The organism is Rhodococcus sp. KBW08, assembly GCF_003852455.1.
In the GTDB taxonomy this organism is placed as follows: domain Bacteria; phylum Actinomycetota; class Actinomycetes; order Mycobacteriales; family Mycobacteriaceae; genus Rhodococcus_F; species Rhodococcus_F baikonurensis.
Genome location: NZ_QAJJ01000036.1, coordinates 1 through 114,718, shown reverse-complemented (window position 1 = coordinate 114,718; position 114,718 = coordinate 1). Strand labels below are relative to the sequence as shown.

At 63.6% G+C, this 114,718-nt stretch carries 101 protein-coding genes (1 of these 101 cut by a window edge); 57 read left to right on the top strand and 44 right to left on the bottom strand.

The genetic code is table 11. The features are described from left to right. A protein-coding gene (gene dapD, locus DBV08_RS31165) for a 2,3,4,5-tetrahydropyridine-2,6-dicarboxylate N-succinyltransferase (RefSeq protein ID WP_019749368.1) crosses the window boundary here: on the bottom strand, positions 1–730 show its 5' portion. 224 nt of this gene lie to the left of the window's left edge; only the first 730 of its 954 coding nucleotides appear in the window; the start codon lies at positions 728–730; its stop codon lies beyond the left edge, outside the window. A 49-nt stretch (positions 731–779) separates the two neighbouring features. Between dapD and dapE the strand changes: the two genes are divergently transcribed. From dapE to DBV08_RS31115, 10 genes are all read left to right on the top strand, one after another. Further along, a complete protein-coding gene (gene dapE / locus DBV08_RS31160; RefSeq protein ID WP_185564996.1) occupies positions 780–1,850 on the top strand; it encodes a succinyl-diaminopimelate desuccinylase in 1,071 nt (356 codons plus the stop codon). 16 nt (positions 1,851–1,866) lie between these two features. Then, positions 1,867–2,670 carry a TIGR00730 family Rossman fold protein gene (locus DBV08_RS31155; RefSeq protein ID WP_003945176.1) on the top strand — a complete coding sequence of 268 codons (804 nt, stop codon included), beginning with the start codon at positions 1,867–1,869 and terminating at the stop codon, positions 2,668–2,670. Then, positions 2,664–3,221, top strand: a complete 558-nt coding sequence (locus tag DBV08_RS31150; RefSeq protein WP_124569921.1) for a TIGR00730 family Rossman fold protein — start codon at positions 2,664–2,666, stop codon at positions 3,219–3,221. The genes DBV08_RS31155 and DBV08_RS31150 overlap by 7 nt, the downstream gene beginning before the upstream one ends. An 88-nt stretch (positions 3,222–3,309) precedes the next feature. Beyond that, positions 3,310–5,082 carry a long-chain-acyl-CoA synthetase gene (locus DBV08_RS31145; protein WP_095972910.1) on the top strand — a complete coding sequence of 591 codons (1,773 nt, stop codon included), beginning with the start codon at positions 3,310–3,312 and terminating at the stop codon, positions 5,080–5,082. A 30-nt stretch (positions 5,083–5,112) separates the two neighbouring features. Further along, positions 5,113–6,012 carry a dihydropteroate synthase gene (gene folP / locus DBV08_RS31140; protein ID WP_124569920.1) on the top strand — a complete coding sequence of 300 codons (900 nt, stop codon included), beginning with the start codon at positions 5,113–5,115 and terminating at the stop codon, positions 6,010–6,012. After that, positions 6,009–6,950, top strand: coding sequence for a glucosyl-3-phosphoglycerate synthase (locus DBV08_RS31135; protein WP_003945188.1), 942 nt, complete (start codon positions 6,009–6,011; stop codon positions 6,948–6,950). The genes folP and DBV08_RS31135 overlap by 4 nt, the downstream gene beginning before the upstream one ends. 32 nt (positions 6,951–6,982) lie before the next feature. Beyond that, the gene (locus DBV08_RS31130; protein WP_124569919.1) at positions 6,983–7,360 is read left to right on the top strand and encodes a DivIVA domain-containing protein; all 378 of its coding nucleotides are present in this window, start codon (positions 6,983–6,985) and stop codon (positions 7,358–7,360) included. Further along, positions 7,360–7,941, top strand: coding sequence for a DNA-3-methyladenine glycosylase I (locus tag DBV08_RS31125; RefSeq protein ID WP_124569918.1), 582 nt, complete (start codon positions 7,360–7,362; stop codon positions 7,939–7,941). The genes DBV08_RS31130 and DBV08_RS31125 overlap by 1 nt, the downstream gene beginning before the upstream one ends. A gap of 151 nt (positions 7,942–8,092) precedes the next feature. After that, on the top strand, positions 8,093–8,260 hold the full coding sequence (locus DBV08_RS31120) for a DUF3117 domain-containing protein (protein WP_003945169.1): 168 nt from the start codon (positions 8,093–8,095) through the stop codon (positions 8,258–8,260). Positions 8,261–8,377: 117 nt separating this feature from the next. Next, positions 8,378–9,217 carry a putative RNA methyltransferase gene (locus DBV08_RS31115; protein WP_095972924.1) on the top strand — a complete coding sequence of 280 codons (840 nt, stop codon included), beginning with the start codon at positions 8,378–8,380 and terminating at the stop codon, positions 9,215–9,217. Positions 9,218–9,223: 6 nt separating this feature from the next. Here DBV08_RS31115 and glgA read toward each other — a convergent pair whose 3' ends face one another. Continuing rightward, on the bottom strand, positions 9,224–10,396 hold the full coding sequence (glgA, locus tag DBV08_RS31110) for a glycogen synthase (RefSeq protein ID WP_124569917.1): 1,173 nt from the start codon (positions 10,394–10,396) through the stop codon (positions 9,224–9,226). Positions 10,397–10,528: 132 nt separating this feature from the next. Between glgA and glgC the strand changes: the two genes are divergently transcribed. Then, positions 10,529–11,743 (top strand): glucose-1-phosphate adenylyltransferase, encoded by a 1,215-nt coding sequence (gene glgC / locus DBV08_RS31105; protein WP_003945185.1) that lies wholly within the window; start codon positions 10,529–10,531, stop codon positions 11,741–11,743. On the opposite strand, the gene DBV08_RS31100 is transcribed toward glgC, so the two are convergent. Next, the gene (locus tag DBV08_RS31100; RefSeq protein ID WP_007736091.1) at positions 11,740–12,375 is read right to left on the bottom strand and encodes an O-methyltransferase; all 636 of its coding nucleotides are present in this window, start codon (positions 12,373–12,375) and stop codon (positions 11,740–11,742) included. The two genes, glgC and DBV08_RS31100, sit on opposite strands and share 4 nt — an antisense overlap. 330 nt (positions 12,376–12,705) lie before the next feature. Between DBV08_RS31100 and sigE the strand changes: the two genes are divergently transcribed. From sigE to tatB, 4 genes are all read left to right on the top strand, one after another. Continuing rightward, on the top strand, positions 12,706–13,302 hold the full coding sequence (gene sigE / locus DBV08_RS31095; protein WP_029255812.1) for an RNA polymerase sigma factor SigE: 597 nt from the start codon (positions 12,706–12,708) through the stop codon (positions 13,300–13,302). A 52-nt stretch (positions 13,303–13,354) separates the two neighbouring features. Beyond that, entirely contained in the window at positions 13,355–13,714 is a 360-nt protein-coding gene (locus DBV08_RS31090; protein ID WP_003945180.1) for a hypothetical protein, read from the top strand. 75 nt (positions 13,715–13,789) lie between these two features. Then, positions 13,790–15,268, top strand: a complete 1,479-nt coding sequence (locus DBV08_RS31085; protein WP_124569934.1) for a S1C family serine protease — start codon at positions 13,790–13,792, stop codon at positions 15,266–15,268. A 74-nt stretch (positions 15,269–15,342) separates the two neighbouring features. Continuing rightward, on the top strand, positions 15,343–15,735 hold the full coding sequence (tatB, locus tag DBV08_RS31080; protein ID WP_003945177.1) for a Sec-independent protein translocase protein TatB: 393 nt from the start codon (positions 15,343–15,345) through the stop codon (positions 15,733–15,735). A 64-nt stretch (positions 15,736–15,799) separates the two neighbouring features. Here tatB and DBV08_RS31075 read toward each other — a convergent pair whose 3' ends face one another. The 5 genes from DBV08_RS31075 to DBV08_RS31055 form a co-directional block, all read right to left on the bottom strand. Then, positions 15,800–16,936: an Mrp/NBP35 family ATP-binding protein gene (locus tag DBV08_RS31075; RefSeq protein WP_095972904.1), complete on the bottom strand. Its 1,137-nt coding sequence runs from the start codon at positions 16,934–16,936 to the stop codon at positions 15,800–15,802. A 24-nt stretch (positions 16,937–16,960) separates the two neighbouring features. Next, entirely contained in the window at positions 16,961–17,824 is an 864-nt protein-coding gene (locus DBV08_RS31070; RefSeq protein WP_095972903.1) for a lytic transglycosylase domain-containing protein, read from the bottom strand. A gap of 145 nt (positions 17,825–17,969) precedes the next feature. Further along, positions 17,970–19,439, bottom strand: a complete 1,470-nt coding sequence (locus DBV08_RS31065; protein WP_260395821.1) for a lytic transglycosylase domain-containing protein — start codon at positions 19,437–19,439, stop codon at positions 17,970–17,972. Between the two features lie 75 nt (positions 19,440–19,514). Beyond that, positions 19,515–20,057, bottom strand: a complete 543-nt coding sequence (locus tag DBV08_RS31060; RefSeq protein WP_003945067.1) for a DUF1003 domain-containing protein — start codon at positions 20,055–20,057, stop codon at positions 19,515–19,517. Further along, on the bottom strand, positions 20,054–21,340 hold the full coding sequence (locus DBV08_RS31055; RefSeq protein WP_019749352.1) for a magnesium transporter MgtE N-terminal domain-containing protein: 1,287 nt from the start codon (positions 21,338–21,340) through the stop codon (positions 20,054–20,056). The genes DBV08_RS31060 and DBV08_RS31055 overlap by 4 nt, the downstream gene beginning before the upstream one ends. 72 nt (positions 21,341–21,412) lie before the next feature. Here DBV08_RS31055 and DBV08_RS31050 point away from each other — a divergent pair, with 72 nt between their 5' ends. The 6 genes from DBV08_RS31050 (at position 21,413) to DBV08_RS31025 (ending at position 27,510) form a co-directional block, all read left to right on the top strand. Next, complete coding sequence (locus DBV08_RS31050) at positions 21,413–22,375, top strand: CoA ester lyase (protein WP_124569916.1); 963 nt, start codon at positions 21,413–21,415, stop codon at positions 22,373–22,375. A gap of 106 nt (positions 22,376–22,481) precedes the next feature. Continuing rightward, the gene (locus tag DBV08_RS31045; RefSeq protein ID WP_003945065.1) at positions 22,482–22,976 is read left to right on the top strand and encodes a general stress protein; all 495 of its coding nucleotides are present in this window, start codon (positions 22,482–22,484) and stop codon (positions 22,974–22,976) included. 228 nt (positions 22,977–23,204) lie between these two features. After that, the gene (locus DBV08_RS31040) at positions 23,205–24,542 is read left to right on the top strand and encodes an ABC transporter substrate-binding protein (RefSeq protein ID WP_124569931.1); all 1,338 of its coding nucleotides are present in this window, start codon (positions 23,205–23,207) and stop codon (positions 24,540–24,542) included. 80 nt (positions 24,543–24,622) lie between these two features. After that, positions 24,623–25,504 carry a carbohydrate ABC transporter permease gene (locus tag DBV08_RS31035; RefSeq protein ID WP_172436712.1) on the top strand — a complete coding sequence of 294 codons (882 nt, stop codon included), beginning with the start codon at positions 24,623–24,625 and terminating at the stop codon, positions 25,502–25,504. Between the two features lies 1 nt (position 25,505). Continuing rightward, entirely contained in the window at positions 25,506–26,336 is an 831-nt protein-coding gene (locus tag DBV08_RS31030) for a carbohydrate ABC transporter permease (RefSeq protein ID WP_019749348.1), read from the top strand. Positions 26,337–26,340: 4 nt separating this feature from the next. Then, positions 26,341–27,510, top strand: coding sequence for an ABC transporter ATP-binding protein (locus DBV08_RS31025; RefSeq protein ID WP_124569915.1), 1,170 nt, complete (start codon positions 26,341–26,343; stop codon positions 27,508–27,510). Positions 27,511–27,514: 4 nt separating this feature from the next. Here DBV08_RS31025 and DBV08_RS31020 read toward each other — a convergent pair whose 3' ends face one another. Further along, complete coding sequence (locus DBV08_RS31020) at positions 27,515–27,751, bottom strand: hypothetical protein (RefSeq protein ID WP_253253045.1); 237 nt, start codon at positions 27,749–27,751, stop codon at positions 27,515–27,517. A gap of 126 nt (positions 27,752–27,877) precedes the next feature. Between DBV08_RS31020 and DBV08_RS31015 the strand changes: the two genes are divergently transcribed. Further along, the gene (locus DBV08_RS31015) at positions 27,878–29,143 is read left to right on the top strand and encodes a sensor histidine kinase (protein ID WP_124569914.1); all 1,266 of its coding nucleotides are present in this window, start codon (positions 27,878–27,880) and stop codon (positions 29,141–29,143) included. A 10-nt stretch (positions 29,144–29,153) separates the two neighbouring features. Then, entirely contained in the window at positions 29,154–30,260 is a 1,107-nt protein-coding gene (locus tag DBV08_RS31010; RefSeq protein ID WP_124569913.1) for a winged helix DNA-binding domain-containing protein, read from the top strand. Here DBV08_RS31010 and DBV08_RS31005 read toward each other — a convergent pair. Both DBV08_RS31005 and DBV08_RS31000 read right to left on the bottom strand, forming a co-directional pair. After that, the gene (locus DBV08_RS31005) at positions 30,253–31,116 is read right to left on the bottom strand and encodes a hypothetical protein (RefSeq protein WP_003945080.1); all 864 of its coding nucleotides are present in this window, start codon (positions 31,114–31,116) and stop codon (positions 30,253–30,255) included. The genes DBV08_RS31010 and DBV08_RS31005 overlap by 8 nt on opposite strands. Further along, positions 31,106–31,804 (bottom strand): metallophosphoesterase, encoded by a 699-nt coding sequence (locus tag DBV08_RS31000; protein WP_095972897.1) that lies wholly within the window; start codon positions 31,802–31,804, stop codon positions 31,106–31,108. The genes DBV08_RS31005 and DBV08_RS31000 overlap by 11 nt, the downstream gene beginning before the upstream one ends. A gap of 71 nt (positions 31,805–31,875) precedes the next feature. Here DBV08_RS31000 and DBV08_RS30995 point away from each other — a divergent pair, with 71 nt between their 5' ends. Next, positions 31,876–32,460 carry a suppressor of fused domain protein gene (locus DBV08_RS30995; RefSeq protein ID WP_095972896.1) on the top strand — a complete coding sequence of 195 codons (585 nt, stop codon included), beginning with the start codon at positions 31,876–31,878 and terminating at the stop codon, positions 32,458–32,460. A gap of 51 nt (positions 32,461–32,511) precedes the next feature. Here DBV08_RS30995 and DBV08_RS30990 read toward each other — a convergent pair whose 3' ends face one another. Beyond that, complete coding sequence (locus DBV08_RS30990) at positions 32,512–32,958, bottom strand: SRPBCC family protein (protein ID WP_054187353.1); 447 nt, start codon at positions 32,956–32,958, stop codon at positions 32,512–32,514. Positions 32,959–33,092: 134 nt separating this feature from the next. Beyond that, a complete protein-coding gene (locus tag DBV08_RS30985) occupies positions 33,093–34,163 on the bottom strand; it encodes a magnesium and cobalt transport protein CorA (protein WP_124569929.1) in 1,071 nt (356 codons plus the stop codon). Between the two features lie 172 nt (positions 34,164–34,335). On the opposite strand from DBV08_RS30985, the gene DBV08_RS30980 reads away from it, so the two are divergent. From DBV08_RS30980 to DBV08_RS30965, 4 genes are all read left to right on the top strand, one after another. Next, positions 34,336–35,190 (top strand): PHP domain-containing protein, encoded by an 855-nt coding sequence (locus tag DBV08_RS30980; RefSeq protein WP_095972893.1) that lies wholly within the window; start codon positions 34,336–34,338, stop codon positions 35,188–35,190. After that, on the top strand, positions 35,187–35,801 hold the full coding sequence (locus tag DBV08_RS30975) for a MarC family protein (RefSeq protein WP_166813463.1): 615 nt from the start codon (positions 35,187–35,189) through the stop codon (positions 35,799–35,801). Before DBV08_RS30980 ends, DBV08_RS30975 begins: the two co-directional genes overlap by 4 nt. Positions 35,802–35,804: 3 nt before the next feature. Further along, entirely contained in the window at positions 35,805–36,206 is a 402-nt protein-coding gene (locus DBV08_RS30970) for a hypothetical protein (RefSeq protein ID WP_124569911.1), read from the top strand. A gap of 392 nt (positions 36,207–36,598) precedes the next feature. Beyond that, the gene (locus tag DBV08_RS30965; RefSeq protein WP_003945072.1) at positions 36,599–37,792 is read left to right on the top strand and encodes an NADP-dependent malic enzyme; all 1,194 of its coding nucleotides are present in this window, start codon (positions 36,599–36,601) and stop codon (positions 37,790–37,792) included. Positions 37,793–37,865: 73 nt separating this feature from the next. On the opposite strand, the gene DBV08_RS30960 is transcribed toward DBV08_RS30965, so the two are convergent. Genes DBV08_RS30960 through DBV08_RS30945 form a run of 4 tightly spaced genes read right to left on the bottom strand, consistent with a single transcriptional unit; the run spans position 37,866 to position 41,334 of the window. After that, positions 37,866–38,555 (bottom strand): ABC transporter permease, encoded by a 690-nt coding sequence (locus tag DBV08_RS30960; protein ID WP_095972891.1) that lies wholly within the window; start codon positions 38,553–38,555, stop codon positions 37,866–37,868. After that, entirely contained in the window at positions 38,552–39,241 is a 690-nt protein-coding gene (locus tag DBV08_RS30955; protein WP_095972890.1) for an ABC transporter permease, read from the bottom strand. The genes DBV08_RS30960 and DBV08_RS30955 overlap by 4 nt, the downstream gene beginning before the upstream one ends. 4 nt (positions 39,242–39,245) lie before the next feature. Then, entirely contained in the window at positions 39,246–40,391 is a 1,146-nt protein-coding gene (locus DBV08_RS30950; RefSeq protein ID WP_124569910.1) for an ABC transporter ATP-binding protein, read from the bottom strand. 4 nt (positions 40,392–40,395) lie between these two features. Then, a complete protein-coding gene (locus DBV08_RS30945; RefSeq protein ID WP_124569909.1) occupies positions 40,396–41,334 on the bottom strand; it encodes an ABC transporter substrate-binding protein in 939 nt (312 codons plus the stop codon). On the opposite strand from DBV08_RS30945, the gene DBV08_RS32475 reads away from it, so the two are divergent. Together DBV08_RS32475 and DBV08_RS30940 are read left to right on the top strand one after the other, a co-directional pair. Continuing rightward, complete coding sequence (locus DBV08_RS32475) at positions 41,333–41,479, top strand: hypothetical protein (protein WP_166813451.1); 147 nt, start codon at positions 41,333–41,335, stop codon at positions 41,477–41,479. The two genes, DBV08_RS30945 and DBV08_RS32475, sit on opposite strands and share 2 nt — an antisense overlap. 57 nt (positions 41,480–41,536) lie before the next feature. Next, the gene (locus DBV08_RS30940) at positions 41,537–42,421 is read left to right on the top strand and encodes an ABC transporter substrate-binding protein (RefSeq protein ID WP_124569908.1); all 885 of its coding nucleotides are present in this window, start codon (positions 41,537–41,539) and stop codon (positions 42,419–42,421) included. Positions 42,422–42,501: 80 nt separating this feature from the next. Here the strand turns inward: DBV08_RS30940 and DBV08_RS30935 are convergent, their stop codons facing one another. Genes DBV08_RS30935 through DBV08_RS30925 form a run of 3 tightly spaced genes read right to left on the bottom strand, consistent with a single transcriptional unit; the run spans position 42,502 to position 45,890 of the window. Continuing rightward, positions 42,502–43,443, bottom strand: coding sequence for an alpha/beta hydrolase fold domain-containing protein (locus DBV08_RS30935; protein WP_095972888.1), 942 nt, complete (start codon positions 43,441–43,443; stop codon positions 42,502–42,504). Positions 43,444–43,488: 45 nt separating this feature from the next. Next, positions 43,489–44,319 carry an SDR family oxidoreductase gene (locus DBV08_RS30930; RefSeq protein ID WP_095972887.1) on the bottom strand — a complete coding sequence of 277 codons (831 nt, stop codon included), beginning with the start codon at positions 44,317–44,319 and terminating at the stop codon, positions 43,489–43,491. Beyond that, positions 44,316–45,890, bottom strand: a complete 1,575-nt coding sequence (locus DBV08_RS30925; protein WP_124569907.1) for an NAD(P)/FAD-dependent oxidoreductase — start codon at positions 45,888–45,890, stop codon at positions 44,316–44,318. The genes DBV08_RS30930 and DBV08_RS30925 overlap by 4 nt, the downstream gene beginning before the upstream one ends. 70 nt (positions 45,891–45,960) lie before the next feature. On the opposite strand from DBV08_RS30925, the gene DBV08_RS30920 reads away from it, so the two are divergent. Next, positions 45,961–46,590 carry a TetR/AcrR family transcriptional regulator gene (locus DBV08_RS30920; protein WP_007736130.1) on the top strand — a complete coding sequence of 210 codons (630 nt, stop codon included), beginning with the start codon at positions 45,961–45,963 and terminating at the stop codon, positions 46,588–46,590. Between the two features lie 101 nt (positions 46,591–46,691). Here DBV08_RS30920 and DBV08_RS30915 read toward each other — a convergent pair whose 3' ends face one another. The 5 genes from DBV08_RS30915 to DBV08_RS30895 form a co-directional block, all read right to left on the bottom strand. Further along, on the bottom strand, positions 46,692–50,453 hold the full coding sequence (locus DBV08_RS30915; protein WP_124569906.1) for a multifunctional oxoglutarate decarboxylase/oxoglutarate dehydrogenase thiamine pyrophosphate-binding subunit/dihydrolipoyllysine-residue succinyltransferase subunit: 3,762 nt from the start codon (positions 50,451–50,453) through the stop codon (positions 46,692–46,694). 175 nt (positions 50,454–50,628) lie between these two features. Next, entirely contained in the window at positions 50,629–54,438 is a 3,810-nt protein-coding gene (locus DBV08_RS30910) for an ABC transporter ATP-binding protein (RefSeq protein ID WP_124569905.1), read from the bottom strand. A 36-nt stretch (positions 54,439–54,474) separates the two neighbouring features. Beyond that, a complete protein-coding gene (locus tag DBV08_RS30905; RefSeq protein ID WP_124569904.1) occupies positions 54,475–55,248 on the bottom strand; it encodes an ABC transporter permease in 774 nt (257 codons plus the stop codon). Beyond that, positions 55,245–56,246 carry an ABC transporter ATP-binding protein gene (locus tag DBV08_RS30900; RefSeq protein ID WP_124569927.1) on the bottom strand — a complete coding sequence of 334 codons (1,002 nt, stop codon included), beginning with the start codon at positions 56,244–56,246 and terminating at the stop codon, positions 55,245–55,247. The genes DBV08_RS30905 and DBV08_RS30900 overlap by 4 nt, the downstream gene beginning before the upstream one ends. A gap of 68 nt (positions 56,247–56,314) precedes the next feature. Then, positions 56,315–57,064, bottom strand: coding sequence for a hypothetical protein (locus tag DBV08_RS30895; protein WP_095972918.1), 750 nt, complete (start codon positions 57,062–57,064; stop codon positions 56,315–56,317). A gap of 154 nt (positions 57,065–57,218) precedes the next feature. Here DBV08_RS30895 and DBV08_RS30890 point away from each other — a divergent pair, with 154 nt between their 5' ends. Then, the gene (locus tag DBV08_RS30890) at positions 57,219–57,629 is read left to right on the top strand and encodes a VOC family protein (protein ID WP_124569903.1); all 411 of its coding nucleotides are present in this window, start codon (positions 57,219–57,221) and stop codon (positions 57,627–57,629) included. Between the two features lie 13 nt (positions 57,630–57,642). Here the strand turns inward: DBV08_RS30890 and DBV08_RS30885 are convergent, their stop codons facing one another. Next, on the bottom strand, positions 57,643–58,677 hold the full coding sequence (locus DBV08_RS30885) for a glutathione S-transferase family protein (RefSeq protein ID WP_124569902.1): 1,035 nt from the start codon (positions 58,675–58,677) through the stop codon (positions 57,643–57,645). 23 nt (positions 58,678–58,700) lie between these two features. Next, positions 58,701–59,390 (bottom strand): GNAT family N-acetyltransferase, encoded by a 690-nt coding sequence (locus tag DBV08_RS30880; RefSeq protein ID WP_124569901.1) that lies wholly within the window; start codon positions 59,388–59,390, stop codon positions 58,701–58,703. A gap of 126 nt (positions 59,391–59,516) precedes the next feature. On the opposite strand from DBV08_RS30880, the gene DBV08_RS30875 reads away from it, so the two are divergent. Further along, the gene (locus DBV08_RS30875) at positions 59,517–60,140 is read left to right on the top strand and encodes a PadR family transcriptional regulator (RefSeq protein WP_095972878.1); all 624 of its coding nucleotides are present in this window, start codon (positions 59,517–59,519) and stop codon (positions 60,138–60,140) included. Between the two features lie 2 nt (positions 60,141–60,142). Next, positions 60,143–61,627: a DHA2 family efflux MFS transporter permease subunit gene (locus tag DBV08_RS30870; RefSeq protein WP_019749321.1), complete on the top strand. Its 1,485-nt coding sequence runs from the start codon at positions 60,143–60,145 to the stop codon at positions 61,625–61,627. Here DBV08_RS30870 and DBV08_RS30865 read toward each other — a convergent pair. Beyond that, positions 61,587–62,987, bottom strand: coding sequence for an FAD-binding oxidoreductase (locus DBV08_RS30865; RefSeq protein WP_124569900.1), 1,401 nt, complete (start codon positions 62,985–62,987; stop codon positions 61,587–61,589). The genes DBV08_RS30870 and DBV08_RS30865 overlap by 41 nt on opposite strands. Between DBV08_RS30865 and DBV08_RS30860 the strand changes: the two genes are divergently transcribed. From DBV08_RS30860 to DBV08_RS30845, 4 genes are all read left to right on the top strand, one after another. Beyond that, positions 62,986–63,786, top strand: a complete 801-nt coding sequence (locus tag DBV08_RS30860) for an enoyl-CoA hydratase/isomerase family protein (RefSeq protein WP_124569899.1) — start codon at positions 62,986–62,988, stop codon at positions 63,784–63,786. The genes DBV08_RS30865 and DBV08_RS30860 overlap by 2 nt on opposite strands. A 94-nt stretch (positions 63,787–63,880) precedes the next feature. Next, the gene (locus DBV08_RS30855) at positions 63,881–65,074 is read left to right on the top strand and encodes a class I adenylate-forming enzyme family protein (protein ID WP_124569898.1); all 1,194 of its coding nucleotides are present in this window, start codon (positions 63,881–63,883) and stop codon (positions 65,072–65,074) included. A 35-nt stretch (positions 65,075–65,109) separates the two neighbouring features. Then, positions 65,110–65,871: a crotonase/enoyl-CoA hydratase family protein gene (locus DBV08_RS30850; protein ID WP_003945127.1), complete on the top strand. Its 762-nt coding sequence runs from the start codon at positions 65,110–65,112 to the stop codon at positions 65,869–65,871. Between the two features lie 6 nt (positions 65,872–65,877). Further along, positions 65,878–66,843: an adenosine deaminase gene (locus DBV08_RS30845; RefSeq protein WP_019749316.1), complete on the top strand. Its 966-nt coding sequence runs from the start codon at positions 65,878–65,880 to the stop codon at positions 66,841–66,843. A gap of 3 nt (positions 66,844–66,846) precedes the next feature. Here the strand turns inward: DBV08_RS30845 and DBV08_RS30840 are convergent, their stop codons facing one another. Continuing rightward, positions 66,847–68,160 carry a D-arabinono-1,4-lactone oxidase gene (locus DBV08_RS30840; RefSeq protein ID WP_019749315.1) on the bottom strand — a complete coding sequence of 438 codons (1,314 nt, stop codon included), beginning with the start codon at positions 68,158–68,160 and terminating at the stop codon, positions 66,847–66,849. Between the two features lie 78 nt (positions 68,161–68,238). On the opposite strand from DBV08_RS30840, the gene DBV08_RS30835 reads away from it, so the two are divergent. After that, a complete protein-coding gene (locus DBV08_RS30835; RefSeq protein WP_166813211.1) occupies positions 68,239–68,886 on the top strand; it encodes a TetR/AcrR family transcriptional regulator in 648 nt (215 codons plus the stop codon). A 70-nt stretch (positions 68,887–68,956) separates the two neighbouring features. Next, the gene (locus DBV08_RS30830; RefSeq protein WP_124569897.1) at positions 68,957–70,132 is read left to right on the top strand and encodes an amino acid deaminase/aldolase; all 1,176 of its coding nucleotides are present in this window, start codon (positions 68,957–68,959) and stop codon (positions 70,130–70,132) included. Positions 70,133–70,229: 97 nt separating this feature from the next. Here DBV08_RS30830 and DBV08_RS30825 read toward each other — a convergent pair whose 3' ends face one another. Then, entirely contained in the window at positions 70,230–73,673 is a 3,444-nt protein-coding gene (locus DBV08_RS30825) for a bifunctional RecB family nuclease/DEAD/DEAH box helicase (protein WP_124569896.1), read from the bottom strand. Positions 73,674–73,756: 83 nt separating this feature from the next. Between DBV08_RS30825 and DBV08_RS30820 the strand changes: the two genes are divergently transcribed. Beyond that, positions 73,757–74,398, top strand: coding sequence for an alpha/beta hydrolase (locus DBV08_RS30820; RefSeq protein WP_095972871.1), 642 nt, complete (start codon positions 73,757–73,759; stop codon positions 74,396–74,398). Between the two features lie 5 nt (positions 74,399–74,403). Here DBV08_RS30820 and DBV08_RS30815 read toward each other — a convergent pair whose 3' ends face one another. Then, complete coding sequence (locus DBV08_RS30815; RefSeq protein WP_172436706.1) at positions 74,404–75,021, bottom strand: cysteine hydrolase family protein; 618 nt, start codon at positions 75,019–75,021, stop codon at positions 74,404–74,406. Between the two features lie 92 nt (positions 75,022–75,113). Between DBV08_RS30815 and DBV08_RS30810 the strand changes: the two genes are divergently transcribed. The 3 genes from DBV08_RS30810 (at position 75,114) to DBV08_RS30800 (ending at position 78,256) form a co-directional block, all read left to right on the top strand. Next, entirely contained in the window at positions 75,114–75,815 is a 702-nt protein-coding gene (locus DBV08_RS30810) for a FadR/GntR family transcriptional regulator (protein ID WP_095972869.1), read from the top strand. Further along, a complete protein-coding gene (locus DBV08_RS30805; protein ID WP_124569895.1) occupies positions 75,812–77,182 on the top strand; it encodes an FAD-binding oxidoreductase in 1,371 nt (456 codons plus the stop codon). The genes DBV08_RS30810 and DBV08_RS30805 overlap by 4 nt, the downstream gene beginning before the upstream one ends. Positions 77,183–77,269: 87 nt before the next feature. Next, positions 77,270–78,256, top strand: coding sequence for an NAD-dependent epimerase/dehydratase family protein (locus DBV08_RS30800; RefSeq protein ID WP_185564994.1), 987 nt, complete (start codon positions 77,270–77,272; stop codon positions 78,254–78,256). A 56-nt stretch (positions 78,257–78,312) separates the two neighbouring features. Here the strand turns inward: DBV08_RS30800 and DBV08_RS30795 are convergent, their stop codons facing one another. The 4 genes from DBV08_RS30795 to DBV08_RS30780 all read right to left on the bottom strand — a co-directional run bounded on the left by DBV08_RS30795 (position 78,313) and on the right by DBV08_RS30780 (position 82,574). Further along, the gene (locus tag DBV08_RS30795; protein ID WP_124569894.1) at positions 78,313–80,100 is read right to left on the bottom strand and encodes a long-chain fatty acid--CoA ligase; all 1,788 of its coding nucleotides are present in this window, start codon (positions 80,098–80,100) and stop codon (positions 78,313–78,315) included. A 139-nt stretch (positions 80,101–80,239) separates the two neighbouring features. Beyond that, positions 80,240–80,938 (bottom strand): heme peroxidase, encoded by a 699-nt coding sequence (locus DBV08_RS30790; protein WP_095972866.1) that lies wholly within the window; start codon positions 80,936–80,938, stop codon positions 80,240–80,242. A gap of 126 nt (positions 80,939–81,064) precedes the next feature. Beyond that, positions 81,065–81,691: a phosphoribosyltransferase gene (locus DBV08_RS30785; RefSeq protein WP_124569924.1), complete on the bottom strand. Its 627-nt coding sequence runs from the start codon at positions 81,689–81,691 to the stop codon at positions 81,065–81,067. Between the two features lie 55 nt (positions 81,692–81,746). Continuing rightward, positions 81,747–82,574: a carbon-nitrogen hydrolase family protein gene (locus DBV08_RS30780; protein ID WP_124569893.1), complete on the bottom strand. Its 828-nt coding sequence runs from the start codon at positions 82,572–82,574 to the stop codon at positions 81,747–81,749. 102 nt (positions 82,575–82,676) lie between these two features. Between DBV08_RS30780 and DBV08_RS30775 the strand changes: the two genes are divergently transcribed. After that, positions 82,677–84,452: a DEAD/DEAH box helicase gene (locus DBV08_RS30775; protein WP_095972864.1), complete on the top strand. Its 1,776-nt coding sequence runs from the start codon at positions 82,677–82,679 to the stop codon at positions 84,450–84,452. An 84-nt stretch (positions 84,453–84,536) separates the two neighbouring features. On the opposite strand, the gene DBV08_RS30770 is transcribed toward DBV08_RS30775, so the two are convergent. From DBV08_RS30770 to DBV08_RS30755, 4 genes are all read right to left on the bottom strand, one after another. Further along, entirely contained in the window at positions 84,537–86,435 is a 1,899-nt protein-coding gene (locus DBV08_RS30770; RefSeq protein ID WP_124569892.1) for an ABC transporter ATP-binding protein, read from the bottom strand. 92 nt (positions 86,436–86,527) lie between these two features. Further along, a complete protein-coding gene (locus tag DBV08_RS30765) occupies positions 86,528–87,118 on the bottom strand; it encodes a hypothetical protein (RefSeq protein ID WP_095972862.1) in 591 nt (196 codons plus the stop codon). Between the two features lie 56 nt (positions 87,119–87,174). After that, the gene (locus DBV08_RS30760; protein ID WP_124569891.1) at positions 87,175–87,585 is read right to left on the bottom strand and encodes a YchJ family protein; all 411 of its coding nucleotides are present in this window, start codon (positions 87,583–87,585) and stop codon (positions 87,175–87,177) included. Between the two features lie 22 nt (positions 87,586–87,607). Then, positions 87,608–89,170, bottom strand: coding sequence for a long-chain-fatty-acid--CoA ligase (locus tag DBV08_RS30755; protein ID WP_124569890.1), 1,563 nt, complete (start codon positions 89,168–89,170; stop codon positions 87,608–87,610). 271 nt (positions 89,171–89,441) lie between these two features. Between DBV08_RS30755 and DBV08_RS30750 the strand changes: the two genes are divergently transcribed. The 5 genes from DBV08_RS30750 to DBV08_RS30730 all read left to right on the top strand — a co-directional run bounded on the left by DBV08_RS30750 (position 89,442) and on the right by DBV08_RS30730 (position 95,690). Then, complete coding sequence (locus DBV08_RS30750) at positions 89,442–90,215, top strand: ABC transporter ATP-binding protein (RefSeq protein WP_003945134.1); 774 nt, start codon at positions 89,442–89,444, stop codon at positions 90,213–90,215. 4 nt (positions 90,216–90,219) lie between these two features. Further along, positions 90,220–92,754, top strand: a complete 2,535-nt coding sequence (locus tag DBV08_RS30745; protein ID WP_095972859.1) for an ABC transporter permease — start codon at positions 90,220–90,222, stop codon at positions 92,752–92,754. 67 nt (positions 92,755–92,821) lie between these two features. Beyond that, positions 92,822–93,268, top strand: coding sequence for a hypothetical protein (locus DBV08_RS30740; protein ID WP_020970172.1), 447 nt, complete (start codon positions 92,822–92,824; stop codon positions 93,266–93,268). 107 nt (positions 93,269–93,375) lie between these two features. Next, positions 93,376–94,551, top strand: coding sequence for an acyl-CoA dehydrogenase family protein (locus DBV08_RS30735; protein ID WP_124569889.1), 1,176 nt, complete (start codon positions 93,376–93,378; stop codon positions 94,549–94,551). Between the two features lie 8 nt (positions 94,552–94,559). Next, the gene (locus DBV08_RS30730) at positions 94,560–95,690 is read left to right on the top strand and encodes an acyl-CoA dehydrogenase family protein (protein WP_124569888.1); all 1,131 of its coding nucleotides are present in this window, start codon (positions 94,560–94,562) and stop codon (positions 95,688–95,690) included. A gap of 57 nt (positions 95,691–95,747) precedes the next feature. On the opposite strand, the gene DBV08_RS30725 is transcribed toward DBV08_RS30730, so the two are convergent. Then, the gene (locus tag DBV08_RS30725; RefSeq protein WP_124569887.1) at positions 95,748–97,094 is read right to left on the bottom strand and encodes a DUF5691 domain-containing protein; all 1,347 of its coding nucleotides are present in this window, start codon (positions 97,092–97,094) and stop codon (positions 95,748–95,750) included. 104 nt (positions 97,095–97,198) lie between these two features. Between DBV08_RS30725 and DBV08_RS30720 the strand changes: the two genes are divergently transcribed. Continuing rightward, positions 97,199–98,410, top strand: coding sequence for a hypothetical protein (locus DBV08_RS30720; protein ID WP_124569886.1), 1,212 nt, complete (start codon positions 97,199–97,201; stop codon positions 98,408–98,410). Positions 98,411–98,546: 136 nt separating this feature from the next. Continuing rightward, positions 98,547–99,317 carry a hypothetical protein gene (locus tag DBV08_RS30715; protein WP_095972854.1) on the top strand — a complete coding sequence of 257 codons (771 nt, stop codon included), beginning with the start codon at positions 98,547–98,549 and terminating at the stop codon, positions 99,315–99,317. A 2-nt stretch (positions 99,318–99,319) separates the two neighbouring features. On the opposite strand, the gene DBV08_RS30710 is transcribed toward DBV08_RS30715, so the two are convergent. Beyond that, positions 99,320–100,267 (bottom strand): aldo/keto reductase, encoded by a 948-nt coding sequence (locus DBV08_RS30710; RefSeq protein WP_124569885.1) that lies wholly within the window; start codon positions 100,265–100,267, stop codon positions 99,320–99,322. 183 nt (positions 100,268–100,450) lie between these two features. Between DBV08_RS30710 and DBV08_RS30705 the strand changes: the two genes are divergently transcribed. Genes DBV08_RS30705 through DBV08_RS30695 form a run of 3 tightly spaced genes read left to right on the top strand, consistent with a single transcriptional unit; the run spans position 100,451 to position 105,272 of the window. Continuing rightward, positions 100,451–100,876, top strand: a complete 426-nt coding sequence (locus DBV08_RS30705) for a hypothetical protein (RefSeq protein ID WP_124569884.1) — start codon at positions 100,451–100,453, stop codon at positions 100,874–100,876. Then, positions 100,876–104,979: a cation-translocating P-type ATPase gene (locus DBV08_RS30700; RefSeq protein WP_124569883.1), complete on the top strand. Its 4,104-nt coding sequence runs from the start codon at positions 100,876–100,878 to the stop codon at positions 104,977–104,979. The genes DBV08_RS30705 and DBV08_RS30700 overlap by 1 nt, the downstream gene beginning before the upstream one ends. Before the next feature lie 11 nt (positions 104,980–104,990). Beyond that, entirely contained in the window at positions 104,991–105,272 is a 282-nt protein-coding gene (locus DBV08_RS30695) for a hypothetical protein (RefSeq protein ID WP_095972850.1), read from the top strand. 68 nt (positions 105,273–105,340) lie between these two features. Here the strand turns inward: DBV08_RS30695 and DBV08_RS30690 are convergent, their stop codons facing one another. Together DBV08_RS30690 and DBV08_RS30685 are read right to left on the bottom strand one after the other, a co-directional pair. Next, a complete protein-coding gene (locus tag DBV08_RS30690) occupies positions 105,341–110,824 on the bottom strand; it encodes a carboxyl transferase domain-containing protein (protein WP_095972849.1) in 5,484 nt (1,827 codons plus the stop codon). Between the two features lie 508 nt (positions 110,825–111,332). Continuing rightward, positions 111,333–112,103: a hypothetical protein gene (locus tag DBV08_RS30685; RefSeq protein ID WP_260395820.1), complete on the bottom strand. Its 771-nt coding sequence runs from the start codon at positions 112,101–112,103 to the stop codon at positions 111,333–111,335. Between the two features lie 216 nt (positions 112,104–112,319). Between DBV08_RS30685 and DBV08_RS30680 the strand changes: the two genes are divergently transcribed. Continuing rightward, the gene (locus DBV08_RS30680) at positions 112,320–113,051 is read left to right on the top strand and encodes a GNAT family N-acetyltransferase (protein ID WP_124569881.1); all 732 of its coding nucleotides are present in this window, start codon (positions 112,320–112,322) and stop codon (positions 113,049–113,051) included. A gap of 53 nt (positions 113,052–113,104) precedes the next feature. Next, a complete protein-coding gene (locus DBV08_RS30675) occupies positions 113,105–114,079 on the top strand; it encodes a sigma-70 family RNA polymerase sigma factor (RefSeq protein ID WP_003945115.1) in 975 nt (324 codons plus the stop codon). Positions 114,080–114,150: 71 nt separating this feature from the next. Here DBV08_RS30675 and DBV08_RS30670 read toward each other — a convergent pair whose 3' ends face one another. After that, on the bottom strand, positions 114,151–114,561 hold the full coding sequence (locus tag DBV08_RS30670; RefSeq protein WP_003945103.1) for a VOC family protein: 411 nt from the start codon (positions 114,559–114,561) through the stop codon (positions 114,151–114,153). Positions 114,562–114,718: the final 157 nt, after the last annotated feature.

Genomic DNA, 114,718 nt, shown 5'->3' with positions numbered 1-114,718 from the left:
CGGCGTTGGCGCCGAGGAGGCAGCGCTTGCCGAGGGAGATGGTTTCCTTGCCGCCGCCGGAGAGGGTGCCCATGATCGAGGCGCCGCCGCCCACATCGGATCCGTCGTCGACGACGACGCCCGCGGAGATGCGGCCTTCGACCATCGAGTTGCCGAGGGTGCCGGCGTTGAAGTTGACGAAGCCTTCGTGCATGACGGTTGTTCCGCTGGCGAGGTGTGCACCGAGACGGACTCGGTCCGCGTCACCGATGCGAACTCCGGACGGCACGACGTAGTCGACCATGCGCGGGAACTTGTCGACGCTGAACACGGTGACGACTCCGCGGATGCGCAGACGCGAGCGAACCTGCTCGAAGCCTTCGACGGCGCACGGACCGAAGTTGGTCCACACGACGTTGCTGAGCAGGCCGAACTGACCGTCGAGGTTAACGCCGTGGGGCGCGACGAGGCGGTGCGAGAGCAGATGGAGGCGCAGGTAGACGTCATGTGCGTCGACGGGCGCCTTGGAGAGATCGGCGATGGTGGTGCGGACGACGACCTGCGAGACCTCGCGAGCGTCGTCGGTGCCTGCCAGCAGTGCAAGATCGGAAGGAATGTCTGTTCCCTCGACGTTCTCGGTACCGGTCTTGTCGAATGTTCCCAGCTCCGGTGCCGGGAACCAGGTGTCGAGGACGGTTCCGTCCGCGGTCACGTTGGCGATACCTACTGCTGTTGCTCCCTGTGCGCTCACGGGACTAGAGATTACTGGGTGGTGGGTGCACCGGCCTAGGCTGGTGTGTGTGAGCATCCTCGATCTTGCTTCGGACCCCATCGACTTGACGGCCGCCCTGGTCGACATCCCCAGCGTCTCGCACGACGAATCCGTCATCGCGCAGGCCGTCGAGGATGCGCTGCGTGAGCAGACTTCGGGCTTCGAGATCATCCGAAACGGCAACGCCGTGTTGGCGCGTACGTCGCGTGGGCTGCCGAGCCGCGTCATGCTCGCCGGACATCTGGACACGGTGCCGATCGCCGACAACGTTCCTTCGCGACGCGACGGCGACATTCTGCACGGCTGCGGGACCGTGGACATGAAGTCGGGCGATGCGGTGTTCCTGCACCTGGCGGCCACCATCGAGAACTTGGCTCACGACCTGACTCTCGTCTTCTACGACTGCGAAGAGATCGCCGCGACGTTCAACGGCCTCGGTCGGATCGAACGCGAGATTCCGGAATGGCTCACCGCCGACGTCGCAATTCTCGGTGAGCCGACGGCCGGTTTCATCGAGGCCGGGTGCCAGGGCACGATGCGGGTTCGGTTGACGGCTTCGGGAACACGCGCACATTCGGCCAGGTCCTGGCTGGGGGACAACGCCATTCACAAGTTCGGCGGAGCGTTGGAGCGGTTGTCGGTGTACCAGCCGCGTTCGGTCGACATCGACGGTTGTGGTTACCGCGAGGGATTGTCGGCGGTGCGGATATCCGGCGGTGTCGCCGGAAACGTGGTCCCGGACGAAGCCGAGATGGACGTCAACTTCCGATTCGCGCCCGATCGCAACGAGGCGCAAGCCGAGGCGCACGTGCGCGAAGTGTTCGACGGCCTGGGCCTCGGATTCGAGGTCACCGACTCCTCGCCCGGCGCACTCCCCGGTTTGGCGAACCCGTCTGCTGCCGCCTTGATCGAGGCGGCGGGTGGTCAGTTCCGCGCGAAGTACGGGTGGACCGATGTGTCCAGATTCTCGGCACTCGGTATTCCCGCGGTGAACTACGGACCAGGGGATCCGAACCTCGCGCACAAGCGCGACGAGCATGTTCCGGTGCAACAGATCACCGACGTCGCGGCCGTGCTGAGGAAATATCTGTCGGCCTGACCGTTAGCCTTGCCGCATGGCACCAGAGAAGAATTCGGCTTCGAAGAAGCAGAGCTCGTCGATCAAGCACCGCGGGCCCGTACAGCTTCGCCGCAAGCGCAAGGACGAGAAGACCACGACCGATCAGCGCTTGCTCGACAAGCGCGGACCCACGGACTGGGTCCACACCGATCCGTGGCGTGTGTTGCGTATCCAGAGCGAATTCATCGAAGGTTTCGGCGCGCTCGCCGAGGTTCCGCGTGCGGTGACGGTGTTCGGTTCGGCACGCACCACGGTCGATCATCCCGAGTACCAATCCGGCCGTGAGCTGGGAACCGCGTTGGCCGAAGCCGGGTACGCCGTCATCACCGGCGGTGGACCAGGAGTCATGGAGGCTGCCAACCGCGGTTGCAGCGAGGCCGGTGGATACTCGATCGGCCTCGGCATCGAGCTGCCGTTCGAGCAGGGACTCAACGAGTGGGTGGATCTCGGAATCAACTTCCGTTACTTCTTCGCACGCAAGACGATGTTCGTGAAGTACTCCCAGGCATTCATCTGCCTGCCGGGCGGCTTCGGAACACTCGACGAGCTGTTCGAGGCACTGACTCTGGTGCAGACCCACAAGGTCACGCGCTTCCCGATCGTCCTGTTCGGTACCGAGTACTGGTCCGGACTCGTCGACTGGATTCGCGGCACCCTCGAGCGTGACGGCAAGATTTCCGAAGGCGACGTGAACTTGCTGCACGTCACCGACAGCGTGGAAGAAGCAGTACGAATCGTCCTCAACGCCGACAAGGGCGTCGACGAGGCCGCAGATCTGGGGAAAGAAGAAGAATGGTGACCGATTCCGACAAGAAGTACTCGATCTGCGTCTACTGCGCGTCAGGTCCGGTGGACGAATCGTTCCTGGCGTTGGCGTCGGAGGTGGGCACCGCGATCGGTCGACGCGGATGGCAGTTGGTCTCGGGCGGCGGCAATGTCTCGATGATGGGCGCTGTCGCCGAGTCCGCTCGCACGGCGGGTGCTTGGACCGTCGGCGTCATTCCGAAGGCCTTGGTGCACAAGGAAGTTGCCGACGTCGATGCCGACGAGCTGATCGTCACGGACACCATGCGCGAGCGCAAGAAGCTGATGGAAGATCACGCCGACGCGTTCATCACGCTGCCCGGCGGGATCGGGACGCTGGAGGAGCTGTTCGAGACGTGGACCGCGGGTTACCTGGGGATGCACGAGAAGCCGGTGGTGATGCTCGATCCCGTCGGACACTTCACCGGCCTGCTCGAGTGGCTGAACAAGCTCGACGGGACCGGCTTCGTCGGGCGTCAGGCGCTGGACACCCTGCTGGTGAGAACGGATGTCGAGGCCGCGCTCGACGCGTGCGTGAAAGGCTGACCTGGGGCATGGCGGGCTTTATTACCGTGCAGTAAGGTGGCCGCAGACTGGGCGGCCGAATGGGCGCCGGATACGTGTTAGGGGAGCCATGAGTTCGGAAGCCCGTTCGACCGTCGGCCTGCTGGATCTGGCGGCAAAACTGCCGTCGATGATCACCGAGGTGCCGATCCTGGCGCGGGGGGCCGCCGGGCTCACACGCAAGCCTTCGGCCAAGGAATCGATCGGGTTGATCTTCCAGAAGGCCGCGCACGCGCACCCGTCGCGCCCGTTCATCCGGTTCGAGGGCCACGCGACCAGTTACGCGGAGGCCAACGAACTGGTCAATCGCTACGCGGATGTTCTTCGTGGCCGAGGCGTCGACCGCGGAGACGTCGTCGGCGTTCTGGCAAAGAACACTCCTGAAGCCCTGTTGGTTGCACTCGCTGCCGTCAAACTCGGTGCCGCGGCAGGAATGCTGAACTACAACCAGCGCGACGACGTTCTGGCACACAGCCTTACGCTGCTCGACGCTCGCGTCCTGGTGGTCGCCGACGAGTGCGAGGAAGCCCTCGAATCGTTGCCCGCCGGATTTACCGGGCCCGATCAACTTCTTGTCAGTGAACTCTCCGATCTGGCGAAGACGGCTGATCCGGCCAACCCGGCGGTCACCGCCGAGGTGCTGGCGAAGGAGAAGGCGTTCTACATCTTCACCTCGGGCACCACCGGAATGCCCAAGGCGAGCTTGATGACTCACTTCCGCTGGTTGAAGTCGATGTCCGGTCTCGGGTTGATGGGCGTGCGCTTGCGGGGCTCGGACACTCTGTACTGCTGCCTGCCGCTCTATCACAACAACGCGTTGACGGTTTCGCTGTCGTCGGTGCTCGCGTCCGGTGCGACCATCGCGATCGGACGTCAGTTCTCCGCCTCGCGGTTCTGGGACGACATCGCACTCAACAAGGCGACCGCATTCACCTACATCGGTGAACTGTGCCGCTATCTGCTCAACCAGCCGGCCAAGCCGACCGACAGCGACAACGCAGTTCGGCTGATGGTGGGTAACGGTCTGCGCCCGGAGATCTGGGCCGAGTTCACTGCGCGGTTCGGCATTCCCCGCGTCGCCGAGTTCTACGGTGCGAGCGAATGCAACATCGCGTTCGTCAACGCACTCAACGTGGACAAGACAGCAGGTATCTGCCCGTTGCCGCACGCCGTGGTGGAGTTCGACGAGAACACCGGAAAAGCGTTGCGGGGAGCCGACGGTCGACTGCGCAAGGTTTCCACGGGTCAGGTCGGGCTCCTGCTGTCCAAGGTCACCGACCGAGCACCTTTCGACGGCTACACCGACGAAGCGGCGAGCAACAGCAAGCTGGTACGCGGCGGATTCAAGGACGACGACACCTGGTTCGACACCGGAGACCTGGTGCGCAAGCAGGGATGGGGCCACGTCGCCTTCGTCGACCGCCTCGGTGACACCTTCCGGTGGAAGGGTGAGAACGTAGCCACCACGGAGGTCGAGGGCGCGCTGAGTTCGCACCCGGCCGTCGAGGAAGCAGTTGTCTACGGCGTCGAGATTCCGGGCACCGACGGTCGCGCGGGCATGGCAGCGGTCAAGCTGCGGGACGGCGGGAGTTTCGAGGGCACCGAAGTCGCGGCTCACCTCTACGGCAAGCTCCCCAACTACGCGGTCCCGCTGTTCATCCGCATCGTCGACTCACTCGAACACACCAGCACTTTCAAGTCGCGCAAGGTGGAATTGCGCAACGAAGGTTACGACGTCGGCGCCGACACTCTGCACGTTCTCGAAGGCCGCGAGGGTGGTTATGTGGACTCGTACGACGAATACGTCGGAAAGGTCGCGGCAGGCTCGGTACCCAAGGGGTAGACCGAGTTCCGTCATGCCAGTATGAGTGGCATGTCTTCACTCTCCGGTTCGACCGCGCAGCCAGGCCCGGCGCCCACCCTGTGTGGGCGTCCGGTCGCGGTCGACCGTGCATTGGTGATGGCGATCGTCAACCGCACTCCCGATTCCTTCTACGACCAGGGCGCGACGTTCTCGGACTCGGCAGCGATGGCTGCCGTCGATCGGGCCGTCGGCGAAGGCGCCGATCTGGTGGACATCGGGGGAGTGAAAGCCGGGCCCGGTGACCTCGTCGACGCCGACGAAGAGGTCAGGCGAGTCGTTCCGTTCGTCGCCGCGATCAGAGCCAAGTACCCCGAGTTGATCATCAGCGTCGACACCTGGCGAAGTGGCGTCGCACGGCTGGCACGCGACGAAGGTGCCGACCTGATCAACGACACGTGGGCCGGTGCGGATCCCGAACTCGTCGTGGTCGCCGCCGAGACGGGTGCCGGAATCGTCTGCTCGCACACCGGCGGCGCAGTTCCGCGCACGCGCCCCCACCGTGTCCGCTACGACGACGTCGTCGCAGATGTGGTCACCGAGGTGGTGTCGGCAGCAGAACGCGCCTTGGCGCTCGGAGTTCCGCGCGATGCGATTCTGATCGATCCCACCCACGATTTCGGTAAGAACACCTTCCACGGGCTCGAGTTGTTGCGGAAAGTGGACGTTCTTGTAAACACCGGGTGGCCAGTGCTGATGGCGCTGAGTAATAAGGACTTCATCGGGGAGACTCTTGGTGTGGAGCTTTCCGAGAGGTTGGAGGGAACATTGGCAGCGACAGCAATGGCCGCGGCGGGCGGCGCCCGGGTGTTCCGTGTTCACGAGGTGGCGTCCACCCGTCGAGTAGTCGACATGGTGGCCGCGATCCAGGGACGCCGCGCCCCGGTACGTACGGTTCGAGGTCTGGCATGAGTATCACAGGTGCGGGCCCGACCCGCGTATGGGCAGACGCCAACAGTTGGGACCATCCGAGTTGGACGGTCGCCGAACTCGAACGGGCGAAGGGTGGCCGAACCGTCTCGGTGGTGTTGCCCGCGCTCAACGAAGAAGACACCGTTGCTGCGGTGGTCGACACCATTCATCCCTTGCTCGGGGGCTTGGTCGACGAATTGATCGTTCTCGATTCCGGTTCCACCGACCGTACTGCCGAGCGTGCGCGCGCGGCCGGAGCGACGGTGATCAGTCGTGAGAGCGCAGTTCCGTCCATCCCGCCGACCGCGGGCAAAGGTGAGGTGCTCTGGCGTTCGGTCGCCGCAACGACGGGCGATCTGATCGCATTCGTCGATTCCGACCTCATCAATCCCGATCCGGCGTTCGTGCCCAAACTGTTGGGCCCGTTGCTCACGGTGGACGGCATCCATCTGGTGAAGGGTTACTACCGCCGCCCGCTGCGCGTGAGCGGCACGGAAGACGCCAATGGCGGCGGACGAGTCACGGAATTGGTTGCGCGGCCCATGTTGGCTGCGCTGCGGCCCGAACTCACGTCCGTACTGCAACCACTCGGCGGTGAATACGCCGGCACCCGTGAGTTGCTCTCGGCTGTCCCGTTCGCCCCCGGCTACGGCGTCGAGATCGGCTTGCTGCTCGACACGTACGACACGTTGGGACTGGCGGCGATCGGTCAGGTCAATCTCGGTGTGCGCAAGCATCGCAACCGGCCGCTCGCCGATCTCGGCGTGATGAGTCGGCAGATCATCGGAACGATGCTCAGGCGGTGCGGGATCGAGGATTCGGGCGCGGGGTTGACCCAATTCCTGGTCGACGGTGATTCTTTCGTGCCCGAGACCACGGAGGTATCGCTGCTCGATCGACCCCCGATGAATTCGATAGTGCGCACCGCGGGGGTCTGACCGCTCACACTCGGGTATGGGAGTATCGGTCCATGATGACGATCCTCCTGTACCTGATTGTCATGGCACTGGTCGGCGCGATGATCTTCCTTGCCGCCAGTGCTGTGTTCGGGCGCTCGGAAGAGCTGCCGCCGCTGCCTCCTGGCACGACGGCGACCGTACTCCCGGCAGAGGATGTCACCGGTGCGGATGTCGACGCTCTGCGTTTTCAGCAGGTGCTGCGCGGCTACAAGGCGAGTGAAGTGGATTGGGCCCTGCATCGCCTCGGGTTGGAAATCGATTCTCTGCGTGCACAACTGGGCCGTGACGAGCGGTCTGAGGTCCTGGTGAAGGCGGATGCTCCGGCCAAGGCCGAAGCATCGCAGGAGGCGCCTGCGACCGAATCCGAATCGAAGGATTCCCAGGGCTGATGACAGACGGACTGGTTCGGTGCGGCTGGGTGGTCGAGACGCCCGGTGACACGCCCGGTGACACGCTGTACCGCGACTATCACGACGAGGAGTGGGGGCGTCCGCTGCACGGGCGCGACGAACTGTTCGAGCGGCTCGCCCTCGAAGCATTCCAATCGGGACTGTCGTGGATCACGATTCTGCGTAAACGCGAGGCGTTCCGCGAAGCCTTCGACGGGTTCGATCCGGACAAGGTCGCAGCGTACGGAGTTGCGGACGTGGAGAGACTGCTCTCCGATGCCGCGATCGTCCGCAATCGCGCGAAGATCGAGGCGACGATTTCCAACGCCCGAGTGCTCGTGAATTCACCCGATCTGGACCTCGATTCGTTACTCTGGTCGTTCTCGCCGCCTCGACGCACCAGAAGACTGACATCAATTGCAGAGGTTCCGGCGGTCACTCCCGAGTCGACTGCCATGGCCAAGGAACTCAAGCGGCGCGGGTTCAAGTTTGTGGGTCCTACCACGGCTTATGCGCTCATGCAGGCTACCGGAATGGTCGACGATCACGTGGCTGATTGCTGGGTTCCGGCGCAGGTGTGACGGTCGACTGAACACCCCTAAATGTGACTCAGATTCCCGGTTCCCGCATCCATAGGGAACAATGGAGGGTACGAGCCTCGCTGATTGTTGGCGGGGCGCACCGTTAGTCGAGGCGCAGAGCAATGCAGCGCAGATCTGGAGGGAGCAGAGGATGGCGGCCATGAAGCCCCGGACCGGGGACGGTCCCCTCGAAGCAACCAAAGAGGGACGAGGAATCGTCATGCGGGTTCCACTCGAGGGTGGCGGACGCCTCGTCGTCGAGCTGACCCCGGATGAAGCTGCAGCGCTCGGTGTGGAACTCACGAACGTCACCAGCTAGTCGGGTCCAGGTTGTAGCAGTACGAACAACAGCACGTGATTGCACGCAGGCTCCGTATCCGATTCGGTACGGGGCCTGAAGTGTGTGCGCACCACCGGTAGCCGAAAGGACGGATCAATGCTTGCCACCGTGATCGATCTTCTGTCCTGCCCGCAGTGTGCTGCCGAGTTGGAATTGGTGGACGGCGCCGTCGAGTGCGACCGCGGGCATCGATTCGACGTCGCTCGCCAGGGCTACGTGAGCCTGATCAGTGGCGGTGCCACGAAGTTCACCGGCGACAGTGCCGAGATGATCGCCGCGCGTGCACGGTTGCTCGGCGCCGGCCACTTCGGTCCGCTGATGGATGCCGTCTCGCGGGCCTGCGTGACGACGGCAGGGTCGGAACCGGCGCGGATTGTCGAAATCGGTGCAGGCACAGGACAATACCTCGCACACGTCGTGGATTCGCTTGCCGATTCTCGGGCGATAGCCTTGGACGTGTCCAAATTTGCGGCACGGCGAGCAGCGAAGGTCCACGAAAGGATCGGCTCGATCGTCGCGGACGTCTGGCAACCACTGCCGATTCGGGACGGAGCGCTCTCTCACGTGCTCTGTGTGTTCGCACCACGCAACGGTCCGCAGTCCCATCGAGTTCTCGCCGATGACGGCGTCCTGGTGGTCTTGACGCCCACCGACAGGCATCTGCGTGAACTGATCGACATTCTCGCAATGGTCAAGGTCGACGATCGCAAGGTGGAACGTCTCGAATCGTCGATGGCCGGCTATTTCGAGCGCGTGAGTAGCGACGAGGTCGAGTTCACGATGTCGCTCTCGCACCAGGATGTTCTCGACCTGGTGGGGATGGGACCGTCGGCGAGACACCTGACGCCCGCCGATCTGGCTGCCGCCGTCGCGAAACTGCCGCAGCCGAGCACCGTCACCGCATCTGCGACGGTCTCGACCTATCGCAAGATCTGATGCGGATCAGCGTCTCGTGACGGCGTCCGCGTAGACCTCGAGCGTCTGCTTGGCTATTTCGGCCCAGGAGAACTCGTCGATCGCACGGATTCTGCCTGCACGACCCATCGCGTCTGCGCCTTCTCGGTCGGCGACAACGGCATTGACGGTGGCCGCGAGTGACTCCTCGAATGCGTTCGGCTCGTAGGCGTTGTAGTGCACGAGTCGTCCGGTCACGCCGTCGGCGACCACCTCGGGGATGCCGCCGACATCGGAAGCGACCACGGCGGTCTCGCACGCCATGGCTTCGAGATTGACGATCCCGAGGGGCTCGTAGACCGAAGGGCAGACGAATACCGTTGCTGCCGAGAGTATTTCCCTGATCTGCTCCGTGGGTAGCATTTCGCGCACCCAGAAGACATTGCCCCGGTGCCTGGCGAGTTCGGCCACCGCCTTCTCGGTCTCGGCGGCGATCTCCGGTGTATCGGGCGCACCGGCGCACAGCACGAGTTGAATCTCCGGATCGAAGTGGTGTGCTGCTGCGACGAGGTGCCCGACGCCCTTTTGTCTCGTGATCCGCCCGACAAAGGCCACGACGGGTTTCGCCGGGTCGACGCCGATCGACGCGAGTGCGGACTGCGCTCCCGGTGCCGCTCCACCGGGATGCCAAACCTCGGTGTCGATTCCGTTGCGTACGACGTGCACGCGACTCGGATCGACAGCGGGGTACGCGTCGAGGACGTCGAGTCGCATACCGGAACTGACGGCGATGATCGCGTCTGCGTGCTCGACGGCGTTGCGTTCGGACCACGACGAGATCCGATAGCCACCACCTAGCTGTTCAGCTTTCCACGGGCGTCTGGGCTCGAGTGAGTGGGCAGTGAGGATGTGCGGTACGTCGTAGAGCGCCGAGGCGAGATGCCCGGCCAGTCCGGTGTACCAGGTGTGGGAGTGGACGATGTCGACGCCGGCTGCGGCATCCGCCATCCGCAGCTCGGTGGAAAGCGTCGTCAAGGCGGGGTTGGATCCGGCGAGAGCGGGGTCGGGTGAGTGGACGATCGCGCCTTCGCGCGGGGCGCCCATGCAGTGCACGTCGACCTCGCACAACCGCTTCATCTGAGCGACAAGCTCGGTTACGTGTACTCCTGCGCCGCCGTAGATCTCCGGCGGGTATTCCTTGGTCATCATCGCGACTCGCACGCGCTAAACCTAACCGCCCGTGGTCGATCCGGCTACCGATCGAACGTAACCCCGTCCGCCCGGAGGGGACACGATCGGACCTCTCGGACTGCTTCGCTAGCGGGAGTTCACCAGTGCGGATAGGTTAGCGGTGTGAGAAGCCAGCCGCATGTGCTTGGAATCGTGCTCGCCGGGGGCGAGGGCAAACGCTTGTATCCGCTGACCGCGGACAGAGCGAAGCCCGCAGTGCCCTTCGGAGGTGCATATCGACTTATCGACTTCGTGTTGAGCAACCTTGTCAACGCGGGATATCTGCGTATTTGTGTGTTGACGCAATACAAGTCACATTCACTCGACCGCCACATTTCGCAGACGTGGCGATTGTCCGGGTTCGCGGGTGAGTACATCACTCCGGTCCCGGCCCAGCAGCGGCTCGGGCCGCGCTGGTACACCGGCAGCGCCGACGCAATCCTGCAGTCGCTCAATCTCGTTTACGACGAGGACCCCGAGTACATCGTGGTTTTCGGTGCCGACCACGTGTACCGGATGGATCCGGAACAGATGGTGCAGCACCACATCGAATCCGGGGCAGGGGTGACGGTCGCCGGTATTCGTGTACCGCGAAGCGAGGCTTTTGCTTTCGGCTGCATCGACAGCGACGAGTCCGGACGCATCACCCAGTTCCTCGAGAAGCCCGCCCATCCTCCCGGGACACCGGACGACCCCAATTCGACGTTCGCGTCCATGGGTAACTATGTGTTCACCACCAAGGTGCTCGTGGACGCCATCCGCGCCGATTCGGAGAACTCCGATTCCGATCACGACATGGGCGGCGACATCATTCCCGCCTTGGTCGCTGCGGGTGAGGCGTCGGTCTACGACTTCAAGGACAACGTCGTTCCCGGTGCCACCGATCGCGACCGTGGTTACTGGCGTGACGTCGGTACCCTCGACGCCTTCTACGACGCTCACATGGACCTCGTGTCGGTGCACCCGATCTTCAACCTCTACAACCGCCGCTGGCCCATCCGCGGCGCCACCGAGAATCTCGCGCCCGCCAAGTTCGTGAAGGGCGGACTCGCACAGGAATCGGTGGTCGGTGCGGGGTCGATCCTGTCTGCCGCGACCGTGCGCAATTCGGTGCTCAGTTCCAACGTCATGATCGAAGACGGCGCGACGGTCGAGGGCAGTGTGCTGATGCCGGGTGTGCGCATCGGCAAGGGCGCCGTCGTGCGGCGCGCCATCCTCGACAAGAACGTCGTCGTCGGTGACGGCGAAATCATCGGTGTCGACCTCGAACGTGACCGCGAACGATTCGCCGTCAGTCAGGGCGGCGTCGTCGCCATCGGTAAGGGCGTCTGGATCTAGAGCTTGCTCGCGCAGAGGAGGCCGTCGCCGAGGGGGAGCAGGACTCGAATGAGTCGCTCGTCCTCGGTTACGGCCTTTGCCGCTTCTCGGACCGCGACAGTTGTCGCGTCGCGGGCGGAGCTGTCGGCAACGCGGCCGTCGGCGAGGGCGTTGTGCAGAACGATGACACCGCCGGAGCGCAGCAACCGGACACCTTCGCGGACGTAATGCGGGTGGTCGATTGCGGCGCAGTCGACGAAGACCAGGTCGTAGCCACCGTCGGCGAGACGGGGAAGGACGTCGAGAGCCCGTCCGTTGATCAGGCGAGTGCGTGCCGGAGCGATGCCGCTTTCGCGAAAGGTCAGCTTGGCTGCCCGCTGATGTTCGGGTTCGCTGTCGATCGTGGTCAGAACGCCGTCGTCACGCATTCCGTGCAGAAGCCACAGGCTGCTCACGCCGGCTCCGGTACCCACCTCGACGGCCGTCTTCGCGTCGAGCATTCTCGCGAACATGGCGAGAGTCGCGCCGACGGCAGGCGTCACCGGATGGGCTCCGAGATCCAGCGCTCGATCTCGCGCCGCGGTCAAAATCTCGTCCTCGGAAACTACGTCCTCGACGTGGCGGAGTATCTGTTCGGCGTGGGTCACGCTCATGAGGTTATCGGGCGGTTCGGATTGTCGCTGCAAGGCGCGCAGTCACCAGGATTCTCAGGAATCCCTCAGGCTCCTCATATGGCGTGCACACCGCGATGAGAAAAGGTGTATACATCGCCGGATCGAAGATCGCACGGCGGTATCGATTTCTACCAAGTTGGTCTTTCGCAGCTCGGTGATCGGGAACAAATCACAGCATCGGCTGGTTCTCCCGAATATCGCGCATCACGTGATTCGGACAACGCGGTGATCGAACTACGCGATCCCGAGCAGGAGGATCAACTTATTTACCAGGTCAACGACGAGCCTCGCCCTCGAGAGTCGGAAGTTTTGACGACGGAATCGGCTGTGGATTCCGAATTGATCGGCACAGCTGTGTTCGATGCAACTGGTGAGAAGTCCTCCATGCCGTCTTGGGACGAACTCGTGCGTCAGCACGGTGACCGGGTGTACCGCCTGGCTTACCGGTTGTCAGGCGATGCCCAGGACGCCGAGGACTTGACGCAGGACACCTTCATTCGGGTGTTCCGCTCGCTCTCCGATTATCAGCCCGGAACGTTCGAGGGCTGGCTGCACCGCATCACGACAAATCTGTTCCTCGACATGGTTCGCCGACGCAACCGCATCCGTATGGAAGCACTGCCCGAGGACTACGACCGCGTTCCATCACCCGGCCCGGACCCCGAGCAGATCTACCACGACGCGCGCCTCGACGCAGGTCTGCAGGCCGCGCTCGACTCACTCGCACCTGAATTTCGCGCTGCTGTCGTGCTCTGTGACATCGAAGGTCTGTCATACGAGGAAATCGGTGCCACACTGGGAGTGAAGCTCGGAACGGTTCGTAGCCGTATCCATCGTGGGCGACAGGCGATTCGTGATCATCTGGCAGCGCAGCGCGCAGCCGAATCCGAACTCGTCGGTTTCTGACGGTCGGGTTCGAGCTACAGAGCGGGACGTGGTCAATCACCTGGAGGGACGAATGACGGAGGCGCGGGCACATCGCCAGTTCGGTTCGACCGAACATCTGGCCAGCGAGGCAATCGCTGCCTACGTCGACGGGGAACTCCGAATGCAGGCCTACTTGCGGGCCTCGCATCACATCTCGATCTGCGCCGAGTGCGCTGCGGCCGTCGATGCTCAGCAGCAGGCACGTGGTGCACTGCGTCGAAGTGGCGAGATGACGATGCCGTTGTCCCTGGTGGGACTTCTCAGTCAGATTCCCTCGTGCAACAGTCCGACTACCGGACCCAATTCGGAAAACGCCGACAGTTCCGTCGGTAATCAGCCTGCGGGCTTCTCCACCATCAGCAAGCGGTTGTCCCGTCGCTGGCGCAAATGACGCCGCGCGCCTGCTTCCCGGCGCGGATCAGTGATACTGGACGACGTGACTGACGGAAAAAGGGGGCACTCCGGAGTGAGCTCGGATTCTTCGGCAAACGGTTCGGTGGATCGACCGGCAGATGCGCCGGTACTCGACCCCCGCCCGGTGTACCGACCTCAGATCGATCCGGCCTCGCGCCAGGTGTTCGGTCGGCCGAGCGGAGTCGAGGGCTCGTTCACTCCGGTTGCCGCGCGATCGACCCCGTCTTCCGACGTCGTGATCGGGACTCCGGATCCGGTTCTGGCCGAAGCGTTCGGTCGACCCGCAGACGCAACCGAGTCGATCGGTCGCGATCCCGAGGCGTCGGCCGACAACACTCCCGAAGAAGAACCGCCGCGTGATCCGTGGCGCGATCCTGAATCCGCGGTCTCACTGGGAAATCCAGGAGCGTCCGAGGCGCCGGTGCAGTTGCCTCCCGCCCAGAAACTCGATGTGCGTGAGTTGTTGTTCGGTCGCAAGGTCGCCCCTTCGGCACTGGCAGCGCTTGCAGGCATGGCGCTGGTCATCGCGCTCGTCGGCGGGTTACTCGCCACGGTCATCACTGCCGATCGCAGTTCGCTCACCAGCTCACGTGTCACGCTCGTTCAATCCGGCGGCGGCGAACAGCCGGAGTCGCAGGTGGCGAAGGTCGCCGACGCGGTGCTGCCTTCCGTGGTGTCGATTCAGGTCGCCGTCGGTGACCAGGGAAGTACCGGATCCGGTGTTGTCATCTCGGGTGAGGGATACATCGTCACCAACAACCACGTGATCTCCTCGGCCGTACCGCCGGCACAAGACGCGAAGATCCAGGTGATCTTCTCCGACGGAACCAAGACCGACGCCCAGATCGTCGGCCGAGACGTCAAGACAGACCTCGCGGTGCTCAAAGTCTCGGCCAACAATCTGACGGTCGCCCAGCTCGGAAAATCCGAAGACGTCCAGGTAGGTGACGACGTCGTCGCCGTTGGCTCACCGCTCGGGTTGAGCAAGACCGTCACTCGCGGAATCGTCAGTGCGTTGAACCGGCCGCTGCGGTTGTCGGGTGAAGGCACCGACACCAACGCCGTCATCGACGCCGTTCAGACCGACGCGGCGATCAACCACGGCAACTCCGGTGGTGCGCTCGTCGACGACGAAGCCCGCGTCATCGGCATCAACACCGCAATGCTCAGCGAGTCCGGTGGTTCGGTCGGGCTCGGCTTCGCGATTCCGATCGACACGGTCACCGAGGTGGCGCAGACCATCATCCGCGACGGCAAGGTTCATCATCCCGACATCGGCGTGAATGCCCGTACCGCGGTCAACGACGCGACCAGCGGCGCTGCCGTGGCCAACGTCCGCGATGGCAGCCCAGCGCAACGTGCGGGGATCGTCGAGGGTGACGTCATCGTCAAGGTCGGTGACCGCCCGGTCACCAGTGCCGACGAATTGGTGGTTGCCGTCAACGCGACGACTGTCGATCAGCCGGTCAACGTCCAGTTGATCCGCGACGGACGGCAGGTGGACATTTCGGTCACGCCGGTGTCCGACTGATCGGACCCTGCGATCTTCCTGTGAGGTTGATCCGGACATGCGCGCACCGAGCGAGCACACAGTAGGCTGACCCTGTGTTTGGCAACATCGGTTGGGGCGAGTTCATGATCCTCCTCGTAGCGGCTCTGGTCATCTTGGGACCTGAGCGGCTTCCTGGTGCGGTCTCCTGGGTCACGAAATCCCTGAGGCAGGTGCGCGAATATGCTTCGGGCGCTTCCAATCAGCTCAAGGAAGAACTGGGTACCGATTTCGAGGATCTGCGTAAACCACTCGCAGATCTGAACAAGCTGCGCGGGATGACGCCGCGCGCCGTGATCACCCAACATCTTCTCGACGGCGACGACTCCATCTTCACGGGCAACTTCGACAAGAAGCCGCAGAGTGGAGTGCAGGAGCCGAAGACGCTGTCGAAGGACAAGCCACTCACCGCGGGCGAACGTCCTCCTGTGGACTTCGACGCAACCTAGATTCGACCTACGAAAGGGCGCCTGTCACCGATCGGTGACAGGCGCCCTTTCGTATGAGGGCGTTCTACAGGTTGCGAACCGTATTGATACCGAGCGACATTCCGGCCAGCCCACGCTGACGGACGGCCAACTTGTCGGCGATGTCCTTGAGTGCGATCGCTGCGGGTGAATCGGGAGCACTGAGAACGATCGGCGTCCCGGCGTCGCCTGCCTCGCGGACGGACGGATCCAGCGGAATCTGTCCGAGAAGCGGAACCTTGGCTCCGACGGCCTTCGTGAGGCGATCGGAGACGGTCTGCCCGCCGCCTTCACCGAAGACGTCCATGCGGGTGCCGTCGGGAAGTTCGAGCCACGACATGTTCTCGACGACGCCGGCGACGCGCTGACGGGTCTGCAGGGCGATGGCGCCGGCGCGCTCGGCGACCTCGGCGGCAGCCTGCTGCGGTGTGGTGACGACGAGGATTTCCGCACTCGGGATGAGCTGAGCCACCGAGATTGCGATGTCACCGGTGCCGGGCGGCAGATCGAGCAGCAGCACGTCCAGATCGCCCCAGAACACGTCGGCGAGGAACTGCTGGAGCGCGCGGTGCAGCATGGGGCCGCGCCAGACGACGGGAGTGTTGCCCTGGGTGAACTGCGCGATGGAGATCATCTTCACGTCGTGTGCGACGGGCGGCATGATCATGCGCTCGACCTGAGTCGGCTTGGCGTCGGTACCGAGCATGCGGGGGATGGAGTGACCGTAGATATCCGCGTCGAGGACACCGACGGACAATCCGCGAGCAGCCATGGCTGCCGCGAGATTGACTGTCACACTGGACTTTCCGACGCCACCCTTGCCGGAGGCCACGGCGTAGACGCGGGTGAGTGAACCCGGCTGGGCGAACGGGATGACGGGCTCGGCGGAATCGCCGCGAAGCGACTTGCGGAGCTCGGTTCGCTGAGCGTCGTCCATGACGTCGAGTTCGACGCGGATCGCGCCGACACCGGCGACGTCGGCGACGGCCTTGGTGACGCGTTCGGTGATCTCGGTGCGCATCGGGCAACCGGCGGTCGTGAGATAGATGCCGATGTCGACGCTGTTGTCACTGGAGAGAGTGATCCCCTTGACCATCCCCAGTTCGGTGATGGGTTTGCGGATCTCTGGGTCCAGAACTCGCGCGAGCGCGGAGCGAACGTCGGACTCGGTCAGTACAGACATGACTCCATGGTAAGTCCAGGTAGGTCAGTGGATGCGCGGCAGGTCCGATGCGGCGGGCACGATGCCGGTGGAGTACCCGAGCGACCAGGCCAGAACGTTGGCGACGTAGGCGGCCGAGTTGTTGTAGCGGTGGATCGCGGAGGCAACCTGGGTGACGTCCTGCATGTCGAGTCCACCGTCGCACAGGTACTTGCCGGTGGTCAGTGCGGAGTCGAAAAGGTTCTGGGGGTCGGCGATTCCGTCACCGTTGCCGTCGCCGGCGTACTGGTTCCAGGTGGACGGAATGAACTGCATGGGGCCGACGGCGCGGTCGTAGACGGTGTCGCCGTCGAGGGCGCCGCCGTCGGTGTCCATGATGACGGCCTGGCCGGGCAGGCTGCCGTTGAGCGGCAGCCCGATCACGGGCTTGTAGAGGTTGCCGTTCGCGTCGGCGTCCTTGCCGTCGTTCGCGTGGCCCGATTCGACGCGACCGATTCCGGCGAGGAGTGTCCAGTGCATGTTGCAGTTGGGCTTCTCGACGGCGAGGATCCGCTCAGCGTTCTGGTACGCGGCGACGCTCACGCTCGGGATTCCGAGTGCTCCCTCGGCCATGGAGGCGGGGAGTGGGGGAGTCGCCTGCACGGGAGCCAACGGTGCGGGCTCCGGCGCGGGGGCGGGTGCCGGTTCGGCGATCGCTTCGACGGCGGGCAGAATCTGGGCTTGCGGTTCCTGCGTGGCTTGCGCAGCGGTGTCCACCGTTTCTGCGGAGCTGGTGTTGAAGAACGGAACCTTGGGAGCGGCGCCGGCCGTGTTGGCTGCGGTGACGAGTCCGATAGGGATGAGTCCGGTGAGCGCGATGACCGAATTTCGACGGATGTGCGAATCTGTCTTCTTGCTGTGCCGACCCACTGTGTATGCCTCCTGAACCTCCGCGAGGAGGTTTTCCGTTCAACTGACGGAGTCGAGGCTACCTGATTTGTTGCGTTTCCGTTATTCAACCGTGATCTAGAAGGGCAGTTTGGGGCATATGCACTGTTCTTTCGTGATTTTTCGGTTACAGAGCGGGCATGCCGGGCAGGCCCGGGAAGAACGGAACGAATGCCGGCGCAGGCGCCGGGGCGGGCTCCGGCGCGGGAGCCGGGGCGGGTGCCGGAGCTGGCTCAGGCGCGGGCGCGGCGGGCGGTGAAGATTCCGCGGGGGCTGCGTCGGTGGTGACGGGTGCCGTGGCGGCCACTGCCATGCCCGGGACGGTGCACGGCAGAAGGATGCCGTCCTGCAAGGCGTCCAGTGCTGCGGGGTCCGGAAGGATCACACACATGTCGTCGGGCCAGCGCCATCCCTCAGCAGTCAGAATCGGCCAGACGAGACCCCGTGAGGTGAGGACGGGGAGCGGGATGATCGGACCGGGAGCTGCGTTCCGGGCGGCGTCGGGTCCCGGAGTGGGGCTGGTCGGCATGACTCCAGGTGGGATCAGTGCCTGGATTTCGGGTGAGAGCGCCGGCATGTCGGGCAGGCCGGGGAAGAGAGGAGTGGTGGTCGGGGTCGGCGTCGTCGACGCAGATTCCTTGTCACCGGCCGCCGGGTCGGTAGCGGCAGCAGCAGCGAGAACGGCCGAAGCTGCGGAGTCCGCCGAGGCGGCGGCGTTGATCGCCGAGCTGCCGGTGTTGATGCCGGAGGTGTACGGCAGCTGACCGGAAGGGATGACGCCGTTCTTGTAGGCCGTCGACCACATGATCACGTTCGCTGCGTAAGCGGCCGAGTTGTTGTATCGCAGAACAGCTTTGGTCTCCTGGGCGACGTCGCGCAGGTTGAGTCCGCCGCTGCAGAGGTACTTCGCTGCCGAGAGCGCCGCGTCGAAGACGTTGTTGGGGTCCTTGATTCCGTCCCCGTTACCGTCGCTGGCATATCCGGCCCAGGTGGCCGGAATGAACTGCATCGGCCCGACGGCGCGGTCGTGAGTGGGGTCGCCGTCGATCGCGCCCTTGTCCGTGTCTCGAATGACTTCGTTGCCCGCCAGACGGCCGTCGAGGACGGGGCCGAGGATCGGGGTGACCGTCGTTCCCACCGAGGTCGTCTTGCCGCCGTTGGCGTGACCGGATTCGATGCGTCCGATCCCGGCCAGGAGATGCCAGGGGATGCCGCAACCCGGCGCCTCGGTCATCATCACCAGTTCGGCGGAGCGGTACGCGTTCAGAACGATCTCGGGGATGCCCAGAGAGGTGAGGACGACGGCCGCGGCGTTGGGCGCTGCCGGAGCGCCGGCGACCGTATCGCTGGGTGGGGCCGATCGTTGCGTTCGGACGGTGCGGGGCGTCGGGAGGAAGTCGACAGAGTCCGACTGCGCAGCGGAGGCGGAGCCTGCGAGGGCGATGGGGACCTGCGACCCACCGGACGGTGCGCTTCCGGCCGTGAGGGCCGCTGGACCTGTTACGACAAGCAGTCCCCCCACCAGTGTGGATGCTGCAATCATTCCGCGTACTCGCACGATTCCCCTTTGCTGGCGCTCCCGCTCCGGAGTACCCACCGTGATATCCATATTGCTGTGACTTACGTTACATATCGGTCACGGTGCGTGCAGCAAAACTCAGCGAACGCTCAGCTAGTTGTGACTTTGTTTCGCAGTATTCGAGTCACGGTGCTTCTTCTTCGGGGTCGGTTCGCCGTCGGCAGCAAGGATCGACTTGATCTCTTCGAGCTCGCGCCGCAGGTAGTCGCGGGTGGCGACCTCGCCGACGGCAATACGCAGAGCTGCGAGTTCACGGGCGAGGAATTCGGTATCCGCCTTGGTTTGCTCGGCGCGCGAGCGGTCCTCCTCGAGCGAGACCCGGTCGCGATTCTCCTGACGGTTCTGTGCCAGCAGGATCAGCGGCGCCGCGTAGGCGGCCTGGGTGGAGAAGGCCAGGTTCAGAAGAATGAACGGGTACGGGTCCCACTGCAGAGCCACCGCGAACACGTTGATCAGGATCCAGACGATCACGATGATCGTCTGGATCGCGAGATAACGCCCGGTACCGAGGAAGCGGGCGATGCGTTCACTGACGCGTCCGACAGCTTCGACGTCGAAATCGAGATTGAACCGGCGGCTTCCGCGAGGCGTTTCCAGTCGTTGCCGTGCGGTCGTGCTCGACGCCCGTTCGCTCATCGGAGTAGTTCCTCGTCGTCGGAGTAATCCTCGCGCCAGTCTTCCGGCAGGAGGTGATCGAGCACGTCGTCGACCGTGACGGCCCCGATCAGGTGATTCTCGTCGTCCACGACCGGCCCGCACACCAAGTTGTAGGTAGCGAAATATCGGGTGACCGACGCCAACGAGTCATCCGGAGCCAACCTGGGCATATCGGTGTCGAGTATTCCGCCGACCAGGCTCGCGGGAGGCTCGCGGAGAAGCTTCTGCAAGTGGACGCATCCGAGATACCGCCCGGTCGGAGTCGCGGTCGGCGGACGTACGACGAAGACCATGCTCGACAGCGCCGGGGTCACGTCGTAGTTGCGGGCGCGGGCAAGGGCCTCGGCGACGGTCGTCGAGGCCGTCAGTACTACCGGTTCGGGCGTCATCAGACCACCGGCAGTGTCCGGGGAGTGCTCGAGCAGGCGTCGAACAGGTTCGGAATCCTGAGGGTCCATCAACTGCAGCAGTGATTCGGCTTCGGTCTCGGGCAGCTCGCCCAACAGGTCGGCGGCGTCGTCGGGATCCATGGCCTCGAGTAGATCGGCGGCACGTTCGACTTCCAAGTGCATCAGCAGATCGGTCTGGTCGTCCGCCGGCAGTTCCTGGACGACGTCGGCAAGGCGTTCGTCGTCGAGGGCCACGGCCAGTTCGTGACGGCGCTTCTCCGGCAGTTCGCGCATGGCGTTGGCCACATCGGCGGGTCGCATGCCTTCGTACTGCAGAAGGAGGTGAGCGACGCCCTGACCGGGGAGTGAGAGATCGCTCTGCGTGAGGCCCGCGACGTGCTGCCAGTCGACGATGTGAATCGCCGCGCGTCGACCGAGGCGTCCACGATGGCCGCGAACCGCGACCTTCGAGACGACCCAGTCGCGGGTTCGAGTCGATTCGATCCCGAGGTCGACCACAATCGTGTCGACGCCGTGAAGCTCCTCGAGTTCCGGGTCGTCCACGCGCACATGCGAATCGAGTACCTGCGCCAGAGCGAGCACTTCGCCCGGGCGCTGGTTGAAACGCCGCAGACTGACGTTGCCCGTGGTGAGGGTGACCGCACTCGGTTCGATGGCCGTCACGCGGAGCATCGGAACGAAAATACGTTTGCGCGTGAACATTTCGATCACCAGACCGAGAACGCGGGGTTGCTGGCGTCCGATACGGACCGTGATGACGACGTCGCGCACACGACCGATCGATTCGCCGTCCGGGCCGAGTACAACCAGGCCGGCAAGCCTGGCTGCAAATACCTTGCCTGCTGCTGCCATGATTGCAAGGCTAATTCGTCCAGCGTCAAAATCTGCAACGGCGCCACCGAAAATCGAGAAGGGCAGTCCGCAATGACTTCACGCAACCGTTCCCGTCGATCGGTGTTGGCAGTTCCCGGCAGCAGTCGGAAGATGATCGACAAGGCGAAGGGATTGCCCGCCGACGAGATCTTTCTCGACCTCGAAGATGCGGTGGCGCCGTTGGCGAAGCAAGCGGCCAGGGAGTCGATCGGCGACGCGTTGGCCGAGGACGGGTGGGGCACACAGGTCAAGGTCGTCCGGGTCAACGACTGGACCACCGAATGGACGTATGCCGACGTCGTGGAGGTGGTCGGCCGCGCCGGAGCGCATCTGGACGCCATATTGCTGCCCAAGGTGCCCGACGCGAGCCACGTCCAGGCGCTCGATTTGTTGTTGACGCAGGTCGAGAAGGCCAACGGTCTCGAGGTCGGCAAGATCGGAATCGAACCGCAGATCGAGAACGCGATCGGATTGACCAACATCGACGCGATCGCCACCGCGAGCCCCCGCGTCGAGGCGCTCGTGTTCGGCCCGGCCGATTTCATGGCGAGTCTGAACATGCGAACTCTGGTCGTCGGCGAGCAACCGGACGGCTACGACCGCGGTGACGCGTATCACCACATTCTGATGACCATCTTGATGGCCGCGCGTGCGCATGGCGTCCAGGCGATCGACGGTCCGTACCTGCAGATCCGTGACGTCGACGCTTTCACTCGCTCGGCGGCGCGAACGGCAGCGCTCGGCTTCGACGGCAAGTGGGTTCTGCATCCCACGCAGATCGAGGCAGCCAACGAGGTGTTCAGTCCGCGCCAATCCGATTACGACCGTGCGGAACTCATCTTGGACGCGTACGCATTCCACACCTCGGCCGCCGGGGGAGGACGGGGCGCCGTCATGCTCGGCGACGAGATGATCGACGAGGCGAGTCGCAAAATGGCGCTGGTGATTTCGGCCAAGGGGCGTGCCGCGGGGATGACGCGTACGTCGGAATTCACCCCACCCGAACACGCCTGACGCTCGCATAGCCGAACGAATCAGGTCTGTAAAGGGCACAATAGGGGTAGATGTACTTGCGTCGTCCATGTGGATGACGTGCCCGAAAAGAGGAGCGCAGCCAGCCATGTCCAATCCGCTCGGTCAATCGTCGAATGGGTCGCGCCGTGGAGCGTTGCCGACACCGCCTTCGGGATGGCCCATCGGGTCGTACCCCACCTACGCCGAGGCGCAGCGCGCAGTCGACTACCTCTCCGACCAGGAATTCCCGGTTCAGGACGTCACGATCGTCGGCGTGAACCTGATGCAGGTCGAGCGAGTTCTCGGTCGGTTGACCTGGGCCAAGGTGATCGGCGGCGGCATCGTCTCCGGCGCCTGGCTCGGTGTCTTCTTCGGTCTGGTGCTCGGGATCGTCACCGGTGGTTTCCTCGCGCCGTTGATCGCGGGCATCGTGGGCGGCATCATCTTCGGCGTCATCTCGACGACCATTCCGTATGCCGCGACGCGTGGGCAGCGGGACTTCGCCTCGACGATGCAGTTGGTCGCCGGACGATACGACGTTCTGTGTGAGCCCAAGACGGCGGAGTCGGCGCGCGACCTACTTGCCAAGCTCGCCATCTGACATTCTTGCTCGGGCTGCCAATTCGTGTGATCTCGGTTACTTTGTGTACACGCGGGCGAGGTGACACTCACTTCCCCGTGACCGTTTGCCGGACAAGGAAATAGGTCCCTTCTCCGGCAGAAGTGCCGATGTGTGGTGCGTCGGCCAGCCGTAACGACTGCGCCGTCTCGCCGCCCGAGGAGGACGGCTGTGCAGAACAAGAGATTGCGGGCGGGGCAGAAGAAGAAATTGCGGGTGGGGCTGCTCGGCGCGGCGACATTGTTGTTGGCGCCCTTGCTCAGTGCGTGTGGATCGGACAACGAGGACGGGGTGGTGCTGTCCTTCTACACCGCCGCGGACGGCGCCGAGCAGTATGCAGAGGCCGCCGCCAACTGTTCGGCGGCGTCGAACGGCGCGTACCGGGTCGAGCAGAAAACTCTGCCCAAGGGTGCTGACGATCAGCGGCTTCAGTTGGCGCGGCGGCTGACCGGCAACGACAAGTCACTCGACCTGATGACGCTCGACGTGGTGTGGACCGCCGAATTCGCCGAAGCCGGTTGGGCATTGCCGCTTCCTGACGACGTGGCGGCCGAGGTGAGCAACGGGACTCTCGAGGGGCCGCTGGAGTCGGCGAAGTGGCAGGACCAGCTCTACGCGGCGCCGTTGAACACCAACACCCAATTGCTCTGGTATCGCAAGGATTTGATGCCGGACGGGCAACCACCCCAAACCTGGGATCAGATGATCGACATCTCCGAAGGACTGGCCGCGGAGGGGCGCCCCAGCTGGATCGGTGTGCAGGGCAAGCAGTACGAAGGACTGATGGTCTGGTTCAACACCCTTCTCGCCAGCGCGGGAGGTTCGGTGGTCGGGCCGGACGGAACCACGGTGACAGTCGCCGACGGTGATGCTGCCCAGCAGGCGCTGACCGTCATGAAGCGTGTGGCTACCGCGAAGGGTGCGGACCCCTCGATCTCGCAGGGGGACGAAGCGTCGTCACGCCTGGGTATGGAGAGCGGCAAATCTGCCTTCCAAGTCAACTGGCCGTTCGTGCTGCCGGGCATCCTGGAGAACGCCGAGAAGGGCGATCTTCCCTACATCGACGACAAGGGAAACGTCACCAGCCAGAACACCGGAAATACGGTTCTCACGGTAAACGGTGAACGGAATTTCCTTGCCGCTCCTTATCCTTCGGTCATCGAGGGCAAACCGGCGGAAGTCACGATCGGTGGCTTCAACGTCGCGGTGGCAAAGACCAGTCAGCATCCGGATCTCGCTTTCGAGGCACTCACCTGCCTGCGTAACGAGGAAAATCAGCGCAACAATGCAGTCGCCGGTGGTGTCCCGCCGACACTCGAGAGCCTCTACGACGACCCGGCGTTCCAGGAGGCGTACCCGGCGTGGCGTGAGGTTCGCGACAGCCTGGACACCGCCTCGGTCCGCCCCGTTTCTCCTGCCTATCAGAGTATTTCGACGCTCATCACTGCCACGCTGAACCCTGTGGGAAACATCGATCCGGAATCGACCGTGAACGATCTTGCCGAGCAGGTACGTAAGGCAGTCAATTCCGAGGGGCTGATTCCGTGACGATCGACAGCGAAAATTCGGGAGCTGCACCAACAGTTGCGACGCCTTCGCCGGAGCCGAAGCACTCCGCCAAGTCGAAGATGTCGGACGGAAAGGCCGCCGAGCGTCGACTCGGCCTGTGGCTGGTGGCCCCGGCCGCGATTCTCATGATCGCGGTGACCGCATATCCGGTGGTCTACGCCGTCTGGCTGAGTTTGCAGCGCTACGACCTACGCTTCCCGGATCAACGAAAGTTCGTCTGGTTCGACAACTACGTGTCGGTGCTGACCGACGGATACTGGTGGCAAGCGTTCGCGGTGACGACGTCCATCACGGTTGTCTCGGTCGTCATCGAGTTCGTTCTCGGACTGACCATCGCGCTGGTGATGCACAGAACGATCGTGGGTAAAGGCCTCGTCCGCACCGTTGTGCTCATCCCGTACGGCATCGTCACCGTCGCCGCGGCCTACAGCTGGTACTACGCGTGGACGCCGGGCACCGGCTACCTCGCCAATCTCCTGCCCGACGGCAGTGCGCCGCTCACCGACCAGATCCCGTCGCTCGCGATCATCGTCCTTGCCGAGGTGTGGAAGACGACGCCGTTCATGGCGCTGCTCCTGCTCGCCGGTTTGGCGTTGGTTCCGGACGACCTCCTCAAGGCGGCACAGGTGGACGGTGCCGGCGCGTGGACTCGTTTGGTACGCATCATCCTTCCGCTGATGAAACCCGCCATCCTCGTAGCACTGCTGTTCCGCACACTCGACGCGTTCCGCATCTTCGACAACATCTACGTGCTGACGAAGGGAGCGAACGACACCGGATCGGTGTCGATCCTGGGGTACGACAACCTGTTCAAGGCATTCAACCTGGGCATCGGATCGGCGATCAGTGTGCTGATCTTCGTGTGTGTGGCGTTGATCGCCTTCGTCTTCATCAAACTCTTCGGTGCCTCGGCTCCCGGATCCGATACGGAAGGACGCTGACATGACCGTGACTCCCAGACTCAAGATCAGCTGGTCCGTCGTCAACCTTCTGGTCTTGTTGTACGCGTTGGTTCCCGTCCTGTGGATTGCCAGCCTGTCCTTCAAGCCTGCCGGAACCATCAAGGACGGCAAGTTCATTCCGGAGAAGTGGACGCTGGACAACTACCGAGGAATCTTCGACACCAGCGCCTTCACCAGTGCCCTGATCAACTCCATCGGCATCGGACTCATCTCGACGGTCATCGCCGTTGTGATCGGGACGATGGCGGCGTACGCCATTGCGCGCTTGGATTTTCCGGGCAAGAAACTGTTGGTGGGTGTCGCCCTGTTGATCGCGATGTTCCCGCAGATTTCGTTGGTGAGCCCGCTCTTCGACATCGAACGACGACTCGGACTCTTCGACACCTGGGCCGGGCTCATCCTGCCGTACATCACCTTTGCGTTGCCGTTGGCGATCTACACGCTCTCGGCGTTCTTCAAGGAGATTCCGTGGGAACTCGAGAAGGCGGCGCAGATGGACGGCGCGACGCCGGGTCAGGCGTTCCGGAAGGTGGTGGCTCCACTTGCCGCGCCCGGCATCGTCACTGCGGGCATCTTGGTTTTCATCTTCTGCTGGAACGATCTGTTGTTCGCGATCTCGTTGACGTCGACCGAACGCTCCATCACCGCCCCTGCTGCCATCGCGAACTTCACCGGCGCTTCACAATTCGAGGAGCCCACCGGGTCGATCGCCGCGGCCGCCATGGTCATCACCATTCCGATCATCATCTTTGTTCTGTTCTTCCAACGTCGTATCGTGGCCGGGCTTACTTCCGGCGCAGTGAAGGGATAAACCTGTGGCCGAGATCGTGCTGGACAAGGTGACCAAGCTGTACCCGGACGGAGCCAAGGCGGTCAGTGATGTCGACATCACCATCGCCGACGGAGAATTCATCATTCTCGTGGGCCCGTCCGGTTGTGGAAAATCCACGACGCTCAACATGATTGCCGGGCTCGAAGACATTTCGACCGGCGAGCTGAGGATTGCTGGCGAACGCGTCAACGAACGCGCCCCCAAGGACCGCGACATCGCGATGGTGTTCCAGTCGTATGCGCTGTATCCGCATATGACGGTGCGCCAGAACATCGCGTTCCCTTTGACATTGGCGAAGATGTCCAAGGACGAGATCAACGCCAAGGTCGACGACGCGGCGCGGGTGCTCGACCTCACCCAGCATCTCGATCGCAAACCGGCGAACCTGTCGGGTGGTCAGCGTCAGCGTGTCGCGATGGGACGCGCCATCGTGCGCAGCCCCAAGGCGTTTCTCATGGACGAGCCGCTCTCGAACCTGGACGCCAAACTGCGTGTGCAGATGAGGACGGAAATCGCCCGTCTGCAGCAGCGGCTCGGTACGACAACGATCTACGTGACCCATGACCAGACCGAGGCGATGACACTCGGCGACCGGGTGGTCGTGCTTCGCGGCGGAATCGTGCAACAGATCGGTGCGCCGCAGGAGCTTTACGATCGTCCGAACAATCTGTTCGTGGCGGGATTCATCGGATCCCCGTCCATGAACTTCTTCCCCGGACAGTTGACGGCCGACGGAGTCAGCACGCCGATCGGCGAAGTTCGACTGCCCGCGGCGGCGCAGTCGAAGATCGCGGGCAGCGGCTCGGGTAAGGACGTGGTGGTCGGAATCAGGCCGGAGCATTTCGAGGACGTGGCGCTGGTCGACGCAGCGCAGCAGCCGCACGGCGGAACGTTCACCGTCGACGTCGACGTGCTGGAATCGATGGGTTCCGACAAGTACGCGTATTTCCTCGCCGGCGGCCCCGCCGTCAATTCTCGTGAACTCGAGGAACTGGCCGCCGATTCGGGAACCGCCGTCGCTGGTGGCGGCCAGCTGGTCGCCAGGCTCTCGTCCGAGTCCACGGTGGCTCAGGGCAGGTCGATCGATCTGTGGTTCGATCCCGCCAAGATCGCGGTGTTCGACGGCGGTACGGGAGCCAATCTGCTGCTGTGAACCTCTACCCGGGCAAGGTGACCGAATACGTCGTGCCCCAGGGGAGCGGTACCTGTTCGGGGCCAGGTGCGACGTCGGCCGGCTCGGGCAGGGGGATCAACCGGCCGAATTGTTCGTGATGGGTGGAGGCCGGGGCAGCTTGTGCTGTCCCGGCAACCACGGCGATCGGCGCCGCTGCCAGGGCGCCGGCGACGGCAAATCGAGTGGCGATGCGGCGCTTGCTTGCTCGGGTCGAGATCATGAGCACTCCTGCGTGGTGTCGAGGTTCGGTGAATGCTGTGCCATTCACGGTATTGCGGGTTGATTGTGAAATCTCGTGTGCGAAGCTCATTCACAGGGAACTGGGATGGGCGGCACAGGAGGACAGATGAACGGATCCTCGGTACGAACCGAGCACCTGCCCGGCGGCCCGGACCTCGAACGGATACTGCGCGAACACGCCTACCGCGGTGCGTACCTGCAGCTGACGGTGCGCGGCGCTCTGGTGCTGTTCATCGCCCTGACACTGATCTTCGTCCCGCCGATGAACGATGCGGGATGGTGTTTCGCGATTCTGGGCGCGTATGCGCTCTGGTCGGCAGCCGTGGCGCTGTGGATCCGCAAGGGCGGCACCGGCCCGGTGACGATGATCTGGCTCGGATTGTTCGTCGACCTCGCCGTTCTCGCAACTCTGACATTGCTGACCGGTCTCGCAGCCGAGCAGAGTTGGACCGCCGACATCTTGAGCAACGGGCTCTTCGTCATACCGGTTCTGGCGTGTACTCAGCTTCGGACGGACGTGTGTGTCGGCGTCGTTGCCTGCACGATCGGTGTGTTCTTCGTTTCAAGTTGGGCAACGATGACTTCGAATTCCGAGCCGTGGCCGTCGATCCTGTTGAGCACCATGGCCTTGGTCGGGGTGGGGGCGGGCGCAATCGGACTGACCCGGATCCAACGATCGCGTGTGTTGACCATCGGGCACCTCGTCGGGCATCGCACGAGCCTTCTGGCCGAGCTCATGGGGTTGGAGCAGCGTGAGCGCACAGAACTGTCCGAGCAATTGCACGACGGGGCGCTCCAGTACGTTCTCGCGGCGCGGATGGATCTCGACGAATTGGCAGGCAGTGCGGAGCCCGTCGCGTTGGCGCGAGCGGGGAAAGCGCTCGGTGAAGCGACAACGCTGCTGAGATCGTCCGTCTCGGAACTGCATCCCACAGTTCTCGTTCATGTGGGCCTGGCCCGCGCGATCGGGGACCTCGCGCGCTCGGCACAGGGACGCGGCGGAGTGGTGGTCGACGTCGACACTTCAGGCTGGAACGACGATCTACGCACGTCCGCGGACGACGTCCTGTTCGGTGCCGCTCGAGAGCTTCTGGGCAACGTCGTCAAACATGCCGGCGCGCACAATGTTCGGATCGAGCTTGCACGGCTGGACCACCGTGCGGTGCTCGTGGTTTCGGACGACGGCCGGGGGATCAGCGCTGATCGGATTGCCGAACGACGAGCCGCCGGTCACATCGGACTGCTCTCGCACGAACTGCGTGTGGTTGCCGCGGGTGGCTCGTTCTCGGTCGGACCGGGTGAAGAGTCCGGAACTCTCGCGCGAGTCGAGATACCGTTCCAGATCGCCGCTGCCACCGACCGTGATCGTTGAGGAGTTGTCGATGGCTGCACTGATCACCGATCGCGAGCTCAACCTGGCGACTCTGGCGAGGCAGTTCCTGCTTCGGCGCGCCGAGGTAAGCGCGTTGGATGCGATCGAGCACCTGGCAGGACTGCAGGCCCAGGCGCCGAATCCGCCCTACCTGGCACTGTGGGCGCGGCTGAAGAACTTTGCGGCAGAAGACCTCTCCACCCTTGTCGAGAATCGCCAGGTGGTGCGGCTGGTTGCCATGAGGGGCACGGTCTTTGCTCTCTCGGCCGCCGATGCGGGTCCTTTCCGGGCCACGGTTCAGACGATCATGGAACGCGATCTCCACACCAACAGCACTCAGCGTGCGGCGCTCACCGGTTTGGATCTCGAGGCGCTGGCGCAGGCGGGACGCGAACTGGTAGCGGACGGGCCGCTCACCCAGATGCAGATGAGACCGATACTGGCAGAACGCTTTCCCGGCCACGCGGCCGAGGGTCTGGCGCACGGCGTTCGAGGGCTTCTGCCGATGGTCCAGGTCCCACCGCGAGGTCTGTGGGGACGATCCGGAGCACCGGCACTGACAACCTTGGAGAATTGGCTTGGCACAGAAGTGAGTTCATCTCCCGATACCGACGCGATGGTGCTGCGCTATCTGGCTGCGTTCGGGCCCGCAAGTGTGAAAGATGCGCAAGCGTGGTCAGGGCTTACGAGACTCACCGAGGTCTTCGAGAGGCTACGCCCCGGCTTGATCACCTTTGTCAACGAGAATGGGACCGAGGTATTCGATCTACCGGACGCGCCACGACCGACCTCCGGAACACCGCCGGTCAGAATCCTTGCTCCGTTCGACAACATCCTGCTCTCGCACGCCGACCGCTCGCGAATCATGGACGAGCAGTACCGAACTCGTGTCTTCACCGTCAACGGCATCATCAAGCCCGCCATCCTGGTGCGCGGAAAGGTGGTGGGATTTGCGACGGTGACGCCGGGCAAGGAGACGGTCGAGTTGGGTGCGACTCTGTTTGCGCAGCAAGCGAAGACTGCGCTCGCGGCCATCGAGAAAGAAGCGCGTTCGTTGCTGAAGTTCATGCACCCGAATATCGTGAACCGCGAAGTGCGGTTCGCTGTCGCTACGTAGCGGGCTTGTGCTTTCGTGGTGCCCGATCGCGCAGTTCGGCCACGATCTCGTCATTCCACATGTGACGCCGCACCAGTCGGTACCGCTCCCGGGCGATCCACAAGTACGCTTCGGCGTCGGTGTGCTCGGGCAACATGTCGGCGCCCCGCAGCATCCGCACGACGGGGAGAAACTCCTCGCCGAACCAGCGTCGGGCGACCGTGTCTCGGCCGAGGAACTCGCCCTTCTCCTGCATGAGCCGAAAACCCCACGCCTCCACACACTCACTGAGTTCGGCGTACTCCCACGGGTCGGTGACCTGGACGGCTTCGCGTTGTGAACCCTGCAGCGGAACGCGGGTGAGGAAGAGTCGGCGATGGTCCTTGATGAGCAGATCGGCGCGCTGAGTGATGCCTTCCGGCGAGATACGAGTGATGATCTCGGTGACGTACGCGTCGATAGTCTTCTGGTGCATCGCACATGCAATGGACACTCGGTGGTGCCCGTCGATCACGAAGTGCATGGAGCCGACGCGATACAACTGAACAGGTGGCACCGATTCGCCGCGTCGTTGCGCCACCGCAAGTCGCTCCCAACGAGCGCGCGAGTGAGTGGACGTCGGACGGAAGTACCTGTCGAAATCACCTGTGCGGTCGACACTTCCGACTATCGATTCGATGGTGACGACCTGCAGACCCAGAGACTTCTCGCCGACCTTGCCGAGAGCTGCGACAACTTCGTCGAACGGCAGAATCGCGTTGACGTCGTCCGGTTCGCGTCGTAGCCAACTGACCAGACGTGCAACGTCGGCACGTCGGCGCTGACGAGCGAAATCGTTTTCCGCGTCGGCTGTGGGAAATCCGGTGTCACGAGCCATGTCGGCGCCTCACGATCGTCGGCGGAGTACCTGGGGAAATCTCCATCAGCGTGAAGCCGACGGTATTGAGCACGATAGTCCGGCCTACCTCCAGATCGAGAGGTGTTCGCCCGTGCGGGTGGATGTGTCCGTGGATCATGACTGTCGGATCGAGGGTGCGGATCAAGGAGGTGAAGCATTCGAACCCACGATGTGGCCGATCCTCGGCGTCGCCGACACCGCGGGCAGGGCTGTGTGTGAGCAGCACATCGACGCCCGCCCGACCGCCGGGAAGCCGCGATTGCCAGGCATTTCGCCAGGTGAGCGAGCGGGCGCGTCGACTCTGCCGGCGCTCGGTCCACTGATTGGGGCCCGTGTTGTATCGGATGGAACCGCCGAGGCCGGCGATCCGCAGACCGGCGACGGTAACGATGCGTCCGTCGGCGTTGACCGCGCCGGTCGGCCCGGGCCACTGCGCCGGCATCCCGGCCCGCATCCAACCCGATCTCTTGTTCGAATATCCGGACAGATCGACGTCGTGGTTCCCGGGAACGAACACGCAGGGCGCATTCAGTTGATCGGACAGGTACTCCAGATACGCAAACGGCAGATCGCCTGCGCCGAGGATCACGTCGACTTCGAGTGAACGAACCTGACTGCTCCACAGGAATTCGACGGTCTCGTCGCTGACAGCGAGAACGGAGACCATTTCGACGACGCTACCGCCACCGCGAGGTATCTGCGCTGCGAACCTCGCGGGCACGGTGTTTAGATGGACGAGTGTCAGACAGCGTCGTATCTTCCGTCCGGGCCCACCTCGTCAGCAGTATCGAGGGGCCGGACCCCACCGCGGCCTCAGTGACGTTCCTCGGGGTCGAACCGCTGGACGTGCTGCGTTTCGAGTCGCCCGACGGCCTGGTTCGCTACGCCACGCTGGGGTGCTCACGTCATCCGATGGGCGACCCCAACGAACTGGTCGCAGACCCCACACGCGGTCCTCGCGCCGAGTTGGTGCTCACCCTGCGCGGTGGCACGGGTGTTGCGTCAGGTGTGGCCAGGACGCTCGCGGTGCTGGCTGCGGCGCCGTCCGTCGAAGGGGTCGTGCTGCTCGAAGACGCACTGCTGGACCTGGGCGAGCCGCTGTGGAAGGACACCGCGTTCACGGCCGTGCTTCTCGGTGAGAGCGGGATCGCCGACCTGACGCTGCCGGAGCCGTTCGATCCGGTTCGCTTCCTCGGCGTGGTCCCACTGACCGGTACCGAAGCCGCCTGGGTGCGCCTGCGCGGCGCGGAGGCACTGAGGGAAGCGTGGACCGAGGCGGGGATCGACATACGCGATCCGCACCGTTCGGCCGCCTCGCTCTAGGGTTCCGGCTGTCCCTGTGGTTCCGGCTGCCCTGGCGCTTTGTCGGTCAGATCATTCGGCGTGCACGAGTATGTCTGCCAGGTTCTCGAGACTCACCCGAACCGTCCGTGAAAATGCTTTCGTGACGATCGGGTCGGCCATCTTGCCGAATACGCCTCCAAGTCCGCTTTCGCTGTCGAGTCGGTAGGTGACCCGAGTCCCGTCACCGACTTCTTCGCAGGTCGTGGTTTGGGAGAAGCTGACCGGACTTTCGACGGACGTCGATTTCGACGATCTCGGTGGGTCGTACTCGGTGAATTCGGATGTCCACTCGAGGCGCTTGCCCAGGATTCTCGAGACACCGTGCCAACGGCTTCCCACACCCATCGGGCCGTCGGTGATCTGTGTGCACTCGACCATCGAATTCTCCCAGTTGGGCCAGTTCTCGGCGACGGCGATGTACTCCCAGACGTCCTTGGGCGGCAACGCGATCTCTACGGATTGCTCGACTGTAGGCATGGTTGCTCCTCCACTTCTCTTTGGATCTGAATTTGCTTGTCGCAAAATGGATTTCGGGAACGGAATGAAAATGCGTACCCATATCCATTGTCCGCCTGCGACGGTGGCAAGTACAGGGAGTCAGGGTGAGCGATTCACAGCCAGTTGTTGCGGCGGAAGAGAAAGAACAAGCCGACACACACCGACGCGATGAGGAACAGGATGGACTGATAGCCGTACTTGTAACCGAGTTCCGGCATGTTCTCGAAGTTCATTCCGTAGATACCGGCAACGCCGGTTGGCACGGCGGCGATAGCGACCCACGCCGAGATCTTGCGCATGTCGGTGTTCTGCTGCACCGCGATCTTCGCGAGTGCGGCATCGACCAGAGAACTCAACACCTCGTCGTATTCCGAGATTCGTTCGGCCACGATCGTGTGGTGATCTCGTACGTCGCGGAAGTATCGCCGGATCTCCTTCGGGACGAGGCCGCCCGCGGGCTGAGTGAGCTGGAGCAGTGGCAATCCGAGTGGAGTGACCGAGCGTCGTAGTTCGACGATTTCGCGTTTGAGTAGGTAGATATGCTCGACGGCAACGGTGTTCCGCGGGTTGAACACCAACTCCTCCATGCTGTCGACGTCCTGTTCGACCAGCTGAATGACGGAGAGATAGCTGTCGACGACGTGGTCGGTGATCGCGTGCAACACCGCGAACGGGCCCATGGCGAGACGCTCGGCATTCTGTTCGAGCGACTTGCGCACGCTTGCCAGTTCGGAGTGATCCCCGTGCCGGACGGTCACCACGAAGTCGGGACCGACGAACACCATGATCTCGCCGGTTTCGACGATCTCGCTCGCCGTCGCCACGGACTCGTGCGGTACGTAGACGACCGTGCGCAGCACCAGGAACATGACGTCGTCGTAGCGTTCGAGTTTCGGGCGCTCGTGTGCATGGACGGCATCCTCGACCATCAGCTCGTGGAGTCCGAAAGTTGCTGCGACATCTTGCATCTGGCCTTCGTCGGGTGCATGCATGCCCACCCAGACGAATGCGTTGTCGCGACTACGGACCTCGGCCAACGCGGCGCGGTGCGTGTACTTGCCCGGCAACCGCACGCCGTCCACGTAGACCGCGCAGTCGACGATCGCGCGGGCTGCCGGGACGGGGATCTTGGGTGCATCCGCTTGCGTCGATTTGCCGTTCGACCAATTCGGCAGTGACGGCATGGTTGGCACGCTCGCTCCTTCTCGGTCTGTAGTGCAGTGAACCTGTGATGCAGTAACGGCACTACAGCGACACCTGATCGAATTGCGCTGCCGCTGCGGCGTAATCGTACGTCAGCTTCCGGCTCGCCTACCGGAGCGCGATGAAGTTGCCGATTGCTGACACACTGGAACAGTGCGAATAGACCTTCACACCCACTCCAACGCATCGGACGGCACCGATACCCCGGCTGCCCTCATGCGCGCCGCAGCCGACGCCGGACTCGACGTCGTCGCCATCACCGATCACGACACGACTTCGGGCTGGGCCGAGGCGGCGCAGGCCTTGCCGAGCGGGGTCAGCCTGGTTCGCGGGATGGAGATGTCGTGTGAGGGGCGAGGTGAACGTGGTTGGCCGGTGGCTGTTCATCTGCTGGCATACCTTTTCGATCCGACACACCCCGAATTCGCAAAAGAACGTGAGCGACTGCGCGCCGAACGCGTCGAACGTATCCGGGTGATGACGACGATGATGGCTCGTGACGGTCTGCCCGTCGATCCCGATCAGATCCTGGCCGACGCCGGTCCGTCTGTCGGGCGCCCGCACGTCGCAGCGGCCCTGATGCGAGCGGGAGTGGTGTCGAGCATCAGCGAGGCCTTCTCCGACCTGTTGTCCAGTCGCGGGCGATACGACGTTCCCAAGTACGACACTCCGCTCGAGTACGCCGTCGAACTGGTGGCAGCAGCCGGGGGAGTGACCGTCCTTGCGCATGGACGGGCGCGTTCGCGCGGCGGATTGCTTGCGCTCGACCACATCCGTGATCTGGCCGAGCTGGGTCTCGGGGGTCTCGAAGTCGATCACCCGGACCATCGCAGCGACGATCGCGACGTCCTGCGCCGCCTGGCCGTCGACCTCGGTCTGGCAGTCACCGGATCCTCGGACTACCACGGGGAGAACAAGACGATCGGACTCGGCGACGAGCTCACGGACGAGGCGGAGTTCGACAAACTCGTCTCGGCTGCCACCGGCGTGGAGGTACTTGGGCGCTGATGCTCGACACCACGCTCTACCTCACCGTGTTCATCACGCTGTTCGTGATCATGGACCCGCCCGGAGTCATCCCGGTGTTCCTGTCACTGGTCGGCCGCAAGAGCCGTGAAGATCGCAATCGAGCGGCATGGCAGGCCCCCGCCGTCTCCCTTGCGGTCATCTCGGTCTTCGCCGTCGGCGGTCAGGCGATTCTCAACTACCTCCACATCGGTATTCCGGCATTGCAGGGCGCCGGCGGACTACTCCTGCTTCTCATCGCTCTCGAACTGCTGACCGGAAAGGCCTCGAACCGTCCGCAGGGAGCCGACGACGTCAACGTCGCACTCGTTCCTTTGGGGACGCCGATGATGGCTGGTCCCGGTGCGATTGCGGCCGTCATCGTCTTTGTCGCCCAGGCCGACGGTGAAGCGGCGTCGTATCTGGCGATCGCGTTGGCGATTTTGTCCATCCACCTCGTGCTGTTCGTGGTCCTGCGCTTCTCGACGGCACTGATCCGGATACTGGGCGAGGGTGGCATCAGTCTGCTGGCGCGCATCGCCGGTCTATTGCTCGCCGCCATCGCGGTTCAACTCATTGCGGAATCAGTCCGCGGATTCGTCGCGGGAGCGTAAGAGATGACATACGACGACAGGAACGACCGGAACGACCGGAACGACAGGTACGAGGACGACTACCAGTACCAGGATTATCAGGATTATCAGTACGAAGACGACTACGACTATCCCGCCGACAAACGGCAATGGCTGCTGGTCCGCGCTCTACGCGCCCTGAGTGGCACCGTGGCGGCCGGAATCGTGGTCTTGACACTCGTGATCATCGGTTCGGCTTATCTGGGCGGCAACCGCGGATTCCCGGGACCGGGAACAACCTCGATCGCCGCGCACATTGCGGCCTCGGTGGTTGCTTTGGCAGCGCAGATCTGGTGCGACCGCAGGCGGGGTATCGCGGCGGTTGCCGGATCGGTGGTCGTGCTCGTGGTGGCGGGGCTGTTGTTGGTGACGCAGTGGTGGGGATGACTGGGTGGGGATGACACCGTGGGGATGACGGCTCAGGTTTGAGTGTGGTGAGGAATCCGACCGCTTGGAGGATTTGATTGTGATCCGACTCTGGTGGCAAACTGGAGTTACTTCGAGGCGGCGCCACAGCCCGGCCCCGAAGTGCAGGTTTCGTCAGAATTTCTCCCGAAACCTAGATTGCATGGATACGCCAGGGCTCACCCGCCCCACACCATGACGCTTCGGATGTATTGCGGCCCACTTTCTCGCGCACGCCGAATGCTCTTCTTCTCAGTAGTCGTTCGCGGAAGAAATGATCTCTGACCGTTGTGAACGTGGTTTCGCAGCGGTCCGAAGGATTACTTCCCAGTAACCCAGCCCCGCTTGAGGCTGGACTAATCAGGAGTGTCATCGTGTCCCTCGTGACTGAAGCCATCAACGTACCCAAGGTCGAGTTGACCGACGAAGAAATCTTTGCCGCTCACGTCGGTGGCAAGCTCTCGGTCGAGACCACAGCACCGCTCGATACTCAGCGGGCCCTCTCGATCGCCTACACGCCGGGTGTTGCTCAGGTGAGCCGCGCCATCGCTGCAGACGAAACCCTCGCCGATCGATACACGTGGACCAACCGACTCGTCGTGGTGGTCAGCGACGGCACCGCGGTTCTCGGGCTCGGCGACATCGGCCCGCGCGCATCGCTGCCCGTCATGGAGGGCAAGTCGGCACTGTTCAAGAACTTCGCCGGACTGAACTCCATTCCGCTGGTTCTCGACACCAAGGATCCCGACGAGATCGTCGAGACGCTCATCCGTCTGCGCCCGAGCTTCGGCGCGGTCAACCTCGAGGACATCTCGGCACCGCGCTGCTTCGAGATCGAGAAGCGCGTCATCGAAGCCCTCGACTGCCCCGTCATGCACGACGATCAGCACGGAACCGCCATCGTGGTCCTCGCTGCCCTCAAGGGCGCTGTCAAGGTCCAGAGCCGCGACATCACCACACTCAAGGTCGTCATCTCCGGCGCCGGCGCTGCGGGTGTTGCCTGCGCGAACATCCTGCTCGCCGCCGGAATCAGCGACGTCATCGTGCTGGACTCGAAGGGCATCATCTCGGGTGAGCGCAGCGACCTCAACGACGTGAAGGCAGAACTCGCAGCCCGCACCAATCCCCGCGACCTGCACGGTGGTGCCATCGAGGCACTCGAGGGTGCTGACGTGTTCCTGGGTGTCTCGGCGGGCAAGATCCCCGAGGAGCTCATCGCTTCGATGGCTCCCGAGTCGATCGTGTTCGCGCTTTCCAACCCGGACCCGGAGATTCACCCCGAGACCGCGTCGAAGTACGCGGCGATCGTGGCTACGGGTCGCAGTGATTTCCCGAACCAGATCAACAACGTTCTCGCCTTCCCCGGTGTGTTCAAGGGCGCGCTCGACGCCGGCGCCCGTCGCATCACCGAAGGTATGAAGCTCGCTGCCGCCGAGGCAATCCTGTCGGTGGTCGGCGACGAGTTGGCAGCGGACAAAATCGTCCCCAGCCCACTCGACCCTCGCGTGGCACCCGCAGTAGCGGAAGCCGTCGCGGCCGCAGCGCATGCTGAGGGCGTGACCAGCTAAGAGGGACTACGAAAGCCCCGATCGGAACCCGCACACAAGGTTCCGATCGGGGCTTTTTCGTGGGATTCTCGCGCTACAGACGAGCGAGGTCGGGTGTTCGACGCAGCCTGCCGGTGCCGGGAACCGATGCCCAGACCACCAGTGCCAGTAGGCCGTCCACGACGAGAGCTACCACCGCGACCAGGATTGCGCCGACGACAACTCGGTCGTACTTGTAGAGAGCGAGACCGTCGAAGATGTACCGGCCGAGACCGCCGAGGTTGACGTAGGCAGCGACCGTCGCTGTGGCAATCACCTGCAGTGTGGCGTTGCGGAGTCCACCGAGAATCAATGGCAGCGCATTGGGTATCTCGACGCGGAAGAGTACTTGGAGTTCGGTCATACCCATCGCCCGCGCGGCCTCGACGACGCCACGGTCGACGCTGGCGATTCCGGCGTACGTGCCGGCGAGGAGTGGGGGAATGCCGAGGATCACGAGCGCGAGAATCGGCGGCATCACCCCGAGTCCCATGAGAAGAACGAGGAACGTCAGCAAACCGAGTGTGGGTAACGACCGCAGTGCGTTGACCAGACTGACGACCACGATCTCACCGCGGCGTAGATGGCCGATGAGCAATCCGATGGGCACCGCGATCACGGCCGAAAGTGCCACGGCCAGAACGCTGTACCACAGGTGCTGGAGAATGCGTGTGCCGATTCCGGTGTCGCCGCTCCAATTTCCGGGATCGACGATGAAGTCCCAGGCTCCGGTGAAGATGCTCATACGGGTTCCCCCTCGGCTGACAGGACGGCGGGAACCTTCGACGAGTTCGAGGTCGAGGTCCTGGTCCACGGGGTCAGGAATCGGCCGATCAGATACAGGATCAGATCGAGCGCCAGTGCCAGCACCACGATCGCGATGATGCCGGCAACGATCTGGTCCGGGTAGTCGCGGTCGTAGCCCTGTTTGAACAGAACTCCCAGCCCGCCGATTCCGATCAGTGATCCGACCGACACCAGCGAAATATTGGTAACGGCAATAACTCTGATGTTCGCGATCATGACCGGCAGCGCCAACGGCAACTCGACCGTCAGGGCGCGTCGTAGTGGCGTGAATCCGACGGCGGTGGAGGCGTCGATGACGTTGTCCGGCACCGAGTCGAGTGCTTCGGGCACAGCCCGGATGAGCAGTGCCGTCGCATACACGCTGAGTGCGATCACCACGTTGAGCGGATCAAGGGTCTTGAGGCCGAACAACTGAGGAATCGTGACGAACAGCGCGAGCGACGGAATCGTGAACGCGATGCTCGCCAGGGTCAACGTGATTCGGCGCAGCCACCTGACGTTGCGGATCGCTGTACCGACCGGAACGGCAATCAGGAGACCGATCAGCAAGGGGAGCAGCGCCAGATACAGATGGGTCTTCGAGTAATCCACGACCGTCGAGAAATTGTCGATGAGCCAGCGCATGCCGCTACGCCCCGAATCCCTCGGTGAAGGCGACTCGGTTGCGTTCCTCGTCCTCGCGTCGACGCTGATCTGCCAATTTCGCGACGACTTCGGAACCGAGGATCCCGCCGATCACCGCGCCCTCTGCGTCGACGGCAACACCGATACCGGAAGGGGAAGAGATTGCCGCATCGAGTGCTTGGCGGAGATCGCCGCCGGGGGAGAACAACGAACCTCCGGCCGACGTCGACTGCGCAAGAGTGCGTCCCGAGCGCAGACCTTCGACGCCGGTCACGTCGATCCATCCCTGTGGACTTCCGTTGTCCGTGACCACGAGAACCCACTCGCCCAATTCGAGACGCAGAGCCTTCAATTCGTTCTCGACGGCCGTACGGACCGGGTGAAGCGGAACCTCGTCGGCAGCACGGAACGACAATCCCCGATAGCCGCGATCGCGTCCGACGAATCCGGCGACAAAATCCGTTGCCGGTGCGGCCAACACGTCGCGAGGCGCCGCCACCTGCTGAAGCCGTCCGCCGGGACCGAAGACGGCAATGTGATCACCGAGTTTGACTGCCTCGTCGATGTCGTGGGTGACAAAGACGATCGTCTTCTTCAGTTCGCTTTGCAGACGGAGCATTTCGGTCTGCAAATCCTCACGCACCACGGGATCGACGGCGCTGAAGGGCTCGTCCATCAACAGGATCGGCGGATCGGCTGCCAGCGCACGGGCTACTCCCACACGTTGCTGTTGCCCACCCGAGAGTTGCCCGGGATAGCGAGTGGCAAGTGAAATGTCCAGACCGACTCGTTCGAGAACACCCAACGCGGCTTTACGTGCGGCGCGGCGGGACTCACCACGCAGCACCGGAACCGTTGCGACGTTGTCGATCACGGTGCGGTGGGGAAGTAGGCCGGCATTCTGAATGACGTACCCGATGCCGAGACGCAGTTTCACCGCGTCGGTCTGGGCGATGTCACGACCGTCGACGAAGATCTTGCCCGACGTCGGTGTGATCATCCGGTTGATCATGCGCATCGACGTCGTCTTGCCGCACCCGGACGGCCCCACGAACACCGTGAACGACTCGGCCTCGATGGTGAGATCGAGACGGTCGACGGCGGTGGTGCCGTCCGGGTACTGCTTGGTGACACCCTCGAAGGTGATCACGTGACTACGAGACCGGCTTGTCGAGGCCCTGCGCCGTCACCCACGCCTTGGCCGCCGCTGCCGGCTCCGTCTTGGTGTCGCCGGACACCTGGACGTTGAGAGCCAACAATTCTTCGGTGGTGAGCTTGGCGGACACCGCATCGAGGACCGTCTTCAGCTTGTCGGAAGACTTCGAGGCACGCAGCACCGGCACCACGTTCTGAGCCGGGAAATTGTTCTTCGGGTCTTCGAGAACCACGAAGTTGTTCGCCGGGATGGAGGCCGACGTCGTGAAGATGTTTGCTGCGGTGATGTCACCGGACGAGAGCGCCTTCACGGTTGCCGGTCCACCGCCGTCGGCGATCGGAACGAAGTTGGCAGCCGAGATGTCGAGCCCGTAATTGGACTTCAAACCGGGCAATCCGGCTGGACGTTCCTGGAACTCGGCCGGAGCACCGAACTTGACTTCGGCGGAATGCGGAGCCAGATCGGCAATCGTCTTCAGGTTCCACTTGTCGGCGGTTTCTTTCGTGACGACGACGGCGTCCTTGTCCTCGGCGGATGCAGGCGTCGCAATTGCCAATTCCGACCCGAGAGCTGCGGGAAGGGCGGCGAGGACGTCAGCGGAGCTGGTGGCCGTGCTGTCGGGACCCAAGTACTGCAGGAGATTTCCCGTGTAATCCGGAATTACGCTGATCGACCCGTCCTTGAGCGCCGGAATGTACGCCTCACGGCTGCCGACGTTGAACGACGTGGAGACATCGAACCCGTTGACACGCAGTGCTTCGGCGTAGATGTTGGCGATCGTCTCGGATTCGGTGAAGTTGGCGGAGCCGACGACGACCGCGTTGGGATCGCTGTTGGAGTCACCGTCACTGCTACCGCACGCTGTCAGTGCAGTGAGAGAGACGACAGTTGCCGCGGCTACGAGCCAACGGTTGGAACGAAATCGTGAGGTGCGCATGAGCGTCCTTCCGGTTTTTCGGGCGTCCCGTGTTTCGGGCGTCGGTGACCATCCCTTGTGGCGAAGCCACCTGGGTGACTTCGACGGCGCCGCCACCGAGTGGCAGCGTCAGGACTGGTTACCGCGCATCGCCCGACAAGTGTAACGATAGGTACCGACATGGCACGGTTTTCGATCCATGGGATTGGATGTGAGGATTTCGGTGAAGAGCACACGCACGAAGTATTCGACTGTTGTTGCAGCACTGATGGTCCTGCCGATTCTCAGCGGATGCGCAAACGGTGATTCGGTGGTAGAGGGCGCCGGAGCGGAGTCTCGCGAGCAGATCGTGGTGGCTGCCGACGCATCAGTGGAGAGTTCGGTGTTGGCCGAAGTGTATTCGACGGTGCTCTCCTCGTCCGGCCTGTCGGCTCGCGTCGAATCGGTGGGTGGTGGCCGAAACCAATCACTCGAGGCTCTGGACGCAGCGCGAGTCACGCTGGTACCCGAGTTCACCGGTGCGCTGCTCGATCACTACGACCCGTCATCCCCGGCCCGTAAGGCCGACGACGTCTTCGAAGCCTTGAGTCGCTCTCTGCCGGAGGGTCTTTCGGTCTCCGACTATGCGATGGCCGAAGACCGTGCGGTCGTTGCACTCGACACCGCATACGCACAGTCGTTGGGAGCGAAGACGATAGAGGCCTTTGCCCCTTCGTGTGCCGCGGCAACGCCCCTCGTCTCCGCGAGATTCGTCGAGGACGGGGCAGTGGAACAGTTGGCCGAGGGTGCCGAGTGTGTCTTCGCCGGGGTCGATCTGGTAACTCCGGTCGACGTGCCCGGTGCACAAGTATTCGGAACCACGACGCTGTCAGCACTGGCACAATCCGATGCCGTCACAGTGCTCGCTGATTCGAATCACGTTCTGGCTGCGCAGAACGTCGTTCCGCTTTTCCGAACGGGCGCACTGGGAGATTCGGCTGTCAAGGCGCTCAGCGTCGTCGCCGGTGAACTGTCCACCACCGACCTCGCCACGATGATCGAGCAGGTGCGGGCCGGCAACGCGTCAGCCTCGGAAGTCGCCCGCACCTGGTGGGACACCCGTCAGTGACATAGACGGCGTGGGACACCCGTCAGTGACATGGACGGCGTGGGACACCCGTCAGTGACATAGACGGAGTCGGCCACCCGTCAGTGAGCGCTCGATCCCACCGCTGAACTCGAATCATCCTTGGCGCGAATCAGTTTCGAGGCGATGAAATGGCCGAGGTCGGCAACAGCGTCTGCTGCTTCCTTGACCAGTGACGCCTGGGCGTGAGCCACGTGCCACAGTCGTGCGTACTCGACCAGGGACACGTCGACGCCGGCAGCGGCGAGTTTGTCGGTGAACGTCATGATCTGCGGGTAGAGAACTTCCTCCGACCCGACGTGAATCCTGGTGGGTGGCAACCCGTCGAGCTTGCCGTGCATCGGTGCGTAGCCGGGATCGGTGCGATCGCCGCCGGCAAGGTAAGCGTCGGCGGCATCGAAGGACCACGCGGTGTTGACGACGAGGTCGGCCTTTTTGGTGGCACCTCGATCGCCCGGATCGACCCACGGTGAGATCAACGCAAGCGCGCCGGGGGTCACGCCGTGGCGCTCGATCAGACGCAGAGCGGTCGCGGCGGCCAAACCGCCACCGGCCGAATCGCCGGCGATGGCAACGCGGTCCTCCGAATAGTCGAACTCGGTGACCAACTGCATGAAGGCTGAGACCGCGTCGTCGAGCGCGGCGGGATACGGGTTCTCGGGTGCGAGACGGTAGTCCAGCGTGAATACCGCACTGGACGACTCACGTGCGAGATGCGCTGCGAGAGAACGGTGTGTGGCCAGCGAACCCAGCGTGTATGCCCCGCCGTGCAGGTAGAGAACTGCAGTGGGTCGCTCGGTTGCGCCGACGGTGATCTTCTCCGCCGGTCGGCAGGCCAGCTCCAGCGGGCGCACGACGGCGCCCGCTGGGACCTGCTGTAGTGGTGCCCCGGCCTCGAGCAGCAGACGTTGAATCCGATACGGCAGTCTCGAGTTGAAAGCCAGACGGAAGTACGGCTTCAACAAGAACGCGACCACGGGCAGCGGAAGGGTGAACGTGCTCACCGGCAGGGCTCCTGACTTTGTATACGAACTGCGCTGTAAACGAACTCAGCTGGACTTGGGCATCATTCGACCGGCGACGATCGCGACGATGCGCTGGTAGCCCGATCCTACGAGGCGAACCCAGGCATCGAGTGCGATTGCGTCCATCCCGATGAGAACTCGCGGCTTGCTCTTGCGAACACCGTTGACGATCGTCTTGGCCGCGTCCTCCGGAGTGGTGCGCGCGAGCTTGCGGTCGAAGAACTCGGAGAAGACGGCAAGATCTTCGCCCGGTCCTGCGGTGGCGTTGCGTGCGATGGCCGTCTTGATTCCGCCCGGGTGCACACAGGTCACCTTCACCGGATGCTTGGCGATCAGCATTTCCTGGCGAAGCGACTCGGTGAAGCCGCGAACGGCGAACTTGGCCGAGTTGTAGGCGCTCTGACCGGGCATCGACAGCAGGCCGAAGAGGCTCGACACGTTCACGATGTGCCCGTCGCCGGAGGCGATGACGTGGGGGAGGAATGCCTTGGTGCCGTTGACAACTCCCCAGAAATCGACGTCCATGACGCGTTCGAAGTCCTTGAATTCGGACTTCTCGAAGGTGCCGTGGTACGCGATTCCGGCGTTGTTGTAGATCTGGTTGACCTTGCCGAAATGGGCGACGACTGCGTCGGCGTACTCGAGAACCGCTTCGCGCTGGGTGACGTCGAGATGGTCCGACTTCACCTCGGCGCCGATGGCTTCCACCAGACGCGTTGTCTCGGCCAGACCGACGGTGTCCACGTCGGAGATCGCCAACTTGGCGCCCTGGCCGGCCAGGTTCAGTGCGAGAGCGCGACCGATGCCCGATCCTGCTCCGGTGATGACTACGACCTTGCCTGCAAAATCACTCATTGTGCTACTGCCTTCTCGTCGTCGAGGTCGATCTGTGAAGTGGTCGCGGTGCCGACGGCGCCGAGATCCGAGGTGGCGACGCTGCGGTATGCCGCGAGGTCGAAATGCTTGGTGGCATTGCGGAACTGGAAGGTGAAGCCCGGCCACAGGGTGGTGTTGTTTCCGTGCTTGTCCATGTACCAGCTGGCGCAACCGCCGTTGTTCCAGACGCTCTTGGACATAGCTGCCTGCAGGTCCTTGTTGTACTTGTCCTGCTTGTCCTTGCGCACCTCGATGGTGCCGATGTCGTACTTGTCGATGGTGGCGATCGCGTCGACCAGGTAATTGATCTGCGACTCGATCATGAAGACCATCGACGAATGTCCGAGGCCGGTGTTGGGTCCGACGAGGAAGAACATGTTGGGGAAGTTGGCAACTGCCGCGCCCTTGTACCCCTGCATGCCGGTCTCTTCGAAGACCTCGGCGAGCGAGCGCCCGTCCTTGCCGAAGATTCCCGCGAAGGTGGGGGAGTCGGTGACGTGGAAACCGGTCGCCACGACGATGGCATCGATCTCACGCGTGGTGCCGGTCTTCGAGACGATCCCGTTGGCGGTGACCTCTTCGATGCCTTCGGTCACCAGATCGACATTGTCCTGGGCGAGAGTGGGGAAGTAGTTGTTCGAGATCAGCATGCGCTTGCAGCCGATCTGGAAGTTGGGCATGACCTTCTTGCGAAGATCCTTGTCCTTGATCTGAGCCTTCAGGTGACGCTCGGCGGCGAACTGCAGCGGCTTCATGAACACCGGCGCCTTGGCCAGGCCTACGACCTGCGTCTCTCGCATCCAGTAGATGCCGGTACGGCACAGTTTCTGGAAGCCGGGAAGGTACTTGAACGCGAGGTGCTCGATCTTGGTGTACTCGCGGTCTGCGCGGGGCAGGATCCACGGCGCCGTGCGCTGGTACACGTCGAGGTGTGAGACCTTCTTGCCGATGGCCGGCACGATCTGGATGGCGGAGGCGCCGGTTCCGATGACGGCCACGCGCTTGCCGGTCAGATCCGCGTCGTGGTTCCAGCGCGAGGAGTGGAAGATCTCGCCCTTGAATCCGTCGATGCCCTTGATGTCCGGAAGTGAAGGCTCACACAGTGCGCCGACGGCCGAGACGACGATCTTTGCGACGAATTCACCCTTGTTCGTGCTGACGTGCCACCGAGCAGACGTCTCGTCCCACCGGGCGGAGAGAACGTCGCAGTCGAAGATGTGCTTGTCGAGCACCTTGTGGCGGTTGGCCACCGACTGGATGTACTTGTAGATCTCGGGCTGAGTGGAGAAGGAGCGCGTCCACTCCGGATTGAGTGCAAAAGAGTACGAGTACAAATGCGACGGCACGTCACACGCGGCGCCCGGGTAGCTGTTGTCACGCCAGGTTCCGCCGACGTCGTTGCCGCGCTCGAGAACGACGTAGTCGGTGATGCCGGCCTGTGCCAGTTTGATCGCCGCACCGAGACCGGCGAAACCACTGCCGATGATCAGTGTGCCGACGTGGCGAGTATCCGCGGCAGGTGCTGAGGTATCTGTAACTGGAAGACTCATGTAGGGAACGATATGCCTTTATTGAGTCACGGTCAATAGCTTATTGACGAATATTCAGTAGTCTATTGGCATGGACGCAGTGAAGCGAACGCGACTCGACCCTGCGCAACGCCGAGCGCAACTCATCGACCTCGGAGCGCGCATGCTGGCCGAACGGCCGCTCGAACAGATTTCCGTCGAGGACATCGCCGATCAGGCCGGTGTCTCGCGGGGGCTTCTGTTCCACTACTTCGCGTCGAAAAGCGAGTTCCACCTGGCCATCGTCCGGCACAGCAGTGAACAGATGCTCCAACGCACCGAACCGAGTGAATCGGACGACCCGATGCTCACCCTCCGCTCGGTGCTGGCGTCGTACGTCGACTACGTGACCGAGAACCGCAATACCTACGTTTCACTGCTGCGGGGAACCGCCAGTGGAGATCCGCAGATGCGTGAGGTGTTCGAGCAGACCCGCGACATCATGGCCAAGAGAACCCTCGATCAGCTCCCGAAGATCGGCCTGACTCGAACGCCTCAGGTGGAGCTGGCCGTTCGCGGTTGGATCGCGTTCGTCGAGGAAGCCACCATCAGTTGGCTCCGTGCGCCGGCCATCACCCGCGAGGAACTGATCGACCTGACGGTTCAGTCGTTGCCTGCGTTGGCGCTGGCTGCCGTCGGCTTCGACGCCGGGCCGGATCTGGGTCTGCTGCAATCGAATTGACGTGAACGCAGAGAGGCCGGGCCCCACACTCCTTGCGGAATGTGGGGCCCGGCCTCGAGTAACGCTATGTCAGATCAGTTGGTCGGCAGGAACGCCACTGATCAATTGGTCGGCAGAAACGCCTCGTCCAGAATCTCCTGCTGCTCCACCGCGTGCACCTTGCTCGATCCCGAAGAGGGAGCGGACATCGGACGACGCGAGATGCGCTTGATGCCGGTCAAGGTCTCCGGCAGAAGCTCCGGCAGTGCCAGTCCGAGGAACGGCCACGCGCCCTGGTTGGCAGGCTCTTCCTGGACCCAACGGAACTGATCCGCATTCGGGTAACGGTCCAGGGTCTCCTTGAGGCGACGCTTCGGCACCGGGTACAGCTGCTCCATGCGCACGATGGCGATGTCGTCACGCTCGTCCTTGTGCTTCTTCGCCAGGAGCTCCCAGTACAGCTTGCCGCTGACCAGCAGAACCCGCTTGACCGATTCGCGAGCGCTTTCGCCGCTCTCGTATGCCGGCTCCTCGAAGACCGAACGGAACTTGCCCGTCGTGAAGTCCTCGACGTTGCTGACTGCAGCCTTGTTACGCAGCATCGACTTGGGGGTGAAGACCACCAGCGGACGGCGGATGCCGTCGAGGTGATGGCGACGCAGCAAGTGGAAGTAGCTGGCCGGAGTCGACGGAACCGCCACGGTCATCGAGCCTTCGGCGCACAGCTGAAGGAAACGCTCGATGCGACCGGAGGTGTGGTCCGGGCCCTGACCCTCGTGACCGTGCGGCAGGAGCAGCACGACGTCGGAGAGCTGACCCCACTTGGCCTCGCCCGAAGAGATGAACTCGTCGATGATGGTCTGCGCGCCGTTGACGAAGTCACCGAACTGCGCTTCCCACAGGACCAGAGCGTCGGGGTTACCGACCGAGTAGCCGTACTCGAAGCCCAGACCCGCGTACTCGGTGAGTGCGGAGTCGTAGACCATGAACTTGCCGCCGTTTTCGGCGTCGGCTGCGATCTTGGCGATCGGGCTGTACTCGTTGCCGGTCTTGCGGTCGATGAGAACCGAGTGACGCTGGGTGAACGTTCCGCGCTTGGAGTCCTGACCCGCGAGGCGGATCAAGGCACCCTGCTCGGCCAGCGAACCGAAAGCGAGCAACTCGGCGAACGCCCAGTCGACATGCCCGTCACGAGCCATCTCACGACGCTTCTCGGCAACCGGCTTGACGCGCGGGTGAACGGTGAAGCCCTCGGGGACGTTGACGAACGCGTCGCCGATGCGCTCGAGAACCTCGGGAGCCACAGCCGTGGTCAGGCGAGCCGGCGGAGTCTGGTCGAGTTCGACGGACTCGGACGGTTCCGGCTGGAACTTCTCGAGTTCACGGACCTCGTTGAAGACCCGTTCGAGCTGGCCCTGGTAGTCGCGAAGTGCGTCTTCGGCTTCCTTGAGCGAGATGTCACCGCGGCCGATGAGGGACTCGGTGTAGCTCTTACGAACGCTGCGCTTGGTGTCGATCACGTCGTACATGGCCGGCTGGGTCATCGACGGGTCGTCGCCCTCGTTGTGACCGCGGCGGCGGTAGCAGATGAGGTCGATGACGACGTCCTTGCCGAACTTCTCACGGAAGTCGACGGCCAGCTGAGCAACCCAGACGCACGCCTCGGGGTCGTCGCCGTTGACGTGGAAGACCGGTGCGGCGATCATCTTCGCGACGTCGGTGCAGTACTCGGACGAACGTGAGTGTTCCGGGGCGGTGGTGAAACCGACCTGGTTGTTCACGACGATGTGCACGGTGCCGCCGGTGCGGTAGCCGCGCAGCAGAGAGAGGTTCAACGTCTCGGCGACAACACCCTGACCGGCGAATGCAGCGTCGCCGTGCAGCATGAGCGGCAGGACGGTGAAGCCTTCTTCACCCTTGTCGAGGATGTCCTGCTTGGCGCGAACCAGGCCTTCGAGAACCGGGTCGACGGCCTCGAGATGCGACGGGTTGGCGGTCAGCGATACAGCGATGTCGTTGTCACCGAACATCTGGATGTACGTGCCGCTGGCACCCAAGTGGTACTTCACGTCACCGGAGCCGTGAGCGGCCGCCGGGTTCATGTTGCCCTCGAACTCCGTGAAGATCTTGGAGTAGGGCTTCCCGACGATGTTGGCCAGCACGTTGAGTCGACCACGGTGCGGCATGCCGATGACGACCTCGTCGAGCTGGTGCTCGGCGGCCTGGTCGATCACGGCGTCCATCATCGGGATGACGGCTTCGGCGCCCTCGAGCGAGAAGCGCTTCTGGCCGACGTACTTGGTCTGCAGGAACGTCTCGAAAGCCTCGGCGGCGTTGAGCTTGCTCAGGATGTACTTCTGCTGAGCGACCGAAGGCTTGGCGTGATGGCCCTCCACTCGGTCCTGGATCCACTGACGCTGATCCGTCTCGAGGATGTGCGTGTACTCGACACCGACGTGGCGGCAGTACGCGTCGCGCAGCACGCTCAACACGTCGCGCAGCTTCATCTTCTCTTGGCCGTGGAAGCCGCCGACCTTGAACTCGCGGTCCAGATCCCACAGCGTCAGGCCGTGGCTGATGACGTCGAGGTCGGGGTGGCTGTGGAACTTGTCCTTGACGAACTGCAACGGGTCCGTGTCGGCCATGAGGTGGCCGCGGTCGCGGTAGGCAGCGATCAGTTCGAGAACACGGGTGTTCTTGTCGACGGCGCCTTCCGGCACGTCCTTGCGCCAACGCACCGGCTCGTACGGGTTGCCGAGCGCGTGGAAGATCTCGTCGTAGAACTCGTCACTGATCAGCAGGTTGTGGATCGTGCGCAGGAAATCGCCCGACTCGGCACCCTGGATGATGCGGTGGTCGTAGGTCGAGGTGAGGGTCATCAGCTTGCCGACGCCCATCTCGGCCAACTTCTCGTCGCTGGCGCCCTGGAACTCGGCGGGGTATTCCATCGCGCCGGCACCGATGATGGCGCCCTGGCCCTTCATCAGGCGCGGAACGGAGTGAACCGTACCGATGCCGCCCGGGTTGGTCAGCGAGATGGTGACGCCGGTGAAGTCTTCGCCGGTGAGCTTGCCCTCACGAGCGCGGCGGACGATGTCCTCGTATGCCGCGTGGAACTGGACGAAGTTCATCGACTCGGTGTTCCGGATGGCGGCAACCACCAGTGAGCGGTTGCCGTCCTTACCGGGAAGGTCGATCGCGAGTCCGAGATTGGTGTGCTCGGGTGTGACCGCGTTCGGCTTGCCGTCGATTTCGGCGAAGTGCCGGTTCATGTTGGGGAACGCGTTGACCGCTTGGACGATCGCGTAACCCAGGAGATGGGTGAACGAGATCTTGCCGCCGCGAGTACGTGCGAGATGGTTGTTGATGACGATGCGGTTGTCGAACATCAGCTTCGCGGGGATGGCACGCACGCTGGTTGCCGTCGGGATCTCGAGCGAGAGCGACATGTTCTTGACGACCGCGGCTGCGGCGCCGCGCAGAACCTTGGTTTCCTCGGCTCCACCGGCGGGGGCGGGCTTTGCGGGAGCGGCCGCGGGCTTTGTTGCTGCGGGCTTGGCCGGGGCGGCCTTCGCGGCGGGCGCTGCCGTCTTCGCGGGGGCCGGTGCAGCAGCCTTGGCAGGTGGCGCAGGAGGTGCGGTCTTGGGGGCGGGAGGCGTGGCCTTGGGAGCAGCAGGCGGAGCTACAACAGCGGCGGGTGCAGCCGCGTTGCCGTTCGAGGCAGTCCCGTTTCCACCTCCCGTGTTCGCCGAGTCCGGCGAGTAATCGGTCAAGAATTCGTGCCAACTGGGATCCACGGACGACGGGTCGTCCTGGAAGCGTTGGTACATCTCGTCAACCAGCCACTGGTTCTGTCCGAATTGGGATGTAGAACTGCTGCTCACGGCAGGTGTTCGCCTCGTTTCTATTTCGGTACCCGATCAGAGCGCCTATATACATGAGATTAGCCCGAGCGTGTGACGAGCAATTGTGCGGCACACAATTTGTGAGCTGTCTCACGGAAGTCCGTGATCTTGCGATCGCGCACTCCCTCTCGGCGGTACAAATCCGTGCCGACTGTCACGCGACGGGGTTGCCTTCGATGACAGTTCTCGACGTCAGATTATTCCCCTCACGCGCCTGCGATGCATCCCAGAGTCCCGAGTAGTGACCACCGGCATACCGCAGAACATCGTGCGGGCCGTATTCAACGATACGTCCCCGGTCAACTACGACAACGAGGTCTGCTCGGGCGGCAGTGGCGAGGCGGTGAGCTACGACGACCGACGTCCGTTTCCGGGTGACCGACCGACTTGCTTCAAGCACCATTCGTTCGGTCGCGGGATCCAGCGTCGCGGTCGCCTCGTCGAGGAGAAGTAGGTCCGGGTCGACCAGTTCGGCACGGGCCAATGCGATCAATTGGCGCTGGCCCGCCGAGAGCCCCTGGCCACGCTCGCCGACGGGATGGTTCATGCCTCCACGCATGTCGGCTATCGAATTCAGTGCGCCGACGGAACGCGCCGCTTCCTCGATCTCCTCGTGCGAAGCCGACGGCCTGCCGTACGCGATGTTGTCGGCGACCGTGCCGGTGAACAGATGTGCTTCCTGCGGGACCACGCCGAGGCGACGGCGGTACTGCGAGAGATGGAAGTTCCGGATATCGGTGCCGTCCACGTCGACGGATCCGGACGTCGGGTCGTAGAAGCGGGCGAGCAATTTCACCACTGTCGACTTCCCGGCGCCGGTTCGGCCGACCAGAGCGACCGTCGTGCCCGGCGGGATCTGCAGATCGAATTCGGAGAGCGCGTCGACGTCCGCTCCCGAGTACCGGAACCCGACACCGTCGAGATGGACGGCGCCGTCCAGCCGTCCGGAGATCGGGATCAGATCCTCGCTGTCGGCGGTCTCGATCGAACTGCGAGTGCGCAGCAGATCGCCGATTCGCTGCAATCCGACGTTTGCCTGTTGGTAACCGTCGAAGACCTGTGAGAGTTGCTGAATCGGTCCGAACAGCAGGCCGAGGTAGAGCACGAAAGCGATCAGTACGCCGGGCGACGTCGATCCGTTGGCGATCTGGTGGGCACCGACGAACACGACCGCGGCCAACGCGAGATCGGACAGGAACGAGATGAACGGGAAGTAGATCGAGATGGCTCGCTGTGACCGCATCCGCGATCGGCGGTAGCTTTCGGAGCGCTCGGCGAACCTGCGCGCGGCACCTTCCTCGCGGCGGTAGGCCTGAGCCGCTCGCAGGCCGGCGATGTTCTCCTGGAAGTCGGCGTTGACGAGCGAGATCCGCTCGCGGGACTGACTGTAGGCAACCGAGGAGATCTTGCGGAAGATCACGGTCGCAACCACGAGCGGTGGGATGACGGCCAGCGCCACCAGGCCGAGCGTCACGTCGGTCGCGAGGAGCGCGATCGAAATTCCGCCGACCGTCAGGACACTCACGATCGCCGTCGACATGCCGGTCTGGATGAACGACGAGAGCGCGTCGACGTCTGTGGTCATGCGAGTCATGATGCGTCCGGACAATTCACGTTCGTAGTAGTCCAGACCCAGGCGCTGCAGGTGTGCGTAGCTGCGTACGCGGAGCCCGAACAACACGCGTTCGCCGGCCCTGGCGGTGATGACCGTCATGACCGCGACGATGACCCAGTCGGCGGCAACCAGGAGCGCTCCGAATGCCGTCGCGATCCACAGCGTGCTGCTGTCCGCGGTCACGACACCGTGGTCGATGGCGTATCTGACGAGCGAGGGGAACGCGATCGCTGCGGCCGAGTCCAGAGCAAGACAGACGACAACTGCCAGCAGGACCCAGCGGACGGGCCTCAATATCTGTCCGAGGGAGAACTGTGGATTCGATTCGCGCAGGCTCTCGGGAGCGATTCCGGGATCTTCGCGCGCGGGCGGGAGCGCGTCGACTGCTGCCCTCAGGGAGGGCGTCACCGCGATTCCGCTGAGTGCTCCGGCCATCGGTCCGCCTGCACTCTGCGTCGAAGCCGCGGTGTTGTCGGCTTCGGATTCCGGTGCCTGCGGCCACAACTGCTCGGCTGTCGGTTCGCGGTCGTCGCGTCCGAAGGCATCGGGGCCGACCTCGTCGAGTTGGTCCGGTAGTTCCGGAGGCGAGGAGAACAGGGCGCGAAAGAGCGGACATCGCCCTTCCAACTCGTCCACGGTGCCGGAGTCGATGATCCGTCCGCCGTCGAGAACTGCTACCCGATCGGCCAGCGTCAGGGTGGATCGCCGGTGAGCGAGGATCAGCGTGGTCTGCCGTCGTCGGGCGCGGAAAGCGTCGAAGATCGCCGCTTCGGTTGCCGCGTCGACGGCGGAGGTGGCGTCGTCGAGTACCAGGATCCGTGGGTCGACAAGCAGAGCTCTCGCAAGCGCGATGCGCTGACGTTGTCCACCGGACAACGTCAGTCCGCGCTCACCGACAACGGTGTCGTATCCGTCCGGAAGTGCCTCGATGAAGGCGTCTGCCTGTGCCAATGCAGCCGCGGCGCGGATGTCCTCGTCGGAGGCGTCCTCGCGACCCAATGCGATGTTGGCGGCGATGGTGTCGGAGAACAGGAAAGGTTCGTCGAAGACGAGGCTGACGGCGGCACGAAGCTGCTCACTGCGCAGTTCGCCGATGGGGAAGCTCTGGCCACCGGTGTCGACGCTGACCTGACCCGAAGTCGGGGCGTAGAACCGGGGGAGAAGCAAGGACAACGCGGTCTTGCCCGATGCGGCCGGACCCACGACGGCGACGGTCTCGCCGGGTTCTATGCGGAGGTTCAGTCCGGTCAGGACGTCGCGTTCGGTGTCGAACCCGAATGCCACGTCGTCGAAAGTGACGCCCAGCGGACCGTCGGGAAGGTCCACCGAATGGTCCGGATCGGCGATGTCGGGTTGAGCGTTGATGACGTCGTAGACGCGCTCGACAGCCGCGCGCGCCAGCTGTGCCATGACGATGACAGACGACAAAGTTCGGGTGACACCGGTCATTGTCACGATGTAGGTGGCGAATGCGAGAAACGTTCCCACGGTGATCTTGTCGTGCAATGCGAGATACCCGCCGAGGGCGATCACTCCCACCTGCCCTAGCTGGGGCAAGGCGGCCATGGTCGGCGCGAATTTCGCGTTCAACCACGCGGCGCGAAGGCGCTCCGAATACAGCGTGCGGCTGTGCTTTTCGAGTTGGTCGACCGCTCGTTGTTCCTGCCCGAATCCCTTGACGACGCGAACGCCCGTGACGGTTTCCTCGACGTGTTGGGCGAGATCGGCGGCCCGCTGCTGCGCGGACCACGTGGCGGCGAAGAGCATCGGTCGCATCAGGAACACCACGAGTCCCACCGCGGGGATGACAGCGACGGCGACGAGAGTCAGCAACGGCGAGAGCCAAGCCATGATGCCGATCGCGAGCACGAATTGCAGGAGCGCGCCCGCCGACATCGGCACCATCGCGAGCAGACCCTGGACGAGCTGCAGATCGGTGATGGACCGGGAAACCACTTGGCCTGTGCGGATCTGATCCTGTCCGCGTCCGTCGAGACGTTGGAGTGAGCCGAGCAGGGCGAGTCGCAAGTCGTGTTGAACGTCGAGCGAGAGTCGGCCGGCCAGCATCCGTCGGCCGTACTGGCACGCGAACCGCACGATCGCGAGCACTGCGATCGCCAACGCCACGAAGCCGATCACCTTGCCAGGGTTCTCCTGTCCGGCGGCGTCGAGCGCATAGCGGGTCAGAAGCGGAAACGAGATGTCGATCGCCGAAGCGATGACGGTCACGAGAAGCGCGCCGATCGCAACTCTTCGGTGCAACCAGCATGCGTGGGCCAAGCGGCGGATCCAGCCCGGAGTTCGATCGACCTCTCCAGCTACCGGACTGTCCGTGTTGATCGTGTTCATCGAGATCCACGGTAGACCCGGCCCCAGACAGCTTTTTCAGGTGATGTCGCGGGTCCGGGTTCGCAGCCAACCGAGCCCGCAGAACAGGACCACCCAAGCCGCCAGCATCATCGGGCCGCTCGGCCAGGACGCAAAAGCGTCGACGTCGATCGACGGTGCCGCATTGACGATCGTGCCGATCGTGGCCGATACCGGAAGCGCGGCCCCGATCCCAGCGAGATCCATCGCGAGCAGCACTGCGCGGACGATCCATTCACCGAAGACGAACCACAGGATGACCGAGAGTGCCCCGGCCATCGACGAACCGGTGAGCAGGGCCACCCCGGCGCCCAGTAGTGCCCACAGCGCACACGCCAGAATGCCTGCGGCGCAGATGGCGAAGAGATCGGTGGTGAAGCTGAAGTCCCGGCCGAAGAGCAACATCGCGCCGATGCTGACTACTTCGACCGCCAGTGCGTAGCCGACGGCGAATACAGCGACGACGGCAAGTTTTGCGCCGAGAACTCCGTCGCGGCCGCGGGCTGTGAGGAACGTCGTCGTGAGAGTCTTGTAGCCGAATTCGGATCCGGCGGTGAGTGCTCCGAAGACGGCCGCGAACACCAGGACAAGCGTGTTGGAGACACCGAGGCTGACGCCGGTGGACACGACATCGACGTCGAATGTGTTGTCTGCCGAATCGGCCACAACTTCGACGAACGTCCGAGTCGAGGCAGCAATCAGCACGGCCACGACCACCGGTGCGATGGCCAGTGCCCACCAGTAGCGCAAGGTGAGAACTTTGAGTGTCTCCGCGCGCACGAGCGTGGTCATCTGTGTCCTCCGGAAGGTCCGTATGCGGCAGGGCCGTAATAGCCCGGTCCGGAACCGGGACCGGGTGGGCGGTGGTATCCGACCTGGGGAACCGCGTACTGCGGTGTTGTCATCGTGAGGAACAGTTGCTCGAGATCTGTGCCTTCGGTTGCGACACCGAAGATCGTGACTCCGGCGGCGGATGCCACCGGCGGGAGCACCGACGTATCGGTGCCGCCCACGGCGAGCCGTCCGTCCTGGGTGATCTGAGCGTCGATGATTCCGCGAGCGGCCAATGCCGTGGCGAGGAGCGCGGGGTTGGAACACGAGACGAGCAGTCGACTGCGCTGGGAGCGGCGAAGTTCGTCCATGGTCCCTTGGTAGACGAGTGAGCCGGCACTGACGATGACCACGCTGTCGACGGTTGCTTCCACCTCGCGGAGCGCGTGGCTGGAGATCAGAACCGTTCGGCCGGAACCGGCAAACGTCTGCAGGAACTGACGAAGCCACGCCATGCCCTCGGGGTCGAGCCCGTTCGCGGGTTCGTCGAGCACGAGGATCTCGGGATCACCGAGCATCGCGGTGGCAAGGATCAGGCGTTGGCGCATCCCGAGCGAGAAGGTGCCGGTCTTGTGGGCTCCGACCGAACTCAGACCGACCATTCCCAACACCTGTGCGGCCCGTTGAGTGGGCATACCGATGGCGGCTGCGTAGATCTCGAGGTGCGCCAGCGCTGTCCGCTTGGGATGGAGACTGCCGACGTCGAGGACGGCACCGACGGTTCGCGCCGGGTTGGGCAGCGAACGCATGGGCGCGCCGTTGATCGTGGCCGATCCCGAAGTCGGCGACACCAGCCCGAGGAGCATCCGCAACGTGGTCGTCTTGCCTGAACCGTTCGGGCCGAGAAACCCGGTGATCGAGCCCGCCTGAACGTCGAAGCTCAGGTCGTTGACCGCGCGCGCCGCCTTGAACGTCTTCGTCAACCCACGAATCTCGATGGGCGCAAAGAAGGATCCCATTGCGGTGTTCGTCAATGCTGCTCCCGGGTCGGCGGCGAATACGTGATGCGAGCCTACGGCCCGGACAGCTATCTGCGGATGGCCCGGCGTGTCTCGGAAGCGGGCGCCAGAGCGGGCTCGTCGGCAGGCATCACGATCAGGTGATCGGTCCACCTGGCGGGAGCGGGCCCGAAGGCTTCACGTGCGTTCTTGACGACGCCTTTGCCGATGGCTCGGTTGCCTGCGCCACCGATGACGGCACCGATCCCGGCGGGCACGAGCTTGCCGAGGATCAGTGCGCTGCGCTTCGCGGCGTATTTGGTCACGAACTTCCGCACGAGGGTGCTGTTCATTCCCTTCATCGTGGGTCCGGGAATCTTGCTCGTGATCGCGGTTCCCCAGTTCTTGGCCGTGATGCCGGTGGCCTTCTGGACGATCTCCATGCCGGATTCGCCGAGGGCGACTGCCAGGACCAGGGCGCGTCGTTGCTGGTGATCCTGCACGGAGATGCCGTGCACCGACGCGATTGCCAGTGTCAGCAGCGCCGACGCCTCGAGGAAGAAGGCCGATTCCGCGCCGACGGCAGCGATGGACGCGACCGTCCCGACTCCCGGTACCGCGGCCGTGGCACCGACGGCACTGCCGCTTCCGGTGACGGCGAGAATGAACATCTTCTCCATCCGCTCGACGATCTGAGCGGGTGACTCGTCGGGGTGAGCCTTACGGACATGGTTGACGTACTTGGCCACTGCGGGCGCTTGCAGGCGGCTTCCGTTGTCGAGAACGGAAACGAGGACCTTCTCGATACGCCCGCTGTCGTTGTTCGTCGACTTGCTCATTGCTGCCCCTCCACAGTTGTCCTCCTCTGAAGCGAGGTGGACCGTATCTCGAGAATAGGTGAAGTTTTCGGTAGCGGCGGTGATCACAGGGGCCATAGGCTCGTACGAGACTTGATTTTCTCCGTGAGTTTTCCCAGGCAGGAGTTCGAGTGTTATGACCGCCACTTCGGAATCTCGTTCGACGACCATCTGGCCGACACTGCGCTACCTCGACGCCCGCGCGGCAATCCACTTTCTGGTGAGCACCTTCGGGTTCGTGGAGAAGGCCGTCTACGGAGAGGGAGACGTGGTGGACCACGCCCAACTCGACTGGCCGGGCGGTGGCGGCATCATGCTGGGCTCGCCGCGCACCGATTCGGCGATCGCCGGCCTGCCGCCGGGAATCGGTTCGGTGTACATCGTCCTCGACGACGCCGACGCCGCGGATGCACTCCACGAACGCGCTGTCGCGGCGGGCGCCACGATCACGCAAGGATTGCGCGACGAGGACTACGGTTCGCGGGGGTTCACCTGCCGTGACCCGGAAGGTGTGTACTGGAGTTTCGGCACTTACGCCGGGGAGTAAGCCTCGCTGCGACCTATCGGGTGGCCCAGTGCTCTGCTGGAACCACTTCCGACGGGATGGGCGGGTGAGGAGGTGTCCCGTCCCCGAACGGTCGGCCACCCAATTGTTCGCGGCCGTGCGGTTCGAGCCAGTGTGTCAATTCCGGTCCCTTGGGCACGATTCCGGAGGGATTTATCTCCGAATGCACGATGTAGTAGTGAGCTTTGATCTGTGTGAAGTCGATGGTGTCACCGAATCCGGGAGTCTGGAACAGATCGCGCGCGTAGTCCCACAGCACCGGCATTTCGCTGAGTTTGCTTCTGTTGCACTTGAAGTGGCCGTGATAGACGGGATCGAATCGCGCCAGCGTGGTGAACAGGCGCACATCGGCTTCGGTGATGGTGTCTCCTACCAGGAAGCGTTGCCGGGCAAGACGTTCGGTGAGCCAGTCGAGGCGGGCGAACAGCGTGTCGTATGCCTCGTCGTATGCATGCTGTGATCCGGCGAACCCGCAGCGGTAGACGCCGTTGTTCACGTCGCGGAACACGTACTCGGAAACTTCGTCGATTTCGTTTCGCAGTGGCTCCGGGTACAGGTCCGGTGCGCCTTCGCGGTGGTACTTCTTCCATTGCGTCGAGAAGTCGAGGGTGATTTGAGGGTAGTCGTTCGTGACCACCTTGCCCGTGGCGATTTCCATCATGGCGGGCACCGTGATTCCTCTGGGGTAGTCGGGATCTCGGGCGAAGTACGCATCCTGTAGTCGCGGGATCTTCAGCACGGGATCGACGCCGCCGGGGTCGAGATCGAAAGTCCAGCTTCGCTTGTCGTGAACCGGCCCGCAGATGCCCATCGAGAGTACGTCTTCGAGGCCGAGCAGTCGGCGGACGATGATGGCGCGGTTTGCCCACGGGCAGGCGCGCGCGACGATCAACCGGTATCGCCCTGGTTCGACCGGGTAACCGTCGCGGCCGTCCTCGGTGATGCGGGTCGGGATGTAGTTGGTGTCGCGTGTGAATTCGCGACCTTCTTCGACGAATGTCGGTTCGCTCGCGTCGTCTTTCGTACTCATCTGCGGTCCCTCTCGTTCGAGTGTCAACTGGGCAGGTGCACGTGTACTCGAGCGTATGCCCCCAGTACGTCGAATTTGGCTTTACGTGGAAGCGTCGCGCCCACAGCGCTGCCGCGACTCGTGCGTAGTTGCGGGATCAAACCCGAATCCAGAGCGTCCTCGGCAGCGAGAAGCGTTACTGCGCAGCCGATTCCGCGACGGCGGTGCGCTGGAGCCGTCAGGGTCGTGAGATCTGCCACGAATCCCTGGAATTCGGAGTACGCCGCGCATCCGAGCACCTCGTCGGAATCGGTGAGGGCGGTGAACCACCGCGTTCGGCGCTCGAGGTCGGCTGTGGTGCTGTCGTCGGGTGGACACAGGGAAGCGACGGCGAGGGCGTCGTCGATCTCGTGGGAAATCAGCAGTTGCTCGTCGGGCGGCGTGCCGGTGTAGTCGCCGAGGAAGGCGAGATCGACGGGACCGGTGATTCGGCCGCCGTGATCGCCCGCGATCTCGAGGAGGCGCGCCGGTTGCAGAAGTGCGTCGACGGAGATGTCCGCCGTGCGCTCGATGAACCACTGTGGCCCGACGATCGCACCGGAGCCTGCAAGTTCGAGAACGTGGATGTCGTCGCCGACGACTCGGGCTGTATGTGCCGGGCGCAATGCCGAGTCGCCGAGGCCCAGCTCACGTGCCCAGGCAAGTCGGATGATGTCGAGGTGATGATCGTCCACTCGCTACAGGCTAGTCCGATTCGAACGGGTTGATCGAGACGGACGAAGGTCGTATATTCCATGTGGACTATTTCAGGTGGAATAGTCAAGAAATAGTCAATAGCGGCTTGTCAGGGAGGGGGATTCATGGGTGACGTGTCACTGACGCCTCTGGGAATCACCGTTCTGGGCCTGCTGTCCGAGCGTTCGATGCATCCGTACGAGATGTATCAACTTGCCTCGGTTCGTCGGGGCGATCAGTTGGTGAAGATCAAGCCGGGATCGCTCTATCACACGGTTTCCCGGTTGGAGAAGCAGGAACTTCTGGCTTCGATCGGGACCGATCGTGAGGGCAATCGGCCCGAGCGGACGACGTACGAGATCACCGCCCGAGGCCGTGAGGCGCTCGAGCATCAACTACGTGAGATGTTGGCGGTTCCGGTGCGGGAGTATCCGCGGTTGCCGCTCGCGCTCGCCGAAATGCACAACCTCTCCGCATCCACCGCGTGTCAGATGCTTCGGATACGTCTCGCGCACCTCGACAAGACGATTGCGAAATTCGAGGCCGACTACGAAGCGGTGAAGGCAGCGGAAAAACCACGAATCTTCACGGTGGGCGCGGACTACGCCCACGCACTCACGATCGCCGAAAGAGAGTGGATCGGCGCGTTGGTGACAGACATCGAGAGCGGCGAAATGCCCTGGCTCTCACAAGAACTTCTCGACCGGCTGGCCGGCTCCGCAGGCTCGTCCGCACTACCTAAGGACTGAAGATGGAAAAGCAGGTCAATCCCTGGCACGCGCTGTGGGCGCTGTGTATCGGGTTCTTCATGATTCTGGTGGACAGCACCATCGTCGCTGTCGCCAACCCCGCGATCATGGAGGACCTCGGCACCGACATCAACAAGGTCGTCTGGGTCACCAGCGCGTACCTGCTGGCGTACGCGGTGCCGCTGCTCGTCACCGGTCGACTCGGTGACAGGTTCGGTCCGAAGAACCTGTACATGATCGGCCTCGTACTGTTCACCGGCGCATCACTGTGGTGCGGTCTGTCCGGCAGCGTCGAGATGCTCATCGTCGCAAGGGCTTTCCAGGGCCTGGGTGCTGCCATGATGACGCCTCAGACGATGGCCGTCATCACTCGCACGTTCGCGCCGAACAAGCGTGGCGCGGCAATGGGCCTGTGGGGCGCCGTCGCCGGTGTCGCCACCCTGGTCGGTCCGCTCGCCGGTGGCGTCCTGGTGGACAATCTCGGCTGGGAATGGATCTTCATCGTCAACGTCCCGGTTGGTGTCATCGCCTTCCTCCTCGCGTGGAAGCTCGTTCCGTCGTTGCCGACCAGCGAGCACAAGTTCGACATTCCCGGCGTGATTCTCAGCGCCGCAGGCATGTTCCTGCTGGTGTTCGGAATCCAGGAAGGCAGCTCGTACGACTGGAACGGATTCGTCTGGAGCCTGATCGGCGCCGGTGTGGTGTTGCTCGCGGTGTTCGTGTTCTACCAGTCGCGCAACAAGAACGAACCCTTGCTTCCCTTGGAACTCTTCAAGGATCGCAACTTCTCACTCGCCAACGTCGCCATCACCGCCATGGGCTTTGCGATCACGTCGATGGTCCTTCCGTTGATGTTCTACACACAGGCAGTTCGCGGACTCTCCCCGACGCAGTCGGCGTTGCTGCTCGTTCCGATGGCAGTGCTGACCGGTATTTTCGCCCCGATCATCGGCAAACTCGTCGACAAGACGCATCCGCGCTACATCGCCGGCACCGGCTTCCTGCTGTTCGCGGTCGCCTTGGGCTGGCTGGCACTGGTGATGTCTCCCGACGTCGCGATCTGGGAACTGCTTCTGCCGATCGGTCTGATCGGCTTCGCCAATGCATGCATCTGGTCTCCGCTCGCGGCCACCGCCACACACAACCTGCCTCCGATGCAGGCGGGCGCGGGCGCCGGTGTCTACAACACCACCAGGCAGGTGGGTGCGGTTCTCGGCAGCGCTGCGATCGGCGCTCTGATCACCGCGCGACTGGCTGCCCAGGGTCTGACCGGCGGTAGCTCCGAAGCCGGGGTGGGTCACCTCCCCGAGTTCGTCCGTGAACCGTTCAGCACGGCGATGTCGGAGTCGATCTGGCTGCCCGCAGGTGTGCTGCTCATCGGTTTCGTCGCCTCGGTGTGCTTCGCTCGGCCTCTACGCGGCGACGCCCACGACGACGCGATGGCCGTCAGTGCCGAAGCGCGTCGGGAAACATCACTGCGCGATTGAGATAGTCGCTCGGGTCCAGGGCTCGCTTGATCGCCCACATCGTGGCTATGTCCTCCGCCGAGAGGGCCAGGTCCAGATAGTTGCGTTTGAGCGAGCCCACCCCGTGCTCGGAGCTGACGTTTCCACCGTGATCGCGAACCAGTTCGAGGACGCTGCGGTAGACGGTGTCGGCGTTCGGGCAGTTCAGGACATTGAGGTGGATGTTTCCCTCGGCGATGTGTCCGAAGAGAACGGGGATCGCCTCCGGTGCTCGGCTCGCGATCACCGCGGCGGCGTCCTCGGCAAAGGCGGCGAGCGAGTCCAGGGGCAGTGCCGCATCGAATTTCAGTGGGGGACCGAAGAGTCCGACCACTTCGGCGAAGCATTCCCTCGCCGCCCACAAGCGCGTCGAACTCGGGCCGTCGACTGCCACCGACGGAGTTTCCGGCGGGTCGATGCGTTCGAGTGCTTCGGCCAGGCTTTCCATCGGATCGTGAGCCGCGGATACCTCGGCGAGGAGATACCACGCGCGCCCGGTCGGCACTGCCGCGTTCAACCGTCGAGCGGCCAGTTCGAGTCCGCGGCCGTCCAACAACTCCAGGGCGTCGACGCCGTCGAGGGTGCGCAACATCCGTCCCGCGTCGACGACGTCCTCCAGTCTGTCGAAACCGGTCAGCGTCGTGACCCGATGAGCCGGTACCCGGCGTAGTTTCAGGTCGACTGCTGTGACCACGCCGAGAGTTCCTTCGCTGCCCACCCACAGTGCGGGCAGGTTGTATCCGGAGTTGTCGGACAACACTTTCGGTGACCGGCGCACCGTTGTCCCGTCGGGGAGTACCACCTCGAGGCCGAGAACCTGTTCGGCCATGTTCCCGTATCGAACCGTGTGCAGGCCACCGGCGTTGGTGGAGACCATGCCGCCGATCGTCGCGGTGTCCCGCGACGCTATGTCGACACCGAACTTCAGACCGGCTGCGGCCGCCGCGGAATGTACCTGAGCGAGTGTCACTCCCGCGCCGACGGTGATCAGCCCGGTGGCCGCGTCGACGTCGCCGATCGTGGTGAGGCGTTCGGTGGAGAGCAGGACGTCGTCGTGCTCGGGCACCGTACCCGCGACCAGGCCGGTTCGTCCGCCCTGGACGGTGACCGGAACTCCGCGAGAGCGGCACGCGTTCAGCACCGCCGCGACTTCGGCGGTATTTCCCGGTCGGACCAGAGCGCCGGCACGCCCGCGGTAGCGCCCCGTCTGGTCGGTGGAACGGGTCGCCAACACGTCGGCGTCGTCGACGACGAACCGGTGTCCCACCACGTCCGCGAGCACATTTCTCAGACCGTCCACCCGACGATCGTAGGCCGGTTCGATGTGGCAGTGTGGCGGCATGACTGCTCCCGAATCGCACCCCACCCGTCTCGAGCGCTTCACCACCGATCGTGGTGCCGAGGTGGCTGTCCTGACGTTTGCGCACGGACCACTCAATCTGTTCGATCAGGCCATGTTCGACGCGGTCATCGCCGATGTTGCAGCGCTGACCGAGAACCCGCCGCGCGCAGTGCTTCTGCGCGCCGAGGGCAAGGTCAACTCGGCCGGCGTCGACGTCCACGTATTCGACGGGCTGAACCCGGAGCAGGGCGCGGAATTGTGGCGCGAACTGTTCGCCCAGATCTGCCATCCGCTCGAGGCCTTGCCGTGCCCGGTCATCTACGCGGCGCACGGGCTGACGCTGACTGCTGCCTTCGAGATCTCCTTGGCCTGCGACATCATCCTCGCGGCGCCCAAGGCAAAGTTCGGGCTGGTCGAGACAGTGGTCGGTCTGACGCCGTCCATGGGTGGACCGCAACGCCTGGCCGAGCGCGCCGGTTCCGGACGGGCCCGCGAGTTGGTCATGACCGGCGATCTGTACGACGCCGCTACCCTCCACTCCTGGGGCGTGGTCAATGCAGTTCACGAGGATGTCGACAATGCGGCGCGGGCCCTCGCAACCAGATTGGCAGACGGACCGACGCGAGCCCACGACGCCACCAAGCAGATCGTGGCAGCGTGGCGTTCCGGCGGCATCGCCCACGCGGATTCGGTGACTCCCGGGGTGTCCGGCGCGCTGTTCGACACCGACGACCTGCGCGGCGCTGTCCGTAGTTTCCTCGAGGTGGGACCAGGTAAAGCCGTCTACTCGGGAAAGTGAGTTTGCGACCTTTATCGCCAGAGACCTCCACGAACTGTGATCCACGTCATATAGTCGAAGGGCCGGTGGGTTTGTCAGTGACGTGGAGGTATCGATGCGGTCGACGCTCGTGGAATACCCGTGTTCGACTCAGCTCCTCGCCGACGCCCGCGTCACCCGTGCGGGTGACGGGGTGCTTCGGTACAGCCAACTCGACCCTTCGCTGTCCGAACTCCTCGATATCGCCGTTCATCGATTTTCCTCCCGCATTGCGGTCGAGGAGGTCGACGGCGAGCAGGTCACCTTCGCGGAACTGTGGTCCGAGGCGTCGAGGGTCGCAGGCGGGCTGAAGTCACGCGGTGTCGAGATCGGCGACCGCGTGGCAATTCGTGTGGCCGCGGGGGTGCGGTGGATGGAGGCGTGCCTCGGAGTCATCCTCGCCGGAGGTGTACCGGTCTCCGTGGGTGTTCACCTGAGTGACGATGCGGCGGACTTCGTCATCGCGGACAGCGGCTCGGTGTTGGTGCTCGACGGGGAACTCCCACACGGTGTTCCGTTCATCGACGACGGTGCGGCCCCGGACGAGATGGCGATCCTCGCGTACACCGCCGATTCTTCGGGCGAGATGCTGGGCGTCGAGTTGAGCAACGAGAACGTGCTCTCGGCCATCGTCGGTATCCTGCACTCGCGCGACTACGGCGTCGAAGGTGTTCGGAATCTTTTGGTGGACAACGATTTCAAGTCCGTGCGTCAGTTCGTGCACGTGCTTGCGACGCTGGTGGTCGGTGGAACGGTGGTCCTCGCCGGCGACTTCTGGCGCGAGAGTGTGCATACCGTCGACATCGTGACCGGGCGGCCCGAGGACTTGCTCGAACCGCGGTTGCTCACGCTCGGGCCGGCGGCGCGTGCCGGTTCGAGGTCGGTGCAGTGGATCGACTGCAGCGGATCGCCGATCACCGCGGAACAGGAATCCAAGCTGCTGACGTTGTTCCCGGCCGCTCGGCATGTGATCGGCTGGGGCAAAACCGAGACTTGTGGGGCCGGTCTCATTCTGCCGAGCGAGTCGGCACCGACTCACCTCGGAAGCGTCGGAATCGCTTTCGGCGGAATGGAAGTGGCGTTGTACGGCCCGGATGCTCCAGGTGGTTTCGGTGAGTTGCTGTGCCGCGGACCGAGTGTCACGCGCCGGTATTGGAACTCGCCGGAAGCGACCTCGACGAGGTTCACCCAGGGGTGGTTCTGCACTCACGACACCGCGCAGATCGACCCCGATGGCTTCGTCCGTATTGTCGAGCGCAACGTCGCGTAGTCACGCGGGCGTGGTCGACAAACGAGAGGGACATCATGGCGGACGAGGTTCTCACCGAGCGGCGCGGGCGGACACTGATCATCACCATCAACCGACCCGAGGCGCGCAACGCCATCAACTCGGCGGTCAGTCACGCGTTGGCCGCTGCGGTCGAAGAGCTGGATGCGGACGACGATCTGTCCTTGGCGGTGCTCACCGGTGCGGGCGGAAACTTCTGCGCGGGTATGGATCTGAAGGCGTTCGTGGCCGGCGAGAACGTACTCGTTCCGGGGCGCGGTCTCGGATTCACGGAGGGGCCGCCGCGTAAGCCGATCATCTCGGCGGTCGAGGGCTTCGCGTTGGCCGGAGGCACCGAACTGGTGCTTGCCACCGACCTGGTGGTGGCGTCGTCCGAAGCGAAGTTCGGTATCCCGGAGGTCAAGCGAGGACTGGTTGCAGGCGGCGGCGGATTGTTGCGCCTGCCCAAGCGGATTCCGTACCAGAAGGCGTTGGAACTGGCTCTCACCGGTGACAGCTTCACCGCCGAGGAGGCCTACCGGTACGGGTTCGTGAACACGTTGACCGAACCGGGCAAGGCGCTCGAGGGCGCACTCGAGCTGGCTGATCGAATCACGCGCAACGGACCGCTCGCGGTTGCGGTCACCAAGGAGATCATCGTCAAAGCCGGCGGTTGGTCCGACGACGAAGCTTTCGCGAAGCAGTTGCAGGTGATGGCGCCGGTGTTCGCATCCGAAGACGCACGCGAGGGCGCAACGGCGTTCGCCGAGAAGCGCGCCCCGGTCTGGAAGGGGCGGTAAACCGAGATGGCCACACCCGTCGCAGAACTGCACATGCACATCGAGGGTTCTCTCGAGCCCGAACAGATCTACCGGCTTGCCGAGCGAAATCGAATGGATTTGCCGTACAAGGACATCGACGATCTGAAGTCGAGGTACGAGTTCACTGACCTGCAGTCGTTCCTCGATCTCTACTTCGCCAACATGGCCGTCCTGCGCACCGCGGAGGATTTTGCCGACCTGACGCGGGCGTATTTCCGTCGGGCCGCGGCGGCCGGAGTCGCGCATGCCGAGTTCTTCTTCAATCCGCAGGCTCACGTGGTCCGGGGTGTTCCGCTGACCGAGGTCCTGGACGGGATCATGGACGCGGTGGCATCGAGTGAGCGCGAGTTCGGGCTCAGCAGTGCGGCAATCGCCGCCATCCTCCGTGATCAGCCCGTCAAGGACGCCGAAGAGATCTTCTCCGAAATCATTCGCTTGCAGGCGCCGATCGTCGGGCTCGGACTCGACTCCGCCGAGGTCGGCAACCCGCCTTCACTGTTCGAGGACGTGTTCGCACGTGCGCGCGCCGAGGGCTTGCACGTCGTTGCTCACGCCGGCGAGGAGGGACCGCCCGAATACATTTGGCAGGCACTCGACATCCTCGGCGCCGAGCGGATCGACCACGGCGTCCGGGCACTCGAGGATCCTGCCCTGATCGAGCGTCTGGTCGACGAGGAGATTCCACTGACGGTCTGCCCACTGTCGAACGTTCGTCTGCGCGTGTTCGATTCGCTGTCGGATCATCCGCTTCGATCGATGCTCGAGATGGGGTTGATCGTCACGGTCAACTCCGACGACCCGGCCTACTTCGGGGGATACGTCGACGACAATTTCACCGAACTCGGCCGAGCCCTGGGGCTGACCGAGGCCGAGCGAGACACCCTCGCCCGGAATTCGATCAAAGCCTCGTTTGCGAGCGACGCGCGAAAAGCGGAACTGCTGCGGCGCTGACCGTCAGTCGCCCAGTACCTGACGCAAGTACTCGTTGTCGAAGACACGATTCGCGTCGTACTTGTCTCGAACGGCGACAAAATCGTCGAGTCGGTCGTACGTGGGACGCAGGTCGTCGACGGTCCGGTTGTGCATTTTTCCCCAGTGCGGCCGGCCGTCGACGGCGCGCGCGATGGCTTCCACCGCGGCGAAGTATTCGGTTTCGGGTCGGCGGTGGTACTGATGAACCGCGATGTAAGCGGTATCGCGTCCGTGCGCGGTCGAGAGCCAGAGGTCGTCGGCAGCGGCAAAACGTACCTCGACGGGGAACGCGACGTTGGTTCCGGACTTCTTCATCCAGCGATCGATTTCGTGGAGTGTCTCGGTGACGTGTTCGCGGGGAATCGCGTATTCCATTTCCTTGAACTTCACCCGGCGCGAAGACGCGAATACTCGGTAGCTGCGATCGGTGAACTCTCGGGCACCGAGCAATCGAGATGAGACGTTGTTGATTCTCGGGATCGCGGCCGGCGCCAGGGTGGCGACGCGATTGACACCTTCGAAGAGTGTGTTGGAGAGAAGTTCGTCGTCGACGAATGCGCGGACTTTGCCGACAGGATCGGGTTCGGTGTCTCCGGGCAGCCGCGTGTTGCTCTTGGTGAGGACACGGTCGGTGTGCGGAAACCAGTAGAACTCGAAGTGATCCAGGCCCAGGCGGTCGCTCTCCAGGGTGTCCAATATGTGAGACAGCGTGTCGGGTTCCTCGATTGCACGGAGTGTGAATCGCGGAACGCAGGCGAGAGTGATCTTCGAAATGATGCCGATTGCGCCCAATCCGAGGCGGCCCGCTTCGAACAATTCGACGTTTTCGTCGGCGCTTGCGGTAACGACGGATCCGTCGGCGAGAACGATCTCGATTCCGCGGATCTGCGTGGCGATACCGCCGAAGCGGGCGCCGGTTCCGTGTGTGCCGGTGGACGTCGCGCCGGCCAGTGACTGGACGTCGATGTCACCGAGATTGGCCATGGCATATCCGCGCTGCCACAGGGCGTCGTTGAGGGCGTGAAGGCGAGTGCCTGCAAAAACTGTCACCAGCGCGCCGTCGTCGGTTGGCGTGATCGAATCGATTCCGCTCAGATTGTCCAGGCTGACGAGGACACCGTCGGTGACCGCGACACCGGTGAACGAATGGCCGGCGCCGACCGCTTTCACGCGTTGGCCACGCGCCGCGGCCTCGGCGACCAAAGACGAAAGTTCACGGGTATTTGTCGGCGTCGCAAAGCGACGCGGCGCGGCGCTTTGAGTGCCCGCCCAGTTCTGCCAAGTGTCCGAAGCCATTACGCAATAATGTACTTGGACGGTCGTCCAGGCAAGTATTGCGCGAAGATTTTGTCATTTGCGTTCTACGATCATTGGATGCTGAACAGGCTCCCGGCGGACGAACGCCGCACACAATTGGTCGAGTCCGCGTTGTCTATTGCGGAACAACGCGGTGTCAGTTCTGTGACGGTGAGGGCGGTGGCAGAAGAGGCCGGAGTTTCACTCGGCGTCGTTCATTACTGCTTCGAGAGCAAGGAAGCGCTGATCGCGGCGATGGGTGAAACGCTTATCCTGCAGCTCAGTGCGTCGATGCAGTACGCATTCGCGCAGGTGCGACACGCTCCGGATCTCAGTGGTGTGCAGGGGCTCAAGGAATTGCTGCATATCGGGTTGACGGGAATGTGGCCCACGATCGAAGCAACGCCGGACCGGCAGTTGTTGACCTACGAAATCACCGCGCAGGCCCTCCGTAGTCGCAATCTCGGAGCTGAACGTGCCGGGGCCGTCGCACACGACCAGTACCGAATCATGGACGAGCTCGCGGTGTCGTTCCTCGAAGAATGCGCGAAGATTTCCGGCACCGTGTGGACCGAGCCGTTGAGTTCGATTGCGCGACTGAGTCTTGCGCTCATCGACGGACTCGTCCTGCGATGGCTGGTCGATCGCGACTCCGACGCGACAATTGCGGAGTTCGGAGAAATGGTTCAGGTAATCGCCAACAAAGCAGTGGTCGCGCCTCAGTAGAACCGCCATCCTGGACATACGTCCAGGATTGGTGATTGACTGGTCGCACGCCGCGACGATTGGATCATCTGTGACCAGGACCCTCGATCGACTCACTGCTGCCACGCGAGAACTCGACCCGCCTCTGGCTGCTCTGGATCTGACCACACTGCGCAGTAACGCAGCCGACCTGGTGCGCCGCGCCGGTGGAACTCCAGTGCGCGTGGCGAGCAAATCGGTCCGTTGTCGTACGGTTCTGGCCGAAACTCTCGGCGACACACTGACCGCGTCCGGTGGATTCCGCGGAATCATGGCGTACTCATTGCGTGAGGCTCTGTGGCTCGTCGGGCTCGGCGCACGGGACATCCTGATGGGATACCCGACCGCCGATCGCGGCGCCATCGCGGATCTCGCTGCCGATGACACCGCACTCGCATCGATCACACTGATGATCGACGACGACGCACAGTTGGATCTCATTCGTTCTGCGTCGACAGGAGATGCGCCCGTCCGGGTGTGTCTCGACGTCGACGCGTCACTGCGGATCGGCCCGATCCATCTGGGAGTACGACGCTCACCGCTGCGCGAACCTGCCGCGGTCGCCGCACTCGCGGCGCGTGCTCGCCAGCGCGGTTTCTCCGTCGCAGGAGTGATGTTCTACGAAGCGCAGATCGCCGGCCTCCCGGACACCAGTGCTCCGATCGGTTGGGTCAAGAAGGCGTCCGCCCGAGAATTGGCGTCCAGAAGGGGCGCAGTGGTTGCAGCAGTCACCGATGCCGTGGGTGCACTCGAGATCGTCAACAGCGGCGGTACGGGGTCACTGGAGGTCAGCTCGGCCGATCCTGTGGTGACCGAGGTAACAGCAGGATCTGGACTGTACGTACCGACCCTGTTCGACCGCTACCGCGCCTTCCGTCCCGATCCGGCACTGTTCTTCGCGCTGTCGGCAGTGCGCAAGCCGACCCCGTCTGTCACGACCCTGTTCGGCGGCGGATACATCGCGTCGGGACCTGCGGGAGCCACCCGCGTTCCGTCGCCGGTCTGGCCCTCCGGTCTCAAACTGCTCCGCAACGAAGGCGCAGGCGAGGTTCAGACGCCGGTCACCGGAAAGGAAGCCGGAAACATCGCGATCGGCGACCGCGTGTGGTTCCGGCACGCCAAAGCCGGCGAGTTGTGCGAGCGCTTCGACCGCGTGTACGTGGTCGAAGCCGACGGCAGCAGAACCTCGGTTCCCACCTACCGTGGCGAAGGACAGTGCTTCGGGTAGGGCAGTGCTTCGGGTAGGGCAGTGCTTCGGGTAGGGCAGTGCTTCGGGTAGGGCAGTGCTTCGGGTAGGGCAGTGCTTCGGGTAGGGCAGGCATCGCCTAGCTCGTCAACCTCATGAACGCGCCCAGTTCCACCAATCCAGCGGGCGTGCTCGGCATGTACTGCGTCAATGCGTGCGATCGAACGATGATCGCGCACCACTTGCCGCGGGAGACGGCGACGTTGAGGCGATTTCGCGACAGCAGGAACGACATTCCTCGCGGAACGTCCTCGACGGCGGAGGCGGCCATCGACACGATTGCCACAGCGGCCTCGCGGCCCTGGAACTTGTCGACGGTACCGACCTCGACCTCCGTGAGACCGGCCTCGGTGAGATCGCGCTCGACGGTGCCGACCTGGGCGTTGTACGCCGCGACCACGAGGATGTCCGACTGCTCCAGGGGGCGGGTGCCCTCGAACTCGCTCGGGTCGGTCCATGGCGTACCGAGGAGGCTCTGGATCTGGCGAACGATCTCCTGGGACTCTTCCGGGGAGTACGTGGAATTGCCGCGGTGATCAACGAACACCGTGTGTACTCCAGCAGCGAGTCCGTCGAGTTTCCTTGCCGCACTCACGGTTTCCTGGGAATGCAGCTTGCCCTCGTACGACAGTGCGGACACGGGCGCACACAGATCGGGGTGCATCCGCCACGTTTTCTCGAGGAAGTAGCCGAGTTCGGGTGGCAGTGCGCCGTGTCCCTCGGCGAGCCAACCGAGTGCCGATTCGTCGACAGGTTCGGGGTGCGTACCTTGGCTGACCTGGGGTAGCTGCTGGGGATCGCCCAGTAGCAACAGGTTGCGCGCGGAAATCGCGACGGCAATGGTGTTGGCGAGCGCGAACTGGCCGGCCTCGTCCACCACGAGCAGGTCCAAACTGCCTGCCGGAACGCGATCGGTGTTCGCGAAGTCCCACGCAGTGCCGCCGATGACACAGCCGACGCCTTCGGCTTCGGCGATGAATCCCGCATATTCTTCGGATGCGATGTCCTGCCATTCTGCGGTCTTGCTGCGGCTGCCCTTCTTCGCGACCAGTGCAGGGTCCACGCCGGCCTTCAGAATGCCGCCGAGCATGTTCTCGACCACCGAATGTGATTGCGCCACCACTCCGATTCGCCAGTGATGCTTTTCGATCAGTGTCTTGACGACACGGGCGCCCGTGTAGGTCTTGCCCGTACCGGGGGGACCCTGTACTGCCACGTAGGAATCATCGAGGTCGAGAAGTGCGGCGGTGATGGCGTCCGCGTAGTTGTTGTCGGTTCCGACGGGCGGGAGCGGTGAACCCGAGAGCGTCCTCGGGGTGCTGCGCCGGAGAATGTCGACCGCTGCGATGCGTGGCAGCTCGGGCAGGCTCTCGCTGGCGCCGGACGCGGCAGCGGCGATCGACTTCTCCATGCGTCCGGTGGGAATCGGACGACCGGGTGCCAATGCGACGGGGGCGTCGAGGTATTCGTCACCGCTGAGCAGTTCTTCGACGGTGACCACGTCGAGTCCTTCGGACTTGACCACGGCGGTGACCTTGACGCTGCTGGTGCCGCGCTGGGTGGGGTTCTCGCTTGCAACGGCATCGGGGGAGGGGGTTGCGTAGAGAGCGAACAGATCACTGCCCGGGCTCAAAGACGTTCCGGTGCCGAAACTTCCGGTCAGCTGAATGTGGCGACGAAACTTCTTCTGCCGCGGGGTGCTCTTGTGCCAGTCCGCTTCGATCTCGGACTGATCTACCACCATGACGTCACGGACGTCGACGAGGTCTTCGATCGGAGTGACCAATCGGTCGAAGTGCGCCCACCAGTACGGCTTCCGTTCGCGATTGTGGTATCCCACTGCAGCGGCCAGGAGCGCCGCAGCCTGCTGATCGGGGGTGCGTGTCGAACCGGCCTTGTGGCCTGCGAAGTCGCGGAGCGCGATTTCCGATTCGGTGAGTTCCTCGAGTGGAATCTTGATCTGTCCGGTGGGCTCACGCAGTTCCACGCCGTGTTCTGCGGCGCGCTCGGCGAGCCAATCGCGCAGGCGCAGGGTGGATTCGCAGTCGTACTCGTTGTAGTCGGAGATACCCTGAAGAAGTTCCCTGGCCTGGTCGGCCTGTCCGCCGTCTCGCAGTTCGCAGTAGTCGGCATAAGCGACGACCGAAGCGGCGGCATTGGTGACGTCACCGTCGCGGCCGTGCTCACCCATGTAGAGCGGCTCGAGTTTCTTGATGCTGTACGAGCGTTGTCCGATCCGCAGGCAGGCGCGGACTATCGGATAGAGGTCCACGAGGACGTTCTCGCTGAGCAGCGTGTCCACCGTTTGCTCGCCGACGCCGTGACGTGCGGCCAAGCGCAACAGGGCCGATTTCTCGTACGCGGCGTAGTGATAGATGTGCATGCCGGGGTGAGCTTCTCGGCGCGCGGTGACGTAGTCGAGAAAGTCGAGGAGCGCCTGGCGTTCACCCTCGCGATCGTGTGCCCAGAAGGGTTTGAACACGTAGTCGTCTGCCGGGCCTTCGACCACGCCGAACAGGTACTCCAGCCCCCAGTCGGTGGATCCGTCCTCGGCCCAGAGTGGGTCCCCCTCGAAGTCGAAGAAGATATCGCCGTCGTCGGGGACGGGCAGACCGCCGAGCGCAGAGGGTTCGTAGACCTCGAATTCGGCGTCGCCGGATTGTTCCTGGCGTAGTTGAACCGCAGCCTGTGCACGGAGTTTGTCGAGTGTTTCCCGGCGGATTCCTTCGACTGGTCCAGTGCTCACGGCGAGTTCGTCGATTGTCGTGATTCCCGAGACGATCAGTTGTTCGCGCTGGTTGCCGCGGACGCCCGCAACCAGCAGCAGATCGCGATGGTTCTCGACCTCGACGCTGCAAGTGTCGCAGCGGCCGCAGCGCAGGTATCGATCGTCGAGCCACTGGGTGGGTTTTCCCTCGGCGCGATGCTCGTCGAGGGCTCGTTCAAGTTCGGCTCTGCGCGCCGCGAAAACCGGTGCGATGTCGCCGATGTCGTGTGACGACGTGCTGCCGTCGCCGAGAAGTAGATGAACCTGATCGGAGGCTGCGATTGCATTGCGCTCCAATGCGTCCGCGTACGCGGCGAGTTGGAGGAGCGCCGACACCTTGGCATGCCGGGAGAGTTTGCTGTCGTAGACCGCGTACGTGTCGCCCTCGCGGACGAGGAAGTCGCAGAAGCCGAGGAATCGGCCGTCGAAGAAGGTTCCCTGATAGATCACGGGAGCGCCGGATCGGGCCGCCTCGACGGTGGCCAGGGTGGCGGCTGTCAGGCCTGCGCGCGAGTGTTCCGGTCGCGGCATGACGACCACGCCGTCTCCGTGTTGATCGATGAACTTCTGAAGCTGTTCGCGCTCGTGGGAGTCGCCGAGGCTCGACGTCCGCTCGAGCATCGGATCCGCCTCGGCCTTCTCGGCTGAGATCAGACCGGTACGGGCGTCGAGTTGCCGCAACAGCGCGAACTCGCACGAGGCCGCGGCCGAGAGGTCACTGGCGCTGTAGACGATCTGATCATCGAGTAGGAACACACGGAGATTGTGCCATCGCCGACCGACAAGGCAACCCACCAGTAATCGCCCACGCGCCGCGGATACCGGCAACGGAGTGCAGAATGACGATCATGCCTTTCTTCGACGGACGAACCGGTCAAGTGCACTTTCGGCATTGGCCGGCGGCAGGGGGTGCGGCGCCGAAGGTGTCATTGATCTTTCTGCACGGTCTCGGTCAGCACAGCGGGCAGTATCACCGCTTCGCGAGCGCCATGACGGTGTCGGGGATCGACGTGTGGGCGATCGATCACACCGGACACGGCTTGTCGGAGGGTGATCCGGGAGTCGGGGCTCCGCTCTCCGATCTTGCTGCCGATGCAGCCACGCTGGCTGACATCGCTTTGGCCGAACTGCCCGAAGTTCCGCAGGCGGTGATGGGGCATTCGTTAGGTGCCGTGACGGCGCTGACGGTGCTGGCTCACCGCGATCACGAGTTCGCGTCCGCCGTGTTGTGCGGCATTCCGCGCAGCGCGGTGGAGCAACACGGGTGGGCGGAACTCTCCGAAGCTGGTATCCCAGTCCTGGTCGTTCACGGCACCGACGACCGGATCGCCCCGGTCGATCCCGTCCGAGACTGGGCGCGGACGCTGCGCAACGTCGAAATGCGCGAGTTCGAGGACGCCGGTCACGACCTGCTGCACGAGAAGGTTCACGCCAGTGTCACCAACGTCAGCCGTGAATTCCTTCTCGCGCATTCCAGGTAGTCCTCTCAGGAGAGCGCGTCGAGCACCTCTTTCGACGTGACGGGATGCGAGAACATCGGGTAGTCGTAGGTGATCGCGTTCTCGTGTTCGGCGACCGACGTTCCGGCCACACAATCGGTGAGTGTGATGACCCGGTAGCCGTTCTCGTAGCCGGTGCGCATGGTTGATTCGACGCAGCAGTTGGTCAGGAAGCCACCGAGAAGGATCGTGCGAATTCCTTTGCTGCGCAGAATGAAATCGAGGTTGGTGCTGGCAAATGTGTCGAGTCCGCGCTTGCCCTCGATGACGATGTCGCCGTCCTTCGGGGTGAGGTCGTCGACGATCGCGGCTCCCCACGAACCCTTCACGAAAGCCTTGCCGTCGACGACGCCCTTGAGGATTCCGTAAGGATGCGAGGTGATTTCGTTGTACCCCTCGGCGAAGGTGATCGGTGCGTGCATCACGGTGACACCCGCCGCGCGCGCCGCATCGACCAGCGCGGCGGTGTTCGCGAGGAGTCCGTTCGATTCCATGACCGGTGCGACGGCCTCGTGGAGGACACCGCCTTCGGTGGTGAAGTCGTTCTGGTACTCGATGAGCACGACGGCGGTGGTTGCGGGATCCAGTTCGAGCTTGTCGGTCATGGTCGGCACCTTCTCTGTTGTGGTCCGGGTCACGAATCTTCTCAATTAAACAGTTTGTCAGACAAGCAGGCAAGGGGTGGTAGCGTCGCGGCATGGATACGACTCCGTTGTCGCGCATGCCGCTCAGCCTTGCCGTGTCGGGAAGAATCCGCGCTGCCATTCTCGACGGCTCGCTTCCCGTCGGGGAGGCATTGCCGACCGAACAGGAACTCGCGCAGACGTTCTCGGTGGGTCGATCGACGGTGCGCGAGGCACTTCGCGTGCTGCAAGCGCAGGGATTGTTGACCGGGGCGGACACTACTTCGACTGCCAGGCCTCGGGTGACGCACGAGCATACGGCCGATTCTGCGGCCACCGCTCTCAGTACGGCGTTGCAGGTGGGGGCAGTTCCGCTCGGCGATCTTGTCGAATTGCGGGTGCTGCTCGAAGCCGCAGCGCTGCGCACACTCGTAGCCGTGCCAGGCGACGCCCGGGTTGCGATCGAGCGGATGCGAGTCGCGACGCGTGCCGACGACTCGGTCGCCTTCCACGACGCAGACGTCGACTTTCACGTCGCGCTCGCCGGAGCAGGCGGGAACAAGGCATTCGGGTTGGTCATGACGGTTCTCCGCGACAGCATTGCCGGCTACCTGCTGAGCGAACTCGACTCGCGCGAGAATTCGGCAGCCACTCTGGGCGCACTGCTGGCAGAACACGAGGGCATCGCCGACGCGATCGAGCGCGGCGCAGCCGACGAGGCTGCCGATCTGGTCGAGCGCCATGTGCGCGGATTCTACGAAGGACGAACGGAATGACCACGAGTATCGACCTGTTGGGTGAACGCTTGCAGAAAGCGCTGGGGGACAGGGCGACAACCGACCCCGACCGCATGGGCGCGTACGTCCGCGATCAATCGCTGCTCACCGCGGCCGGAAGTCCCGCTGCGTTGGTCAAGGCGAAGACTGTCGACGACGTCGTCGCGGTCATGACCGTGGCCCATGAACTCTCCGTTCCCGTGGTGACACGAGGGGCGGGTACCGGGTTGGCCGGCGCCGCCAACGCACTCGACGGATGCATCGTTCTGAGCGTCGCGGGGATGGATCGCATTCTCGAGATCGATCCCGCTGCACGTACCGCCACGGTGGAGCCCGGAGTGATCAACGGTGACCTGGCGGAAGCGGCTGCACAGCAGGGCCTTTGGTACGTTCCTGATCCGGGAAGCCGGGCCATCTCGAGTATCGGCGGCAATCTGGCGACAAATGCAGGCGGCATCTGTTGCGCCAAGTACGGCGTCACCGGTGATCACGTCGCTGCCCTGACGGCGGTGCTGGCCGACGGGCGTGTGATCCGTACCGGTGCACGGACGCGCAAAAATGTTGCGGGACTGGACCTGACACATCTGCTCGTGGGGTCGGAGGGGACTCTGGCGGTCATCGTCGAAGCCACGATGCGTCTGCGTACAGCGCCGACAGCCGCGACCACCGTCGTCGCCTTCTTCGATTCCGCGGAGTCCGCAATCGATGCCGTCCTCGCCGTGTCGGCAGTGGCCGAACCGTGTCAGCTGGAGTTGATGGACGACGTCACGATCGGCGCGGTCAATCGCCTGACGAAGATGGGGCTGGACGAATCGGCCGGGGCGATGCTGCTCATCCAGTGCGACGGTAGGTCAGCGGCCGCCGAGGCAGCGGACTGTGCCACGGCGTGCGAAAGCGTCGGGGCGCGCGAAGTTTTCCACACCGACGATCCGGTGGAAGGTGAAGAGTTCACTGCCGCCCGGCGGATGGCGTTGCCTGCTCTCGAGGCGTTGGGTACGGTGCTACTCGACGACGTCGCGGTGCCAGTTCCGGCGTTGCCGTCCATGCTGGGGTGCATCCGCGAGGCAGCTGGGCGTCACGGTGTCACGATCGGAACTTTCGGTCACGCCGCCGACGGAAATCTCCACCCCACCATCGTGTTCGATGCCGCCGAACCCGGAGCGCAGGATCGTGCGCGCCAAGCGTTCGACGACATCGTTGCCGGCGCCTTGAATTTGGGCGGAACGATCAGTGGTGAACACGGTATCGGCGTTCTCAAAGCGCCGTACATGGCAGATATGGTCGGCCAGACCGAACGCGAAATGATGCTTGCAGTGAAGGCCGCATTCGATCCGAAGAACATTCTCAATCCCGGACGAGGTATCTGAGCGCCTCGTCCGACCCTCACTCGTCGAGAATTGCGCTACCAGACGAACGTGTTGCTGCACGACGCTTTTCGAGTGACGATATCCGTCATGAAGCTGTTGATGCTCGGAGGAACACGGTTCCTCGGCCGTGCTCTCGTCGACGACGCTCTGGCTCGGGGCTGGGAAGTGACAGTGCTCCATCGGGGGCTCACCGGAGCGCCGCCGTCTACAGCGGAGGTCCTGTTCGCGGATCGCACCGATCAGCGAGCGATGGTTGATGCGCTCGGTGATCGTCGATGGGATTTTGTGGTCGACACGTGGTCGGGTAGCCCCCGAGTGGTGGCTGAGAATGCCCGGATCTTGCGCGGCCACGTCGACCGGTACGCGTACGTTTCCAGCGTATCGGCCTATCAGTGGGGCTTGCACGTAGACGAGACCTCACCGGTGGTTGCCGCATCTGCGACGTCCGATGACAACAGCGATTACGCGTCCGCCAAACGTGGGGCCGAACTCGCTGTCCTGGAATCCTTCCCGGAGGTGCTGCTCGCGAGGGCAGGGTTGATCCTCGGCCCGCACGAGGACATCGGGCGGCTGCCGTGGTGGCTACGGCGCATCGCTGCGGGCGGACGTGTCGTGGCCCCGGGAGCGCCGACTCGACCGCTGCAGTACGTCGATGTTCGCGACGTCGCATCGTTTGTCCTGTCCGGACTGGCGGCAAAGATCAGCGGGGCGTACGACGTCATCAGTGCGTCCGGGCACACCACTACCTCCGGGCTCCTCGAGGCGTGCGTGGACGCCACCGGTTCGGGCGCGGAACTCGTATGGATCGACGAGGGTCGACTGGCGGCAGCGGGAGCGCAGCCGTGGACGCAACTTCCGTGTTGGGTTCCACAAGAGGGCGAGTTCGCCGGCTTCCTCGAAGCCGACACCACCAAGGCAGCGCGGGCCGGGTTGCAGTGCCGTCCCGTCGAAGACACCGTGCGAGATACCTGGGAGTGGATGCAACGGGAAACTGCCCCGACCCAGCGGGAGGATCGTGCTGTGCACGGACTGCCCTCGGCGATCGAAAGAGAACTACTCGCCGCCGAAGAATGAAACGAGTGTGGCCCGGTTCGTATTCGAACCGGGCCACACTCGTGAAAGACGATCGATCAGGCGTACAGGTCGCTGATCTTGGTCTTGTGAGCTTCGTGAATGATGTTGCGCTTGAGCTTGAGAGTCGGCGTCAATTCACCGGTCTCCTGGGTGAAGTCGACCTCGAGGATCGTGTACTTCTTGATCTGCTCCGGGTTGGAGACCTTCTTGTTGGCGTCGGCAACGGCCGAATCGATCTCGGCGATCAGGTCGGCGTTCTTCACCAGATCGGCGATCGGGGTGCCGGCGGGCAGTCCGTTGCGCTCGACCCAACCGGGCAGGGTTTCCGGATCGAGAGTGATCAGTGCACCGATGAACGGCTGGCCGTCACCGACGACGAGGCACTGGCTGATCAGAGCATGCGCGCGCAGGGAATCCTCGAGGCCGGCCGGTGCGACGTTCTTGCCGCCGGCCGTGACGATGATTTCCTTCTTGCGGCCGGTGATGGAGACGTAGCCCTCGTTGTCGATCGATCCGAGATCGCCGGTGTGGAACCAGCCGTCGACGATCGATTCGGCCGTCGCCTTGTCGTTGTGCCAGTAGCCGGCGAAGACGACCGGGCCCTGCAGGAGGAGTTCGCCGTCCTCGGCGATTCGGGCGGCGTGGCCGTTGATCGGCTTGCCGACGGTGCCGACGCGCTGCGCGCTCGAGGTGTTGACGGTGATTGCGGCGCTGGTCTCGGTGAGTCCGTAGCCCTCGTAGATCGGGATGCCGACGCCGCGGAAGTAGTGGCCGAGGCGCGCGCCGAGGGCTGCGCCACCGGAGACTGCACGCTCGCACTCGCCGCCCAGTGCTGCGCGCAACTTCGAGTAAACGAGCTTGTCGAATACCGCATGCTTGAGCTTGAGTGCCAGTCCGGGGCCACCCTTTTCGAGGGATTCGCTGTATTCGATGGCCGTGGCGGCAGCCTTGTCGAAGATGCTGCCCTTACCGCCGTCGACTGCCTTCTGGCGAGCCGAGTTGTACACCTTCTCGAACACGCGCGGCACCGAGAGGATGAAGTTGGGCTTGAAACCGGCGAACTGCTCGAGGAGCGTCGTCAGGTCCGACGTGTGGGCGACGGTGACCTTGGCGTCGAAAGCACCGAAGGAGATCGCACGCGCGAATACGTGGGCGAGCGGCAGGAACATCAGCGTCTTCTTGCCGGGGACCATCGACTCCGGCATGGCCAGGCGGCAGGCGTTGGACTCGGCGTAGAAGTTGGAATGCGTCAGCTGGACACCCTTGGGGCGTCCCGTGGTTCCGGAGGTATAGATCAGGGTCGCGGGCGAGGCAGCGGTGACCTGGTGACGACGAGTGTGCAGTTCTTCGTCGGTGATTGCCGAACCGCGACTGGACAGCTCGTCGATCGCACCCGACTCGATGACGAGAACCTCGCGGAGGGCTTCTGCGCCGGCGGTGACTTCCTTGTGAGTCTCCGCGTGCTTGGCCGTTTCGACGACCAGAAGTGTCGTCGCGGAATCCTCGAGGATCCACTGCGCCTGGTCGGGGGAGGAGGTCTCGTAGATCGCGACGGTGCATCCGCCGGCAGTCCAGATGGCGTAGTCGAGAACGACCCACTCGTAGCGAGTCGCGGACAGGATAGCGACGCGGTCGCCGAGCTCGACACCCGAAGCGATCAGGCCCTTGGCAACTGCGGAGACCTGCTTCGCGAATTCAGCTGCAGTGACGTCGACCCATCCGCCGTTCGACGGCCTCTTGAACGGCACGAATGTGGGGTCTTCTTCGGCGTGACGGAACACGGAGTCGGCCATGGAAACGTTCTCCGGAATTGAGAACGACTGTGGAACTGAGAACTCGCGCACTATTGACCCCTCCAGTGACTACTGACATTTCTGATGTGCATTGCATCACATTAGTCGTCATTTTGCACTGTCGTTACTATTCGGTAGAACTGGTCGGGCGCTGACCTGCAGTTTAGTGTGACCGCCTGTTTATAGGTAATCAGGCGACGTGTTGGAGCGTGCGGCCGTGCACGGACAACCACCGGCGAATTGCGTAGTCCAATCGGTCCGGATCCACTCCGAGTTGCTCTGCAGTAGCTGCGAGGATCTCCGACGTGTCTCCCGGCACCTCGGTGGTGCCGAGTGTTGCGCTGATGAAGGTGTCGGCAGCGGTACCCAGATCGGTGTGTGGAATTCCGGCCAACATCAACAGGTGTGCCCAGGTCACTTCGGAACCGTCTCCGCAGGCGTCCACCCAGGCAAGGTGAACCGCGTCGAGAGCGTGGTCGGAATCAGCGGCCGACAGCAGATCCTCGACGCTGTTGATCCGCAAGTGATGGAGTTTCTCGGCGACCTGTTGGATGTGCCGTGCCTCGATCGGGACACCCGTTGCCGTGTAGCGGCGCTTGTACGAACCGATCTTGCCTGCCCACTGGTCCGAACTCCCGGCTTCTTCGAAGGTGCGGAGTAGTTCGCGTGCGCCGTCCGTGACGGGTTTGTCTTCGCGGGCTCGCCGGTAGGCGAGGTAGCGATCGACGACGGTCACTTCGCTGTGACCCGACGTGGACTGAACGGATTCGATGATGCACAGGGCGAGGCTCTGTCGATAAGCGTCTGACGCAACCCAGGCGGACGGGTCGCCCAGGCGGTCACGGCACGCGGCTGCGACGGCGTCGACGGTATCGGTCGAGATGGTCACGGTTCCTCCAGAAAGCCGAATTCTTTTTGTTCCATTTGGCCTATCGGCACCGAGGAGCGAAATGTTGCACACATCACAAATTCTCAGAATCCTCTTGGTCTGTGCTCAGGCTGGAGAGGTCTGCACTCAGGCGAGGAAGGTCAGCACTTCGTCGTCGCTGAGTTGATGAAAGTCCTCGAATGCAGCACCGACGCCGCCCAGCAGGGCAGGAACGAAGGGGCAGACGACGCGATCGGCGGAGCATGCGATCACTCTCATGGCTTCGGGGGAGGCGACGGGGACAGCGACGATCACGGAGTCAGCACCCGCGGTGCGCGCGCAGCGACAGGCAACGGCTGCACTCGCACCCGTAGCCATTCCGTCGTCGACGATCACCGCAGTGCGTCCGTGGAGGGAAACCGGGGTCCGTCCCTCGCGCAGGAGACGTGCCCGCCGGTCCAATTCGGTTCGCTCGTCGCGTTCGACGGCGGCGAGTTCACTTTTCGAGACGCGTACCGCTGCGATGACATCGTGATTGAGGACTCGCACGCCGCCCTCACCGATGGCGCCCATCGCCAGTTCCGGGTTGTACGGGCTGCCGAGCTTGCGCACCACCACGATGTCCAGCGGAGCGTTCAGTGCCGCAGCCACCTCGGCTGCTACCGGTACTCCGCCGCGTGGGAGTCCGAGAACGACAGGCTTGTCGATACGCAAAGACTCGAGCCGCCCGGCCAGAAATTTGCCGGCGGAAGATCGATCCCGATACTGGGTCACCGCGTTGTCCTCGAGAAGCTCGAACCCCGACCAGTTCGACGCTACTCGCTGCACGTCACCGCGACGAGACCGTGAACCTCCGCAGGGCGAGGGCGGGGTTTTTCTCCCGGACTTCGGCGATGCGAGCGGCCGACACGGTTGCGGTGGCGACCCCGACCTGCTCGCCCAGTGAGCACATCACGACGCCCATCGGGTCGACGATCATGCTGGTACCAGCGCCGCCGCGCGCGCTCTGATCAGCCGCTGCGATGTACATCGTGTTCTCGATGGCCCGGGCGCGTACGAGAGTGGTCCAGTGATCTTCCTTGAGTGGCCCGGGCACCCACTGGGCGGGCAAGAGCAGGATGTCCGCGCCGACGTCGACAATGCGCCGGGTGACTTCCGGAAAGCGCAGGTCGTAGCAGGTCTGGAGGCCGAAGGTCAGGCCGTCGCACCCGAAAGTCTGCGGTTCCGTGATGTCGCCGGCACGGATCACGGCCGACTCCTGGTATCCGAAAGCGTCGTAAAGATGCAGTTTCCGGTAGGTCGCCACCAGTTCGCCGTTCGGGTCCATCGCGACGAGAGTGTTGGAGATTCTGCTCACGTCGTCGATCCGCTCGTTCATTCCCGCGACGAGGAAGATTCCCAACTCTGCGGCGACCGCCGCCAGTGCCGAACCGAATTCGCCGTCAAGGCCCTCTGCGGACTCGATCAGCCGTTCATCCGTCTTCGGTGCGGTGAACATCGAGTATTCCGGCGCCACGACAACTTTCGCGCCCCGTGCTGCTGCATCGGAAGCCAGTGATCGCAGCGATTCGAGGTTGGCTTTCTTGTCCGTCCCCGGGGCGAATTGGGCAATCGCGACAACGGTCTGGGCGGGGGTGGCTGCGGTGGCTTCGGTCATGCTTCCTACGCTAGGCGAAACCCGCTGGGAGGGTGGATCTGTCGTAAATGCACCCCCGGTATGTCGTCGTGTCTATACTCTATCCGCTAAACTGCTGGTCAAATGAGTGATATTGAGCGTGACCCCGAACCCCCAACATTTGCCGACCTCGACATCGATGATCGGGTACTGAAGGCACTGTCAGACGTGGGCTACGAGTCGCCCTCGCCCATTCAGGCTGCCACCATTCCGCCGCTGCTCGAAGGCAAGGACGTCGTCGGTCTCGCACAGACCGGTACCGGCAAGACCGCAGCCTTCGCAGTTCCAGTCCTGTCGCGGATCGACACGTCGATCAAGCAGACCCAGGCGCTGGTGCTTGCTCCCACGCGTGAGCTGGCGCTTCAGGTTGCCGAGGCATTCGGCAAGTACTCCGCGCACATCCCCGGACTCAACGTCCTGCCGATCTACGGTGGCCAGAGCTACGGCGTCCAGCTGTCCGGCCTGCGCCGCGGTGCACACGTCGTCGTCGGTACCCCGGGTCGTGTCATCGACCATCTCGAAAAGGGCACCCTCGACCTGACCAATCTCAAGTACCTCGTTCTCGACGAGGCCGACGAGATGCTCAAGATGGGTTTCCAGGAGGACGTCGAGCGCATCCTCCGCGACACCCCCGGCGACAAGCAGGTCGCCCTGTTCTCCGCGACTATGCCCGGCTCGATTCGCCGGATCTCGAAGCAGTACCTGAACAATCCGGTCGAGATCACCGTCAAGTCCAAGACGTCGACCGCTTCGAACATCACGCAGCGCTACATTCAGGTTGCTCACCAGCGCAAGCTCGATGCACTGACCCGAGTCCTCGAGGTCGAGGCATTCGAGGCGATGATCATCTTCGTCCGTACCAAGCAGGCCACCGAAGACCTGGCGGAGAAGCTGCGAGCCCGCGGGCACTCGGCCGCCGCGATCAACGGCGACATCGTCCAGGCACAGCGTGAGCGGACCATCGGTCAGCTCAAGAGCGGCGCCCTCGACATCCTCGTCGCCACCGACGTTGCTGCGCGCGGCCTCGACGTGGATCGAATCTCCCACGTCGTCAACTACGACATCCCGCATGACACGGAGTCGTACGTTCACCGCATCGGTCGTACCGGCCGCGCCGGTCGTCAGGGTGACGCGTTGCTGTTCGTGGCACCGCGTGAGCGGCATCTGCTCAAGTCCATCGAGAAGGCGACGCGTCAGCCGCTTGCGGAGATGCAGCTTCCCAGTGTCGACGACGTCAACGCCCAGCGTGTGGCCAAGTTCGGTGACTCCATCACCGAGAGCCTGGCCTCGGAGAATCTCGCGATGTTCCGCAAGATGATCGAGGATTACGACCAGGAACACGACGTTCCGCTCATCGACATCGCTGCCGCTCTGGCACTGCAGTCGCGTGACGGCGAAGCATTCTTGCTTTCTCCCGAGCCGCCGGCACCGCCGCGTCGTGAGCGCGAGCCGCGTGAACCGCGTCCCCCTCGTCGTTTCGACGACGGCCCGGCTCCTCGCTCGCGTGGACCCGAGGGCCAGGAGTTGGCTGCGTACCGCATCGCCGTCGGCAAGCGTCACCGCGTCGTTCCGGGTGCCATCGTCGGTGCCATCGCCAACGAGGGTGGACTTCGTCGAAGCGACTTCGGGCACATCAGCATTCGCCCGGATCACAGCATCGTCGAGCTGCCGGCCGATCTCTCCAACGAGACTCTCGAAGCTCTGCGTCGTACGCGCATCTCCGGCGTCCTGATCCAGTTGCAGCCTGATTTCGGCCCGCCCCAGGGACGTCCGAGTGGCCGTGGCGACCGTGGTGGCCGGGACGATCGCGGTGGACGTGACGACCGCCGCGGTGGCGGACGCGATCGCTACAACGACTGACGTACAGAGCTGAAACAGGCGCTGCCCTCCGTGAGGAGGACAGCGCCTGTTTTTTGTCGGCCAGTTCAGCGCGCCGGACGGTAGTCAGATCGGCGTCGGTGCGAGAGCGTCGTTCTTCCTGGCGTTGGTGTCGAACTGCGTGCGGTACAACTCGGCGTACCGACCACCGCGCGCCAGCAGTTCCTCATGATTTCCGCGCTCGACGATCTGGCCTGCTTCGACGACAAGGATCAGGTCGGCTGAACGGATCGTCGACAAACGGTGAGCGATCACCACTGCAGTCCGCCCGGCGAGTGCTTCGCCGAGTGCTTCCTGAACCGCGGCTTCCGACGTCGAGTCGAGATGCGCGGTGGCCTCGTCCAGGATCACGACACGAGGCTGGGCCAGGAGCAGTCGCGCGATGGTCAGGCGTTGACGCTCGCCGCCCGAGAGGCGGTATCCGCGCTCACCCACCACGGTCTCCAGTCCGTCGGGCAGCGACGCAACCAGGTCGGTGAGACGTGCTCGCTCCAGCACCTCACGCAGATCTTCTTCTGTGGCATCCGGTCGGGCAAGGAGCAGGTTGGATCGAAGGCTCTCGTGGAACAGATGCCCGTCCTGCGTGACCATGCCGACGGTCTCGCGGATGGAATCGGCACTGAGGTCGCGGACGTCGACGCCGCCCAACTCGACCGATCCGGAATCGATGTCGTAGAGACGCGGAATCATCTGGGCAACGGTCGACTTTCCGGCACCGGACGTGCCGACCAGGGCGACCATCTGTCCTGCTTCGGTGCGGAACGACAGGTCGTGCAACACGTCCTCGCCGCCGCGAGTGTCGAGGATCGCGACTTCCTCCAGAGAGGCGAGAGACACCTTGTCCGCTGACGGGTACGCGAAAGTGACGTTCTTGAACTCGACCGACACCGGGCCCTGCGGCACCGTGCGTGCATCGGGCTTCTCGGTGATGAGCGGTGCCAGATCGAGAATCTCGAATACCCGCTCGAAGCTGACCAGAGCGCTCATGACGTCCACCCGCGCGCTGGCCAGTGCGGTCAGCGGCGAGTACAGGCGCGTCAACAACAACGCCATCGCAACGACGGCGCCTGCGTCCAACTGTCCGCGCAGCGCGTAGAAGCCGCCGAGCCCGTAGACGAGGGCAAGAGCAAGGGCCGAGACCAGTGTCAGCGCTGTGACGAAGACGGACTGCAGCATTGCGGTCCGGACTCCGATGTTGCGCACACGCCTGGCACGAACCGCGAACTCCGCAGACTCTTGCGAGGGGCGACCGAACAGCTTGACCAGTGTCGCTCCGGGAGCGGAGAACCGCTCCGTCATCTGGGTGCTCATGAGCGAATTATGGTTGGCTGCTTCACGATTGAGTGCTGCAAGTTTTGCACCCATCCGCCGAGCGGGGATGACGAAGATGGGGAGAAGCAACAACGCGAGGACGGTGATCTGCCAGGAGATCCCGAGCATGACGATCAGCGTGATCACCAGGGTGACCAGGTTGCTGACCACTCCGGACAAGGTGTCGCTGAAGGCGCGCTGAGCGCCGATGACGTCGTTGTTGAGCCGGCTGACCAGCGCTCCGGTTCGAGTTCTGGTGAAGAACGCGATGGGCATCTTCTGGACGTGATCGAAGACGGTGGTGCGCAGATGCAGGATCAGATCTTCACCGATGCTGGCCGAAAGCCACCGGGTCGACAGGCCCAGAGCGGCTTCGAGAAGTGCAACCAGTGCGATCAGTGCGGCAAGTTTGACGACTACGTCCACGGCGTCGCCGCCGACTATCGCGTTGACCACGCGCCCTGCCAGGACGGGGGTTGCCACGGCCAGTGCAGCGGTGACGACGCTCAGCACGAGGTACCAGCTGAGGTTACGTTTCTGCGGAACCGCGAACGTCGCGATTCGCTTCAGTGTCGCCTTCGAGAACGGGCGCCGATCTTCTTGCGCGTGCATCGCGTTGTACATCGCGTTCCACGCGGTGACTTCCATACTCATGACTTCGCCCCTCCGGTCGCCGGCCACGAAGATTACGTGGCCGGTACGACACGAAGGTAGAACCTAAACCAAACTTCAGGTCAAGTGTGGCCTCAGCGGGCCACGTCGACCACGACTCGCGGAGGATCGCTGAGCGTCGTCACCGTGAACGGTTGCTTCTCGGTCACCCCGATGAACGACTGGGTGACACCTTCGAAGACGTTGGACCCGTTGACCTCGGTCACGACTCCGCCGACGCCGGGAACCGGGTTGGGGCCGGAGTACTGTTCGACTCCGCTGTCGAAGGGGTAGGCGGAACCGTCGATCAGGACCTGGATCACTGCGGCACCCTTGATGTCCACGGGCTTTCCGCTGCCCTCCTGCGTCGCCGCGTCGACGTACTTCACGCGCCATCCGGGTGTGCCGGTGCCGCCCATCTCGTAGACGACACGATCGAATCCGTCGTGCTCGCCCACGCGGACGTCGACGACGGTGAGCTTGGACTCGGTACCCGCAGCCGACGTCTTGTCCGAGCTGTCCGTCGGGACTGGTTCTGTGGTCGACGCTGCGGCACTCGATGTCGAGGTGACGGCCGAGGTGGCTGCCGTGGGAGTGGTCTCCGCGTCCTGCGAACAGGCAGTCAGGCTCACGCCCACTGCGATGGCAGCGACAGCGGCAAATGATCTCGTCCGGTTCGTTGTCATGACTCGATCGTAGGGCTCGCGTAATCGGGATCCGCGGCGGCGGTGCCCGGAGTTACCTAACCGATATCGCCGTCGACGTAGAGCCACTTGCCGTCTGCTCGCGCAAATCGACTGCGTTCGTGGAGCATTCCCCGATTGCGTCCGAATGCGTAGTGAGCGCGAAATTCCACGACGCCGTCGGAATCGAACAGCCCGCCTCGTTCGGTGTCCAGGATCTCCAAGCGGAGCCAATTCTGGTCGGGGTCGAGATCGAGTTCGGTAGGGCGATGGTCGGGATGCCAAGTCCGCGTGAGATATTCGTCGTCCAACAACGCGAATGCGGTGTAGCGCGAACGCATCAGGGTTTCGGCGGTCGGTGCGTGCGCGTCACCGCTGACGTACTTGCCACAGCACTCGGCCAACGTGTTGCCACTGCCGCACGGGCACGGATCGTTCGGGCGAGGTCTGGTGGGGCGGCTCGAGGTCACCGCCCCATTACAGCACGGGGTCTCAGACCAACTTGTGTTCGCGGTTCTCCCAGTACGGTTTGCGGAGGTCGCGCTTGAGGATCTTTCCGGTGGGATTGCGTGGAAGGATCTCGACGACGTCGATACTGGTCGGGCACTTGAACTTTGCGAGACGTTCCTGGGTGTAGGTGATCAGTTCGGCTTCGTCGATCTGCGCATCGCCGGTGAGAACCACGACGGCCTTGACGGTTTCACCCCAACGATCGTCTGGCACGCCGATGACCGCGACTTCGGCGATCGCCGGATGCTCGACCAGAACTCGCTCGATCTCGGGGGAGTAGACGTTCTCGCCGCCGGTGATGATCATGTCCTTGAGGCGGTCCTCGATGAACACGAAACCGCCGGAGTCGGCGCGGCCCATGTCGCCGCTCCGCAGCCATCCATCTGCGGTGATCGTTTCGGCTGTCGCCTCGGGCTTACCCAGGTATCCGGGAGTGCACTGCTCTGATCGCCACCAGAGTTCGCCGGTTGTACCGGTAGGCACGTCTTCGAGCGTAACGGGGTCCACCACGCGCATCTCGACGCCGGGGATCGCTGTGCCTGCTGACGCCATGCGCTCGATCTGCGACTCGTCGCGGTGAACGTCCGGCATCAACGCCGTGACGACGCCCGCCATCTCGGTCATGCCGTAGACCTGGACGAATTCGGTGTCCGGCCAGGCTGCGAGTGCCGCACGCAACAGCGGGAGCGGCATGGGTGCGGCGCCGTACGTGATGCGTTTGAATGCCTTGAAGGCGGCGACCGCCTGCTCGCCTGCGGCCAGGACTCCGGCAATGACCGGTGGGACGAGAAAGGCGATGTTGGCTCCGGCGGCCAGACCAGCGAAGATCGACGGGCCGTCCGCTTCTCTGGTGAAGTAGCAGCGTCCGCCGGCGTGAATTCCCATGATGGCGTAGCACGTTCCGCCGACGTGGAACATCGGCATCGCGATCAGGAATCGATGATCCTCGTGGGCCGGCAGGATCTCGAGAACACTGTTGCTGTGCGCGAACAGGTTTCGATGCGTGAGCTGGACGCCTTTGGGTCGACCGGTCGTTCCGGAACTGTAGAGAACCAGTGCGGTGGCATCGGGGCTCACCTCGGGTCGGGAGCTCAGCGGGATGACCTCGTCGATCCAGGGTTCGAATTCGTCGTGTTCACCGCCGACGGCGAAGATCGATTCCACGGCCGTCAGGCGGTCTCGCATGGCGACGATCTGGGGGAGTAGTTCGCTGCCGACGAACAGGATGCGAGCGCCACAGTCCGCGAGTACGTAATCCAGCTCTTCGCTCGAAAGTCGCCAGTTGGGAACGACATTCGCGGCGCCGAGCAGTGAGGCGGCGTAGGTGACTTCGAGGCAGGACAGATGGTTCTTGTCGACGAAGGCGACAGTATCGCCGGCGCGGATCCCGGATTCGGCGAGTGCTGCGGCGATCTTCAAGATGCGTTCCCGCCATTGGGCCCACGTGTATTCGGTTCCTTGGAAGGTCATCGCTGCTTGATCAGGCTTGACCGTCGCCCAGTGCTCTAGCCGATCGAAAATGATTCCAGCGGTGGCGTCGGACATTCGGCCGCCTCTCTCGTGTGATTGGTGTCACAAGGTTAGTGTGCGTCCGCCGTTCGTATCGCTGTTTCTCTCCAATGCACGCCAGTGCATACCAGTCGGAGAGCCGTGATCTCCCAGACCCTGATCGGCTCTGCCACGGATATCAGGGTGGTCCCCGATGGCGGGGGCGCCCGCCACCCGACAGGATGGAACCAACCATTGCGGGCGTCCGTGTTTTCACGGGCGCCCGTCACGCCCGCATAGTAGTACGAAGTGAACAGGAAAGGCGATCATGAGTTCGCACGCCCAGGATGTCGCGGCCCGCGCAGTCGGCCTGTCCAAGACCTACGGCACCGGAGATACCCAGGTGCACGCCCTCAGTTCGGTCTCCGCAGATTTTGCCCGCGGTGAGTTCACGGCGATCATGGGCCCGTCCGGCTCCGGCAAGTCGACGCTGATGCATTGCCTCGCCGGTCTGGATTCCGCCAGTTCGGGTTCTGTTCTCATCGGTGACACGGAACTCACGACGCTTTCCGACAAACAGATGACCCAACTGCGACGCGATCGCATCGGTTTCGTTTTCCAGGCTTTCAACCTGGTGCCGACGCTGACTGCGCTCGAGAACATCACGCTGCCGCTCGACATCGCGGGACGCAAAGCGGATCCGACCTGGCTGAACAGCGTCCTGACCAAGCTGGGTCTGGGAGATCGGCTCGATCACCGGCCAGGAGAGCTCTCGGGTGGTCAGCAGCAGCGTGTGGCGTGCGCGCGTGCGCTGGCGGGTCAGCCGGAGATCATCTTCGGCGACGAGCCGACCGGAAACCTCGATTCGAAGTCCTCCGGGGAGGTGCTCTCGATCCTGCGGGCGGCTGTCGACGAGTTCAACCAGACAGTGGTGATCGTGACACACGATCCGCGGGCAGCGGCGTATGCCGATCGGGTGGTATTCCTCGCGGACGGCAAGATCGTCGACGAATTGCGCGAGCCGACGGCGGATTCGGTCCTCGACCGGATGAAGCGTCTGGACGCTCCGCAGGCGGTCGTGAACGTGGAAGCCGGGGCTTGAGCACATGGCTTCGGTAAGTAACTCGCCGATGCGCAAGGTTTCCCTGCGCAACTTGGCGGCACACAAGGTGCGACTTGCGCTGACGGTTCTGTCCGTGGTGCTGGGCACGGCTTTTGTCGCGGGTTCGTTCGTTTTCACCGACACCCTCCAGAAGACTTTCGATTCGATCTTCGAGAACACCGCCCAGGGCGTCGACGTGCGGGTGTCGATGGAAGAGCGCAACACCAGCGGCGTTCCGGTCGAGGATGTCGACAAACTTGCCGCTGTCGACGGTGTCCGAGCGGTAGCTCCGGCCGTCAGCGGGCAGATCGTCCTGATCAATGCAGACGGCGGCGCTGTTCAGACCGGCGGTGCGCCGAGTATCGGTCAGTCCTACCTGCCGCCCGGCCAGGCGATTGCCGAACCCGACACCTTCGTCGAAGGCGCGCCTCCGACGCAGACCGGCCAGGTGGCGCTCAACACCAGCGCCGCCGAGCGAGCCGGGCTGAAGGTGGGGGACTCCGCCAAGGTTCTGGCACCGGCCCGCGGAATCGTGGACGTGACGTTGTCCGGCATCTACGAGGGCGCCGGTAGTGACACCGGTGGATTCATCGGCGCGCTCTTCACCGACGAGCAGGCCCGTGGACTCTTCACCGACGGCCAACATGTCGAGTACATCGACGTCGCGGGCAACGGCGTGTCCCAGACGGAACTGCAGCAACGCGTCGAGCAGGTTTTCCCCGATCTCAAGGTGCAGACCGGTGACGAGGTTCGCGAGGAAACCAAGGCGGAGGTCGACTCGGCGCTGAGCTTCATCAACTACTTCCTGTTGGCGTTCGGTGCGATTGCTCTGCTCGTCGGCACGTTCATCATCTACAACACCTTCTCGATGATCGTGGCCCAGCGCCTTCGTGAGCTGGCGCTGCTGCGTGCGATCGGTGCGAGCCGGGCGCAGGTCGGCCGCTCGGTGGTCACCGAGGCGCTCGTGGTCGGACTCATCGGCAGCATCATCGGTCTGCTCGGCGGCATCGGTCTCGCCTACGGATTGCGCAGTCTGCTCAACACGTTCGACGTCGGTCTGCCCGAGGGCCCGCTCCAGGTGGGTGCCCGCACGATCATCGTCGCGTTGGTGGTCGGCGTCGTCGTCACGACGCTCAGCGCTTATGCCCCGGCTCGTCGTGCGTCGAAGATCCCGCCGGTAGCGGCCATGCGTGAGGAGTTCGCCTCGACCGGCGACTCATTGCGGGTGCGGACGCTGATCGGTGCGATTCTCGGCGTGATCGGTGTGGCACTGCTCGTATTCGGCTCTCGCGGTACCGGTGGCGGCGCGGCTCTGATCGTCGGGCTCGGTGCGTTCTCGTTGATCATCGCGGTTCTTCTCGGTGCTCCGGCCCTGTCGCGGCCGATCGTCGGCGCGCTCGGTGCCGTGTTCGCCAAGCCGTTCGGCGCCATCGGGCGGCTGGCTCGTACCAATGCAGTGCGCAATCCCCGCCGTACGGCTGCAACGGCATTCGCGTTGACTCTCGGTCTGATGCTGGTGACGGTCATCGGAGTGTTCGGATCTTCGGCCAAGGCGAGCATCAATGCTCTTGTGGACGTGGGTGTCTCGGCCGACTACATCCTGACCGGACCCAACGCGATCGGCGTGCCGCGGGGTGCGGCCGACGCAGTCCGACAGGTGCCCGACGTGCAGAGCGCGACGTCGTTGCACGGAGTGCGTGCGAAGGTCGACGGCGAGGACGAGCAGGGCGCTTCGTTCGACGGACCGATCGAAGGCGTGCTCGAGTACAAGATTCTAGAGGGCACGGTCGATCTGACCGGCAACAACATGCTCGTCTCGAAGTCGACTGCGGACGACAAGGGTTGGACTGTGGGCTCGACTCAGACGTTGACCGGTCCCGGCGGCGTCGAGTACCAGACGGTTGTCGCGGGAGTGTTCGAGGACAACCAGCTGATCGGTTCGTGGATCGTCTCGGACGAGGCGTACCGGAAGCTGATGCCGGCGGAGAGCCTGCCGGACTTCGTGGTGCTGGTGAAGGCGCAGCCCGGCGCGGATCTGACCACGCTGCGATCCGAACTCGAAACGGCCACGGAGAAGTACGTCGTCGTCCAGGTGCAGGATCGTGAGGAGTTCAAGGGAACTCAGGGGCAACAGATCAACACGTTGCTGGCGATCCTCTACGGACTGCTTGCACTCGCGGTCGTGATCGCAATCCTGGGCATCATCAACACCTTGGCGCTGTCGGTGGTCGAGCGGCGACGAGAAATCGGAATGCTGCGAGCCGTCGGCATGCAGCGCGGACAGATGCGGCGAACGATCTATCTCGAATCGGTGCTTATCGCGGTGTACGGCGCAGCGGTCGGAGTTGTTCTCGGCATCGCGTTCGGTTGGGCCTTCGTGAGCACCCTTGCCGACCAGGGCCTCGACAAGATCACGATCCCGTGGGGTCAGGTTGTCGGGATGCTGATCGGCTCGGGTGTGGTCGGTGTGTTGGCCGCACTGTGGCCGGCCAACCGAGCGGCCAAGACGAAGCCGCTGGAGGCGATTGCAGACATGTAGGGCCTTCGGCCCCGTGCGCACTTTCGGCAGCGGAAACAGCCGAAAGTGCGCACGGTACCGTTGCCACATGAGCACCCTTCAAGAAGTCGGCGAACGTGAATCCTGGCGCTGCTGGCTGTGTGACGAACCGGTCGATCCCGACATGTCCGTCAACGATCCGCGCGGCCCGAGCATCGACAGCATCAACACCGCGAAAAAGGGTGGCAAGACCAAAGGTGGTGTCGAACGCTTGGCGCACCGCGCATGTAACACCAAGAAGGGTGCGGTCAAACCTGTTGTGGAATGGCCGGATCGGTTGTTCGTCGTGGATCCCGCTCCGATCATCGGGGTCGTCGAGCAGCTCGAGCGCAAGGGTGGTCGCGTCGCCGTCGCTCGTTGTCCGGGCAAAGACGATGCCCAGGAAGCGTCGGACTGGTTGATCGACCGGTTGTCGCGACTGGCTCCGTCGCTGAACGTCGAGACGAGCATCGACGCCGCGGGCGGGGGTTACCTGTTGGTCCTCAAAACCGTGTAGGAACTCGGCCCTGAGTGCCGTCTTTCGCGGTACCTGTTCCGCCTCCAGGATCGTCGGGGTACGGTCGAACCGAACATGAATCCGGTTTCGAGTGCGAAGGAATCCCGATGAACCTGGCATTGGCCGACGAGGAACTAGCGTTCCGCGACGAGATGCGGACGTTCTTCCGTACGCAAATCCCCGCGGACATCAGGGAGGCGTACGCCCACGGCGAGGAATTGGGGCGCGACCATATGGTCGAGGCGCAGCAGATCCTCAACGCTCACGGTCTGGCGGTACCGCACTGGCCGGTCGAGTGGGGCGGCAAGGACTGGACCCCGGTCCAGCACAACATCTGGCTCGACGAACTTCAGCTTGCGTCGGTCCCCGAACCGTTGGCGTTCAACGCCAACATGGTCGGTCCGGTCATCGCAGCCTTCGGCTCGCAGGAGCAGAAGGAGAAGTTCCTTCCCGCGACCGCCAACCTCGACATCTGGTGGTGCCAGGGATTCTCCGAACCCGAGGCCGGCTCCGACCTCGCGTCGCTCAAGACCCGCGCGGTCCGCGACGGAGACGACTGGGTCATCAACGGTCAGAAGACGTGGACGACGCTGGGACAGTACGCCGACTGGATCTTCTGCCTCGTGCGTACCAATCCCGATGCGCCCAAGCGTCAGGCCGGCATCTCGTTCATCCTGGTCGATCTCAAGACGCCTGGCGTCACGGTCCGCCCGATCAAGCTGATCGACGGCGGCTACGAGGTCAACGAAGTGTTCTTCGAGGACGTCCGTGTGCCGGGAGAGAACCTGGTCGGTGAAGAGAACCAGGGCTGGGGCTACGCCAAGTTCCTGCTCGGCAACGAGCGCACCGGTGTCACGCGCGTCGGTTTCTCGAAGGTTCGTCTGGCCCAGGCCAAGGCCCGCGCTGCCGAGGTCAAGGTCGGAAGCGGAACACTGCTCGAAGATCCGCTCTTCGCCGCCCGTCTCGCCGAACTCGAAAACGAACTGCTTGCCCTCGAGCTCACTCAGCTCCGGGTGGTCGCCAGTTCTGCTGACGGCCAGCCGAACCCGGCGTCGTCGCTGCTGAAGCTTCGTGGCTCCGAATTGCAGCAGGCGAGCGTCGAACTGCTGATGGACGTGGCCGGCCCTGATTCACTGCCGTACGACGCGGGCAGCGACATCGCCTCCGCGAGCTGGGCGCAGCACACGGCCCCGACGTACCTGAACTACCGCAAGGTATCCATCTACAGCGGATCGAGCGAAGTGCAGCGAAGCATCATCGCCTCCTCGATCCTCGGATTGTGAGGCGTGGCATGGACTTCGAACTGAACGACGAGCAGAAGCTTCTCCGCGACACCACCAAGGACCTCCTCGCGCGTAGCTACGACGCCGAGAAGCGCAACGCGATCATCGACTCCGATCCAGGGTGGAGCCCGCAGGTCTGGAAGCAGTTGGCCGAGGTCGGCCTGCTTGGCCTGACGTTCTCCGAGGACGACGGCGGCATGGACGCGGGCCCGGTGGAAATCGGCGCGGTCATGACCGAGATCGGTCGACGCTTGGCACCTGAACCGTTACTCGACGCGGTGGTGACGCCGGGCGGGCTCATAGCCGAAGGCGGCAGTGCAGAGCAGCGCTCGTCGATTCTTCCCGGAGTGGCCGAAGGCACCATGTTCCTCGCCTTCGCCGATCAGGAACCCGGAATCCGTTGGCCGGCAACCGAACGGGCCACCGCGGCGGCCCAGGTCGACGGCGGCTGGACCGTCACCGGCATCAAGAATCCGGTCGGGCACGGCGCGACGGCGGACATCCTCGTCGTGAGCGCTGCGCTCCCGAATGGCGGCGTCGGACTGTTCCTCGTCAAGAGTGATGCCTCGGGCTTGGTACGCAAGTCCTACGCCACTCACGACGGTTTGCGCGGGGCGCAGATCGAGTTCACCGATACTCCGGCCGAAGCGCTCGGTGAGGGCGGAGACGCTTCCGCGCTGATCCAGGCCGCACAGATCCGTGAGCAGGCTGCTCTGTGCGCCGAGGCTGTCGGAGCAATGGAAGAGGCGCTGCGTCTGACCACCGAATACCTCAAGACGCGTAAGCAATTCGGTGTTCCGCTCGCAAAGTTCCAGACATTGACGCATCGTGCCGCCGATCTGTACGTCTCGCTCGAGTTGGCGCGCAGCATGAGTCTGTACGCAACGATGTCCCTTGCCGACGGCGTCGTGGATCCGGTGATCGCTTCGCGGGTGAAGTTGCAGATCGGGCGTTCGGCTCGGCTCATCGGTCAAGAGGCCATCCAGATGCACGGTGGTATCGGAATGACCGCCGAATACCCGGTGGGTCATTACGTGAGTCGCCTCGTCGCCATCGAGCACACCCTCGGCAGCACCGAAGACCATCTCCGGGTGTTGGCCGCCGGCGTGGCTGATCACGAGATGGTCAGCGTCGTCTGATCTTTCACGATCGACAGAAGGGTCGCATTCCGTTCGCGGAGTGCGACCCTTCGTCGTTCAGCGGTGAGAGCGTAAGACGTCCAAGCGGAGTCGACGCTGCTCGATGTTGACCGCACTGTCGATGAACGCTTGTTGCCAGCCGGGGTCGCTCGTTCTGGACGCGGCGCTGCGGAGCAGTGGTATCGCCTCGAAAGGGAACCGAGCCTGCACACTTCGCAGGGTGGAGAAGTGGCTGTGCCGCGAGTGGATGCCCAGGTCCTCGCCTGTCGCGGCGTGCTCCAACGCCTCGTTTTCCAAGGCATTCAACAATTTTTCGGCGACGGCCAGCGGCCATGGACGGTCGATGCCGTCGAGGAGTGCGCTGCCGTCGACTCCCAGAAGGTACTCGTCCGCGTGTCCGGCGACTATGTACTCGACGCGCTCGCGTGGGTCGGCGATGGCGACGATTCTCCGGTCGGTCGTGCGCCCGTCCCTCTCCAAGAAGGCCGAAGCCCACGCTGTGTTCTTCTGGAGAACGGTTGCAGCAGTCCATGATTCGATCATCACGTCACGCCATTGTTTCTCGATGGGGATAGTGAGAGCGTCGCGCGGTGAACCGGCCATCGATTCCCACAGCGTCAGCGGAGTTGCAGTCACGACTTGGCGCAGCCACCAGCGCCGGATTCCCTTGTTCTTGTAGTGGACGTCTTCGATGCCGTCACGAAATGCGAGGTCGTCGAGTGAACCGGGCAAACGGACGGCCAGGCGCGGTCGCAACGGTTTCGTCTCGAGCCGCACCCAGGACCGAGCCCGAGTGACCATGCGAGAGGCGAACGGTGATCGGGGGAGTTGACGTAGTAATTGAATTGCGCGCTCACGGACCCGCACGGCTGGATCGTCGAGTGCGCGTTCGAGGAGGGTGTAGTCGTGTTCACCCAGTCCGACGTCGAGATGATCGAGGAAATGCAGGCGGTTTGCGGTGGGCTCGTCGTCCCAGGCGATCTCGAGTTCCTCGCTCGCCAACTCCGGGTCGACCGTACGTATGTAATCGAACCAGGCGGTCCGATCGTCCGGATCGCGCGAGAGCCACAGCTCGTCCCGGCGGGACCCGATCCGCCGGAGCTGGGCCCAGTCCGGATTCTGTTCCGCCAGGTACTGCCCCCGTCGACCGGCGAGGCGAAGGAGCGCCTCGCGGTGCTCGGGATACTTCAACGCGGCTTCCATGAAGAGCGGAACACTGGCCGCGGGCGCGAGGAATCCGTGTCGGTCGGCCAGTGCGAACCATTCCGCGAGAGTCCAGGAACGAACGTGCAACAAGGACTGAAGTTGTTCGATGGCGAGGTCGGGAAGCAGCGGTTGAACCGCTGAAGCAGTCGCTGATGCGCGCGAGTGACCTGCGTGCGCGTCTGATCGCAGGGAGGTCACCCGCCTACGGTATGGCAGGGGTGCGTCGTGCTCGGGCGCAGGGGTCGGGCGCGTGTCGGCAGATTCTGGAACAGTGGTAACCGGCGACCACCAGGAGGCGTGAGATGACAGACGGAACTGACGACGTCTTTGTCGTGGCGTCGGTGACCGAACGCCGAACGCTCATCTCCACTCGGGTCAGGGAGTGGTGTGCGGCGGGGACCGTCGAGTCGAACCGGCCGGAGTTGTCCGATGACGTCGCACTGCTGATAGCCGGTGGTTATGCGGACGAGTCGACTCGGTCGATCCTGGCGAACCGTCGCAGTATCGGACGTTCGTTCCCGGAGATCGGCGGCTTCTCGGAGTTGCGTTATCTCACCGACGAACTTGCCCGCACCAGGCGTCGGCTGCTCGCGACCCGTATCGGCCCGGTTCAGGTTGTCCTCGACCGGCGGGTGCAGGCGCTCGAGAAGCGCGTTCAGTCGATGCGGTCGGCGATCGTGCACTCCAATCGCCACTTCGCGAGCAGCGTCCGTGCCATTCGCAAGGATCGCCGCGACGGACTGCATCTCGATGTGGAGCAACGTGAGGCTCTTTTCGCCGGGCTCACCCGCACCCCGGTCCCAGCCAAGCTGCCGGTGGGTCTCGGCGTCGTGGCCAGTAGCGGAAATGCTGCGCTCGACAAACTTGCCGCCCAGTTCGGGAAAGTTCAGGGAACCGGAGTCATCGCCGATGCCGGAAGACGCATCGCCGAGGTCCTCGACGGACTCGTCGATTCAGAACCCGAAGGACGCGCCGGTGAGTACGACGCCCTGCTCTACCTTGCCGGGAATCTGTTCGACCGGATCGAGAGTTCCAGCGCGTGGCATTCCGACCACTTCGTCATTCAACGCAACCAACTCGATCTGGCCGACGAGATCACCCAGATCGCGGTTGACACCGTCGCGCTGCGTTCGATTCTTGCGGAGTTGGACGACGCGGTTGCACTGGCACGCGACGAGGGAACCCGAGCCGGAATCGCTTCGCGCCGGGAAGCGCTCGGCGCGGTCTGGGACCAGTTGGTCGAGCGCGTTGCGGCCCTCGCGCGGATCGGTGACCTGGTCGCACGGGCCGAGGATCAGCTGAGTTCGCAGCGCGCGGTTGCGCATGCGGCGAGCCTCGACAGCCGGATCGACGACCTACTTGCGCGCTCCGGTTCACGTGAACTCTCGGCTGCAAACACGCACTACGTCGGGGACCAATTCGACGGTGTGGAAAAGCTGATGTTCGCTCACCGGGCGGCGCTTTACGGGGACATTGCACTGCTGACCTCTGGGAACGAGCGTCGGGCGCCGTAGTCAGGCCGTCGTCTGCGCTGTAAGGTCGAAGGTACTGACCGGCCACACGATCGAAGAACAGGCCGGGATTTCGTTCAATGCTCGACCCCGATGCCGATCCGGTGATGCGGGCGTACCCGCTCGAGACAGGTCGATCATGGAAGACACCGCAAGCCGCGGCATCAATGCGTTCATTTCCGAAGCTACGCAGCGTGGGGGCAAGGCTGTCCGTCTCACTCACTCGCGTCGTAACCCCGTCGAGGTGACGGGCGCAGACGGCATCAGCCGCATCGTTCGAGTGCGATCGAAGCTCGACGGAGACTGGCAGGCCAGGCGTCAGGACGAGTCGCTCGAGAGTGACGACACCCGCTCCGAGTTCTGGGTGTTCGTCGACCTGGCGGCCGATCCGCACGAGTTCTTCATGCTGCCCTCCAACGAGGTCGCCGACGACATCCGTGCCGAGGTCGATCTGTGGATCATGGACAGCCCAGGACGTAATCGCACCGGCCATCACGCGATTCCGCGTGGGCGCGTGGTGCACGGCCACGATCGCTGGGATGCGTTGGGCCTTGCCGCGGTCAAGGATCCGAGCATTTACGTGGAGGCCCCGGTTGCGACCAAGCGCAAGACGTCGCCGGTTGCCGCGAAGAAGCGTCGCGCCAGCGGTGTCGAGGAGATCGAAGTCGTCGACAATCGCCTCGAGATGACGGCCGATTGCCATGGCTACCGCTGGGTCGGACGTTTCGACGAAACCACCGAGGTCGTGGAGATCATGCGCGGACCGATGGAAGGCCGCCGATTCCCCGATCCGACGGCGGCCGCCAATGCCGTCACCGGTCACATCTCAGGCGACACCGAGAGCCATGACGGCTGGTCGTTTTGGACGATCAACAACACGGCCCTCGGCGCTCATCTCAAAACTGCCTGATCTCAGGCTCCGACCGCCGCCGACACTCGTTCGAGAGTGTCCAGTTCATTCGACGACAGCACGAGATTTGGGGCGTCCAGTAGCGCCGGGAGCTGCTCGGGCCGGCTGACGCTCGCGATCGGTGCCGTGATGCCCGGTCGAGTCAGCAGCCAGGCCAGCGCAACCGTCGAGATCTCGCTCTCGTGGGCCTGCGCGATTGTTGCCAGTTCCGCGACGACGTCGAGTCCGGCGTCGCTGAAGTATCCGGCGGTCAGTCGTTCGCGGGAGCTGCCTTCGATGTCCGCGCGGCTCTTGTACTTTCCGGTGAGGAAGCCGGAAGCGAGAGCGAAGTACGGGAAGACGCTGATGTTGTTGTCGGTGGCGATCTGCGCGAGTTCGGGTTCGTACGACTTGCGGTGTACCAGGTTGTAGTGCGGTTGCAGCGCGATGGGCGCGGCGTAACCGTTCTCTTCGGTGATCCGCAGCCACTCCCGGACTCGGTCGGGGCTGTAGTTGGAGATTCCGAGGTAGCGAACCTTCCCCGCGACGACCAACGCATTGAAGGCTTCGAGAGTTTCCTCGAGCGGAGTCTGCGGGTCGTCGAAATGTGCGTAGTACAGATCGATGCAGTCCGTCTGCAGGCGCCGCAACGAAGCCTCTGCCGCGGCTGCGATGTTGTCTGCCTTCAGGCCCTTGAAATCGGGATGGCTACCCACCTTGGTGGCGACGACGATGTCGTTCTGCAGACCTCGGTCGGTGATCCATTTCCCGATGATCGTTTCGGATTCCCCACCGGAATTGCCGGGAGCCGACGCCGTGTACGAGTCGGAGGTGTCGATGAAGTTTGCACCGGCTTCGGCGAACGAGTCGAGGATCTCGAAGGACGTCTTCTCGTCTGCGGTCCATCCGAAAGGGTTGCCGCCCAAGCTAAGTCGGAAGATGTCGAGGTCCGAATTTCCGATGATCGCCACTGTGTGGAACTCCCGTCGATGAAGGTGGTCGCTGCATCCCGCACCGTACCCTCTCACGGCGCTGGCGATGGCGCGCCCTCGCCAGGTTCGGCGAAAAATGTATCGGATCGTGATTGCCGCCGTCAGCGTTGGGTATGGCCTCAAATACTGAATTCTTCGATGGACTGCTGATAGGAGCGTCCGATGATGATCGTGGACGAAGCCACCCGCGTGGTTCGTGGTTTGGCAGACGCAACGACGACGGTGGCCGGTGCCGTCGGTGGTGGAGTGATCGGTGGAGTGACAGGCGGGATACGCGGAACGGCGGAGGGCGTCCGAGACGGACTTCGTGCGGGTAGTTCCTCGATGCCGACCGCCGTTCTCACGATGGCCGCCGTCGGTGCGGCGGGATTGGTGGAATGGCCGGTGGTCGTGGCAGTCGGCGGCACGGCCCTGGTACTTCACGAATGGGATCGTAAGAGCGGTCGGCCCGATCGTGAGGTCAAGGCGGTTGGCCGCGCGAGCAAGACGGAACCGGCGAAGAAGGAATCGAGCGGAAACTCGCACAAGCCGGCCAGTCGGTCACAGGATCGAACTCACAGTTCTTCGCACACGCGATCCACTCACTGATGTTCACAGCGATGGCCCGGCGAGCGGTGTCGGTGGCAACTTTGCCGCCGCGCCTGGCGTTGTCGGGTCTCGCGTTGGTCGGTGGTTCGACGATTCCGCGTACCGCTGTCAGTGACGTGGCGCTGCGGACCGGCACCCTTGCGCTGGCGGGCGTCGGGATGATTCCGGCAGCAGCGGGATCGATCCTTCGTGCCCCGCGAATGCCTGGTTCCGCCTATGTCTCGGCGGCGGCGTCGGCGATCAATTATCAACCCCGCGTGCGTCGGCGAATCGAACAGAGCCTCGGCCGTTCGCTCACCGACTTCGCGTTGGAGTCGGCGACGTCGTTCGCGGATGTTGTGACCTATGCGCCTGCATCGCTTGGCGTGGACTTCGGATTGCGGACGATGCTGCTGCGCGAAACTTTGGCAGTGCGCACCGCTCGGCGCGGGTGCTCACTCGAACCCGGAGTTCGCCATTCATCCGTGAGGCATGAACCGAGTGGTCCGGGGGAGCGTTACGCTGACAGGATCGCTGGGGTTCAGCTGCTCGCCGGGGCTGCACTCGCGGCTGTGTCTGCCGGCGGTGACACCGTCGCGACGAGCATCAAGGTTTCGGCACCGCGGCCACTTCGGATCTCGCGCGAATCGTTCGCTGCTGGTTTGTCATTCGGTCTGTGGCGGACACACCACGTCGCCGTTTCGGATCCTGCCGCGCTACGCATGCTCGATCGTGTCGACACCGTTCTCGTTGATCCGAGGGTCCTCTTCGACGACGCGCTCCGGGTGTCCGACATACGAGGGGTGGCCGAGTCCGATCGCGTCGCGGTGTGGACACGAGCCAGGAAGGCTCTGAACGACGGAACTGTCGGGGCGGGACGGCATCGCATCGGCGGCGCGGACGTCGTCGTGAGACCGGTGCGAAAAGAGTTGGCGGAAACACTGATAGGCGAGATACGCACGGCCGGGGTCGCAGCCGTCACGATCGACGACGACGGGCTCGGATCACTCCGAAGTGGATTCGACGAGCTCTATCCGGCGCGGTCGACTCCCGAAGCCGGCCTGCGCGAGGCTCTCTCGGCATTGGTCGCCGAGGGCCGGACAGTTGCGGTCGTGTCGAGTAAGGCGATAGCGGGGCAGGCGGTGCTGCGTATCGGGATTGCGCCACCGAGCGGCGAGCACGTGAGCGCTGACATCCACACCGACTTGGCCGGGGCGTGGCGGGTGGTCCATGCGTTCCGGGCCGCCCGGACAGCGACGAGGCGCGGGGTCGAACTATCTTCGGGTTCTTCGGCATTGGGTGCCTTGATTATGCTTCCGGGAGTTCGAGGGGTTGGGCCGGGGCCGGTCACGGCTGGTTCGGCCGCGGGACTGTGGACGGGATACACCCTGTCCCGATCTGTGATTCAGGCTCCCGACCCTGTCGGTGCTCCGAGCGATAGCTGGCATGAGATGGACGGTGATTCTGTCGTTCGCGAACTCTCCGAATCCGTCCGGCATACGCCGCAGCGCGCCGACGCTCGTGTGCGGGCGCCCGCACGCTTCGGGTTGATCCGTGCCGGATTGTCGGCGTTGCGAACAGAATTGGCGGATCCACTGACGCCGGTGTTGGCCACCGGTTCTGCGGCCAGTGCAGTCCTCGGTTCACCGGTAGACGCCGTCCTGGTCGGTTCGGTCTTGGTCGGTAATGCCGCGATGTCCGCTGTTCAACGACTTCATTCGGAACGGGCAGTGCAGCGACTGTTGCGGACTCAGGAGCCGGTAGCTCGGCGCGTGACGAACGCCGGCACGGTCGAGACAGCGGCCGACGCGTTGGAACTCGGTGACGTCGTGGCCCTCGAGTCCGGGGACATCGTGTCCGCCGATTGTCGTCTGTTGAGCGCCGAATCGCTGGAAGTCGACGAGTCGTCGTTGACGGGGGAGTCTCTGCCCGTCGACAAGCAGACCGACCCGACCCCGGGGATGCCACTGGCCGAGCGAAGGTGCATGGTCTATGCAGGGACAACAGTGCTTGCCGGCTCCGGCCGTGGCGTGGTCACGGCCACCGGAGCCCGAACGGTAACCAGGCGTGCTGATGCCGGCGTGTCCCGATCCGGGCCGGCCGTTGGCCTGTCCAACAGACTGCGCGAGCTCACGAGGGCGACCCTGCCGGCCAGTATCGGCGGCGGAGCGTTGGTGACAGTGGCGGGTCTGATTCGTGGCACCGGTCTGCGCCGCGCAGTCACCGGCGGCGTGGCCGTGGCAGTGGCTGCCGTGCCGGAGGGGCTGCCTCTGGTTGCCACTCTGGCTCAGCAGGCAGCAGCTCGAAGGCTCACTGCAGCAGGCGTACTGGTTCGTGCTCCACGTTCCATCGAAGCGCTCGGCCGTGTCGACGTGGTCTGCTTCGACAAGACTGGAACCCTCAGCGAGAACAAGCTTCGCGTGGCCGCGGTCGAACGCGTCGACGGTTGGGACGAAGGTGAGATCTTGGAAGTTGCGGCGCGCAGTGCCCTGCGACGCCGGGATGATCGGGTATTTCATTCGACGGACGCCGCCGTCGTCGATGCAGCCGAGCAAGCTCTAGGCAATGCTTCGGTGTTCGGTGACGTCGAGGCGGACAATCTCGTTCCGTTCAGGTCGGGGCGGCCGTACTCGGCAGCTTTGCTCGGTAGGCGGATCGCACTCAAAGGTTCGCCGGAGTTCGTGTCCGAAGCAGGACTCGATCCGAATGCTGTGTCGTCGAAGCACGTGCAGAGCATGGCCGGACGTGGACTGCGGGTGGTTGCCGTCGCCCAGCGAGAGTTGTCGGAACACGATGCGCGACGCGCCGGCGAAGACTCGGAGTTTCTCGAACGGTGTTGCTCCGAGGGATTGGAAGCGGTCGGCCTTCTCGGACTCTCGGACACGCTGAGACCCGAATCGACGCAACTTGTTCGAGACCTTCAAGGCAACGGGCAACACGTACGCGTGCTGACCGGCGATCATCCGACCACTGCGGCCGCGGTCGCCGCCGAACTGGGGTTGGACGTCGCCCGCGAGGATGTTGTCACCGGTCCGGACTGGGAAAACTTCTCTCGCGCCGAACGACGGGACGCGGTCCGCGGCAGCAGTGTCTTCGCACGCGTGACGCCCGAGCAGAAGATCGAGATCGTGCAAGCGTTGGAGACCGACGGGCGGGTGTGCGCCATGGTCGGTGACGGTGCGAACGATGCTGCGGCGATCCGAGTGTCCAGCGTGGGAATCGGGGTGGCGTCGACCGACAGCGATCCGGCGCGCGGCGCGGCAGACATCGTGCTCCTCGACGGCCACGTCGGCGGATTGACCGACGCATTGGACGAGGGCAGTCAATTGTGGCGGCGGGTCAGATCGGCGGTGGGGGTTTTGCTAGGAGGCAACGCTGGTGAAGTCGCGTTTGCTTTGATCGGTTCTGCGTTGTCCGGCGAATCACCGCTCAACGCAAGGCAGTTGCTACTGGTCAATCTGATGACCGACGCCTTGCCTGCTGCTGCGCTCGCGGTGAGCACCCCGTCCGAGAACGGATCCGACAAGTCCGAACAGATGGACACTCATGCGTTGTGGCAGACAATCGCTGTCCGCGGCTGTGCCACGGCAATCGGTGCGATGGCTGCGTGGCTTCTGGCCCGGACGAGCGGCAGGAGGCGGCGAGCGTCGACGGTGGCGTTGGTTGCCCTGGTTGGTGCTCAATTGGGGCAGACGCTGCTCGAATCGCGTAGTCCGCTGGTGGTCGCCACCGTTGCCGGATCCGCTGCGGCGCTGGCCACCCTCGTCAGCACACCGGTGGTGAGCCAATTTCTCGGTTGTACGCCGCTCGGTCCGATCGCGTGGGGCCAAGCAGTGGGCTGTGCGTCGGCGGCGACGCTGCTGGCGGCGCTCGCCCCGCGGGTGTTGGAGCGGATCGCCGGACCTGAGGAAAACGCGGAAGGTCAGTCGACGATTCGCAAGACCCCGACGCGAACCAGCACGGCGTACACCTCCCGAATCGGGGGAGTCAGCGCTCGCGACAGCGTGGAAATCAGCGAAGCGGAAATCAAAGAAGCGGGAACCGGCGAATCGGACACGCTTGTGAGCGTCGCTGCTGGAAGTGACACGTCGCCGAACTCCCGGGCGACCCGAGATGAATCCTGAGGAATCGTGACATGTCCCAGAACACCGTCGACCGCACGAACCCCGTCGATCACCGCGCCGTAGTGGAATCCGTCCGTTCGGCTCGGAGCTTCGAGTTGGAGCTACCGATCGTCGGTTCCATTCCGGTTCCGCCCCCTGAACAGATCGCCTATTTTGCGGTGATGGGACTGATGGTCGCCTTCGAGATCATCGAGTGGCCCGTGGCAGTCACCATCGCGGCGGGGCATCTGCTCGCAACAGAGCAGCACAATCATGTCCTCGAAGAGATCGGAGAGGCGCTAGAGGGCGTCTGACGCCGGCGCTGCCGGATACAAATCGAGCGACCCCGCAATTCGCGGGGCCGCTCGACGTGCGGAGAAACTTACTGCGCGAGTGCGCGCTTCATGCCGCGTTCGACTGCTGCGATGATCTGCGGACGCAGTTCTGCGGCAGGGACGATCTCATCCACCGAGCCGACCTCTCGGGCCCGCTGGATGTTGTGGATCGCTTCGAATTCGGATGCCACTTCGCCGAGCTTGTCGGAGCGGACGGCGATGCGCTGAGCGTTCAGTTCTACGCGCAGATGTGCTTTCTCCGTGTCGTCCTTGGCTGCTGCCAAGTCTGCCTCCAGTTGCTGCACCTTCGGATCGTTGTTGGTGCGGGTGTTCACCTCACGGGTGAAGACCACTGCGGCGGCGGGGGCGCCGCCGAGTACCGAGGCGAACGAGCCTTCGACAGCAAGAACTTCCATGTTGTCGTTGAGCGCACCGGAGAACACGACGAACGCGCCGCCGTGGTAGCGGGAAACGACGCAGAACACGATCGGTCCGTCGAAGTTGACGATGGCGCGGCCGATTTCGGCGCCGTACTCGAGCTGGATGTTACGCAGCGACTCCGGGGAACCATCGAAGCCGGAGAGGTTGGCCAGCACCACGATCGGACGGTTGCCGCTCGCAGCATTGATCGCGCGGGCAGTCTTCTTCGACGAGTTCGGGAACAGCGTTCCCGACGTCCAGGTGTCGGGACCGTCCGCGGGGAAGTGACCCTTGCGCGGGATCGCGCGGGATTCGATGCCCACCACCGTGACCGGATGTCCGGCGAGGTGCGCGTCCAGAACGACGGAGGTGTCGGCGCCGGCCATGTCGGCCCAACGCTCGAGAACCGAGTGGTCCTGGTCGACCACAGACCGCATCACGGTGCGAATGTCGAAGGGCTTCTTGCGATCCGGGTTCTTCGCCGAGGAGAAGATGTCGCCGACCGTCTCGAAGTCGCTCGACGGGTGCGTGTGCGGGAAGCTGCGCACGTCACGATCGACGGGGTCCGTGGTCGCTGCGCGACGCGGGAACCGTTCGCCGGGAGCGAGATACGAGTGTGCGTAGTGACGGAACAGGATCTCGCACGCCGCAGTGAGGTCGGGGGCCCAGTACTGCGCCTGGCCGTTGGGGCCCATGACGCGGTCGTAACCACCGATACCGAAGTTGTCCTCGGCCGACACACCACCGGAGTAGTCGAGAGACTGCTTGCCGGTCAGCACCATCGCGCTGTCCGGGGTCATGACCAGAATGCCCTTGGTGTGCATCAACATGGTGGCTTCGGCGTTCCAGTAGGGCTGAGCGCCGACGTTGATGCCCGTGACGACGATGTTGATCTCGCCGCCGTTCTGGGTGAAGGTGATGATCCGGCGCAGGCCGCGGGAGACCCAGTCCATGTTTTCGGTGCCACTCTCCATCGAGATGGTGGCACCCGAGGACAGTGCGAACCACTCGACCGGAGCGTTCAACTTCTCGGCCAGGTCGATGGCAGCGACCACGCGTGAGCATTCGGCCTCGGCCACGGTACCGAGCGCCTTGGTGGGGTCACCGAAGAGCGCGACACGAGTCATTCCCTCGGGATAACGCGGCGTCGGAGTGTTCACGAGGCCGACGACGATGCCGGCCTTGTTGAGTCCGTACGGACGCTCGACGGGCGAGAGGACGCCCGCTTCGTCGAAGTCGTGTTCGACGAAAGTGCCCTTGGTACCGGTCAGGAGCGGAATCAGCTCGTACGGGTACACGGTGCCGCGTGCCCGCGAACTCTGGACCTTCTGCGCGTAGGCGTCGAGGGGGAGCAGCGGTTCGGTGGGCGGGCTTGTCTTGTTGATGACCACACCGGCACCTGCGCGATAGGAGAAGCGCAGCGCAACTTCCTTGGGGGCGCCACCCTTTCGGTCCTTCAAGCGGGTGATGAGCGTGATCTCTTCGAGCCCGGCGCCGACGGTCAGTCGGGCTGCGTTCTGAGCGATCACGGAGAAGCGTTCGCTGGGAACGTCTGCGACCGGCCACACGTAGAGCACGACGCGGTTGGCTGCCAGTCGACGCTTGTCGCCGCGCTGGCTCTGCGCACGGCGGATGCCGTCGAGGCAGGCAGCGAGCGTGCGCTCGATGGCCGGGAGTGCAACCATCTGACCTTCGTCGTCCAGTTGCGGTGTCACGTCACGGATTTCCGCGAGGGCGATCAGGCGCTCGTCCTTCGGGTTCTCCTTGGCGGAGAGGTGGAACAGGTAGGTGTTCTCCGGAGCCGGCAGACGCTTTCCGTTGAAGTTCTTCAGGCGCCACATGTCCAGTCGCTGACCCGTGAGCGGGTGCATGTCGCGGATGATGTGATCCTCGACCAGTTCGCCGTCGACCGGGCGGAAGGTGACCCACCTGACCGGATCCCCGTTGGGGTTGCAGATGATCACCGTCGCGCGTCGTGATCGGGTGATCGCCTCGTTGCGGGAGAGTTCGGTGCGCAGCGTCTCGACGAGAGCGTCGCCGTCAGCGGGCTGATTCGGCCAGTCGAGGTAGATGTCGACTACCAGGCCGCGGCCCGACGGAGCATCCTGCGCGATCGTGGCGACATCGTCGAGAGCCGTTCCGAGAGCGTCGAATTCGGCCACCGTCGAGACCAGATGCAGCCCGTCACCCTTGAGGTCGAAGTTGCCGGTCACGAAACGGCGGTCGACGTGCTCGAAAACGCGGACGTCTTCGAAGGAGTGAATCTTGTAGTAGCGACGCGTGATGACCTCGAGCAGAGGGCCGCCATCGCGGTTGCCGAGGCCGATCTTTCGACCCAACAGGTCCAGGAGAGGCTCGGGAGTGGCGACGAGGTTGGCGATCCGCTCGTCGAAATCGGCAGCGTCCGGCTGTTCTTCGAGGTAGGCGAGGTTGCCGCGTACTCCGTCGTAGACGTCTTCGCGAACCTTGCGGATGCGCGGCTCGTCGAAGAACCGGAAGCGAAGGTTACGGGCTACGTCGCCGATGACGGGGTAGCGGACCTGCGTCGCGACGATGAGTCGATCGAGGACCTCGTTGAGCTCCTGAGCCGAGCAACCGGGGGCCTTGTCGCCGACCAGCCATCCTTCGAGAAGTGCTGCAATGACCGGGATCTGGGCTTCCATGCGCTGCAATGCCAGGAAGAGTCGGTACACCGCTTCCTCGACGGCCTGGCGATCGTCCAGATCGGTGACGTCGTAGTGGCGAAGCGCCCGTTCGAGTCTCGTGCGGAACGACGCCGGCAAACCTTCGCGCTCGGAGTCGAGTGAGTGCAGGAAGGTGTGGAAGTGCTCGCGAGGGCTGTGGACGGATTCGTCCTTCGCCGACTCACCCGAGGTGGGCTTGTTGCGCGAGAGCTCGCAGATGTCGGCGAAGGTGGTCAGCACTGCAAGTTCGGCCTGTACCAGTTCGCGGTCCTCGGACTCGAGCGCGCTACGAAGTGCGTCGTACTCGGCGAGGACTGCGTTCGCGTGCTTGCCGCTGACGTCGTAGCCGCTGATCATCGCGGTCAATGCTTCGAGCTGCGCCAGCGCGTCGCCACGGGTGTCGGAACCGGAAGTTGCTGCCGGAAGATCGAATTCGACGCGCGGAGCCTTTTCGGTGACGGCTTCGTCGCTGATCTGGTCGACGCGCAGGAGCGGTGCGCCGGCATCGACCTGGGAGTTGACGGTAGCGAGGACCTCACGCACTTTGCCCGCGTACGGAGCGCGAACCGCAGTCTCCATTTTCATGGATTCCAGCACGACCAGGGTGGAGCCGGCTTCGACGTCGTCGCCGACCGCGACCGGTACTGCGACGACGACGGCGGGAGCGGGCGCACGGACCACGCCGGCGTCGTCCTGGCTGATCTGGTGGCTGATGCCGTCGACCTCGACGAGATAGCGAGCCGGGCTCACGACGGAAACGACGTGGAAGCGCCGATCACCGATCACCAGACGCGACTCGAAGTCACCGAGACGATCGACGTCGACCTCGATGTCGCCGGCATCTCCGTCGACGCGGTAGCGGTGCGGGCCGATACGCCCGACGGTCAGTTTGTATGCCTGACCTTGATAGTTGAGCTCGACCGTACGGCCGATCGCGTGATTGGCGCGGGGACGGCCGCCGCGTGCCGAGGCGAGGAAAGCTGCACGCTCGAGGGACTCCTCGGCGTCGTAAGCATCGATGGCGGTGGCGATCAGTGCGACGTCCGCGCGGCGAGTGGTGCCGGTGAGAGCGCCCGTGCGGTCGAGCCAGCCGGTGTCCGCGGATGCCGAGACGACCTCGTCGCGATCGAGTAGATCGAGGAGGAACGACTTGGTGGTGGTGCCGCCGTCGAGTACGACAGTGGTTTCACGGAGGGCGGTACGCAGACGCGCGAGTGCCTCGGAGCGGTTGCGGCCCCACGCGATGACCTTCGCGACCATCGAGTCGTAGTCGGGCGGAATGACGTCGCCCGCCGCGATGCCGGTGTCGACGCGGATGCCCGAGCCGAGCGGAAACTTCAGGAGCTGAACGGTGCCGGGCGCCGGCGCGAAATCGTTGTCGGCGTCCTCCGCGTTGAGACGAGCCTCGACGGCATGGCCGAACGCGGGCGGGCAGTCGCCGACCAATTCGTCACCGCTGGCGACGAGGATCTGCAGCTTGACGAGGTCGATTCCGGTGGTGACCTCGGTGATCGGGTGCTCGACCTGCAGACGGGTGTTGACCTCGAGGAACGTGAACAGCTTGTTCTCGGGCTGGTAGAGGTATTCGACCGTGCCTGCGCCCTGGTACCCGGCTGCCTTGACCAGTTCGGCGGACACCTTCTTGAGGTGGTCCGACTGTTCTTCGGTCAGCACGGGAGAGGCGGATTCTTCGATGACCTTCTGGTTGCGACGCTGAATCGAGCAGTCGCGAACGCCCGGAGCCCAGACATTGCCGTGGTTGTCGGCGATGACCTGTACCTCGACGTGGCGTGCATCGGTGACGAGGCGTTCGAGGAAGACGACGGGGTCGCCGAAGGACCGCTCTGCTTCGCCCTGCGTGCGCTCGAGTGCAACTTCGAGTTCGTCTTCGGCCCAGACCTTGCGGATACCGCGTCCGCCGCCGCCGCTTCGGGCCTTGATGATCAGGGGATATCCGATGGACTGAGCATGACGACGAGCGTCGGCGCGCGTTTCGACAGGTCCGCCGCTCCACGGGGCGACAGGTACGCCGACCTTCTCGGCCAGGATCTTGGCGGCAACCTTGTCGCCGAGCAGGCGCATCGCGTCGGCGCTCGGGCCGATGAACGTGATGCCCAGTTTCGCGACGATCTCCGCGAAGGCGGGATCCTCGGCCACGAAGCCCCAGCCGACCCAGACTGCGTCGGCCTTGGCTGCGAGGAGTGCTCGCTCGAGTTCGGCGTAGTCGAGGTACGGGCTACCGGTGCCGGTGCTGCGCAGGGTCACGCCCTCGTCGGCCTGGCGGACGAACATGGCGCGGCGCTCGGCCTCTGTGTGCAGTGCAATGACGCGAATGCCGTAGTCGTGTTCGGCGTTCAGTTCGCGTACAGCCCTGATCAGCCGGACCGCGGCCTCACCTCGATTGACCACTGCGATTCGTTTGAACATTGTCACTGCCACCGTCCTTGATGAGATTCTTCGTCACGTACGTTGCGATATGAGCCGACCGTGTCCCACATACCCGGATTACCTGGTTCGTGAACTACGCCGCGATGCGCTGTGTTTCCCCCGGTTGCGCGTCGGCAAGTGATTGCCTATCCGGTTCGTAGAGTCCCCTGCGCTCAGGCACGGCGTGCCTTGTGTGCCACCCTGCAGGCGTGGACTCAGAACCGCTCCAATCACGAATCAGCAACATATTGTGTCTGCTTCCAGGGAATCCCTGGTTTATCTAAGAATGCAGTATGTCGACGCTCATGTCACCTGGGCGAATTGAAGAATATTAGTCAACGTGAACCACGGTTACACCTATGGCGTTAAATCACTGTGGCGCAATAGGATTGGGCTCTGTGATACGGATCACGATGGTAATGAAATTGGCAAGGAAGTGAATACCCACTGGTAACAAAATCGCGTATTCGGAGAATTCTCCCGATTGCTCGATTATTACTGATCGGTACTACTGGCGAGTATTTTTTACGTCCTGTCGGACCGTATTCGAGAAATCGCCTTCGATGGTCGCGATGTGCTGTGCGATCGCGTCGAGTCCTCCGGAAGAGAGCTGCAATGCGTTGCCGAGAGCAAGGGAAGTCCGCTTGAAGTGCTCCACAAGGGGTTCGTATTTCGTGACCAGTCTCAGTCTGTCGGTCTCGTTCAGGTACTTCACGCTTCCCGCGTTGTCGACGAAGTCGCTGAACTTCACGAGGAACACCGCGGGATCCTCGATCGCGCGGATGACGTGATCCTGGTAGCCGGTGGTGTTGTCGTGCGGGTAGTCGATTGGATTGGTCACTGCCTCAACAAGTTCGGAGATTCTGTGGCTGAAGTGCGAGGCGATAAGTGTTGACGCACGTTCTTGCGCCTCGGATGCGGACATGTCGTCCGCAGTCCGGCCACCGAGGAGCGCGATGACGGCGTGTGGTCGGTCCTCGACCGTGTCGTGAAGTGCGGTTGCGCTCAGGATCTCGACGTCGGAGCATCCGTACCGAAGCAGCCGCAACACATTTCGAAGGGGATGAACGATGTAGGGATCCTCGTTGGATTTGATCCCGTTCTTTCTGAGCTGATCGAGATGCGCGAGGGTCGCGACCTCCATGGCGAGCCGCAGGGTTTCACCCGGGATCGCCAGCTCGTCGACGGCGCTCTCGATGGCGAAGACCAGCGTCGCAGCGTCCATCTCCTTCAGGGGTAACTGTTCGAATGCAGATCTGATCGGGTCGGAGTTGCTCATGCCAAATAGCCTTCCGGTTGGTGAGGCGTCGCGACGAATGTCCTGGTGCGGATCTGCAATCGAGTCCTGATTGACGCCGGAAATACGGGCCGAGGTCAGAATCATCTTGATTCTATCCGGAGACTACGACAGCAAGTGTTCTTAGCGTTGTGATCGAGGTGGACGGGGAGTTTCGTTCGCTTCCATCACTGGCAGACATGGGTAGGAAGAGGTTCGATGACCACGGAGGCGACCCTGGCGTCGTTTGTCGAGACGGTTGACACGGATGTCGATACTCATCCACTGGACGACCCTGTGCGACAAGGACTTCGCGGACATCATGCGCAATTCGCTCGCTGGGCAGGGAGAGTTGCGCGATACGACCCGACAGTCGCTCCGTTTGTCGGTCATCCGCCCGAGTTGGACGCCGAAGACTGGGAGAACCTACTCACACTCGTAGGTCCAGGCGGCACAGTAGGTTTACGAGGATTTGATCATCACCCGCCGGAAGGGTGGCGCGTTGTGGATCAGTTCGGCTCGGTCCAGATGGACGGGTCCGCACTCGAAGTCTCCGTTGATCCGTCGGTCGAACTTCTCGGAACGGGTGACGTTCCCGAAATTCTGGCATTGATCGAGCGCACCAAGCCCGGACCGTTTCTTCCTCGTACCGTCGAGATGGGCAGCTACTACGGCATTCGCGTCGACGGAAGACTTGTTGCCATGGCGGGGGAGCGGCTGCACCCTCCGGGATGGACGGAAATCAGTGCGGTGTGCACTGACAGCGACTTCCGGGGTCGAGGCCTGGGTACGACGCTGATCCGTGCCGTCGCTGCCGGGATTCGCGAGCGCGGCGAGCTGCCGTTTCTCCATGCAGTGCAATCGAATACGAATGCGATCAGACTCTACGAATCACTGGGGTTCGTTCTCCGGAAGAGATCCAGGTTGACTGCGGTGCAGGCGCCTGCCTGATCAAATTCTCGCCGACGCCTGTGTTTCGGGCTCTCGGCCACTAGTCTGAACAAATGACAGTCGATCAGGCGTTGGACAGTGATTTCCTCACTCTTGCCGATCCGTACCGCCGCGAGTTGCTGGCGCACTGCTATCGCATGATGGGGTCGATTCACGACGCCGAAGACCAGGTCCAGGAGACGTTCATCCGGGCTTGGCGCGGGTTCGACGGCTACAAGGGCCAGTCGTCGCTCAGGACCTGGCTCTACCGCATCGCGACGAATACCTGCCTGACCGCGCTGGAGGGGAGATCGAGGCGTCCACTCCCGACCGGCCTCGGCGCACCTAGTTCGGACCCGGCCGACGATTTGATCGAGCGCAACGAGATTGCCTGGTTGGAACCAATCGCGGATTCTGCGTTGGGCGACGTCAATGATCCCGCCGTAATGGTCGTCAATCGCGATTCGGTCAGGCTCGCGCTTGTTGCCGCTTTGCAGCACTTGTCCGCGCGCCAACGTGCGGTTCTCGTCCTGCGCGACGTTCTGCAGTGGAAGGCATCGGAAGTTGCGGAGGCCCTCGACACCACAACCACTGCGGTCAACAGCCTGCTGCAGCGGGCTCGCGCGCAGATCAATCACATCGGGCCCACTGAGGACGATCTCGTGGAACCCACTACCGAGGCTGCCCGGAAGTTGCTTCGCGACTACGTGCACAGCTTCGAGAGCTACGACGTCGAGGCCATCGTTGAGCTGTTCACGCGTGAAGCCATCTGGGAGATGCCTCCGTTCGAGGGTTGGTACCAGGGACCCGAGGCAATCGGGCAGCTCATCGGAACCAAATGCCCGGCCGACGGACCAGGAGCGATGCGTCTACTTCCGACCGCCGCCAACGGCCAGCCGGCGTTCGGCCTCTACATGCGCGAGCCCGATGGGGTTCACCGTGCTTTCCAGTTGCACGTTCTAGATGTCACCGAGTCCGGGATCTCGCACGTGACGTGTTTCTTCGATCTGAGTCTGTTCGCGCGGTTCGGATTGCCTGCAGAGCTGTAGGGGCAGGGAGTTGCGCGAGCCCTCCGGTACGGAGGACCCGCGCAGCTACTCGTTACGGCTGTTGCTCTGCGTTACTGCTGAGGAACAGTCGCAGCCGGGTCCATCCACATGACCTCCCAGACGTGATTGTCGAGGTCGCGGAATGCGCGTCCGTACATGAAGCCGTGATCCTGGGGCTCCATCCACTTGCTACCGCCGGCAGCAATCGCCGCATCGACGAAAGTGTCGACTTCCTCTCTGCTGTCGGCCGACACACACATCAGTGCTTCACGAGCTTTCGACGTGTCACAGATGTCGTCGGCGATGAAGTCCCCGAATCGCGGTTCGTTCAGGAACATGACGGTGGCGGAATCACTGACGATCATCGAGACGGTGTTCTCGTCACTGAACATGTCGTTGAACTCGAAGCCGAGCCCGCTGAAGAATGCCCGGGTAGCGGCGACGTCCTTGACCGGCATGTTGACGAAGAGAAGACGAGACATGGGTGCTCCTTGAAGTCGGTTGACTGATTACTGAACGCTTCGGTTCCTGTTGGTTCCTGCTCATACAGACCGCAGTGGGCGCAGAAAGTCATCGCGAGAAGCAAAAATTCGAGAAAAGTATCGGCTGTTAACCCGCGTCAGTGCTCTGACCTGGCGA

Excerpts from the sequence above, each read along its gene's own strand:
- DBV08_RS31155 (WP_003945176.1), top strand. The coding sequence starts at position 1,867 with ATGGCACCAGAGAAGAATTCGGCTTCGAAGAAGCAGAGCTCGTCGATC.
- DBV08_RS31150 (WP_124569921.1), top strand. The coding sequence starts at position 2,664 with ATGGTGACCGATTCCGACAAGAAGTACTCGATCTGCGTCTACTGCGCG.
- DBV08_RS31145 (WP_095972910.1), top strand. The coding sequence starts at position 3,310 with ATGAGTTCGGAAGCCCGTTCGACCGTCGGCCTGCTGGATCTGGCGGCA.
- folP (WP_124569920.1), top strand. The coding sequence starts at position 5,113 with ATGTCTTCACTCTCCGGTTCGACCGCGCAGCCAGGCCCGGCGCCCACC.
- DBV08_RS31135 (WP_003945188.1), top strand. The coding sequence starts at position 6,009 with ATGAGTATCACAGGTGCGGGCCCGACCCGCGTATGGGCAGACGCCAAC.
- DBV08_RS31130 (WP_124569919.1), top strand. The coding sequence starts at position 6,983 with ATGATGACGATCCTCCTGTACCTGATTGTCATGGCACTGGTCGGCGCG.
- DBV08_RS31125 (WP_124569918.1), top strand. The coding sequence starts at position 7,360 with ATGACAGACGGACTGGTTCGGTGCGGCTGGGTGGTCGAGACGCCCGGT.
- DBV08_RS31120 (WP_003945169.1), top strand. The coding sequence starts at position 8,093 with ATGGCGGCCATGAAGCCCCGGACCGGGGACGGTCCCCTCGAAGCAACC.
- DBV08_RS31115 (WP_095972924.1), top strand. The coding sequence starts at position 8,378 with ATGCTTGCCACCGTGATCGATCTTCTGTCCTGCCCGCAGTGTGCTGCC.
- DBV08_RS31100 (WP_007736091.1), bottom strand. The coding sequence starts at position 12,375 with ATGAGCGTGACCCACGCCGAACAGATACTCCGCCACGTCGAGGACGTA.
- DBV08_RS31090 (WP_003945180.1), top strand. The coding sequence starts at position 13,355 with ATGACGGAGGCGCGGGCACATCGCCAGTTCGGTTCGACCGAACATCTG.
- DBV08_RS31075 (WP_095972904.1), bottom strand. The coding sequence starts at position 16,936 with ATGTCTGTACTGACCGAGTCCGACGTTCGCTCCGCGCTCGCGCGAGTT.
- DBV08_RS31060 (WP_003945067.1), bottom strand. The coding sequence starts at position 20,057 with ATGAGCGAACGGGCGTCGAGCACGACCGCACGGCAACGACTGGAAACG.
- DBV08_RS31055 (WP_019749352.1), bottom strand. The coding sequence starts at position 21,340 with ATGGCAGCAGCAGGCAAGGTATTTGCAGCCAGGCTTGCCGGCCTGGTT.
- DBV08_RS31050 (WP_124569916.1), top strand. The coding sequence starts at position 21,413 with ATGACTTCACGCAACCGTTCCCGTCGATCGGTGTTGGCAGTTCCCGGC.
- DBV08_RS31045 (WP_003945065.1), top strand. The coding sequence starts at position 22,482 with ATGTCCAATCCGCTCGGTCAATCGTCGAATGGGTCGCGCCGTGGAGCG.
- DBV08_RS31035 (WP_172436712.1), top strand. The coding sequence starts at position 24,623 with ATGTCGGACGGAAAGGCCGCCGAGCGTCGACTCGGCCTGTGGCTGGTG.
- DBV08_RS31030 (WP_019749348.1), top strand. The coding sequence starts at position 25,506 with ATGACCGTGACTCCCAGACTCAAGATCAGCTGGTCCGTCGTCAACCTT.
- DBV08_RS31020 (WP_253253045.1), bottom strand. The coding sequence starts at position 27,751 with ATGATCTCGACCCGAGCAAGCAAGCGCCGCATCGCCACTCGATTTGCC.
- DBV08_RS31015 (WP_124569914.1), top strand. The coding sequence starts at position 27,878 with ATGAACGGATCCTCGGTACGAACCGAGCACCTGCCCGGCGGCCCGGAC.
- DBV08_RS31010 (WP_124569913.1), top strand. The coding sequence starts at position 29,154 with ATGGCTGCACTGATCACCGATCGCGAGCTCAACCTGGCGACTCTGGCG.
- DBV08_RS31005 (WP_003945080.1), bottom strand. The coding sequence starts at position 31,116 with ATGGCTCGTGACACCGGATTTCCCACAGCCGACGCGGAAAACGATTTC.
- DBV08_RS31000 (WP_095972897.1), bottom strand. The coding sequence starts at position 31,804 with ATGGTCTCCGTTCTCGCTGTCAGCGACGAGACCGTCGAATTCCTGTGG.
- DBV08_RS30990 (WP_054187353.1), bottom strand. The coding sequence starts at position 32,958 with ATGCCTACAGTCGAGCAATCCGTAGAGATCGCGTTGCCGCCCAAGGAC.
- DBV08_RS30985 (WP_124569929.1), bottom strand. The coding sequence starts at position 34,163 with ATGCCGTCACTGCCGAATTGGTCGAACGGCAAATCGACGCAAGCGGAT.
- DBV08_RS30970 (WP_124569911.1), top strand. The coding sequence starts at position 35,805 with ATGACATACGACGACAGGAACGACCGGAACGACCGGAACGACAGGTAC.
- DBV08_RS30960 (WP_095972891.1), bottom strand. The coding sequence starts at position 38,555 with ATGAGCATCTTCACCGGAGCCTGGGACTTCATCGTCGATCCCGGAAAT.
- DBV08_RS30955 (WP_095972890.1), bottom strand. The coding sequence starts at position 39,241 with ATGCGCTGGCTCATCGACAATTTCTCGACGGTCGTGGATTACTCGAAG.
- DBV08_RS32475 (WP_166813451.1), top strand. The coding sequence starts at position 41,333 with ATGAGCGTCCTTCCGGTTTTTCGGGCGTCCCGTGTTTCGGGCGTCGGT.
- DBV08_RS30945 (WP_124569909.1), bottom strand. The coding sequence starts at position 41,334 with ATGCGCACCTCACGATTTCGTTCCAACCGTTGGCTCGTAGCCGCGGCA.
- DBV08_RS30930 (WP_095972887.1), bottom strand. The coding sequence starts at position 44,319 with ATGAGTGATTTTGCAGGCAAGGTCGTAGTCATCACCGGAGCAGGATCG.
- DBV08_RS30925 (WP_124569907.1), bottom strand. The coding sequence starts at position 45,890 with ATGAGTCTTCCAGTTACAGATACCTCAGCACCTGCCGCGGATACTCGC.
- DBV08_RS30920 (WP_007736130.1), top strand. The coding sequence starts at position 45,961 with ATGGACGCAGTGAAGCGAACGCGACTCGACCCTGCGCAACGCCGAGCG.
- DBV08_RS30910 (WP_124569905.1), bottom strand. The coding sequence starts at position 54,438 with ATGAACACGATCAACACGGACAGTCCGGTAGCTGGAGAGGTCGATCGA.
- DBV08_RS30905 (WP_124569904.1), bottom strand. The coding sequence starts at position 55,248 with ATGACCACGCTCGTGCGCGCGGAGACACTCAAAGTTCTCACCTTGCGC.
- DBV08_RS30900 (WP_124569927.1), bottom strand. The coding sequence starts at position 56,246 with ATGGGATCCTTCTTTGCGCCCATCGAGATTCGTGGGTTGACGAAGACG.
- DBV08_RS30895 (WP_095972918.1), bottom strand. The coding sequence starts at position 57,064 with ATGAGCAAGTCGACGAACAACGACAGCGGGCGTATCGAGAAGGTCCTC.
- DBV08_RS30890 (WP_124569903.1), top strand. The coding sequence starts at position 57,219 with ATGACCGCCACTTCGGAATCTCGTTCGACGACCATCTGGCCGACACTG.
- DBV08_RS30885 (WP_124569902.1), bottom strand. The coding sequence starts at position 58,677 with ATGAGTACGAAAGACGACGCGAGCGAACCGACATTCGTCGAAGAAGGT.
- DBV08_RS30875 (WP_095972878.1), top strand. The coding sequence starts at position 59,517 with ATGGGTGACGTGTCACTGACGCCTCTGGGAATCACCGTTCTGGGCCTG.
- DBV08_RS30870 (WP_019749321.1), top strand. The coding sequence starts at position 60,143 with ATGGAAAAGCAGGTCAATCCCTGGCACGCGCTGTGGGCGCTGTGTATC.
- DBV08_RS30860 (WP_124569899.1), top strand. The coding sequence starts at position 62,986 with ATGACTGCTCCCGAATCGCACCCCACCCGTCTCGAGCGCTTCACCACC.
- DBV08_RS30865 (WP_124569900.1), bottom strand. The coding sequence starts at position 62,987 with ATGCCGCCACACTGCCACATCGAACCGGCCTACGATCGTCGGGTGGAC.
- DBV08_RS30855 (WP_124569898.1), top strand. The coding sequence starts at position 63,881 with ATGCGGTCGACGCTCGTGGAATACCCGTGTTCGACTCAGCTCCTCGCC.
- DBV08_RS30850 (WP_003945127.1), top strand. The coding sequence starts at position 65,110 with ATGGCGGACGAGGTTCTCACCGAGCGGCGCGGGCGGACACTGATCATC.
- DBV08_RS30845 (WP_019749316.1), top strand. The coding sequence starts at position 65,878 with ATGGCCACACCCGTCGCAGAACTGCACATGCACATCGAGGGTTCTCTC.
- DBV08_RS30840 (WP_019749315.1), bottom strand. The coding sequence starts at position 68,160 with ATGGCTTCGGACACTTGGCAGAACTGGGCGGGCACTCAAAGCGCCGCG.
- DBV08_RS30835 (WP_166813211.1), top strand. The coding sequence starts at position 68,239 with ATGCTGAACAGGCTCCCGGCGGACGAACGCCGCACACAATTGGTCGAG.
- DBV08_RS30820 (WP_095972871.1), top strand. The coding sequence starts at position 73,757 with ATGACGATCATGCCTTTCTTCGACGGACGAACCGGTCAAGTGCACTTT.
- DBV08_RS30815 (WP_172436706.1), bottom strand. The coding sequence starts at position 75,021 with ATGACCGACAAGCTCGAACTGGATCCCGCAACCACCGCCGTCGTGCTC.
- DBV08_RS30810 (WP_095972869.1), top strand. The coding sequence starts at position 75,114 with ATGGATACGACTCCGTTGTCGCGCATGCCGCTCAGCCTTGCCGTGTCG.
- DBV08_RS30805 (WP_124569895.1), top strand. The coding sequence starts at position 75,812 with ATGACCACGAGTATCGACCTGTTGGGTGAACGCTTGCAGAAAGCGCTG.
- DBV08_RS30800 (WP_185564994.1), top strand. The coding sequence starts at position 77,270 with ATGAAGCTGTTGATGCTCGGAGGAACACGGTTCCTCGGCCGTGCTCTC.
- DBV08_RS30780 (WP_124569893.1), bottom strand. The coding sequence starts at position 82,574 with ATGACCGAAGCCACCGCAGCCACCCCCGCCCAGACCGTTGTCGCGATT.
- DBV08_RS30775 (WP_095972864.1), top strand. The coding sequence starts at position 82,677 with ATGAGTGATATTGAGCGTGACCCCGAACCCCCAACATTTGCCGACCTC.
- DBV08_RS30770 (WP_124569892.1), bottom strand. The coding sequence starts at position 86,435 with ATGAGTATGGAAGTCACCGCGTGGAACGCGATGTACAACGCGATGCAC.
- DBV08_RS30765 (WP_095972862.1), bottom strand. The coding sequence starts at position 87,118 with ATGACAACGAACCGGACGAGATCATTTGCCGCTGTCGCTGCCATCGCA.
- DBV08_RS30755 (WP_124569890.1), bottom strand. The coding sequence starts at position 89,170 with ATGTCCGACGCCACCGCTGGAATCATTTTCGATCGGCTAGAGCACTGG.
- DBV08_RS30750 (WP_003945134.1), top strand. The coding sequence starts at position 89,442 with ATGAGTTCGCACGCCCAGGATGTCGCGGCCCGCGCAGTCGGCCTGTCC.
- DBV08_RS30745 (WP_095972859.1), top strand. The coding sequence starts at position 90,220 with ATGGCTTCGGTAAGTAACTCGCCGATGCGCAAGGTTTCCCTGCGCAAC.
- DBV08_RS30740 (WP_020970172.1), top strand. The coding sequence starts at position 92,822 with ATGAGCACCCTTCAAGAAGTCGGCGAACGTGAATCCTGGCGCTGCTGG.
- DBV08_RS30735 (WP_124569889.1), top strand. The coding sequence starts at position 93,376 with ATGAACCTGGCATTGGCCGACGAGGAACTAGCGTTCCGCGACGAGATG.
- DBV08_RS30730 (WP_124569888.1), top strand. The coding sequence starts at position 94,560 with ATGGACTTCGAACTGAACGACGAGCAGAAGCTTCTCCGCGACACCACC.
- DBV08_RS30720 (WP_124569886.1), top strand. The coding sequence starts at position 97,199 with ATGACAGACGGAACTGACGACGTCTTTGTCGTGGCGTCGGTGACCGAA.
- DBV08_RS30715 (WP_095972854.1), top strand. The coding sequence starts at position 98,547 with ATGGAAGACACCGCAAGCCGCGGCATCAATGCGTTCATTTCCGAAGCT.
- DBV08_RS30705 (WP_124569884.1), top strand. The coding sequence starts at position 100,451 with ATGATGATCGTGGACGAAGCCACCCGCGTGGTTCGTGGTTTGGCAGAC.
- DBV08_RS30700 (WP_124569883.1), top strand. The coding sequence starts at position 100,876 with ATGTTCACAGCGATGGCCCGGCGAGCGGTGTCGGTGGCAACTTTGCCG.
- DBV08_RS30695 (WP_095972850.1), top strand. The coding sequence starts at position 104,991 with ATGTCCCAGAACACCGTCGACCGCACGAACCCCGTCGATCACCGCGCC.
- DBV08_RS30690 (WP_095972849.1), bottom strand. The coding sequence starts at position 110,824 with ATGTTCAAACGAATCGCAGTGGTCAATCGAGGTGAGGCCGCGGTCCGG.
- DBV08_RS30685 (WP_260395820.1), bottom strand. The coding sequence starts at position 112,103 with ATGAGCAACTCCGACCCGATCAGATCTGCATTCGAACAGTTACCCCTG.
- DBV08_RS30680 (WP_124569881.1), top strand. The coding sequence starts at position 112,320 with ATGACCACGGAGGCGACCCTGGCGTCGTTTGTCGAGACGGTTGACACG.
- DBV08_RS30675 (WP_003945115.1), top strand. The coding sequence starts at position 113,105 with ATGACAGTCGATCAGGCGTTGGACAGTGATTTCCTCACTCTTGCCGAT.
- DBV08_RS30670 (WP_003945103.1), bottom strand. The coding sequence starts at position 114,561 with ATGTCTCGTCTTCTCTTCGTCAACATGCCGGTCAAGGACGTCGCCGCT.